The 113574-nt window shown below is 61.9% G+C and carries 108 protein-coding genes and 3 pseudogenes (1 of these 111 only partly in view); 39 read left to right on the top strand and 72 right to left on the bottom strand.

Annotated elements, in window-relative coordinates; genetic code table 11:
• From AB4874_RS14480 to AB4874_RS14450, 7 genes are all read right to left on the bottom strand, one after another.
• A protein-coding gene (locus tag AB4874_RS14480) for an H-type lectin domain-containing protein (protein WP_368392517.1) crosses the window boundary here: on the bottom strand, positions 1–78 show its beginning. The gene continues 273 nt to the left of window position 1, outside the view; the window shows 78 of its 351 coding nt (coding positions 1–78); its start codon is at positions 76–78; its stop codon lies beyond the left edge, outside the window.
• Positions 79–178: 100 nt separating this feature from the next.
• The gene (locus tag AB4874_RS14475; RefSeq protein WP_295533844.1) at positions 179–580 is read right to left on the bottom strand and encodes a F0F1 ATP synthase subunit epsilon; all 402 of its coding nucleotides are present in this window, start codon (positions 578–580) and stop codon (positions 179–181) included.
• Between the two features lie 9 nt (positions 581–589).
• Positions 590–2008 (bottom strand): F0F1 ATP synthase subunit beta, encoded by a 1419-nt coding sequence (gene atpD, locus AB4874_RS14470; protein WP_438273483.1) that lies wholly within the window; start codon positions 2006–2008, stop codon positions 590–592.
• Between the two features lie 17 nt (positions 2009–2025).
• Entirely contained in the window at positions 2026–2904 is an 879-nt protein-coding gene (locus AB4874_RS14465; protein ID WP_368392516.1) for a F0F1 ATP synthase subunit gamma, read from the bottom strand.
• Between the two features lie 21 nt (positions 2905–2925).
• Entirely contained in the window at positions 2926–4455 is a 1530-nt protein-coding gene (atpA, locus tag AB4874_RS14460) for a F0F1 ATP synthase subunit alpha (RefSeq protein ID WP_295533848.1), read from the bottom strand.
• Positions 4456–5016, bottom strand: coding sequence for a F0F1 ATP synthase subunit delta (locus AB4874_RS14455; protein ID WP_368392515.1), 561 nt, complete (start codon positions 5014–5016; stop codon positions 4456–4458).
• A gap of 410 nt (positions 5017–5426) precedes the next feature.
• Positions 5427–6185 (bottom strand): methyltransferase domain-containing protein, encoded by a 759-nt coding sequence (locus AB4874_RS14450; protein WP_368392514.1) that lies wholly within the window; start codon positions 6183–6185, stop codon positions 5427–5429.
• 62 nt (positions 6186–6247) lie between these two features.
• Here AB4874_RS14450 and gloB point away from each other — a divergent pair, with 62 nt between their 5' ends.
• A complete protein-coding gene (gene gloB, locus AB4874_RS14445) occupies positions 6248–7018 on the top strand; it encodes a hydroxyacylglutathione hydrolase (RefSeq protein ID WP_368392512.1) in 771 nt (256 codons plus the stop codon).
• A 45-nt stretch (positions 7019–7063) separates the two neighbouring features.
• On the opposite strand, the gene AB4874_RS14440 is transcribed toward gloB, so the two are convergent.
• Positions 7064–8161 (bottom strand): transglutaminase-like domain-containing protein, encoded by a 1098-nt coding sequence (locus AB4874_RS14440; RefSeq protein ID WP_368392511.1) that lies wholly within the window; start codon positions 8159–8161, stop codon positions 7064–7066.
• Positions 8162–8320: 159 nt separating this feature from the next.
• On the opposite strand from AB4874_RS14440, the gene AB4874_RS14435 reads away from it, so the two are divergent.
• From AB4874_RS14435 to AB4874_RS14425, 3 genes are all read left to right on the top strand, one after another.
• On the top strand, positions 8321–9571 hold the full coding sequence (locus AB4874_RS14435) for an HPP family protein (RefSeq protein WP_368392510.1): 1251 nt from the start codon (positions 8321–8323) through the stop codon (positions 9569–9571).
• A gap of 289 nt (positions 9572–9860) precedes the next feature.
• Positions 9861–12182, top strand: a complete 2322-nt coding sequence (gene clpA, locus AB4874_RS14430) for an ATP-dependent Clp protease ATP-binding subunit ClpA (protein ID WP_368392509.1) — start codon at positions 9861–9863, stop codon at positions 12180–12182.
• A 54-nt stretch (positions 12183–12236) separates the two neighbouring features.
• Entirely contained in the window at positions 12237–13154 is a 918-nt protein-coding gene (locus AB4874_RS14425; RefSeq protein WP_368392508.1) for a M23 family metallopeptidase, read from the top strand.
• 10 nt (positions 13155–13164) lie between these two features.
• Here the strand turns inward: AB4874_RS14425 and AB4874_RS14420 are convergent, their stop codons facing one another.
• Positions 13165–15045, bottom strand: a complete 1881-nt coding sequence (locus tag AB4874_RS14420) for a cation:proton antiporter (protein WP_368392507.1) — start codon at positions 15043–15045, stop codon at positions 13165–13167.
• A gap of 261 nt (positions 15046–15306) precedes the next feature.
• Here AB4874_RS14420 and AB4874_RS14415 point away from each other — a divergent pair, with 261 nt between their 5' ends.
• Positions 15307–16929: a DEAD/DEAH box helicase gene (locus AB4874_RS14415; protein ID WP_368392506.1), complete on the top strand. Its 1623-nt coding sequence runs from the start codon at positions 15307–15309 to the stop codon at positions 16927–16929.
• A 109-nt stretch (positions 16930–17038) separates the two neighbouring features.
• Here AB4874_RS14415 and AB4874_RS14410 read toward each other — a convergent pair whose 3' ends face one another.
• The 29 genes from AB4874_RS14410 to AB4874_RS14270 form a co-directional block, all read right to left on the bottom strand.
• Positions 17039–18664 carry a ribonuclease J gene (locus AB4874_RS14410; protein WP_295533920.1) on the bottom strand — a complete coding sequence of 542 codons (1626 nt, stop codon included), beginning with the start codon at positions 18662–18664 and terminating at the stop codon, positions 17039–17041.
• 47 nt (positions 18665–18711) lie between these two features.
• Positions 18712–19488, bottom strand: a complete 777-nt coding sequence (locus AB4874_RS14405; RefSeq protein ID WP_368392505.1) for a type III pantothenate kinase — start codon at positions 19486–19488, stop codon at positions 18712–18714.
• Positions 19489–19506: 18 nt separating this feature from the next.
• The gene (locus tag AB4874_RS14400) at positions 19507–20265 is read right to left on the bottom strand and encodes a biotin--[acetyl-CoA-carboxylase] ligase (RefSeq protein ID WP_368392504.1); all 759 of its coding nucleotides are present in this window, start codon (positions 20263–20265) and stop codon (positions 19507–19509) included.
• Positions 20255–21694, bottom strand: a complete 1440-nt coding sequence (gene nuoN / locus AB4874_RS14395) for an NADH-quinone oxidoreductase subunit NuoN (RefSeq protein ID WP_295533872.1) — start codon at positions 21692–21694, stop codon at positions 20255–20257. Before nuoN ends, AB4874_RS14400 begins: the two co-directional genes overlap by 11 nt.
• 12 nt (positions 21695–21706) lie before the next feature.
• Positions 21707–23245, bottom strand: coding sequence for an NADH-quinone oxidoreductase subunit M (locus AB4874_RS14390; protein ID WP_295533874.1), 1539 nt, complete (start codon positions 23243–23245; stop codon positions 21707–21709).
• Complete coding sequence (nuoL, locus tag AB4874_RS14385) at positions 23245–25386, bottom strand: NADH-quinone oxidoreductase subunit L (RefSeq protein WP_295533876.1); 2142 nt, start codon at positions 25384–25386, stop codon at positions 23245–23247. Before nuoL ends, AB4874_RS14390 begins: the two co-directional genes overlap by 1 nt.
• A gap of 7 nt (positions 25387–25393) precedes the next feature.
• Entirely contained in the window at positions 25394–25699 is a 306-nt protein-coding gene (gene nuoK / locus AB4874_RS14380; RefSeq protein WP_295533878.1) for an NADH-quinone oxidoreductase subunit NuoK, read from the bottom strand.
• A 49-nt stretch (positions 25700–25748) separates the two neighbouring features.
• Entirely contained in the window at positions 25749–26357 is a 609-nt protein-coding gene (locus AB4874_RS14375; RefSeq protein ID WP_368392503.1) for an NADH-quinone oxidoreductase subunit J, read from the bottom strand.
• Complete coding sequence (locus AB4874_RS14370; RefSeq protein WP_295533881.1) at positions 26354–26776, bottom strand: carboxymuconolactone decarboxylase family protein; 423 nt, start codon at positions 26774–26776, stop codon at positions 26354–26356. The genes AB4874_RS14375 and AB4874_RS14370 overlap by 4 nt, the downstream gene beginning before the upstream one ends.
• Positions 26777–26782: 6 nt before the next feature.
• Positions 26783–27274 carry an NADH-quinone oxidoreductase subunit NuoI gene (nuoI, locus tag AB4874_RS14365; protein ID WP_368392502.1) on the bottom strand — a complete coding sequence of 164 codons (492 nt, stop codon included), beginning with the start codon at positions 27272–27274 and terminating at the stop codon, positions 26783–26785.
• 3 nt (positions 27275–27277) lie between these two features.
• Complete coding sequence (gene nuoH / locus AB4874_RS14360) at positions 27278–28315, bottom strand: NADH-quinone oxidoreductase subunit NuoH (RefSeq protein WP_295533885.1); 1038 nt, start codon at positions 28313–28315, stop codon at positions 27278–27280.
• A gap of 15 nt (positions 28316–28330) precedes the next feature.
• Positions 28331–28744, bottom strand: coding sequence for a YNQ4 family lipoprotein (locus tag AB4874_RS14355; RefSeq protein ID WP_295533887.1), 414 nt, complete (start codon positions 28742–28744; stop codon positions 28331–28333).
• Between the two features lie 6 nt (positions 28745–28750).
• On the bottom strand, positions 28751–30784 hold the full coding sequence (nuoG, locus tag AB4874_RS14350; RefSeq protein ID WP_368392501.1) for an NADH-quinone oxidoreductase subunit NuoG: 2034 nt from the start codon (positions 30782–30784) through the stop codon (positions 28751–28753).
• 67 nt (positions 30785–30851) lie between these two features.
• Positions 30852–31169 (bottom strand): hypothetical protein, encoded by a 318-nt coding sequence (locus tag AB4874_RS14345; protein ID WP_368392500.1) that lies wholly within the window; start codon positions 31167–31169, stop codon positions 30852–30854.
• Positions 31170–31177: 8 nt separating this feature from the next.
• The gene (locus AB4874_RS14340) at positions 31178–31564 is read right to left on the bottom strand and encodes a hypothetical protein (protein ID WP_368392499.1); all 387 of its coding nucleotides are present in this window, start codon (positions 31562–31564) and stop codon (positions 31178–31180) included.
• Complete coding sequence (gene nuoF / locus AB4874_RS14335) at positions 31561–32856, bottom strand: NADH-quinone oxidoreductase subunit NuoF (protein ID WP_295533894.1); 1296 nt, start codon at positions 32854–32856, stop codon at positions 31561–31563. The genes AB4874_RS14340 and nuoF overlap by 4 nt, the downstream gene beginning before the upstream one ends.
• A gap of 10 nt (positions 32857–32866) precedes the next feature.
• Positions 32867–33082: a DUF5337 family protein gene (locus tag AB4874_RS14330; RefSeq protein WP_295533896.1), complete on the bottom strand. Its 216-nt coding sequence runs from the start codon at positions 33080–33082 to the stop codon at positions 32867–32869.
• Positions 33083–33092: 10 nt separating this feature from the next.
• On the bottom strand, positions 33093–34040 hold the full coding sequence (locus tag AB4874_RS14325) for a helix-hairpin-helix domain-containing protein (RefSeq protein ID WP_368392498.1): 948 nt from the start codon (positions 34038–34040) through the stop codon (positions 33093–33095).
• A 43-nt stretch (positions 34041–34083) separates the two neighbouring features.
• Positions 34084–35319, bottom strand: a complete 1236-nt coding sequence (locus tag AB4874_RS14320) for an NADH-quinone oxidoreductase subunit E (protein WP_368392497.1) — start codon at positions 35317–35319, stop codon at positions 34084–34086.
• Positions 35319–36563 (bottom strand): NADH-quinone oxidoreductase subunit D, encoded by a 1245-nt coding sequence (locus tag AB4874_RS14315; protein ID WP_295533902.1) that lies wholly within the window; start codon positions 36561–36563, stop codon positions 35319–35321. Before AB4874_RS14315 ends, AB4874_RS14320 begins: the two co-directional genes overlap by 1 nt.
• Positions 36560–37171: an NADH-quinone oxidoreductase subunit C gene (locus tag AB4874_RS14310; protein ID WP_438273482.1), complete on the bottom strand. Its 612-nt coding sequence runs from the start codon at positions 37169–37171 to the stop codon at positions 36560–36562. The genes AB4874_RS14315 and AB4874_RS14310 overlap by 4 nt, the downstream gene beginning before the upstream one ends.
• 12 nt (positions 37172–37183) lie before the next feature.
• Positions 37184–37717: a NuoB/complex I 20 kDa subunit family protein gene (locus AB4874_RS14305; RefSeq protein WP_295533905.1), complete on the bottom strand. Its 534-nt coding sequence runs from the start codon at positions 37715–37717 to the stop codon at positions 37184–37186.
• Complete coding sequence (locus tag AB4874_RS14300; RefSeq protein WP_295533907.1) at positions 37708–38073, bottom strand: NADH-quinone oxidoreductase subunit A; 366 nt, start codon at positions 38071–38073, stop codon at positions 37708–37710. The genes AB4874_RS14305 and AB4874_RS14300 overlap by 10 nt, the downstream gene beginning before the upstream one ends.
• A 279-nt stretch (positions 38074–38352) precedes the next feature.
• On the bottom strand, positions 38353–39135 hold the full coding sequence (locus tag AB4874_RS14295; protein WP_368392496.1) for a crotonase/enoyl-CoA hydratase family protein: 783 nt from the start codon (positions 39133–39135) through the stop codon (positions 38353–38355).
• Complete coding sequence (locus AB4874_RS14290) at positions 39128–39991, bottom strand: hydroxymethylglutaryl-CoA lyase (RefSeq protein WP_368392495.1); 864 nt, start codon at positions 39989–39991, stop codon at positions 39128–39130. The genes AB4874_RS14295 and AB4874_RS14290 overlap by 8 nt, the downstream gene beginning before the upstream one ends.
• On the bottom strand, positions 39984–40640 hold the full coding sequence (locus tag AB4874_RS14285) for a glutathione S-transferase family protein (protein WP_368392494.1): 657 nt from the start codon (positions 40638–40640) through the stop codon (positions 39984–39986). The genes AB4874_RS14290 and AB4874_RS14285 overlap by 8 nt, the downstream gene beginning before the upstream one ends.
• On the bottom strand, positions 40637–42553 hold the full coding sequence (locus tag AB4874_RS14280; RefSeq protein WP_368392493.1) for an ATP-binding protein: 1917 nt from the start codon (positions 42551–42553) through the stop codon (positions 40637–40639). The genes AB4874_RS14285 and AB4874_RS14280 overlap by 4 nt, the downstream gene beginning before the upstream one ends.
• Positions 42554–42671: 118 nt before the next feature.
• On the bottom strand, positions 42672–44276 hold the full coding sequence (locus AB4874_RS14275; RefSeq protein WP_368392492.1) for a carboxyl transferase domain-containing protein: 1605 nt from the start codon (positions 44274–44276) through the stop codon (positions 42672–42674).
• A complete protein-coding gene (locus tag AB4874_RS14270) occupies positions 44273–44737 on the bottom strand; it encodes a lysozyme inhibitor LprI family protein (protein ID WP_368392491.1) in 465 nt (154 codons plus the stop codon). Before AB4874_RS14270 ends, AB4874_RS14275 begins: the two co-directional genes overlap by 4 nt.
• Positions 44738–44934: 197 nt before the next feature.
• Here AB4874_RS14270 and AB4874_RS14265 point away from each other — a divergent pair, with 197 nt between their 5' ends.
• Positions 44935–45555, top strand: coding sequence for an OmpW/AlkL family protein (locus AB4874_RS14265; protein ID WP_295536383.1), 621 nt, complete (start codon positions 44935–44937; stop codon positions 45553–45555).
• Positions 45556–45698: 143 nt separating this feature from the next.
• On the opposite strand, the gene AB4874_RS14260 is transcribed toward AB4874_RS14265, so the two are convergent.
• The gene (locus AB4874_RS14260; protein ID WP_368392490.1) at positions 45699–46859 is read right to left on the bottom strand and encodes an acyl-CoA dehydrogenase family protein; all 1161 of its coding nucleotides are present in this window, start codon (positions 46857–46859) and stop codon (positions 45699–45701) included.
• Positions 46860–47019: 160 nt separating this feature from the next.
• Between AB4874_RS14260 and AB4874_RS14255 the strand changes: the two genes are divergently transcribed.
• Positions 47020–48288, top strand: coding sequence for an FAD-dependent oxidoreductase (locus AB4874_RS14255; RefSeq protein ID WP_368392489.1), 1269 nt, complete (start codon positions 47020–47022; stop codon positions 48286–48288).
• 8 nt (positions 48289–48296) lie between these two features.
• Complete coding sequence (locus tag AB4874_RS14250; RefSeq protein WP_368392488.1) at positions 48297–49220, top strand: ornithine cyclodeaminase family protein; 924 nt, start codon at positions 48297–48299, stop codon at positions 49218–49220.
• Here AB4874_RS14250 and AB4874_RS14245 read toward each other — a convergent pair.
• The 3 genes from AB4874_RS14245 to AB4874_RS14235 form a co-directional block, all read right to left on the bottom strand.
• Positions 49217–50401: a DegT/DnrJ/EryC1/StrS family aminotransferase gene (locus AB4874_RS14245; RefSeq protein ID WP_368392487.1), complete on the bottom strand. Its 1185-nt coding sequence runs from the start codon at positions 50399–50401 to the stop codon at positions 49217–49219. The two genes, AB4874_RS14250 and AB4874_RS14245, sit on opposite strands and share 4 nt — an antisense overlap.
• Before the next feature lie 3 nt (positions 50402–50404).
• Positions 50405–51640 (bottom strand): MFS transporter, encoded by a 1236-nt coding sequence (locus tag AB4874_RS14240; protein ID WP_368392486.1) that lies wholly within the window; start codon positions 51638–51640, stop codon positions 50405–50407.
• A gap of 88 nt (positions 51641–51728) precedes the next feature.
• On the bottom strand, positions 51729–52403 hold the full coding sequence (locus AB4874_RS14235; protein ID WP_368392485.1) for an HAD-IA family hydrolase: 675 nt from the start codon (positions 52401–52403) through the stop codon (positions 51729–51731).
• 108 nt (positions 52404–52511) lie between these two features.
• Between AB4874_RS14235 and glmU the strand changes: the two genes are divergently transcribed.
• From glmU to AB4874_RS14220, 3 genes are read left to right on the top strand one after another with little or no spacing between them, the layout of a single operon-like run.
• Positions 52512–53858, top strand: a complete 1347-nt coding sequence (gene glmU, locus AB4874_RS14230; RefSeq protein ID WP_368392484.1) for a bifunctional UDP-N-acetylglucosamine diphosphorylase/glucosamine-1-phosphate N-acetyltransferase GlmU — start codon at positions 52512–52514, stop codon at positions 53856–53858.
• Positions 53859–55673, top strand: coding sequence for a glutamine--fructose-6-phosphate transaminase (isomerizing) (glmS, locus tag AB4874_RS14225; RefSeq protein ID WP_368392483.1), 1815 nt, complete (start codon positions 53859–53861; stop codon positions 55671–55673).
• The gene (locus AB4874_RS14220; protein ID WP_368392482.1) at positions 55670–56521 is read left to right on the top strand and encodes a DNA alkylation repair protein; all 852 of its coding nucleotides are present in this window, start codon (positions 55670–55672) and stop codon (positions 56519–56521) included. The genes glmS and AB4874_RS14220 overlap by 4 nt, the downstream gene beginning before the upstream one ends.
• Here AB4874_RS14220 and AB4874_RS14215 read toward each other — a convergent pair whose 3' ends face one another.
• The 4 genes from AB4874_RS14215 to AB4874_RS14200 form a co-directional block, all read right to left on the bottom strand.
• Positions 56522–56800 carry a D-lyxose/D-mannose family sugar isomerase gene (locus AB4874_RS14215; protein WP_368392481.1) on the bottom strand — a complete coding sequence of 93 codons (279 nt, stop codon included), beginning with the start codon at positions 56798–56800 and terminating at the stop codon, positions 56522–56524. It lies immediately after the preceding gene.
• 134 nt (positions 56801–56934) lie between these two features.
• A complete protein-coding gene (locus tag AB4874_RS14210) occupies positions 56935–57021 on the bottom strand; it encodes a D-lyxose/D-mannose family sugar isomerase (RefSeq protein ID WP_368392534.1) in 87 nt (28 codons plus the stop codon).
• Between the two features lie 11 nt (positions 57022–57032).
• Positions 57033–57806, bottom strand: coding sequence for a gamma-glutamyl-gamma-aminobutyrate hydrolase family protein (locus tag AB4874_RS14205; RefSeq protein ID WP_368392480.1), 774 nt, complete (start codon positions 57804–57806; stop codon positions 57033–57035).
• Between the two features lie 104 nt (positions 57807–57910).
• Positions 57911–59020 (bottom strand): Hint domain-containing protein, encoded by a 1110-nt coding sequence (locus AB4874_RS14200; protein WP_368392479.1) that lies wholly within the window; start codon positions 59018–59020, stop codon positions 57911–57913.
• Positions 59021–59360: 340 nt separating this feature from the next.
• Here AB4874_RS14200 and AB4874_RS14195 point away from each other — a divergent pair, with 340 nt between their 5' ends.
• Both AB4874_RS14195 and AB4874_RS14190 read left to right on the top strand, forming a co-directional pair.
• Positions 59361–59690: a hypothetical protein gene (locus AB4874_RS14195; protein WP_368392478.1), complete on the top strand. Its 330-nt coding sequence runs from the start codon at positions 59361–59363 to the stop codon at positions 59688–59690.
• A 121-nt stretch (positions 59691–59811) separates the two neighbouring features.
• Positions 59812–60036, top strand: coding sequence for a hypothetical protein (locus tag AB4874_RS14190; protein WP_368392477.1), 225 nt, complete (start codon positions 59812–59814; stop codon positions 60034–60036).
• A 147-nt stretch (positions 60037–60183) separates the two neighbouring features.
• Here AB4874_RS14190 and AB4874_RS14185 read toward each other — a convergent pair whose 3' ends face one another.
• The gene (locus AB4874_RS14185; RefSeq protein WP_368392476.1) at positions 60184–60831 is read right to left on the bottom strand and encodes a peroxiredoxin; all 648 of its coding nucleotides are present in this window, start codon (positions 60829–60831) and stop codon (positions 60184–60186) included.
• Positions 60832–60933: 102 nt separating this feature from the next.
• On the opposite strand from AB4874_RS14185, the gene AB4874_RS14180 reads away from it, so the two are divergent.
• Complete coding sequence (locus AB4874_RS14180) at positions 60934–61839, top strand: hydrogen peroxide-inducible genes activator (RefSeq protein ID WP_368392475.1); 906 nt, start codon at positions 60934–60936, stop codon at positions 61837–61839.
• Between the two features lie 73 nt (positions 61840–61912).
• On the opposite strand, the pseudogene AB4874_RS14175 reads toward AB4874_RS14180, so the two are convergent.
• From AB4874_RS14175 to cobA, 7 genes and pseudogenes are all read right to left on the bottom strand, one after another.
• Positions 61913–62708 (bottom strand): annotated as a pseudogene (locus AB4874_RS14175) (IS5 family transposase).
• 73 nt (positions 62709–62781) lie between these two features.
• Positions 62782–63594 carry a ferredoxin--NADP reductase gene (locus AB4874_RS14170; RefSeq protein ID WP_368392474.1) on the bottom strand — a complete coding sequence of 271 codons (813 nt, stop codon included), beginning with the start codon at positions 63592–63594 and terminating at the stop codon, positions 62782–62784.
• A 7-nt stretch (positions 63595–63601) separates the two neighbouring features.
• Positions 63602–64006: a DUF934 domain-containing protein gene (locus AB4874_RS14165; RefSeq protein ID WP_295536340.1), complete on the bottom strand. Its 405-nt coding sequence runs from the start codon at positions 64004–64006 to the stop codon at positions 63602–63604.
• Positions 64003–64737: a phosphoadenylyl-sulfate reductase gene (locus AB4874_RS14160; protein ID WP_368392473.1), complete on the bottom strand. Its 735-nt coding sequence runs from the start codon at positions 64735–64737 to the stop codon at positions 64003–64005. The genes AB4874_RS14165 and AB4874_RS14160 overlap by 4 nt, the downstream gene beginning before the upstream one ends.
• Complete coding sequence (locus AB4874_RS14155; RefSeq protein ID WP_368392472.1) at positions 64721–66373, bottom strand: nitrite/sulfite reductase; 1653 nt, start codon at positions 66371–66373, stop codon at positions 64721–64723. The genes AB4874_RS14160 and AB4874_RS14155 overlap by 17 nt, the downstream gene beginning before the upstream one ends.
• Positions 66373–66672 (bottom strand): DUF2849 domain-containing protein, encoded by a 300-nt coding sequence (locus tag AB4874_RS14150; RefSeq protein WP_368392471.1) that lies wholly within the window; start codon positions 66670–66672, stop codon positions 66373–66375. Before AB4874_RS14150 ends, AB4874_RS14155 begins: the two co-directional genes overlap by 1 nt.
• Entirely contained in the window at positions 66672–67460 is a 789-nt protein-coding gene (cobA, locus tag AB4874_RS14145; protein ID WP_368392470.1) for a uroporphyrinogen-III C-methyltransferase, read from the bottom strand. The genes AB4874_RS14150 and cobA overlap by 1 nt, the downstream gene beginning before the upstream one ends.
• A 137-nt stretch (positions 67461–67597) precedes the next feature.
• On the opposite strand from cobA, the gene AB4874_RS14140 reads away from it, so the two are divergent.
• From AB4874_RS14140 to AB4874_RS14130, 3 genes are all read left to right on the top strand, one after another.
• The gene (locus tag AB4874_RS14140; RefSeq protein ID WP_368392469.1) at positions 67598–68056 is read left to right on the top strand and encodes an Lrp/AsnC family transcriptional regulator; all 459 of its coding nucleotides are present in this window, start codon (positions 67598–67600) and stop codon (positions 68054–68056) included.
• A gap of 72 nt (positions 68057–68128) precedes the next feature.
• Positions 68129–69289: an iron-containing alcohol dehydrogenase gene (locus tag AB4874_RS14135; RefSeq protein WP_368392468.1), complete on the top strand. Its 1161-nt coding sequence runs from the start codon at positions 68129–68131 to the stop codon at positions 69287–69289.
• Between the two features lie 64 nt (positions 69290–69353).
• Positions 69354–70595 (top strand): aminopeptidase, encoded by a 1242-nt coding sequence (locus AB4874_RS14130; RefSeq protein WP_368392467.1) that lies wholly within the window; start codon positions 69354–69356, stop codon positions 70593–70595.
• 7 nt (positions 70596–70602) lie between these two features.
• Here the strand turns inward: AB4874_RS14130 and AB4874_RS14125 are convergent, their stop codons facing one another.
• Together AB4874_RS14125 and AB4874_RS14120 are read right to left on the bottom strand one after the other, a co-directional pair.
• Complete coding sequence (locus AB4874_RS14125) at positions 70603–71691, bottom strand: ABC transporter ATP-binding protein (protein ID WP_368392466.1); 1089 nt, start codon at positions 71689–71691, stop codon at positions 70603–70605.
• Positions 71692–71758: 67 nt separating this feature from the next.
• Complete coding sequence (locus tag AB4874_RS14120; protein WP_368392465.1) at positions 71759–72538, bottom strand: SDR family oxidoreductase; 780 nt, start codon at positions 72536–72538, stop codon at positions 71759–71761.
• 175 nt (positions 72539–72713) lie between these two features.
• Here AB4874_RS14120 and AB4874_RS14115 point away from each other — a divergent pair, with 175 nt between their 5' ends.
• Positions 72714–73700 carry a Hint domain-containing protein gene (locus tag AB4874_RS14115; protein WP_295536318.1) on the top strand — a complete coding sequence of 329 codons (987 nt, stop codon included), beginning with the start codon at positions 72714–72716 and terminating at the stop codon, positions 73698–73700.
• Positions 73701–73828: 128 nt separating this feature from the next.
• Here AB4874_RS14115 and AB4874_RS14110 read toward each other — a convergent pair whose 3' ends face one another.
• A complete protein-coding gene (locus tag AB4874_RS14110) occupies positions 73829–74509 on the bottom strand; it encodes a hypothetical protein (protein WP_368392464.1) in 681 nt (226 codons plus the stop codon).
• Between the two features lie 268 nt (positions 74510–74777).
• On the opposite strand from AB4874_RS14110, the gene AB4874_RS14105 reads away from it, so the two are divergent.
• Positions 74778–76373: a peptide chain release factor 3 gene (locus tag AB4874_RS14105; protein WP_295536312.1), complete on the top strand. Its 1596-nt coding sequence runs from the start codon at positions 74778–74780 to the stop codon at positions 76371–76373.
• Positions 76370–76834 carry a DUF6869 domain-containing protein gene (locus AB4874_RS14100; protein ID WP_368392463.1) on the top strand — a complete coding sequence of 155 codons (465 nt, stop codon included), beginning with the start codon at positions 76370–76372 and terminating at the stop codon, positions 76832–76834. The genes AB4874_RS14105 and AB4874_RS14100 overlap by 4 nt, the downstream gene beginning before the upstream one ends.
• Positions 76835–76837: 3 nt before the next feature.
• Here AB4874_RS14100 and AB4874_RS14095 read toward each other — a convergent pair whose 3' ends face one another.
• The 7 genes from AB4874_RS14095 to AB4874_RS14065 form a co-directional block, all read right to left on the bottom strand.
• On the bottom strand, positions 76838–77836 hold the full coding sequence (locus tag AB4874_RS14095) for a hypothetical protein (protein ID WP_368392462.1): 999 nt from the start codon (positions 77834–77836) through the stop codon (positions 76838–76840).
• Positions 77833–78543, bottom strand: coding sequence for an ABC transporter ATP-binding protein (locus AB4874_RS14090; protein ID WP_368392461.1), 711 nt, complete (start codon positions 78541–78543; stop codon positions 77833–77835). The genes AB4874_RS14095 and AB4874_RS14090 overlap by 4 nt, the downstream gene beginning before the upstream one ends.
• Positions 78544–78553: 10 nt before the next feature.
• Positions 78554–79696 (bottom strand): ABC transporter permease, encoded by a 1143-nt coding sequence (locus tag AB4874_RS14085; protein WP_368392460.1) that lies wholly within the window; start codon positions 79694–79696, stop codon positions 78554–78556.
• Positions 79693–80031, bottom strand: coding sequence for a hypothetical protein (locus AB4874_RS14080; protein WP_295535617.1), 339 nt, complete (start codon positions 80029–80031; stop codon positions 79693–79695). The genes AB4874_RS14085 and AB4874_RS14080 overlap by 4 nt, the downstream gene beginning before the upstream one ends.
• Positions 80028–80567 carry a nitrous oxide reductase accessory protein NosL gene (locus AB4874_RS14075; protein ID WP_368392459.1) on the bottom strand — a complete coding sequence of 180 codons (540 nt, stop codon included), beginning with the start codon at positions 80565–80567 and terminating at the stop codon, positions 80028–80030. Before AB4874_RS14075 ends, AB4874_RS14080 begins: the two co-directional genes overlap by 4 nt.
• Positions 80568–80631: 64 nt before the next feature.
• Complete coding sequence (locus AB4874_RS14070) at positions 80632–81234, bottom strand: nitrous oxide reductase accessory protein NosL (protein WP_368392458.1); 603 nt, start codon at positions 81232–81234, stop codon at positions 80632–80634.
• Between the two features lie 133 nt (positions 81235–81367).
• Entirely contained in the window at positions 81368–81808 is a 441-nt protein-coding gene (locus AB4874_RS14065; protein WP_368392457.1) for a DUF2946 family protein, read from the bottom strand.
• Positions 81809–82140: 332 nt separating this feature from the next.
• Between AB4874_RS14065 and AB4874_RS14060 the strand changes: the two genes are divergently transcribed.
• The 6 genes and pseudogenes from AB4874_RS14060 (at position 82141) to AB4874_RS14040 (ending at position 87976) form a co-directional block, all read left to right on the top strand.
• Entirely contained in the window at positions 82141–83169 is a 1029-nt protein-coding gene (locus tag AB4874_RS14060; protein ID WP_295535607.1) for a BMP family protein, read from the top strand.
• Between the two features lie 71 nt (positions 83170–83240).
• Positions 83241–83687, top strand: a pseudogene (locus tag AB4874_RS20090) (ATP-binding cassette domain-containing protein); the annotation flags it as partial.
• A gap of 114 nt (positions 83688–83801) precedes the next feature.
• Positions 83802–84716: an ATP-binding cassette domain-containing protein gene (locus tag AB4874_RS20085; RefSeq protein WP_438273484.1), complete on the top strand. Its 915-nt coding sequence runs from the start codon at positions 83802–83804 to the stop codon at positions 84714–84716.
• On the top strand, positions 84706–85755 hold the full coding sequence (locus AB4874_RS14050) for an ABC transporter permease (protein WP_295535602.1): 1050 nt from the start codon (positions 84706–84708) through the stop codon (positions 85753–85755). The genes AB4874_RS20085 and AB4874_RS14050 overlap by 11 nt, the downstream gene beginning before the upstream one ends.
• Positions 85755–86699, top strand: coding sequence for an ABC transporter permease (locus tag AB4874_RS14045; protein WP_368392455.1), 945 nt, complete (start codon positions 85755–85757; stop codon positions 86697–86699). The genes AB4874_RS14050 and AB4874_RS14045 overlap by 1 nt, the downstream gene beginning before the upstream one ends.
• Entirely contained in the window at positions 86699–87976 is a 1278-nt protein-coding gene (locus AB4874_RS14040) for an amidohydrolase family protein (protein WP_368392454.1), read from the top strand. The genes AB4874_RS14045 and AB4874_RS14040 overlap by 1 nt, the downstream gene beginning before the upstream one ends.
• A 17-nt stretch (positions 87977–87993) precedes the next feature.
• Here the strand turns inward: AB4874_RS14040 and AB4874_RS14035 are convergent, their stop codons facing one another.
• Genes AB4874_RS14035 through AB4874_RS14025 form a run of 3 tightly spaced genes read right to left on the bottom strand, consistent with a single transcriptional unit; the run spans position 87994 to position 91086 of the window.
• Positions 87994–89034, bottom strand: coding sequence for an ABC transporter substrate-binding protein (locus AB4874_RS14035; RefSeq protein ID WP_368392453.1), 1041 nt, complete (start codon positions 89032–89034; stop codon positions 87994–87996).
• On the bottom strand, positions 89031–90422 hold the full coding sequence (locus AB4874_RS14030; protein ID WP_368392452.1) for a sensor histidine kinase: 1392 nt from the start codon (positions 90420–90422) through the stop codon (positions 89031–89033). Before AB4874_RS14030 ends, AB4874_RS14035 begins: the two co-directional genes overlap by 4 nt.
• The gene (locus tag AB4874_RS14025; protein ID WP_368392451.1) at positions 90415–91086 is read right to left on the bottom strand and encodes a response regulator; all 672 of its coding nucleotides are present in this window, start codon (positions 91084–91086) and stop codon (positions 90415–90417) included. The genes AB4874_RS14030 and AB4874_RS14025 overlap by 8 nt, the downstream gene beginning before the upstream one ends.
• Before the next feature lie 170 nt (positions 91087–91256).
• Between AB4874_RS14025 and AB4874_RS14020 the strand changes: the two genes are divergently transcribed.
• The 6 genes and pseudogenes from AB4874_RS14020 to AB4874_RS13995 form a co-directional block, all read left to right on the top strand.
• Positions 91257–92252 (top strand): Bug family tripartite tricarboxylate transporter substrate binding protein, encoded by a 996-nt coding sequence (locus AB4874_RS14020; protein WP_368392450.1) that lies wholly within the window; start codon positions 91257–91259, stop codon positions 92250–92252.
• Between the two features lie 103 nt (positions 92253–92355).
• Positions 92356–92787, top strand: coding sequence for a tripartite tricarboxylate transporter TctB family protein (locus AB4874_RS14015; protein ID WP_368392449.1), 432 nt, complete (start codon positions 92356–92358; stop codon positions 92785–92787).
• Positions 92788–92799: 12 nt separating this feature from the next.
• Positions 92800–94338 carry a tripartite tricarboxylate transporter permease gene (locus AB4874_RS14010; protein ID WP_295535584.1) on the top strand — a complete coding sequence of 513 codons (1539 nt, stop codon included), beginning with the start codon at positions 92800–92802 and terminating at the stop codon, positions 94336–94338.
• Between the two features lie 166 nt (positions 94339–94504).
• Complete coding sequence (locus AB4874_RS14005; RefSeq protein WP_368392448.1) at positions 94505–96826, top strand: Tex family protein; 2322 nt, start codon at positions 94505–94507, stop codon at positions 96824–96826.
• 31 nt (positions 96827–96857) lie between these two features.
• Positions 96858–97103: a hypothetical protein gene (locus AB4874_RS14000; RefSeq protein WP_368392447.1), complete on the top strand. Its 246-nt coding sequence runs from the start codon at positions 96858–96860 to the stop codon at positions 97101–97103.
• 318 nt (positions 97104–97421) lie between these two features.
• Positions 97422–97613 (top strand): annotated as a pseudogene (locus AB4874_RS13995) (hypothetical protein); the annotation flags it as partial.
• A 114-nt stretch (positions 97614–97727) separates the two neighbouring features.
• Here the strand turns inward: AB4874_RS13995 and AB4874_RS13990 are convergent.
• Complete coding sequence (locus AB4874_RS13990; protein ID WP_368392446.1) at positions 97728–98204, bottom strand: putative inorganic carbon transporter subunit DabA; 477 nt, start codon at positions 98202–98204, stop codon at positions 97728–97730.
• Here AB4874_RS13990 and AB4874_RS13985 point away from each other — a divergent pair.
• On the top strand, positions 98189–98452 hold the full coding sequence (locus AB4874_RS13985) for a hypothetical protein (protein WP_368392445.1): 264 nt from the start codon (positions 98189–98191) through the stop codon (positions 98450–98452). The genes AB4874_RS13990 and AB4874_RS13985 overlap by 16 nt on opposite strands.
• 63 nt (positions 98453–98515) lie before the next feature.
• Here the strand turns inward: AB4874_RS13985 and AB4874_RS13980 are convergent, their stop codons facing one another.
• From AB4874_RS13980 to mprF, 3 genes are read right to left on the bottom strand one after another with little or no spacing between them, the layout of a single operon-like run.
• Positions 98516–99361, bottom strand: coding sequence for a fumarylacetoacetate hydrolase family protein (locus AB4874_RS13980; protein ID WP_368392444.1), 846 nt, complete (start codon positions 99359–99361; stop codon positions 98516–98518).
• Positions 99362–99419: 58 nt separating this feature from the next.
• Entirely contained in the window at positions 99420–99743 is a 324-nt protein-coding gene (locus tag AB4874_RS13975) for a YidH family protein (protein WP_295535565.1), read from the bottom strand.
• The gene (gene mprF / locus AB4874_RS13970; protein WP_368392443.1) at positions 99743–102424 is read right to left on the bottom strand and encodes a bifunctional lysylphosphatidylglycerol flippase/synthetase MprF; all 2682 of its coding nucleotides are present in this window, start codon (positions 102422–102424) and stop codon (positions 99743–99745) included. The genes AB4874_RS13975 and mprF overlap by 1 nt, the downstream gene beginning before the upstream one ends.
• Before the next feature lie 702 nt (positions 102425–103126).
• Between mprF and AB4874_RS13965 the strand changes: the two genes are divergently transcribed.
• The 4 genes from AB4874_RS13965 to AB4874_RS13950 are packed head-to-tail and all read left to right on the top strand — an operon-like array spanning position 103127 to position 107697.
• Positions 103127–104701 carry a cbb3-type cytochrome c oxidase subunit I gene (locus AB4874_RS13965; protein ID WP_368392442.1) on the top strand — a complete coding sequence of 525 codons (1575 nt, stop codon included), beginning with the start codon at positions 103127–103129 and terminating at the stop codon, positions 104699–104701.
• Positions 104698–105351 (top strand): cbb3-type cytochrome c oxidase subunit II, encoded by a 654-nt coding sequence (locus AB4874_RS13960; RefSeq protein ID WP_368392441.1) that lies wholly within the window; start codon positions 104698–104700, stop codon positions 105349–105351. Before AB4874_RS13965 ends, AB4874_RS13960 begins: the two co-directional genes overlap by 4 nt.
• A 17-nt stretch (positions 105352–105368) precedes the next feature.
• Positions 105369–106658, top strand: a complete 1290-nt coding sequence (locus AB4874_RS13955) for a c-type cytochrome (protein WP_368392440.1) — start codon at positions 105369–105371, stop codon at positions 106656–106658.
• On the top strand, positions 106648–107697 hold the full coding sequence (locus tag AB4874_RS13950; RefSeq protein ID WP_368392439.1) for a c-type cytochrome: 1050 nt from the start codon (positions 106648–106650) through the stop codon (positions 107695–107697). Before AB4874_RS13955 ends, AB4874_RS13950 begins: the two co-directional genes overlap by 11 nt.
• Before the next feature lie 63 nt (positions 107698–107760).
• Here the strand turns inward: AB4874_RS13950 and pepN are convergent, their stop codons facing one another.
• Entirely contained in the window at positions 107761–110331 is a 2571-nt protein-coding gene (gene pepN, locus AB4874_RS13945; protein WP_368392438.1) for an aminopeptidase N, read from the bottom strand.
• 295 nt (positions 110332–110626) lie between these two features.
• Here pepN and AB4874_RS13940 point away from each other — a divergent pair, with 295 nt between their 5' ends.
• Together AB4874_RS13940 and AB4874_RS13935 are read left to right on the top strand one after the other, a co-directional pair.
• The gene (locus AB4874_RS13940; protein ID WP_368392437.1) at positions 110627–112792 is read left to right on the top strand and encodes a malate synthase G; all 2166 of its coding nucleotides are present in this window, start codon (positions 110627–110629) and stop codon (positions 112790–112792) included.
• A complete protein-coding gene (locus tag AB4874_RS13935; protein WP_368392436.1) occupies positions 112789–113211 on the top strand; it encodes a GlcG/HbpS family heme-binding protein in 423 nt (140 codons plus the stop codon). Before AB4874_RS13940 ends, AB4874_RS13935 begins: the two co-directional genes overlap by 4 nt.
• Positions 113212–113574 lie beyond the last annotated feature (363 nt).

Raw genomic sequence — 113574 nt, 5'->3', positions numbered from 1 at the left:
GCCACCATCCTGATAATCGGAAAACAACACGATGGAGCCTTGCTGCATCCCCATGCGATGGCTTTCGACCGTGATCATGGTGACTGACCTCTCTGCCCGATTGTGCGATCTTACGCGGCTCACTGCCCAGAAAAAAGCCCCGGAAAAACCGGGGCTTGTTTCGTGTCTTTTAACCGGCTCACAGCGTCATATGAGTGCCCATGGCTTCCATATCCGCCAGCAATTTGGCGGTGAGATCTGCTACCGACGGGTGGGCCTCTTCGTGCACACGGCGGGCCTCTGCGATCAGCTTGTCGTGGACTTCACGGGTGAATTCCTCGGCAGGCAGCGAGCGTTCGGCCAGCACCGTCACACCCTCGGGGGTGATCTCGGCAAAGCCACCCGTCACGGCGTAGCTGTGCGTTTCCGAGCGGGTCACCAAGGTGAGCCGACCGGGGCGCAGCGTGGTGAGCATCGGCGCGTGGCCGGGCATCACCGTCAGGTCGCCATCCGCGCCCGGCACCATGACCTCGATCGCTTCCTCTTCCGAGGCGAGCTTGCGCTCGGGTGCGACCAGATCGAATTGCATCGTGTCGGCCATAACGCCTCCTTACGCCGCAGCGGCGAGTTTCGCAGCTTTCGCTTTCACATCCTCGATGCCGCCAACCATGTAGAAGGCACCCTCGGGGAGGTGATCGTATTCGCCCGCCACAACCGCTTTGAACGAGCTGATCGTGTCTTCGAGCGGCACCTGAACGCCGTCAGAGCCGGTGAAGACTTTGGCCACGTCGAACGGCTGGCTGAGGAAACGCTGGATTTTCCGGGCACGGGCCACGGTCAGCTTATCCTCTTCGGACAATTCGTCCATCCCGAGGATGGCGATGATGTCTTGCAAAGCCTTGTAGCGCTGCAGGATTTCCTGCACGTCGCGCGCCACGCGGTAATGCTCTTCACCAAGGATCAGCGGGTCCATCAGACGCGAGGTCGAGTCCAGCGGGTCCACAGCCGGGTAGATACCCAGTTCCGAGATCGCACGGTTGAGAACCGTGGTTGCATCAAGGTGCGCGAAGGTGGTGGCAGGTGCCGGGTCGGTCAAGTCATCGGCAGGCACGTACACGGCCTGGATCGAGGTGATCGAACCGTTCTTCGTCGAGGTGATACGTTCCTGCATCGCGCCCATGTCGGTCGCCAGCGTCGGCTGATAGCCCACAGCCGAAGGAATACGACCCAGAAGAGCGGACATCTCAGAACCCGCCTGAGTGAAGCGGAAGATGTTGTCGACAAAGAACAAAACGTCGGTGCCGGTTGCGTCGCGGAACTGCTCGGCCAAGGTCAGGCCGGTCAGCGCAATACGCGCACGCGCGCCCGGAGGCTCGTTCATCTGACCAAAGACCAGTGCGATTTTCGAGTCCGGCAGATTGTCGGGGGTCAAAACGCCCGATTCAATCATCTCGTGATACAAATCGTTGCCTTCACGAGTCCGCTCGCCCACGCCGGCGAACACGGACAGACCCGAGTGCACCTTTGCGATGTTGTTGATCAGCTCTTGGATCAGAACCGTCTTGCCCACGCCGGCACCGCCGAAGAGGCCAATTTTACCGCCCTTGGAGTAAGGCGCGAGCAGGTCGATCACCTTGATGCCGGTGACGAGGATTTGCGCCTCGGTCGCCTGATCCGCAAAGTCGGGTGCGGGGGCGTGGATCGGGCGGAACTCGTCAGCCTCGACCGGGCCCTTTTCGTCCACCGGCTCGCCGATGACGTTCAGGATGCGACCCAGCGTCGCCGTGCCAACCGGCACCGAGATCGGGCTGCCGGTGTCTTTCACCGGTGCCCCACGCACGAGGCCTTCGGTGGCGTCCATCGCGATGGTGCGCACCGAGCCTTCGCCCAAGTGCTGCGCGACTTCAAGCACCAGACGCTTGCCGTTGTTGGTTGTTTCCAGCGCGTTGAGGATCGCGGGCAGCTCGCCGTCGAACTGCACGTCCACGACGGCGCCGATGACCTGGGTTACCTTGCCATTGCTTGCCATGATTTTCTCCGGTTCCGTCAGAGCGCCTCAGCGCCCGAAATGATTTCGATGAGTTCCTTGGTGATCGCGGCCTGACGCGTGCGGTTGTATTCGATCGTCAGTTTGTCGATCATTTCGCCCGCATTGCGCGTCGCACTATCCATAGCCGACATCCGCGCACCTTGTTCCGAGGCCGCATTTTCCAGCAGCGCCGTAAAAAGCTGCGTGGCGATCCCGCGCGGCAACAGATCGGCAAGGATCTGCGTTTCGCTGGGCTCGTAATCGTAGTTCACCGAGGGCGTTTCTTCGCCTTCCTCCGGTTCATAGGAGGCAGGGATGATCTGCTTGGCGGTCGGCGTTTGCGAAATCACGCTTTGGAAGACCGAGAAGAAGATCGTCGCAACGTCGAACTCATCCTTGTCAAAGCGTGTCAGCAAATTTCGCGCCACGCCTTGCGCGTCGTCATAGCTCAGGCGTTTGACGTCGCTGAAATCGACGTGACCCACGAAATACTGGCCGTATTCCCGGCGCAGCGAATCGCGACCCTTCTTGCCGACGGTGAGGATTTTCACCTCTTTGCCCTCGGCCAGAAGCTTGGTGGCGTGTTGACGCGCAAGCTTGGCGATGTTGGCGTTGAAGCCACCGCAAAGCCCACGTTCCGCCGTCATCACAACCAGCAGATGCACCTTGTCTGCACCCGTGCCCCCGAGAAGGCGCGGCGCATTGTCCGAACCTTTCACCGAGCCCGCGAGCCCCGCCATCACGGCATGCATCCGTTCGGCATAGGGGCGTGCGGCTTCGGCGGCCTCTTGGGCACGGCGCAACTTGGCTGCGGCGACCATTTGCATCGCCTTGGTGATCTTCCGCGTGTTCTTGACGCTTCCGATCCTGTTTTTCAGGTCCTTAAGGCTAGGCATATCCCTGTCCTTTCAGGCCAATCACGCGAAGGTCTTGGCGAATTCGTCAATGGCGGCTTTCAGCTTGTCAGCTGCGTCACCCTTGATCTTGGGATCTTCCTGGGTGAGCCAGTCGAGGATGTCTTTGCGCGAATTGCGCAGATAATCCAGCAAGCCCTGCTCAAAACGGCCAACCTGTGCGACCGGGATCGAATCGAGGAACCCGTTCGTGCTTGCAAAGATCACAGACACGATCTCGGCATTGGTCAGCGGCGAATATTGCGGCTGCTTCATCATCTCGGTCAGGCGTGCGCCCCGGTTCAGAAGCTTTTGCGTTGCCGCATCCAGATCCGAGCCAAACTGTGCAAACGCCGCCATCTCGCGATACTGAGCCAGTTCCAGTTTCACCGGACCCGCCACTGTTTTCATCGAGTTGGTCTGCGCCGAAGAGCCAACGCGCGACACCGACAGACCGGTGTTCACGGCGGGACGGATCCCTTGGTAGAACAGCTCGGTTTCGAGGAAGATCTGACCGTCGGTGATCGAGATCACGTTGGTCGGAATAAACGCCGACACGTCGCCGCCCTGAGTTTCGATGATCGGAAGCGCGGTCAGCGAGCCCGAGCCGAAATCTTCGTTCAGCTTGGCCGAACGCTCCAGCAGGCGAGAGTGCAGATAGAACACATCGCCCGGATAAGCTTCGCGGCCCGGCGGGCGACGCAGCAAGAGCGACATTTGGCGATAGGCCACGGCCTGCTTGGACAGATCGTCATAGATGATCAACGCGTGCATGCCGTTATCGCGGAAATATTCCGCCATCGCAGTCGCGGTATAGGGCGCGAGATATTGCATCGGCGCGGGGTCGGATGCGGTTGCGGCGATGATCGTGGTATATTCGATCGCACCGGTTTCTTCGAGCTTTTTAACAAGCTGCGCCACGGTCGAGCGTTTCTGACCGATCGCGACATAGAAGCAATGCATCTTATTGTCGGGCGAGGCGTCGTTATACGATTTCTGGTTCAGGATCGTATCGAGCGCGATCGCGGTTTTACCGGTCTGACGGTCACCGATGATCAATTCGCGCTGGCCACGCCCGATCGGGATCATGGCGTCGACCGATTTCAGGCCGGTTGCCATCGGTTCGTGAACCGATTTCCGCGGGATGATGCCCGGTGCTTTGACGTCGGCCACACGGCGCTCGGTGCTCTCAATGGCGCCTTTGCCGTCGATTGCATTGCCCAGACCGTCCACGACGCGACCCAGCAGACCTTTGCCAACCGGCACGTCCACGATCGAGTTCGTGCGTTTAACCACATCGCCTTCTTTGATGTCTTGGTCAGAGCCGAAGATCACGACGCCGACATTGTCGGATTCGAGGTTCAGCGCCATCCCACGGATACCACCGGGGAATTCGACCATTTCACCGGCCTGTACGTTATCGAGACCGTAGACGCGCGCAATACCGTCACCAACCGACAGCACACGACCGACTTCGGCCACTTGGGCGTCTTGCCCGAAATTCTTGATCTGGTCCTTGAGGATCGCAGAAATCTCAGCTGCTTGGATGCCCATTTATCCGACCTCTTTCATGGCGTTCTTGAGAGTAGCGAGCTTTGCGCGGATCGACGTGTCGATCATGCGCGAACCCAATTTTACAATCATACCACCGATGAGGCTTTCATCGACAGCGGTGTCCAGTTTAACGGTTTTACCCGTTTGCTTTTTCAGCGTTTCAGCCAGTTTCTTGGCTTGTGCAGCAGAAAGTTCCGAAGCCGAGGTGACCTCGGCCGTTACTTCGCCTTTTTCTTCAGCGATCAGATTGCTCAACGCGCTCAGCAAATGGGGCAATGTGAACAGGCGACGCTTGGCCGCCATCAGTTGCAGCCCGTTGCTCATGGCACTGGACAAGCCCATCTTGCTTGCCAGCGCTGCGACGGCATTCATCTGCTCATCGCGCGTATAGACCGGTGAAACGGCCACATCGCGCAGATCAGCAGAGCTTGCGAGCGCCTCACGCAAAGCCGCGACATCACCCTCAAGGGCTTTGATGCCTTTCGCCTCACGCGAGAGTTCAAAAATTGCAATCGCGTAGCGCCCCGCGATGCTTGCGGAAATCGAAGCTGGTTCGGACACGTCCACCCTTCCGATGCTTGTTGCCCCCGTTCCGCGCCCAACGGGCCCGGCGGGAGGTCTCCCCCGGCACAAGAAACTCGTCTTTTGTGCCACATATCGGAGAGGTGAGTAGCAGAGCAATTCCCCCCTCGCAACCATCTTGAACACCAGAATGTGAGCGAAAGACCGCATTTTGCCCTTCGTCGCGATAAGGTGACAGTGCGTGGGTTCAAATGACGGCGCTAACACAAAGAATTACACGGTTTGACCGAATCCGCAGCAGATCTTCTCGCCAGGGTGATTCACCCCCGCTATCGCCGGGAAAATCGCCGGGATCGGACCCGATTGCAGGCGTGAGGTCTTGTGCACGTCGCGGGGCGTTTTCATATGCCCCACCATTTCACCATGACAAGCCCCCCGGCGAAGCGCGCTTAAATCGGCTTGGAGACCGGCTTTACCGCGCCCTCCAAAATCGACAGCGGGCGGCGCACGCGCGCGCCCAAGCCGCTATCATGGCGCGCATGGACCTGCTTGGAGACCTCAAGCACGATCACCCCCGCCGCCAGCACGCCTGACACTTTGGTGCCCACCCGCTCCCACATCGCCGCCGAGCGCAGCCAGAACCGGCGATGGCTGGGCGGAATATAAAGCGCTGCCGTTTGGCGCTCTGGCACGAAACCCGAGCGGCGCGCCAATTGATCAAGCTGACCTGCGGTGAACGGTTTGCCAAAGCCGAAGGGCGTCGATTCGCTTGGGGCCCAAAGCCCGGCACGATTGGGCGCGATAAACAGCGCGCGCCCCCCCGGCCCCAGCACGCGCCAGCATTCCGCCATCAACGCCTCGGTATTATCCGAGGTTTCCAGCCCATGCATCACGATCAGCCGATCCACCCGCCCGGTTTCGATCGGCCAGCGGGTTTCTTCGCACAGCACCGACACATTGGGCTGCCCCGCAGGCCAAGGCATCACGCCCTGCGCCGCAGGCATCAGCGCAATCACCCGGCGCGCGGGTTCCAGATAGGGACGCAGCAGCGGTGCGGCAAACCCGTATCCCGCCACCGTCTGCCCGCCCATGGCAGGGCCGGTGGCAGGCCACATCGTCAGCACCTTGTCGCGGATCGCGCGTTGGGCAGCGCGTCCAAGCTGCGTCCGGTAATAGAAATTCCGCAGGTCGAGCACGTCGAGATGCATTGCGTGTCGGTCCTCCTTTGGCTTAGCTATGTTACAAGATACTCAAAGCGGTAGAAAACGCCATGTCCGTCGAATTGCTCATCGTGCCCTGTCTCGCCGATAACTACGCCTATATCGTGCATGAGGCCGCGACCGATACCACAACCGTGATCGACGTCCCCGAGGCCCCGCCGGTCCTCAAGGCGCTGACGGAGCGTGGCTGGAAGGCAAATCTGATTTTGCTCACGCATCATCACGCCGATCACATTGATGGTGTGCAGGCCCTCGCAGGGGCCACCGGGGCGAAGGTTCTTGGGGCTGCCGCCGATGCCCATCGCCTGCCGCGACTGGCCCAAGCGCTGCAACCCGGCGAAATGATCCCGATCGGAATGGAAAAGGTCGAGGTGATGGATGCGCCCGGTCACACCGTTGGCCATCTCGCCTATTACTTCCCCGAGGCGGGGCTGCTGTTTTCGGGTGATAGCCTAATGAGCTGGGGCTGTGGGCGGCTGTTTGAAGGCTCGGCGGCACAGATGTTTGAGACCTTGCAGCGCTTTTGCGCGCTGCCCGATGAGACGCTGGTCTGCTCGGGGCATGAATATACCGAGGCGAACGGCCGCTTTGCCCTTAGTCTTGAGCCCAACAATCCCAACCTGCTGGCGCGCATGGCCGAGGTGCGCGAGACCCGCGCCCAGATGCGCCCTACCCTGCCCGTCGAATTGGGTCTTGAGAAAGTCACCAACCCGTTCCTGCGCGGCGATGACCCGAAACTGCGCGCGGCTCTTGGCTTGCCCGCCAACGGCACCGCGCTTGAGGCCTTTACCGAGGCGCGCGCGCGCAAGGACCGGTTCTAAGGCTCGGGCGACACGCCCAAGCCGTCAGATCATCCTGCGATCAGATCAGGCGCTTAGTTCGTGCGCGGTGATCTGGTAGACGAACGTCTCGGGATCCAGCGAATCTTGGCGTTTTCCGTCAATTTCAGCCTGCGGATACATCATATAGGGCAGCATCGGATTGCGTGAGCCCGGCAGCGTCACGTCATGGGCGTAGTTATAAGCGACCCAGTTGCCCTCCCACGACCCGAACAGCGCGCGCCGCACATCGACCACCTTGGGGTTATCAAGCGCCAGATGCCCCGCGCCCTCCTGCAACATGACCTTGCGCACATCGGCGGGGTCCACCGCGACCCAACCAAAGCCCGTGAGGAACACTTCGGCCCGGCAATGCTGCGCCTTGCTGATATCGGGGGAATTCGCGCCAAGGCTTTTATAGCCGAATTTCGAGGGTGCTACGCGGATGCCATAGACATCGCGCGCCGGCAGCCCCGCCGCGCGCGCCAGCCCGACATACAGCGCGTTGAGATCGGCGCATTTCCCGCTCAGATCGCCCATCGCCAGCATCGAGGCCACATCGCCCAAGCCACAACCCGGCGTCTTGGGGTTGCGCACGGTATTCTCAACGATCCACTCGTAGATGCGGCGCGCGCGGTCCAGATCAGACGTAGCGCCCTTGGTGATCTGATCGGAGGTCTGTTTCACCAACCCATCGGTCGGGATCAGATGCGTCGGCGCGGTGTAGCACGCGTGGTCCTGCGTGCTGAGCGCCGGAACGTTGCCGGGGGCGGACAGGTCCACCGCGCGATTCTGCGTCGCGGCGATCGTGCTGAGTTCCAGCACGTGCGCCTCGTTGCCACCCTTCCAGATCGCATGCACAAAGCTTTCGCCCTTGATGGGGTCGGTCTGCACGCTGGCGCTATCGGCATTTCCCGTCCAGCTGATCGCGCCCGGCTTCATCCAATCCGCCGCGCTGACCGAAGGCACGGGCAGCCATAGCTGCGCGCCCGTCTCGCTGGCAGGCAGCGTGACGCGGGTGCGCAATTCAAAATGACGCCAGCCATCGGGTTTGGGCGTAAACCCCGCGCGCGCGATGGTTGGCAGCATCGCGCCAAGCGCAGAGGCCGAGCCGATCTTCATAAGGGTGCGTCTGGTGATCTGCATGGCTGCGCTCCGTTTTTTCTGGCCCGTCTGTAGGCTTGAGCCCGCGCAAGAGCAAGGCCGCCAGCGCCTTGCCCTCCCCAGCGCCCAATTGCGCGCCCTGCTTGCATCCAACGCCAGTAGCGGCGATATGTATCACGCCCGTTCACAAGTCCAGTTCGCATGCCCCTCCCTGTTTTATCCCAAGAAATTCGCCGCCAAATCCGCCGTTTCGGCCCCTCGATGGGGCGCCGACCGGGGATTGATATTCTGCGTGGCGCAATCGGCGCGGGTCTTGCGATTTTCCTTGTGACCTTCGTCGTCGATACCCTGCCCCATTCGCGTCAGGCGGGCATTTATCTGGTGTCGTCCTTCGCCTCGACGGCGGTGCTATTATTCGTGCTGCCCAATTCGCCGCTTGCGCAGCCTTGGGCCTCGATGATGGGAATGCTGATTTCTGCCGTGGTGCCGATCTTGGTGTTGCAAATGATCCCGCCCCCCTATGCCGACGGGCTGGCCGTGGCGGCTGCGATTGCGACAATGATGGCGGCGCGCGCGTTGCATCCGCCTGCTGCGGGGATCGCGCTGTTGGTGGTGCTCGAACATGAGGCGGGGCGTCATCTGGGACTAGAGTTTGCGATCTTTCCCATCGCCACGCTGACAGGGGTGCTGATCGTCTTCGCGATGATCTACAATCGCCTCTTCGGCATTTCCTACCCGACCCGACCGCTTTCGTCGACTTCAGATCAGAACATGCGCACGCGTGGCCCTGCCCGCACGCTGAGCCAGCGCGACCTGGCCGATCTGCTTGTCGAGTTCAATCATTCCGCCAACCTCGCCCCGGCCGATCTGGCGCGGTTGATGGCGGCTGCTGAACACCGCGCGGCCGAGGCGTTGCTGGCAGGCACGCGGGTGCGCGATATCATGACGCACAACCCCGTCACCGTGACCCCCGAGGCGCCTCTAAGCGAGATCGTGCGCAAGATGACCACCCTCAATGTGCACACGTTGCCGGTGGTCGATAGCCTTGGCTATTATCTGGGCCTCGTCGATCAGCATGACGCGCTTGATGAGCTGTTCAAGGAATTCGACCTGCTGCGCCGCCCGTTCCGCTTTCGCGCCGCCCCGCCCGAGGCCGAGGCGCGCGCGATCTTTCACACCGAAGTGCAAACCGTCGAGGGCGATACTCCCGTGGGCACCCTGCTTGAGCGGCTGGCACGGCGCGAGGCCCGCGTGGTGCCTGTCACCGAAGCGGGCCATCTGAAAGGCATCCTGACGCGCACCGACATCATGACCCTGCTGCTCAAACACTCTCCCGCCGCGCCCCATGACGACGCTATCAGGGACGCGCCCGCAATCGACACCGCCCCGAGCGAGCCAAACGAGGCACCACCCCAAGCGCCCGAACCCGAGCCGCGCCAAACAGAAATCTAACAAGCGCACGCCGAGTCGCCCAAGGTTTGTGCATGGCTCTTGAAACATAGCCGCCTCTCCCCCATTTCGTCTGGGTAACCCACAAACCCCCAAGATATTGCGCACGCTCCGTGCGCCAGCGCACCATCGCCGCGCGAAAGCGGCTGTTTTTATAGCGCATTTCGTATCGATGGCGTTTTTTGGGCACAAAAGACTTGAAGCGCGGCCAAATCCACCGAACTTTAACTATATGAGGCCAGGATAAGTGGAGGGTTCGCCCGCGCCGCATCCGCAGGATAAGGAGCAGAACATGCCATCGTTTTCCAACACGCTCGAACAGGCGATTCACGGCGCACTTGCGCTGGCGAATACCCGGCGCCACGAATTGGCCACGCTGGAGCATCTCTTGCTCGCGCTGATCGACGAACCTGACGCCGCGCGCGTGATGACCGCCTGTGCCGTCGATATTGATGAATTGCGCCAGACCTTGGTGGAGTTCATCGACGAAGAACTGTCCACCTTGGAAACCGAGGTTGAGGGCTCTGAAGCGGTGCCCACCGCCGCCTTCCAACGCGTAATTCAGCGCGCTGCGATCCATGTGCAATCCTCGGGGCGCTCGGAAGTGACGGGGGCCAATGTGCTGGTCGCGATCTTTGCCGAACGCGAAAGCAATGCCGCCTATTTCCTGCAAGAACAGGACATGACGCGCTATGATGCGGTGAATTTCATCGCCCATGGCGTTGCCAAGGACCCCGAATTTGGCGAGGCCCGCCCGGTGACGGGGGCCGAGGAAGAACAAAAAGCCGAGGGGGCCGCGCAGCCCGGCGAGGCCAAGGAATCGGCGCTCGATAAGTATTGCGTCAACCTCAACGTCAAATCCGAAAAGGGCGATGTCGACCCGCTGATCGGGCGCGAACAAGAGGTTGAGCGTTGCATTCAGGTGCTGTGCCGTCGCCGCAAGAACAACCCGCTTCTGGTGGGCGATCCCGGCGTGGGTAAAACCGCAATTGCCGAGGGGCTTGCGCTCAAGATCACGCGCGGCGAAACGCCGGAAATCTTGTCGAAATCCACGATCTATTCGCTGGATATGGGCGCGCTTCTGGCAGGCACGCGCTATCGCGGGGATTTCGAGGAACGTCTGAAGGCTGTCGTCAAAGAGCTGGAAGAGCACAAAGATGCAATCTTGTTCATCGACGAGATCCACACCGTGATCGGTGCCGGTGCCACGAGTGGCGGGGCGATGGATGCCTCCAACTTGCTCAAACCCGCTTTGGCGGGCGGCAAGCTGCGCACGATGGGCTCCACCACCTATAAAGAGTTCCGCCAACATTTCGAAAAAGACCGCGCGCTGTCGCGTCGCTTCCAGAAGATCGACGTGAACGAGCCCTCGGTGCCCGATTCCATCAAGATCCTGATGGGGTTGAAGCCCTATTTCGAAAAGCACCACGATATCCGCTACACCAATGATGCGATCAAGACGGCCGTAGAATTGGCGGCGCGTTATGTCCATGACCGAAAGTTGCCCGACAAGGCGATCGACGTGATCGACGAGGCGGGCGCGGCCCAGCACCTGCTGGCCGAAAGCAAAAAACGCAAAACCATCGGCCCGAAAGAGATCGAGGCCGTGGTCGCAAAAATTGCGCGAATCCCGGCGAAATCGGTCACCAAAAGCGATGCAGAAGTGCTGCGCGATCTTGAGAAAACGCTCAAACGGGTGGTGTTTGGCCAAGACAAGGCGATTGAGACGTTGGCCTCGGCGATCAAACTGGCGCGGGCTGGCCTGCGCGAGCCTGAAAAGCCGATTGGCAACTACCTGTTTGCAGGCCCCACGGGCGTCGGCAAAACCGAGGTTGCCAACCAGTTGGCCGACAGTCTGGGCGTGGAACTCTTGCGGTTCGACATGTCGGAATACATGGAGAAACACGCCGTCTCACGCCTGATCGGCGCACCTCCGGGCTATGTCGGGTTTGATCAGGGCGGGATGCTGACGGATGGGGTCGATCAACATCCCCATTGCGTGCTGTTGCTCGACGAAATGGAAAAGGCGCATCCGGATGTCTATAACATCCTGCTGCAAGTGATGGATCACGGCAAACTCACCGACCATAACGGTCGCACGGTGGATTTCCGCAATGTGATCTTGATCATGACCTCGAATGCGGGGGCCTCGGACATGGCGAAGGCTGCGATCGGCTTTGGCCGCGACCGCCGCGAGGGTGAGGATACCGCCGCAATCGAGCGCACCTTTACGCCCGAATTCCGCAACCGACTGGATGCGGTGGTCAGCTTTGCACCGCTGTCGCGCGATGTGATCTTGAAGGTGGTGGACAAGTTCGTCCTGCAGCTTGAAGCCCAGTTGATTGATCGCAATGTGCATATTGAACTGACGCCGCAAGCCGCCAGTTGGCTGGCCGAAAAGGGCTATGATGACAAGATGGGCGCGCGCCCATTGGGCCGCGTCATTCAAGAGCATATCAAAAAGCCGCTCGCAGAAGAATTGCTGTTCGGCAAGCTGACCAAGGGCGGCCTGGCCAAGGTCTCCGTCAAAGACGACGATCTTGTGATCACTGTCGAAGAACCTGGCAAAAAGCGGATCTCGGGTGCGAAACCACCCTTGTTGACAGCCGAATAAGCACGCGTGCTACGCGCCGCTTTGATAAGCCTCCTCGTCCCGGCCCTGCCCTGCATGGCCGGGACGATTTCTTTACAGCAACCGATCGACTGCACGCTCGGACAAAGCTGCTATATTCAGAATTATGTTGATCGTGATCCCGGCCCCGGCGCCGGGGATGTCGGCTGCGGACATCTGACCTATGACGGACATAAGGGCACCGATTTTGCCCTGCCCAATGAGGCCGCAATGCTAGCGGGAGTGAAGGTGCTGGCAGCGGCCTCCGGCAGCGTCAAGGCGATCCGCGATGGTGAACCCGACCGCGCCTTCGTCAACGGGGCTTCGGTTGCGGGCAAGGAATGCGGCAACGGGATTTTGGTTGAGATCGGCGATGGCTGGGAGACCCAGTATTGCCACATGCGCGATGGCTCTGTCGCGGTCAAACCGGGCGCTCAGATCACGGCGGGCGAGGTTTTGGGCCTTGTGGGACAATCGGGCAAGGCCGAGTTCCCCCATCTCCACCTCTCGCTGCGCCATAATGGCAAGATCATCGACCCGTTTGACCCGGATATGGCGCAAACCTGCGCCCACAACATTGCGCAACAAGAGCTATGGGCCAAGCCCATTCCCTACACCTCCTCGGGGCTGTTGCAGCTTGGACTGGCCGATACGCCACCGCGATATGAGGCGATCAAATCGGGGATCGCCCCCGTTGCAACACTGCCAAGCGACGGAGCAGCATTGGTTGTCTGGGCCTATGGGTTTGGCGCGCAGGCGGGCGATACAATCACGCTTCGCCTACAAGGGCCCGACGGCTTTCACTTTGCCCATGATAGCACGATGACAAAGCCCAAAGCGTTGTTTTTCCAGTTTGCGGGCAAGAAAACACCACCCGGCGGATGGCCTCCCGGACCCTATCAAGGCACGGTCGCGCTGCGACGCGACGGCGCCGTGATCGCGCAGCGCAGCCAAACCATCACGCTGGGGCGCTAACGCCCCCCGCTTAGGGAATGGGCGCTGCAGGCCCCGGCTGACCAGACGGTTTTTCCGCGTCCTTGGCGCGCGCAACGCTTTCCTCTTCCAGCGTCTTTGCCGGCAATAGTGAAAAAATCCGCGCCCCCGTCTCGGCCTTCATGGTCTCGGGGTCGGTGACAAAGCGCAACTCTCCCTTGGCCGACACCACCAGAACTGGAGCCGCGTCAGGGCGTTTTTCGCGCCAATCCGACAGGGCGTATTCCTCAGTGATGCGGGTGGTACGAAAGACCCAGCCTTCCGCGAGCAGCGTCTCCCAGCCCTCCAGCGTGCGCCCGGCCCCAAAGCGCCGCCCGCCAAGCTGTGTGGGCAGCGCATGACGCTCGCGATCATCCTTCAGGCGCGGCACTTGCCACACCTTGTCGCGCCCCAGTTCCGGGGCCAGATCGGTCGCCACCAGCGTGTTATAGGCGTCATTATCGGTCGCGGCGAGTAGCGTGGAATAGGACATCAACTCAACCGAATCTTCAGCCGCCTCGCCCAGAATATCGCCGTAAAACGTCTTGACCCCCGAAGCGCGCGCGCGGATCAGATGGGCGTGGTTGGGATCGGTGATCAGCACCGGAATCTCGGCCTTCATCAGGACCTGCGCGAACGCAGTGGTAAAGCGCGATCCCCCGACGATCAGCAGCCCCGGCTTGTCGGTATTGGCCAGACCAAGCTTGCGCGCCAAGGGCGCCAGCGTGAAGCCATGCACAATCACCGTGACCAGCACCAACACAAAGGCCAGCGGCCCGATGCGCGCGCCATCCGCCACCCCCAGATCGGCGAGCCGTTGCCCGAACAGCCCCGCCACCGCGACCAGCACCACACCGCGCGGCCCGGTCAGCGCAATCAGCAGCCGTTCATTGCGCGCCAACCCCGTACCGATCAAGGAAATCAGGACTGTCAAGGGCCGCGCCACCAGCACCACAAGCGCCACAAACAGCGCCGCATGCCAATCCAGCGCGGCTAGTTGGTCGACCTGAATATTGGCCGCCAGCAAGATGAACACGCCCGAGACCAGCAGCACGGTCGCATGTTCCTTAAAGCGGCGCAGTTCCTCGTAAGAGGGCAAATCGGCATTGCCAATCACCAGCCCCATCACCGTCACCGCCAACAACCCGCTTTCATGCAGCATCGAATTGGTCACCGCATAGGTCGCCAAAAGGGTTGCGAACAGCACTGGCACTTTCATGAATTCGGGCACTTTTCCGCGCCGGAAGGTCCAGGCAATCGCATAGCCGACAAGCCCGCCAACCGCCCCGGCAAAAACGATGCCCAAAATGAGATGCCAGATCGCCTCGCCCATCGACAGATTCGAGCGCAGCGTCACCACCACCTCAAAGGCAAGCACGGCGGCCAGCGCCCCGATTGGGTCGTTGACGATGGCCTCCCATTGCAACAGCCGCGCGGGGCGACGCGCCAATTTCGCGGTTCGCAGCAAGGGCGCGATCACGGTCGGGCCAGTCACCACCATGATGCCGCCAAAGACCGAGGCCGCCTCCCAGCTGAGCCCCGCGCCGTAAACCAGCGCCAGCGTTGACAAAAGCCAGCCCAGCGGTGCGCCGATAAAGACCAGCCGCGCGACGCCGGATCTAGCATCACCCAGCCGGTGCAGATCGAGCGTGAAACCGCCCTCGAACAGGATCACCGCCACCGCAAGCGCGATCAACGGCCCCAGAAGATCGCCAAATTCGAGGCTCGGATTCAACAGCCCCGTCGCCGGCCCCACGATCAGACCAGCCGCGAGCATGAGAACGATAGCGGGCAGCCGCAGCCGCCACGCAAGCCATTGCGCCCCAACGCCAAACACCCCGACAAGCCCGAAGGCCATGACCGGACCAAGCCCCACCGTTTCTGCAACTGCCATACTTGTCCCTCAAACAATGCGGCCCAATTCAGATACGGGCCAAACCCACTCCAAAAGGTCAGGTTCCCGCATGTTATGCAAGAGGCGATAAACGGCCATGCCGCGCGCAAAGATTGACCTTTGCACCGCAATCAGTTAGGGGATTTTCAGCCTCGCAATCCGGCGAGGTCAGGTCAGGGCGCCCAATTTCCGTTGCGCCCTCATGTGTGCGCCGCCCGATGCGGCAGCCACCGGACGTAATCAGGAAACTTAAGGACGACGATGACGAAATTCTCTGATCTTAAACTGGACCCCAAGGTTCTGTCTGCTGTTGCCGATGCGGGCTATGAAACGCCCACGCCGATTCAGGCCGATGCAATCCCGCCCGCGCTTGAGGGCAAGGATGTGCTGGGCATCGCGCAGACCGGCACTGGCAAGACAGCAAGCTTCACGCTGCCGATGCTGACGCTGCTGCGCCGGGGTCGCGCACGTGCGCGCATGCCGCGCAGCCTCGTGCTGTGCCCGACGCGCGAACTGGCCGCGCAGGTCGCTGAAAACTTCGATCTTTACGCCAAGAACACCAAACTCACCCGCGCACTGCTGATCGGCGGCGTCAGCTTTGGTGAGCAAGACAAGCTGATCGACAAGGGCGTCGATGTGCTGATTGCAACGCCCGGCCGCCTGCTCGATCATTTCGAACGTGGCAAGCTGATCCTGACCGATGTGAAAATCATGGTCGTGGACGAGGCCGACCGGATGCTGGATATGGGCTTTATCCCCGATATCGAACGCATTTTCCAACTGACGCCCTTCACCCGCCAGACGCTGTTCTTCTCCGCCACGATGGCCCCCGAGATTGAGCGCATCACCAACACCTTCCTGCACGCCCCGGTGCGCATCGAGGTAGCCCGTCAGGCGACGACGGGGGTGAACATCACACAGAAACTGGTGCAAATCACGCCCGAGCGGCGCGACCAGACGGCAAAGACCAAGCGCGAGTTGCTGCGCGCGCTGATTGAGGCCGAGGGCGAGGCCTGCACCAACGCGATCATCTTCTGCAACCGCAAGGTCGATGTCGATATCGTCGCGAAAAGCCTGCAGAAATACGGGTTTGATGCGGCCCCGATTCATGGCGATCTGGAACAGAGCCAACGCACGCGCACGCTGGAATCGTTCCGCGATGGCGGGTTGAAACTGCTGATTGCCTCGGATGTGGCCGCGCGCGGTCTGGATATTCCCGCCGTCAGCCATGTATTCAACTACGATCTGCCGATGCATGCCGAGGATTACGTTCACCGCATCGGGCGCACCGGGCGCGCCGGGCGCAAGGGCGCGGCGATCTCGATCGCGACGCCCTCGGATGACAAGTATCTTCATGGCATCGAAAGCCTGATCGAGACGGAAATTCCGCGCGCCGTGCCGCCCGAGGGGTTCGAGCTGTCCGAAGGGGCCAAAACCGCGCCGCAAAAGCGCGATGATGCCAAAGGCGGTCGCGGCCGTGGCGGTCGCACGCGCGAAACGGGCACCCGCGAGGGCAGCGCTCGGTCAAACCGTGGCCCGCGCCCGGCGCGCGATCATAACAAGTCCGATCAACAGGGCGATTCGGCCGCGACAACCCCGATTGTGCAAACTCCGGTGGCCGCAACGGCCCCTGCCCCCGAGCCTGTCGCAGTTCCTGCGCCCGCTCCGGTGCAAGCTGTCGCTGCCAAGTCCGAGCCCAACACCAACCACGAGCGTGATGACACGCGCCGCGCGCGCGGTGGCCGCAATCGGCGCGAGTCGGAGCGTGGTGGTTCGGTCGTCGGGATGGGCGATCACATGCCCGACTTCCTGACCCGCTCGTTCCGCACCAGCAAACCTGACACGGAAAGCGAAGTGGAAACCGAGGATAGCGCGGACAGCTAAGCTACGTTTCTTGAATAGCAAAACCCGCCAGAGTTTCCTCTGGCGGGTTTTTTCATGCCCGCAGCGAGGGGCGGCGCAATCGCCGCCCTGCCCGGCTTTTCGCCCTGGCCTATTCGTCGACCAAGCGCGAGGTCACCACGATCACCTCGGGCTTTTTGCCAATCTCTTCCATTGAGACCTGACGCGCGATACGGCGCAGCGCCTCATCCATCTTCTCGTCATTCGACAGCACTTTTGCCGGAGCACGGTTGAGGAAATCCGACATCTCATCTTCGATCTGATCAATCAAAATGGCACCGCCACGACCCTGCTTGGGCAGTCCCATCGTCTGCACCCAAGGATCGCCAAGCGGTTGATCCTGTTCGTCCAGAATCACCGTGACCAGAACCAGACCGTTCAGCGCCATGCGAATCCGCCCGCGCACCACACCGTCCATCGCGCCGATTTTGACCGAACCATCAATATAAGTCCGCCCGGCCTCGATATATTCGACCACTTTGGGCACCGTGCCCGTCAGATCGATCATCGAGCCATTGGTGGCCACTTCCGAGGCAATCCCCTTGGCTTGCGCGATCTTGGCATGTTCGCGCAGGTGGCGGTGCTCACCATGCATCGGGATCAGGATTTTCGGGCGCAGCAGGTCATGCACCGCTTCAAGATCGGGGCGGTTGGCGTGGCCCGAGACGTGATACAGCCCGTCATGATCGTCGATCACATCCACGCCCATCTCGGAATAGGCGTTCATGATGCGGATCACGCCGCGCTCATTGCCCGGAATAGTTTTGGACGAAAACAGAAAGCTGTCGCCCTCTTTCATCTCAAGACCCAGATATTTCCCGCGCGAAAGCTGTGCCGAGGCGGCGCGCCGCTCGCCCTGCGACCCGGTGACGATCAGCATCAGATTGCCACGCGGCACATCCATCGCCTCTTCGGGCGGGATCGTGCCGGGCATGCCCTTGAGCACGCCAGTTTCCTGCGCCGCGCCCACCATGCGTTTCATCGCGCGCCCCAGCAGACAGACCGAACGCCCCGCCGCAACGCCCGCCTCAGCGAGCGTTTTCAGACGCGCCACGTTTGATGCGAATGTCGTGGCCACAATCATCCCGGTTTGCTCGGCAATCAACTTGGTCAGCGGTTCAGCCAAGGTCGCCTCAGAGCGACCGGGCGCGGGCGAGAACACATTGGTGGAATCGCTCACCAGGACTTTCACGCCCTCACCTTCCTGCGCGATCTCGTGCCACAGGATCGGATCAAAGGGTTCGCCCACGATCGGATTGCCATCCAGCTTGAAATCGCCGGTATGCACGATGCGCCCGGCAGGCGTGTCGATGACCAGCGCCGAACTTTCGGGGATAGAGTGCGACACCGGCACGAATTGCACGGTGAACGGCCCGGCGTCGATGGCATGCGGGCGCGGCTCGACGATCTGGATCGTTTCGGCGGGAATCCCGGCCTCTTCGAGTTTCAGCTGCCCGATACGGCCCGTGAAGGCGCGCGCAAAGACCGGTTTGCGCAGTTTGTTCCAAACATGGGCCAACGCGCCGATATGGTCTTCATGGGCATGGGTGATGAAAATCGCCTCGATGCGATCGGCATTGTCCTCAAGCCAAGCCAGATCGGCCATGATCAGATCGACGCCGGGAGAGCTGTCCATATCAGGGAAGGTCACGCCCAGATCGACCACGATCAGCCGTTCTTTCCCCGCCGGCCCATAGCCATAGACGTAGGCATTCATGCCAATTTCGCCGGCACCACCAAGAGGAAGATAGATCAATCGTTCTGTCACGCGGTCAGTCCTTTATTGTAGTCATTCAGCAGGCGAAGGCCATGCATGGTGAGGTCTTCCTCGACCTTGTCGAAAAGATCGAACCCCTGATCAAACAGCGGCGCAAGCCCTCCGGTGGCGATCACCTTCATCGGGCGGTCACGTTCGACCCTTATCTGGCGCACGATACCCTCGACAAGACCAATATAGCCCCAAAACACGCCAGACTGGATACAGGCGACGGTATTTGTCCCGATAACGGCTAGCGGCTTGGAGATATCGACATGGGGCAGTGCTGCAGCGGATTGGTGCAGCGCCTCAAGGCTGAGGTTCACACCGGGCGCAATCACGCCCCCGATATAGGCCCCGTCGCGCGCCACCACGTCAAAGGTCGTTGCCGTGCCGAAATCCACCACGACAATATCGCCGCCGTGGCGATCAAACCCCGCCACCGCATTAACCAGACGGTCGGGGCCAACGGTTGTGCCCTCATCGACGCGCGGGGCCACGGGCAGCACACATTCGGGTTTGCCCACCACCATCGGGCGACAATCGAAATAACGATTGCACAGCACACGCAGGTTGAACACCACGCGCGGCACCGTCGAAGAGATGATCGTCTCGGTGATCTTGCCGGTGATCTCATGCAGGCGCATCAGCCCCGAGAGCCAGACGAAATACTCATCCGCCGTGCGTTTGTGATTGGTTTCCATCCGCCAGGTCGAGAGAAAAGCGTTCCCATCCCAGATCGAGAACACCGTGTTGGTATTGCCGCAATCGATACACAGAAGCATACCCGCCCCTTTTCGCACTCAAAAGAAAATATCGGCCGCCGCGATTGCGCGCGTCCCCTGTTGCTCACGCAGGATCAACGCCCCGCTATGATCAATCGTCTCGAAGATACCATGATGGGTTTGGCTGCCCACACGCGCCGTGATCTGCTCGCCCAAGCGCGCGGCGCGCGCCAGCCACGCATTGCGGATCGCATCGAACCCGTAGTCGCGAAACTGCTGATCGTAGTGATCAAACGCTTGCGCAAGGATCGGCAGGAAGTCTTCGGGCGTCACCTGCATCCCGGTTTGCTGCGCCAGATTGACTGGCTGCATCGCCTCGGGTTCCAGCGTTTCGGGCGCGGGTGTCTGCGCAAGGTTCACGCCAATCCCGATCGCCAATTTGAGCTGCGCGCCCTGCCCCAGCGTCTCCAGCAAAATCCCCGCAATCTTGCCGCCGTCAAGCAGCACATCATTGGGCCATTTGATCGCGAACCGCGCATGGGGGCCTGCGACATGGCTCAACGCTGCCTCCAGTGCGAGAGCCGCCACAAAGGAATAGAGCGCCGCTTGGGGGAGCCCGCCCTCGGGGCGCATCACGAGCGTGGCCGAGAAATTTCCCTCGGGCGCGCGCCAAGCCCGGCCCCGGCGCCCGCGCGCTGCCGTTTGCACCCGCGCGAAGATCCAGGCCGGACCCGAAAGGCCCGGCGCAAGCCGGGCCGCTTCGTTCATCGTGGAATCGACCGAAGCCAAGGCGTGACGCGCCACGCCCTCGGGCCAGCCCTTGTCCTTAGTTAACAAGGGCCGCCGCAGCAGCCTGCGCCGCACCTTCGATACCAAAGAGGTTGAAGACGCCAAACACCGTCACCAGCGCCGACGCCACCAGCAGACCCCATTGCACAGCCGGCATCCGGTGATCGAGCGGCTCGACCTCTTTGCCGAAATACATGAAGTAGATGATGCGGATATAGTAGAACGCCGCCACAACCGAGGTCAGCACCCCCAGCAGCGCAAGCCAGATATAACCGCCCTGAATGGCCGCCGTCAGCACGGCATATTTTGCAAAGAAGCCCAGCATCGGGGGCACGCCCGCAAGGCTGAACAGCAAGATCATCATCGCAAGCGCTTTCGTCGGCTCGCGGCTGGCATACAGGTTGAGCGACTTGATATCGGTCACCGGCTGGCCATCGCGCTCCATCGACAAGATGAAGGCAAACACGCCCACATTCATCGTCACATAGATCGCCATATAGGTCAGCATCGCCTGCACCCCGAACACGGTGCCAGCGGTCAGGCCAAGCAGGGCAAACCCCATATGGGTGATCGAAGAATAAGCCATCAGACGCTTGATGTTGCGCTGGCTAATGGCAGCAAACGACCCCCAGATCATCGACAGACCTGCGAGAAGACCGATCACTTGGCCCCACTCGCCGGGAACCTGACCGAAGGCGTCAAACATCAGCCGTGCGATCAGCGCCATCGCCGCGACTTTCGGCGCGGTCGAGAAGAACGCGGTCACCGGCGTCGGCGAGCCCTCATAAACATCAGGCGTCCACATGTGGAACGGTACGGCCGAGACCTTGAACGCGAGACCCGCGATCAGGAACACCATGCCAAACAGCAGCCCCATCGGCAGCTGCCCGGCCTTCACCACTTCGATGATGCCCGCGAACTGTGTCGTGCCAGCAAAGCCATAGGTCAGCGAGGCCCCATACAGCAGGATGCCCGAGGACAACGCGCCAAGAACGAAGTATTTCAAACCAGCTTCCGAGCTTTTCTCACTATCGCGGCGCAGTGCGGCGACGATGTAAAGCGCCAGCGATTGCAACTCGAGGCCCATATAAAGCGACATCAGGTTGCCCGCCGAGACCATCATCATCATGCCAACAACCGACAGCGTGATCAGGATCGGGAACTCAAAGCGCAGCAACCCGCGACGCTCCATGTAATCCGCGCTCATCGCGAGGATCAGTGCGGCCGCGATCAGCACCAAGACCTTGGCAAAGCGTGCAAAGGCATCGTCGATGAACAAACCGCCAAACGCTTGATGCGTGCCACTGCCGCCCAGCCCGATCCAAGCCGCAAGTACCAGCATCACAGCGCAGGTGGCCCAAAGCAGCGTGGAGGCCAGCTTATCCTTGCCAAACCAGACCCCGACCAGCAGAGCCGCCATCGCAAAGATGGACAGCAAAAATTCCGGCAGGACGGTAGAGAAATCCGAAGCAGTCATCTCTGGGGCTCCTCAGTGTTCGACCAGGTCGGACAACAGATTGTCCGGCAGGGCTTCGTGATAGTTCTCGACCAGATTGGTCACGGAGGGTCCGATGATATTGGTCACCAGATCGGGATAGATCCCCAAGATCAGGGTCATCGCGACCATCGGCGCAAAGATCCACTTCTCACGCGTGCTCAGATCGGTGATCGAGCGCAGGCTTTCCTTGATCAGATCGCCAAACACCACCCGACGATAGAGCCATAGCGCATAGGCCGCTGACAAGATCACACCCGTCGTGGCCAGCATCGCCGCCCAAGTATTCACTTGGAACGTCCCCACCAAGATCAGGAATTCCCCGACGAAATTGGCCGTACCCGGCAAGCCGACATTGGCCATGGTGAAGAACATGAAGATCAGCGCATAGGCCGGCATCCGTTTGGCCAAGCCGCCAAAGGCTGCGATCTCGCGGGTGTGCATCCGGTCATAGATCACGCCGACGCACAGGAACAGCGCGCCCGACACAAAGCCGTGGGCCACAACCATCATGATGCCGCCTTCGATACCCTGCTGCGTGCCCGAGAAGATCCCGAGCAGCACAAAGGCCATATGCGCCACCGAGCTATAGGCGATCACCTTTTTCATGTCGTCTTGCACCAGCGCCACGAGCGAGGTGTAGATGATCGCGATCACCGCCAGCCACATCGCCCAAGGGCCCACCACCATGTTGCCCACCGGGAACATCGGCAGCGAAAACCGCAAGAAGCCGTAATCCGCCAGTTTCAGCAGCACAGCGGCCAGCACGATCGAACCGGCCGTCGGGGCCTGAACGTGGGCAGCGGGCAACCAGGTGTGCACCGGCCAAAGCGGCATCTTCACTGCGAACGAGATGAAGAACCCCAGCCAAAGCAGCGTTTGCACCCCGCCCGGGATCGTCACACCCAACACATGAAGCGGCGTGTAGGGGAACTTGTCGCTCAGCAGGTTGGGCATATCCGTCGTGCCGGTGTGGTAATAGATATAGATGATCGCCACGAGCATGAAGACCGAGCCGAAAAACGTATAAAGGAAGAACTTGAACGCGGCATAGACGCGCTGCTTGCCCCCCCAGATGCCGATGATCAGGAACATCGGGATCAGACAGGCCTCGTAGAACAGATAGAACAGCACCAGATCGAGCGTGACAAACGTGCCGATCATCAGCGTTTCAAGCAACAGGAACGCGATCATGTATTCCTTGACGCGTTTCTTCACATCCCAGCTTGCCAGAATGACCAGCGGCATCATGAACGTGGTCAGCAGCACGAACAGGATCGACAACCCGTCGATGCCCACACGATATTGCAGCCCCATGATCCACTGGTAATGCTCGACAAACTGATAGTCGGTATTGGCGGGCTCAAACCCGGCCAGCAGGAACAGCGAGACAAGGAAAGTCACCGCCGTCGCCGTCAGCGCCAACCATTTGGCGTTGCGGTCCGCTGCCTCATTGCCGCCCCGTTGCACCAGCGCAAGGATCAGCGCAGCAACGGCGGGGATAAAGATGACAATAGAAAGCAGATGTTGCATCAGTTGCTCCCCCCGTTAAGCAAGACCCAGAACATCAGACCAACGATCCCGATCACCATCGCGAAAGCGTAGTGGAACAGATAACCCGATTGCATCCTATTGAGGAACCTCGTGAATGTCGGAACGATCCCCACAGCCACGCCATCAATGACGCGGTCGATAGAGCCTTCGTCCCCTTTCTTCCAGAACGTGTATCCCATCCAAAGCGCGGGGCGCACAAAGATCGCCTCGTAGAGCTCGTCGAAATACCACTTATTGAGCAGGAACCGGTGCAGCGCAGGTTGCGCCTCGGCCAGTCGTTTCGGCAGCGTGGTATCCTTGATATAGAACAGCCATGCCACGAACAGACCCAACACCATCGCCACAAAGGGCGAGACCTTGACCCAGCTCGGCGCTTCATGCGCTTTCTCGATCACAGCGTTTTCGCCGTGCATAAAGATCGCGCCTTGCGGTGCGACGCCCGGCTGAGAGAGCACCGCCGCCGACGGTCCCATCTCGGGGGAATGCGCGGCATCAGCGGTCACCTCGGCCTCGGCCTGTGCCTCGGTCATCGTGTGGCCCGCACCCTCTGCGGTGGCCGTGCCGTGACCCTCGGCCATTTGCTCGGTATGAGAGGGCAGACCGAAGAATTTCACCAGCTTGGCATGATCGCCAAAGAACACGTTATACCAGATCATCCCGGCAAAGATCGCCCCCAGCGACAGCACCATCAGCGGCACCGTCATCACCAAGGAACTTTCCTTGGCATGCTCATGCGCGTGATGATCGCCGCGCGGCTTGCCAAAGAAGGTCAGGAAGATCAGGCGCCACGAGTAGAACGAGGTAAACGCAGCCGCGATCACCAGCATCCAGAACCCGTAGCCCGAACTATCGCCCGCCCACACGCTTTCGATGATCGCGTCTTTGGACAGGAACCCGGCAAAGCCGAAATGGGTGAAGGGAAGGCCGACCCCGGTAATCGCCAGCGTGCCCGCAATCATCGCCCAGAAGGTGATCGGCACCTTCTTACGCAGACCGCCGTAGTTGCGCATGTCTTGCTCGTGATGCATCGCGGTGATGACCGAGCCTGCGGCAAGGAACAACAGCGCCTTGAAGAACGCGTGCGTCAGCAGGTGGAACATCGCAGCCGAATAGACCCCGACCCCGGCAGCGGCAAACATATAGCCCAGCTGGGACATCGTCGAATAGGCGATCACGCGCTTGATGTCGTTTTGCACCAGACCAATCGTGGCCGCGACAAAGGCCGTGGTCGCGCCGATGATCAGGATGAACTCTTTGGCATGGGGAGCGTATTCATAAAGCGGCGACATCCGGCAAACCAGAAACACCCCTGCCGTCACCATGGTCGCGGCGTGGATCAGCGCGGACACAGGCGTCGGGCCTTCCATCGCGTCAGGCAACCATGTGTGCAAGAACAGCTGCGCCGATTTGCCCATCGCCCCGACGAACAGCAAGAAACCGATCAGTTCGACAGCGTTCCATTCGGTCCACAGGAAATGCAACTGGGTCTCGGCCAGCGCGGGGGCTGCGGCGAACACCTCATCCATCTTCAGCGCGCCGGTCATGTAAAACAGCCCGAACATGCCCAGCAGGAAGCCGAAATCGCCCACGCGATTGACGATGAACGCCTTCATCGCTGCCGCATTTGCCGAGGGTTTCTTGTAATAGAACCCGATCAGCAAATAAGACGCAACGCCCACGCCTTCCCAGCCAAAGAACATCTGCAACAGGTTATCTGCCGTCACCAGCATCAACATGGTGAAGGTGAAGAACGACAGATAGGCAAAGAAGCGCGCCTTGTAATGCTCGGTGTCGGTCCAGTTCTCGTCATGGGCCATGTAGCCCCAGGAATAGAGGTGCACGAGCGAGGACACGGTGGTCACCACGATCAGCATGATCGCCGTCAGCCGGTCCATCCGGATCGACCAGCTGGTGTCAAGCTCACCGGACTGAATCCAATTCATAATGTGGATGTGATGGGTTTGCCCATCGAGTGTCAGGAACACCATCCACGACAAGGCGCAGGCCAGAAACAGCAGCCCCGTGGTGAGAACCATCGCGCCCTTCTCGCCAATCACCCGCCAGCCAAAGCCACCAAGGATCGCACCGACAAGCGGGGAAAAGAGAATAATCGTTTCCATCTGTCCCTTACCCCTTCATCACGTTGACGTCTTCAACCTCGATCGAGCCGCGGTTGCGGAAGAACACAACCAAGATCGCCAGGCCGATCGCCGCCTCTGCCGCCGCAACGGTGAGAACGAACATGGTAAAGATCTGGCCCACGAGATCGCCCAGATAGGCCGAGAAGGCCACAAGGTTGATATTGACCGCGAGCAGCATCAGCTCGATCGACATCAGGATGACGATGACATTCTTGCGGTTCACGAAGATGCCGAAAATGCCGATCACGAACAGCGCGGCCGCCACGCCCAGATAATGTTCCAAACCGATCATGCCTGTGCCCTCCGCTCGGGATTGTCTGCCTTGTTTTGCGTGCGCATCATCACAACCCCTGCCCCGGTTTCACATCCACCATTTCCATCGTCTTGGCCGGGTCGCGATGCATCTGGGCAATCACGTTCTGGCGTTTGACATTCGTGCGATGGCGCAGCGTCAGCAGGATCGCCCCGATCATTGCCACCAGCAAGATCAGCCCCGCCGTCTGGAACAGGTAGAGATATTTGTCATAAATCAGCATGCCGAGCGCTTCGGTGTTCGTCATCCCGTCGGGCATCGGCGACATCCGCAGGCTTTGCGCCATATCGGCCGTTTTCCACGCCCCGAGTGCCACGCCCAGCTGCACCAGCATGATCACCGCGACCAGCAGGCCCAGCGGCATATAGCGTGCCAGCTCTCCCTTGAGGGCCGAGAAATCAACGTCCAGCATCATCACGACGAACAGGAACAACACCGCCACCGCGCCGACATAGACGATGATCAGCAACATCGCGACGAACTCTGCCCCCAGCAGAACAAACAGCCCCGCTGCGGACAGGAAGGTCAGGATCAGCCAAAGCACCGAGTGCACGGGGTTTTTCGAGATCACCACCATAAAACCCGCAACCACTGCCACGATGGCAAAAAGGTAGAAGGCAAATGCAAACACCGTCATGCGTTCTCTCCCGCGCTGTCGCCGCCCATCTCGTTAAAGACCACCTGCGCGATCTCTAGGCCACGGCTCATGGCGGGCACCCCGCCAAACATGCTCATCTGAAAGATCACTTCTGCGATCTCCCGCTGTGTTGCCCCGGCTTCAAGCGCGTTGCGGATCGCGAGGCGCAATTGCGGCTCGCCTTGTGATCCGGTCACAACCAGCCCCGCGATGGTGACCAAAAAGCGCGTGCGCGCATCCAGCCCCTCACGGTTGAAGGTCTTGCCGAAAAACATCTCGAGCATGTCTTTGGGCATGGACGGGATGAATTTCTCAAAGGCGGAGGGCGAGAAACTTTCCAAAGCCGGATTCATCGCGCGCGCCATTTCGTGGCTTTGCTCAACCATCGCTTGAAAGAGTTTCGTGAAATCCTGGTTCATGATGCCTTACCGATAGGGCGCGTCGAGTTCGAGGTTGCGGGCGATTTCCGCCTCCCAGCGCGCGCCATTATCCAAAAGTTTCTGTTTGTCGTAGAACAGCTCTTCGCGGGTCTCGGTGGAAAATTCGAAATTCGGGCCCTCAACGATCGCATCCACCGGGCAGGCCTCTTGGCAGAAGCCGCAATAGATGCATTTCGTCATGTCGATATCGTAGCGCGTGGTGCGCCGTGATCCGTCCGCACGCGGCTCGGCATCGATCGTGATCGCTTGCGCGGGGCAGATCGCCTCGCACAGCTTGCACGCGATGCAGCGTTCCTCGCCACTGGGATAGCGGCGCAGCGCATGTTCGCCGCGGAAACGCGGGCTGAGCGGGCCTTTTTCATGCGGATAGTTCAGCGTCGGTTTGGGCGCAAAGAAATAGCGCATCCCCAGCCCGAACCCTTTGATGAAGTCCACCAGCAGGAAATATTTGGCGGCGCGGGTATAGTCGAAAGCCATCAATCAGCCCCCCATCGTCCAGCGGGCCCAGAAGTGCCCGAGGATTTCAAATTTCGCCAAGAACGCGACCAGCACGACCCATGCGCCCGAGAGCGGCAGGAACACTTTCCAGCCAATCCGCATCAGTTGGTCATAGCGGTAGCGCGGCACGATCGCCTTCACCATCGCGAACATGAAGAAGAACACGACCATCTTGCCAAACATCCACAGCGCCCCGTCGGGCAAGCCGGGAATGGGCGACAGCCAGCCGCCAAAGAACAGCAGCGTCATCAGCGCGCACATCAGCCAGATCGCGATATATTCGCCCGCCATGAACAGCAGATACGGCGTCGAGGAATATTCCACCATAAAGCCCGCAACCAGTTCGGATTCCGCTTCGGGCAGATCGAACGGCGGGCGGTTGGTTTCCGCCAGCGCCGAGATGAAGAACAGAGCCACCATCGGCAGATGGGGCAGCCAATACCAGTTGAACAGCCCGTAGCTGCCCTTCTGTGCATCAACAATTGCAGTGAAATTCATCGACCCGGTCGAGATAATCACGCCGATGATGATCAGCCCCAGCGAGACCTCATAGGAAATCATCTGCGCCGCCGAGCGCAAGCTGCCCAAGAACGGATATTTCGAGTTCGACGCCCAGCCGCCCATGATCACGCCGTAAACCTCTAGCGAGGAGACGGCGAACACAAACAGCACCGCGACGTTGATATTGGCCAGCACCCAGCCCGGCGCGAACGGGATCACCGCCCAAGCCAAAATCGCCAGAACGAAGCTAAGAAGTGGCGCAAGGAAGAACACGACCTTATCGGCCCCCGCCGGAATGACGATTTCCTTAACCACATATTTCAGCGCATCTGCGACCGATTGCAAAATGCCCCACGGCCCCACGACGTTGGGCCCGCGCCGCATCTGCACCGCCGCCCAGATCTTGCGGTCGCCATAGACCAGAAACAGCAGCGAAATCATCACAAACGCGATGATCCCAAGCCCCTGCACAAGGATAAGCACGAACGTGCCAAACGGTGTCGCCAAAAATTCAGCCATGGTTCCCCACTCTCCTCATACGCTCGGTATTCCTCGGTCCGCACAGTCGCCAACCGTCACTTCCGCGTCGATCGTCTTAAGCCCTTGCGGCAAGGCGGGCGAGATGGTGTAGACCGCATCCGCCCGCCAGATGCCACCCTCTTCGTTCACATTCGTGCGCACATGGCGCGCAAATCCATAACCGCGGATCTGGGCGTATTGTGCCGCAGCACAGCGTGCATACGCATCCGCCGCCGTGCCATCCACACCTTCGCCCGACAGCGCCACGCGAAACTCGACCAGATTGTCATCCAGAAGCCGTGTTTCGACGCCGCGATAGTCGATCTTGGGGGCATCCGCCGAGGCCTTGCCCCCCGTGGGCGTGCAGGCAGCCAGCCCGGCCAGAAGGCCGGGGGCAAGCGCTGCAATCCGGGGGAGGTTTGGCACCATCTGGGTTTACTCCGCCGCCATTGGCGATTGCGCGCGCGCCTTGGCAAGGCTCGCACATTCGCCCATCACCACCGAAGCCCGCGCAATCGGATTGCTCAGGTAAAACTCGCGAATTGCCGGGCGGAAGGTCGCCTTGCCCATATCGCGCGGCGCGATCGGGGTGACCTCGTTTTCGGGCACCTCGTCGACCTTGGCGAGATGGGGCACGGCGGCGATCAGCGCACGGCGCAGACCCGCCAGCGTATCCCAAGGTTGCTTGGCACCCAGCTGCGCCGACAGCGCGCGCAGGATCGCCCAGTTTTCCTTGGCCTCACCGGGCGGGAAGCCCGCGCGGAAAGCCAATTGCGGGCGTCCTTCGGTATTTACGAACAGCCCGTGCTCTTCGGTATAGGCGGCACCGGGCAGGATGATATCGGCGCGATTGGCCCCGCGATCCCCGTGGCTGCCCTGATAGATCACGAAGGGACCGCCTTCAGCAGCCGAAGCGATCTCGACCTCGTCGGCCCCCATGTTGTAGATCACCTGCGCGCCCTCAATCGCGGCCATCAGACCACCTTCGGTCACAGCGCCAACATCCATCGCCCCCACGCGCGACGCGGCAGTGTGCAACACCATCAGCTTGGAATTGGAGTTCTCGGCCAGCTTCATCGCATGGGCCAGAACGGCCTCGCCATCGGCTTCGCTCAGTGCGCCCTGCCCGACGATCACGACCGTGTTCTTGGCCTTGGTCTCGTCGGTGATATTGGCCCCCGACAGCCCTTCAAGAGCTGCGCGGTCGGTGCCGACATGGGTATACTCATAGGTGAGATCGCAAGCCTCGCCGATCAGCGCGACCTGCGCACCTTTCACCCAAGCCTTGCGGATGCGCGCGTTCAACACCGGGGCCTCGATGGCGGGGTTGGCACCGATGATCTGGATCATCTCGGCATTATCTAGATCGGCGATGGTCGCGTTGCCGACATAGCCATAGCGATTGCCAATCGGCAGCCGCGCGCCATCGGTGCGACATTCAACCGTGCCGCCCAGCCCCTCGATCAGGGATTTCAGCGCGAACGCCGCCTCGGTCGAGACCAGATCACCGACCAGACCGGCAACCTTTTTGCCCTTCATCGCAGCAGCCGCCGCCGTCAGGGCCTCGTCCCAGCCCGCTTTGCGCAGACGGCCGTTTTCGCGGATATAGGGCGTGTCCAAACGCTGGCGACGCAGCCCGTCCCAGACGAAACGCGTCTTGTCGGAGATCCATTCCTCGTTCACGCCGTCATGGTTGCGCGGCAGGATGCGCATCACTTCGCGCCCCTTGGTATCAACGCGAATGTTGCTGCCCACCGCATCCATCACGTCGATGGTTTCGGTTTTGGTCAGCTCCCACGGGCGGGCGGTGAAGGCGTAGGGTTTGGACACCAGCGCACCGACCGGGCAGAGATCAATGATATTGCCCTGCAAATTGCTATCGAGCGTTTCGTTCAGATACGAAGCAATTTCGCTATCTTCGCCGCGCCCCGTCTGGCCCATCTGGGTGATGCCCGCGACCTCGGTGGTGAAGCGCACGCAGCGGGTGCAGGAAATGCAGCGCGTCATGTGGGTTTCGACCAGCGGGCCGAGGTTAAGCTCGGTCGCGGCACGTTTGGGCTCGCGGTAGCGGCTAAAGTCCACCCCGTAAGCCATTGCCTGATCTTGCAAATCGCATTCGCCGCCCTGATCGCAGATCGGGCAATCCAGCGGGTGGTTGATGAGCAGAAACTCCATCACCCCCTCGCGGGCCTTCTTGACCATCGGCGAGTTCGTCTTGATCACCGGCGGCGCGCCCTCGGGACCGGGGCGCATATCCTTGACCTGCATCGCGCAGCTCGCGGCGGGCTTGGGCGGGCCGCCTACGACCTCAACCAGACACATCCGGCAGTTGCCCGCAATCGAGAGACGCTCGTGATAGCAAAAGCGCGGAATCTCGATCCCCGCCTGTTCGCAGGCCTGAATCAACGTCAGGTTCGGGTCGACCTCAACCTCTGCGCCGTCGATGATGATCTTTCTCAGGTCAGCCATGGCTATCCGTCACTTCTTGCTGGGCATGAAGGCCAATTGCCCCCACGCGGTTATTCTTTGCGCGCCCTCAGGCACAGCCTTTCGGGAAGACCCACGCGCCGTCCCGGTAATGATCGTTGATCGACGAAGCCACCGCCCCGCCACAGATTGCACTCGCTGCCCGCTTGGCCTCGGCGCCGTCGTAATTCGCAAACGGCATGGCCTGCCGCATCACGACGAGCGCGCCGCTCGCGTCATAAGCTGCGCTGTAGCCCTCGACCGCGCGCAGCGGTCCGATGCTGTCGGGGCCGACAGGCGGGGTGCAAGCTGAAAGCAGCCCGGCCGAGACCAGCGCCGCTATGCGAGCCCCCTGAGCGGACCCGATATCCATCACGCCCCGTGCCATGGTCGCGCTCATTTCCATTTGAGCACCCCCGCTACCGTGCTGCGCCGCAACCCGCCCTGATCCCACAGGATATGCGCGTGGTCGTCCTGGTTGATCTGGATCGCCACTAGCGAGGGATTGCCCTGCGGAAGCAGCGCACCGATCGCAACCTCGAATGAGCGCCCGTCGGGCTGGGTGCAGCGGAATACCACGTTCCCGGTATCACCCTTTATCGTGTATTCGATCTCGCGCCCGGTCCGCAGCGAGACCTTCCCGGTGGTGTTGAACACCTGGCACGCCGTTCCCTTCGGAAAGAACCCGAAATCGACCGTCAGCTTCGCCGGCTCGGCGGCAGCACGCCCGACGAGCGCGAGAAGGATCAGACTGGCAAGGGACAGGCGTTTCACGATCTTCATTCCGCAGCCATTGCCCCCATGCGGCCCGTCTTGCGCGCCTTGATGCGGTCTTCGATTTCTTCGCGGTAATGACGGATGAGGCCTTGGATCGGCCAAGCGGCGGCATCGCCAAGGGCGCAGATGGTGTGACCTTCGACCTGTTTGGTGACCTCGAACAGCATGTCGATCTCTTCGATCTCGGCCTCGCCGCGCACCAGACGGTCCATCACGCGCATCATCCAGCCCGTGCCTTCACGACACGGCGTGCACTGGCCGCAGCTTTCATGCTTGAAGAATTTCGACAGCCGCCAGATCGCCTTGATGATGTCGGTGTCTTTATCCATCACAATCATGCAGGCAGTGCCAAAAGACGATTTCAGCTCGCGCATGCCGTCGTAATCCATGATCGCATCTTCGCACAGATGCGCGGGCAGCACTGGGCAGGACGCCCCGCCGGGGATCACCGCCTTGAGGTTCTTCCAGCCGCCACGCACGCCGCCGCCATGTTTCTCGATCAACTCTTTCATCGAGATCGACATGCTTTCTTCGATGACGCAGGGCGTATTCACATGGCCCGACATCGCGAACAGCTTGACGCCGGTGTTGTTGGGACGGCCAAAGCCCGCATACCAATCCGCGCCCCGGCGCAGGATGGTCGGCACGACGGCGATGGATTCGACGTTGTTCACCGTGGTCGGGCAACCATACAGGCCCGCCCCCGCCGGGAATGGCGGCTTCATGCGCGGCATCCCCTTTTTGCCCTCAAGGCTTTCAAGCAGCGCGGTTTCCTCGCCACAGATATACGCGCCCGCGCCATGGCTGAGATAGACGTCGTAATCAAAGCCCGATTTGCAGGCGTTCTTACCGATCAGCCCATCTTCATAGGCCTCGTCGATGGCGCGTTGCAGCGCCTCTTTCTCGCGCACATATTCGCCGCGAATGTAGATATAGGCCGCCGCCGCGCCCATCGCGAAACCGGCGATCAGCGCGCCCTCCACCAGCGTGTGGGGATCATGGCGCATAATCTCGCGGTCTTTGCAGGTGCCGGGCTCGGATTCATCGGCATTGATCGTGAGAAACGCCGGGCGACCATCGGACTCCTTGGGCATGAAGGACCATTTCAGACCGGTCGGGAAACCCGCCCCGCCGCGCCCGCGCAGCCCCGAAGCCTTGACCTGCTCGACGATCCAATCGCGCCCCTTGGACAGGATTTCGCCCGTGCCATCCCAATGGCCACGCGCCTTTGCCCCTGCAAGTGAGCGGTCATGCATCCCGTAGATATTGGTAAAGATCCGGTCTTGATCCTTCAGCATGGTGCGTTCCTCATTTGCCGGAGCCCCGGCGCCAGATGCGCCAGACCAAAGCCAGCGCGAAGATATATGCGGCCACCGCCGCGAGATCGCCAATCAGCGCGACGCGCGCCGACCAGCCCAGTTGTTTGCCAAGGGCTTGCAAAGCGAGCCAGAGGATCGTGGCACCGGCAATGACGAAGGCCGCAAGCCGCCCTTCACGCCGATCCTTTTGTTGATCCTGACCCATTCACCCTTGCTCAGTAATCGTTCGTCTTGGCACGTTCGAGAAAGGCTTCCATGCCCTCACCGACGATAATCTTGGCCTGCGAGACCCATTTGTCGCGCGTGCACCGCCCCTTGAAACGCGGCACGTTGGTGTCGGCATAAGCGACCTCATCGGCACCCCATTTCGCGATTTGGTCGAAATGGTAAACCCCCCAGCCGTTCAGCGTTTCAGCCAGCTTCGGCCCGATGCCTTCGATCTTGGTCAGATCATCAGCGCCCGATGCGCGCGGCGCTTTCAGCCCGGTGGGTTTCTTGCCACCAACCTGCGCGCCCGTATCCGTGGCGGCAGCGCTGGCTTTGGGCGCGGCGGCTTTTGCGGCGGGCTTTGTTGCGGGTTTTGCAGCAGCCGGTTTCTTCGAAGCAGGTTTTGCGCCCACCTTCTTTGCCGCTGGTTTTGCTGCCGCTTTGGGCGCTGCAGCCGTCTTTACCGCAGGCTGACTGTCAGCCTTTGCGGGGGCGGTTGTGTCCTTGGGCGCGGGAGCCGGAGCGCTCATGACAGCGGCCGGGGTGGCGGCAGCGCTGGTCGCTGCGGGCTTGGCAGTCTCAGACGTAGCGGTCTCGGACTTGGCAGCTTCCGGCAAGGTCGCTTCCGCTTGCTTGTGGGCCGCCTCTCCCTCGGGTGATTGCGCTTTGAACGCACTCACCGGGGCCTCGATATCGGATACGGTTTCCGGGCGCGGCGGCGTTGGGGTGGCCGGGTGCGCCCCCGAGGTGGACTCAGCCTCACCGGGCGCGCCGGTGCCCGAACAAAACGCCCAGATCAGGAAAGCGCCAAACAGCAGGACGGTCAAAAGTCCCATGAAAATAGCGACATACAAAGGTTCATGCGCCACAACCACTAGGAATACCGCAACCACGAGGCCGGTAATCCCGGCCCAGATACCCGCCTTGCCGCGGCAGCCTTGCGTCTGATCTCCCATCTGTCTCTCCATCTCTCCCGTTTGCCGGGAACGCTACTATTAATTACTCGTAGATACCGTCTTTTTTGGCGCGTTTCGAAAATTCCGTTTCGCCACCACTGGCCAAGGCCTTGGCTTGTTCAACCCAGGAATCACGGCTGGCACGCCCCTTGAAGCCTTCGAGATTGGCATCAACCCATGCCAGTTCCGCCTCATTCCAGCCAGCGACCTGATCGAAATGATACACGCCCATCGAATGGAGCAGCGTTTCCAGCTTGGGGCCAACGCCCTTAATCATCTTGAGATCATCCGCCCCGCCCTCGCGCGGCGCCGTCATCATCTGGGGCTTTTCGCCCGCCGCATCAGAGGCCCCGGCGGTCGCATCGGCGCTGACACCTGCGGGTTCCGCTTTCGATTGCGGCTTGGCCCTAGAGGTGGCCTGCGCCTCATGTGTTGTCACGCCGGTCTTGTCGGCGGGCACGCCTTTGGATGGCTTGGACGCGCTGTCCTTGGCGGCTTTGCGCGCCTCATCGGCTTGCGCGGCGGTGCGCGGGCGCGGCACGCTGAGCGTCCCAATCGGGCCGCGCTGACCGCTGGATTGCCACGGCGCGCTGAGCGCCACTTCGGTGCCGTCGATGCGCTTGATCGTGTCGCCAATGCTCAGCGCCAGCGACACCGAGGCGTTGTGATTTTCGGCAGCCCCCGCAGACTCGGAGCACGAGGTCAGACCGGTGACCGGTTCAGAACTGAAACGCCCCTTCTGAGAGCCCGGCTGGGGCACCTGCCCGTTGGCCATCTCGTCGAGAATTTCCGCCAGACGCTCTTCGGTCAGGTCTTCGTAGTAATCCTTGCCGACCTGCATCATCGGGGCGTTGGAACACGCGCCCAGACATTCGACCTCTTCCCAGGAAAACTTGCCATCGGGCGAAACCTGATGCGGTTCGGGCGCGATCTTTTGCTTGCAGACCTTCATCAGATCTTCGGCGCCGCAAATCATGCAAGACGTGGTGCCGCAAATCTGGAAATGCGCCACTGACCCCACCGGAGCCATCTGGAACATGAAGTAGAAACTCGCCACTTCAAGCGCGCGCATATAGGGCATGTCCAGCATATCCGCGACGGTTTCAATCGCGGGACGGCTCAGCCAGCCCTCTTGCTCTTGGGCGCGAAACAGCAGCGGGATGATCGCACTGGCCTGACGCCCCTCGGGGAACTTGGTGATCTGAGCCTGCGCCCAAGCCAGATTGGCGGGCGTGAAAGCGAAACTCTCGGGTTGCTCAGAATACAAACGGCGCAGCATTAGCGGTCAACCTCCCCGAACACGATATCCATCGAGCCGATGATTGCAGAAACGTCAGCCAGCATATGGCCCGACGCGACATGATCCATGGATTGCAGGTGCAAATAGCCCGGCGCGCGGATTTTGGCGCGGTAGGGTTTGTTCGTGCCATCGGCCACCAGATAGACGCCAAACTCGCCCTTGGGGGCCTCGACAGCGGCGTAAACCTCGCCTGCGGGAACGTGGAACCCTTCGGTGTATAGCTTGAAATGGTGGATCAGGCTTTCCATCGAAGTTTTCATATCCGAGCGTTTCGGCGGCGTCAGCTTGCCGCGCGCCACCACATCGCCCTGCCCGTCAGGCGCGCGCAGCTTGGCGATGGCCTGCAGCATGATATTGGTCGATTCGCGCATCTCAGACATCCGGCACAGGTAGCGATCATAGCAATCGCCAGCCTTGCCCACCGGGATCTGGAAGTCGAATTCATCATAACATTCATAGGGTTGCGCACGACGCAAATCCCAAGCGAGGCCCGAACCACGCGCCATCACCCCGGAATAGCCCCATTGCAGGACCTCTTCTTCGGAGATGATCGCAATATCGACATTGCGCTGCTTGAAGATGCGGTTTTCGGTCAGCAGACCTTCGATATCATCCAGCAGTTTCGGGAAGCGGCCGCAGAATTCCTCGATATCATCCAGCAATTTCGGCGTCAGATCCTGATGCACACCGCCGGGGCGGAAATAGGCCGAGTGCAGACGCGCACCACAGGCGCGTTCGTAAAACACCATCAGCTCTTCGCGCGCCTCAAAGCCCCAAAGCGGCGGCGTCAGCGCACCGACATCCATCGCCTGTGTGGTGACGTTCAGCAGGTGGCTGAGCAGACGCCCGATCTCGCAATAAAGCACCCGGATCAGGGACCCACGGCGCGGCACAACCGTGCCCGTCAGCCGCTCAATCGCCAGACACCAAGCGTGTTCCTGATTCATCGGCGCGACATAATCGAGCCGGTCGAAATAGGGCAAGTTTTGCAGATAGGTGCGGCTTTCCATCAGCTTCTCAGTGCCGCGATGGAGCAACCCGATATGGGGGTCGGCGCGTTCAACGATCTCGCCGTCCAGCTCTAGCACCATACGCAAAACACCGTGCGCAGCAGGGTGTTGCGGGCCGAAGTTGATGTTGAAGTTACGGATACGCTGCTCGTCGGTCAGCCGATCTTTCGACCCGTCATCATAGACATTGTTGCGGATATCGCCGTCCATCATTTCGCCCCCTCACCCTTCTCGTCACCGGGAAGGATGTATTTCGCACCCTCCCAAGGCGAGAGGAAATCGAACTGCCGGTATTCCTGAGTCAGGTTTACCGGCTCATAGACAACGCGCTTGAGCACCTCGTCATAGCGCACTTCGACATAGCCCGTGGTCGGGAAGTCCTTGCGCAGCGGATGGCCGCGAAAGCCGTAATCGGTCAGGATGCGGCGCAGGTCGGGATGGCCCGAGAACAAGATGCCAAACATGTCGAACACTTCGCGCTCAAACCAGTTGGCGCAGGGGTGCAACGAGGTCAGCGAGGGCACCATCTGCTCTTCGCGCATCGCGGCTTTTACGCGGATGCGCTGGTTGCGATACATCGACAAGAAGTGCCAGACCATATCGAACCGCTCGGGGCGTTCGGGCCAATCCACTGCCGTGATGTCGATCAACGTCGAGAACAGGCAGTTTTTGTCATCGCGTAGAAACTCGGCGAAGCTGGCCGCCGATTGCACACTGATGGTGACCGTCAATTCGCCAAAGGAAACATCTGTCGAGATCACGTCATCGGGACGCTTCAACTCAATATGCGCGGCCAGTTCGTGCAGGGCTGTATTGTCCATCATCGCCTCTCCTCAGCGCACCAAAGTGCCGGTGCGGCGGATTTTGCGTTGCAGCTGAAGGATGCCGTAAAGCAGCGCCTCGGCCGTGGGCGGGCAGCCCGGCACATAAATATCGACCGGCACGATGCGATCACAGCCGCGCACCACCGAATAGGAATAGTGGTAATAGCCGCCGCCATTGGCGCAGCTGCCCATCGAGATCACATAGCGCGGCTCGGGCATCTGGTCATAGACCTTGCGCATCGCGGGCGCCATTTTATTGGTCAGCGTGCCGGCCACGATCATCACATCCGACTGACGCGGACTGGCGCGGGGGGCTGTGCCAAAGCGTTCCAGATCGTAGCGCGGCATCGAGCATTGCATCATCTCAACAGCGCAACAGGCCAGACCAAAGGTCATCCAGTGCAACGAGCCATTGCGCGCCCAGTTGATGAGATCCTCGGTCGTGGTCAGCAGGAAGCCTTTGTCCTGCAACTCGCGGTTGAGCGCATTGGTTGCAACTTCACGATCGCCGCCTGCGGTATTGGCCCCGGTCATCACGCCCATTCCAACGCCCCCTTCTTCCACTCATACGCAAACCCGACGGTCAGAACGGCCAAGAAGACCATCATTGACCAGAAACCCACCATCGAAATCTGCCCGAAAGCGACCGCCCAGGGAAACAGAAACGCGACTTCAAGGTCGAAAATGATGAATAGGATCGAGACGAGGTAAAAGCGCACATCAAACTTCATCCGCGCATCGTCAAAGGCGTTGAACCCACATTCATAAGCCGAGACTTTCTCGGGATCGGGGTTGCGCACTGCAATCACGGCGGCGGCTGCAAGCAGCACAAGCCCGAGCGCGGTCGCCATGGCGAGGAAGATAAGGATGGGAAGATATTCGCGCAGCATGTCGTGCATGGGCATGGCTCCCTTTCGACGCGACCTGATGTCGCGCAGGTTCCGGCTAGGCTGAGCAATAGCCTTGTGCCTGTGCAGGGTCAACCGATCGGGGGGCGGATTCTGCCCCGCAAACCGCTGAAATTGCGATTTAGTATACCTTTGCACACCATCGGGCGCGCCTGCCTATACGCGAACATTGGCATGTTCAAAGGCCGTATTACCTGCCCAAATAGGCGGCAAAACCTTCGACTGCACTTTATTTTATTGGCAATCCTGCGCGTGCGCCCGCCCGTGCAATCACGCTTTCCAGGCCGGATCGCGCTTTTCGAAGAACGCGCTGATTCCCTCAGCCGACTCAGCACTTTCCCAGCGGGTGACAAGCGCGGCGATCGTGGCCTCGATAACCTGTTCATCAATGCGCGGACCAAGGCTGCGCAGCAAGGCCTTGGCCTCGGCCACAGCGCCGGGCGCACAGGCAAGATAGGGCGCAACCTCAGCTTGCACGGCGGCCTCAAGGTCCTCGGGCGCCACGACCCGCGCCAAAAGCCCCAATTCGCGCGCCTCATCCGCCTCAAACAAGCGCGCAGACATGAACACGCGGCGCGCCTTCGCCTCGCCCATCCGCGCCGCCACATAAGGAGAGATCGTCGCCGGTGTCAGCCCAAGCCGCGTCTCGGTCAGCCCAAAGCGCGCGCCCTCCACCCCGATGGCGACATCGCAGACCGACATCATGCCGATCCCGCCGCCAAACGCGTTACCTTGTACCGCGCCGATCACCGGTTTCGGGCAGATGTTGAGCGCATTCAGCATCCCCGCAAGCACCCGCGCACCTGCCGCGCGCTGCTCGGCACTGGCACTGATCTGTGCCTGCATCCATTTCAGATCGCCCCCTGCGCAAAAACTGCGCCCCTTGGCAGCGAGAATCACGACGCGCACGGCTTGATCCGCGCCAAGCGACTGAATGGCTTGGGTAATCTCGCGCATCATCTGTTCAGACAGCGCGTTGTGTTTTTCTTCGCGCGCAAGCGTCAGGCGGGCGACGCCGCGTGTATCCGTCTCAACCGTAATCGTCTCAAACATCGCCCTGCCCTTTCATCGCACGCGCCAGATTGGCCGCCTCTGCCAACACATCCATGTCGAGGCCCGTGTCATAGCCCAGTTGCGCCAACCGCGCCGCCACAGCCTCGGTCGCAACATTGCCTGCCGCCCCCGGCGCATAGGGACAGCCGCCCAACCCGCCAACAGCCGCATCAAACACCCGCAAGCCCAGCGCCAGTGACGCCTCGATATTGTCCAGCGCGCGCCCGGCAGTGTCGTGGAAATGCCCGGCCAGTTTCTCTGCGGGCATTTCGTTCAAGACCGCCTTCAGCATCGCCGTAACGCTTTCAGGGCGGCCCTGCCCGATCGTGTCGCCAAGGCTAACTTCATAACAGCCCATATCGCGCAAAGATGCGACGACCCGCGCGACGTTCTCGGGCGGGGTTGGCCCGTCAAACGGGCAATCCGTCACCACAGACACATAGCCGCGTACTTTCACATTATCGACTTTCGCGGCCTCCATGACCGGGGCGAACCGCTCAAGACTTTCACTAATCGAACAATTCAGGTTTGCGCGCGAAAACCCTTCCGAGGCCGAAGCGAACACCGCCACCTCATCGGCCCCCGCCGCTTTCGCACCCTCATAGCCGCGCAGATTGGGCGTCAGCGCTGCATAAGAGACACCGGGCGCGCGGGTGATCCCGGCAAAAACTTGCGCGCTATCAGCCATTTGCGGCACCCATTTGGGCGAGACGAAGCTGCCCACCTCGATGCGGGCAAACCCGGCGCGGCTCAGGCAATCGACCAGTGCGATCTTATCCGCTAACGCAATCGCGCGCTTCTCGTTTTGCAAGCCATCGCGCGGCGCCATTTCAAAGATTTCGACCCGCTCACGCATCGGGCAGCTCGTAGAAATCTTGGGCGTAGATCGAATCGCCGCCACCCTGTTCCAGCGCTGCCTTATAGGCAGTGCGAGAGCGGATGCGTTCGCGATAGGCCGCGATATTTGGAAAGCCCTCGGCCCGCACGAAACGGAACATCGCGTCGATATTGAAGCCCAGCATGCAATCGGCCGCGCTGAAGTGCCCGATCAGCCATTCGCGCCCATCCAACTGCGCCTCCAGCGCCTGCATCGTGACGGCCAACCGCTTGGTGTCGAGCTTAATCAACGGCAGCGAGCGCGCGCTTTCGGGGCGCAGGAAGATGTGCTGAATATTGAGGTTTTGCACGATATTGGCTTGGGTCTCAGCAAAATGCACCCATTCCAGAAACTCCGACCGTTCCGGCGCGCCCACGGCGGGCGCTAGCCCCGCCTCGGGATGGGTTTCACACAGGTATTCCACAATCGCGCCGCTTTCAAAAATCGCACGGTTGTCGATCTCAAGCGCGGGCACCCGCCCCGCTGGCGAAAGCGAGCGAAATTCAGGGCTGCGCAAGCCGCCATCGGTCAGCGACCAGTTGCGCAAGCGGTATTCCAGCCCCAGTTCTTCAAGCAGCCACAGCACCCGCATCGAGCGCGAGCCGGGGACGTGATGCAGCGTGATCATTCTTCTTCCTCCAAGCGGATAAGGGCAGCCCCGGCCTCGACCTGCGCGCCCTCGACAACGAGCACCTCGGCGACCACGCCATCGCGCGCGGCCAGCATCGTGTGCTCCATCTTCATCGCCTCCATGATCGCCAGACGATCCCCCGCCGACACGTTTTGACCAGTCGTGACAAAGACCGATTTCACCAGCCCCGGCATCGGCGCCAGCGTCAGGTCCGAAGTCTCGGCGCTCGAGCCGCGCTCCAACGGGTCGGGGATGTCAAAGCGATGCGCGCCCGCCATGAAAATCGTCACCGAGGCGCGATCCATTTGCATCGACGCCCCCGTTTTTGCGCCATCGACGCGCCAGCCATCTTCGGCCAAGACGCAATCCTGCGTCACCCCGTCGATTTCAACGCTGATATGTCCCGCACCGTGCACATAAATCGCGGCGGCGGGGTCAAACATCACAGGTCGGCGTAGCGCGCCCCAAAGTGTAAACCCGCTGGCCTCGCCCTGCCACAGGCCCGCAGCGGCAATCACCGCCAAGGCCTGCGCGGCGGGCGGCACGGGCGGAGCGGCGGCCAAGCTGTCAATCTCGCGCCCGATCAAGCCGGTATCAACCTCACCACGCGCGAAACCGTCGTGACGCGCCAGACGCGCAAGGAAGGCTAGGTTCGTCACCGTGCCCGCGACCTGCGTCTGCTCCAGCGCGCGGGCCAGTTGGCCCAACGCAATCGCGCGGGTCGGGCCGTGGGTGATGATCTTGGCAATCATCGGATCATACCACGGGCTGATCACATCGCCCGCGCGCACGCCAGTATCGGCGCGGCAATCGGGGGCGAATTGCAGATGGCTGAGCGTGCCGGTCGCGGGCAGGAAACCTGCGGGCACGTCCTCGGCATAGAGGCGCGCCTCAAACGCGTGGCCGGTGATCGTAAGCTGATCTTGTGTCGCGGGAAGGGATTCTCCGCTTGCGACGCGCAACTGCCATTCGACCAGATCGACGCCGGTGATCGCCTCAGTCACAGGATGCTCGACCTGCAGGCGGGTGTTCATCTCCATGAACCAGAACCGATCCGCGCGCAGCCCATCCGAGCCATCGACGATGAACTCGACCGTGCCCGCGCCCGCATAGCCAATCGCCTCGGCAGCTCGGGTGGCCGCCTGCCCCATCGCTTCGCGCATCTCGGGTGTCATCCCGGGCGCGGGGGCCTCTTCGATGACCTTCTGGTGGCGGCGCTGCAAGGAGCAGTCGCGTTCAAACAGATGCACGGCGCGCTGGCCATCGCCAAAGACCTGCACCTCGATATGGCGCGGGCTGGTGATGTATTTCTCAATCAGGACGGCGGGATTGCCAAAAGCGGTCTGTGCCTCGCCCTGGGCCGAGGCAAGCGCGTCAGCGAAATCGCCCGCCCGTTCAACCAGCCGCATCCCCTTGCCACCGCCGCCCGCGACGGCCTTGATGAGCACGGGATAACCGATCGCCTCGGCCTGCGCTGCCAAGTGATCAGGGTCCTGATTGGCCCCCATATAGCCCGGCACAATCGGCACGCCCGCCTCTTCCATCAAGGCCTTGGCCGCGTCCTTGAGGCCCATTGCGCGGATCGCATCGGCTGAGGGGCCGATAAAGACCAGCCCCGCCGCGACAACCGCATCCACGAAATCGGGGTTTTCGGACAAGAACCCATAGCCCGGATGGATCGCCTGCGCGCCGGTTTTCAGCGCGGCGTCGATGATTACAGCACCAAGCAGGTAGCTGTCCTTGGGCGCAGGGCCGCCAATCGCCACGGCCTCATCGGCCAGCGCGACATGGGCCGCATTTGAGTCCGCCTCAGAATAGACCGCGACCGTGGCCACGCCCATCCGGCGCGCGGTGTCGATCACCCGGCAGGCGATTTCGCCGCGATTGGCGATCAGGATCTTGGAAAACATATCGGTCTCCCCGTGATAACGGCGGGGGCTCTGCCCCCGGGCCCCCGGGATATTTTCGTCAAGAGGAAGTAAGGGTCTCTTCCTTTTGAGTTAGATATCTGCGTCGAAGGCATGAAAGTTACATCCGAAACACGCCAAAGCGGGTCGGTTCGATGGGTGCGTTGAGGGCTGCCGAGAGCGACAAGGCCAGCACATCACGCGAGTTGCGCGGGTCGATGATGCCGTCATCCCAGAGCCGCGCCGAGGCATAGAGCGGGTGGGATTGGCGTTCGAACATATCGATGGTGGGGCGTTTGAACTCGGCCTCTTCCTCGGGCGACCAGGTGCCGCCGCGCCGTTCGATCCCGTCGCGTTTGACGGTGGCCAGAACGCCCGCCGCTTGGGCGCCCCCCATCACCGAGATCCGCGCATTGGGCCAAGTCCACAGGAAGCGGGGCGAATAGGCGCGCCCGGCCATGCCGTAATTGCCCGCGCCAAACGAACCACCCACCAGCATGGTGATTTTGGGCACGTTGGTTGAGGCGACAGCGGTGACCATTTTGGCGCCGTGGCGCGCGATCCCCTCGTTTTCATATTTACGACCGACCATGAAGCCGGTGATGTTTTGCAAGAACACCAGCGGGATATTGCGGCTGGAGCAAAGTTCAATGAAATGCGCAGCCTTTTGCGCGGCTTCGGAAAACAGCACGCCGTTATTGGCGATGATCCCGACGGGGCAGCCTTTGACATGGGCGAAACCGGTGACGATGGTTTCGCCAAACCGCGGCTTGAATTCGTCAAAGCGCGAGCCATCGACGAGCCGCGCGATCACCTCGCGGATATCGTAGGGCGTGCGCAGATCGGCGGGCACGACGCCAAGGATTTCCTCGGGGTCATAGGCGGGCTCTTCGGGGCTTTGCCATTGCACGGTGCTGGGCTTGGCGCGGTTGAGATGACTGACGGCGCGCCGGGCCAGTGCCAGCGCATGGGCGTCATCTTCGGCGAGGTAATCGGCCACGCCAGAGAGGCGCGTATGCACATCGCCGCCGCCCAAGTCTTCGGCGGTCACGACCTCGCCGGTCGCGGCCTTGACCAGCGGCGGGCCTGCCAGAAAGATCGTGCCTTGATCTTTGACGATGATCGTCACGTCTGACATCGCAGGCACATAGGCCCCGCCCGCCGTGCACGACCCCATCACCACCGCGATCTGCGCGATCCCCTTGGCTGACATGCGGGCCTGATTGTAGAAGATGCGCCCGAAATGGTCGCGATCGGGGAAAACCTCGTCCTGATTGGGCAGGTTCGCGCCGCCGCTATCGACGAGATAGATGCAGGGCAGATGGTTTTCCTCGGCGATCTCTTGGGCGCGCAGGTGTTTCTTGACGGTCATCGGGTAATAGGTGCCGCCTTTGACGGTCGCATCATTGGCCACGACCATCACTTCTTGGCCATGGACCTGCCCGATCCCGGCAATCACCCCGGCGCAGGGCGCGGCATCATTATAAAGCCCATGCGCCGCCGTCGCGCCGATTTCCAGAAACGGCGCGCCCGGATCAAGCAGCCCAGCGACCCGTTCGCGCGGCGCCATCTTGCCACGCGACAGGTGGCGTTCAAGCGCAGCTGCCCCGCCCCCCGCGGCGGCCCAATCGGCGGCCTCGCGGATTGTGGCGAGCGCATCCAGATGCGCGGCGCGATTGGTTTTGAACCCTTCAGAGGCGGGCAGTGCCTGCGATGCAAGCTTCATTCCATATTCCCCAGATTATGCAGTTCCAGCGCACGCTGCGCCGTTTTGTTCAGATAGCACGAGCTGGCTATCACAGTGCGGATCGAGCCATCGGCCCAGATGCTATAGACCAGCCCGCAATCGGCATCACGAAAAGCGATCCAGGTGCGTTGCGCATCCAGCAGTTGATCGGCAAGCGGCGTGCCGCCCTGTTCAAGCAACTGCGCGCGCGCGCCCTTGTATTGCGCGTTCAAGATATCGTCCCAGACCTGCGCCTCGCCTTGCAGGCAGGCCGAGATGCCCAGCGTGGTTGCGCCACCCGGCTGGGCTTGGCAGGCGTTGGCGGCATCCCCGATACAGGCGGGATGGGTGTCTTTCGCGCCATCAAAACAAGCGTGCACCGTATTGGGATCAACACTCGGATCGGCCAGCGCGGGACTGCCAAATGCAGCCATAAGCGCTGCGATCATCATCTGTTTCATTGTGGCTCTCCCTGAATATTGGCCGCGCATAGCATTGGGCGCAACGCATATTCACGCCTTGGATGCAGGCGCGCCGCAATCGTTCTGGCCCTGCGGCGCCTTGCCGCAGACGCGATCACATATAGTTGATCCAAGTCAAAGTCTTGGGCGCTGCAGCGGTGCAGGCTCTGGCGCGTAAGAGAGTAGAGAACCCTCCCATGAAACACAGTATTCTGAGTTTGCCGCTGCTGGTGGCCACGGCAATGATCGCCGCCCCCGCGTTGGCGCAACAGGCTGGCGACATCACCTTGGGCTTTGGCCTGCATGAGGTCATGCCGAAATCCGACAATGGCACGCTGACCGGCGGGTTGAACGTGGATGTTGGCAATTCTGCCCGCCCGACCTTTACCGCCGAATACTTCGTGCGCGACAATATCGGGATTGAACTGCTGGCCGCGCTGCCCTTCAAGCATTCCGTGAATATCGACGGTCTGGGCAAAGTCGGCACCGTCAAGCATCTGCCGCCCGTGCTCTCGCTGCAGTATCACTTTGCGACCGGCACCGCCCTTACGCCCTTTGTGGGCGCAGGCGTGAACTACACCGGATTTTTCAGCGAGAAGACGACCGGCGCGCTGGCTGGCGACAATCTGAAGCTGGGGGATAGCTGGGGTTTGGCGCTGCATGCGGGCTTTGACTACAAGATCTCGGAGCATGGCGCGTTGCGTACCGATATCCGCTGGATCGACATCAACAGCGACGTCAAGCTGAACGGCACCAAGATCGGCACAGTTGAGATCGACCCGGTGGTTGTGGGCGTCGCCTATATCTACAAATTCTGATTTCGGCGCAGGGGTCACACCCTGCGCTACACCACCCTTCGGCACTGCGGGGCGGAGCTTTGGCACCGCCCCTTTTTCGCCGTCCGACATGCCGCCGCCGCAATCTGCGGGGCACATCGACAGCGCGGCCAAAGGTGCGCGCATCACAGCTTCTCCATGATCTCACGGCCAATCAGCATCCGGCGGATTTCCGAGGTGCCCGCGCCGATTTCCATCAGCTTGGCATCGCGGAACAGCCGCGAGACGTTGGAGTCGCTTAAGAACCCGGCCCCGCCCAGCGCCTGCACGGCCTGATGGGCCTGCACCATCGCCTGTTCGCTGGCATAAAGCACGGTCGCGGCCGCATCGTGACGCGTGACCTGACCACGATCGCAGGCCTTGGCGACCTCGTAAGTGTAGGCGCGCGCGGTGTTCATCGCGACATACATATCGGCGATCTTGGCCTGCATGAGCTGGAAATTCCCAATCGGCTGGCCGAATTGGTGGCGCTCTTTGGCATAGGGCACGACCTCATCGAGGCAGGCCATCATGATGCCCGTGCCGATGCCCGACAGCACGACGCGTTCGTAATCAAGTCCCGACATCAGCACCTTGGTGCCTCGCCCCTCGGCGCCCAGAACATTCTCGAAGGGCACTTCGCAATCGTCAAAGAATAGCTGCGCGGTGTTTGAGCCACGCATTCCGAGCTTGTCGAAATGGGGCGAGGTGGAAAACCCTTTGAAGGTTTTCTCAACGATAAAGGCGGTGATACCCTTGGAACCCGCCTCGGGGTCGGTCTTGGCATAGACCACCAGCGTATCGGCGTCGGGACCATTGGTGATCCAGTATTTATGGCCGTTCAAAACGTAGTAGCCGTTGCGCTTTTCCGCGCGCAGCTTCATGCCCACCACGTCCGAGCCAGCGCCAGACTCGCTCATCGCGAGCGCGCCGATCTTGGCCCCCGAGATCAGATCGGGCAGGTATTTCTGCTTTTGCTCGTCCGATCCGTTGATCTTGAGCTGGTTGACGCAAAGGTTGGAATGCGCTCCGTAGCTGAGCGCGATACTGGCCGAGGCGCGCGCGATTTCCTCAGTCGCGACGACATGGGCCAGATAGCCCATTCCCGCGCCGCCATATTCCTCAGACACCGTAATGCCCAAAAGGCCCAGCGCGCCCATCTCGGACCACAGCTCATTGGGAAACGCGTTATCGAGATCGGTCTTGGCCGCGATCGGGGCCACCCGCTCTGTCGCCCAGCGCCGCACCATCTCGCGCAACGCGCCGATATCCTCGCCCAGATCAAATTCCATGGAACCTGCGAACATCGGCTTTCCTCCCATTTATTGAACGCTCGTTCATTTAAGCTCGCAAGGCGAGTCGCGTCAAGAGGGAGCGTGCGGTGAAATAATCCAAATGCAACGGTGGAAAGCGCGCGCGCCTTGGTCCACAAAGGGGCGGTGAGATCCCTGCAAGAAGGCGCGCGACATGACGCAACAGCCTATTGTTATCATCGGTGCGGGTGTGATTGGCGTGATGAGCGCGCAGGCGCTGGCCGCGCTTGGTCACCGTGTGATCGTGCTTGATCGCGAACCGGGGCCGGCGCAGCTTTGCTCGCGCGCCAATGCCGGGATCATCGCGGTGGGCGATGCGCAATCCTGGGCCGCACCCGAAGCGATCTTGACGCTGATGCGCGCAATGGCGGGGCGCGAACCCGGGGTGCGGGTCACGCGGCTCGGCGATCCTGCGTTGTGGCGTTGGGGGCTGGCGTTTTTGCGCAATTGCACCCGCGCGCGCCATGACGCCAACACCGACCGTCTGGCGCGGCTAAGCGCCTTCAGCCGCGAGACCCTGCGCGCGGTTGCGCAGGATCTGGGGCTGGAGGACCTGCTACGCCATGATGGCGGGCTTTATCTGTATAGCGATGCCGAAGATCTGGCCCATGCGGCAGGCGCACATGGCGCCAATAGCGCGCAACCGATGGACGCGCTGGATCGCGCCGCCCTGTTTGATCGCGAAGGCGCGCTGGCGCTGGCGCAAGACCGCTTTGCAGGCGCGCTGTTTTCCAAACGCGACAGTGTGGGCGACTGCCATGTCTTCACCAAAGGCGCCGCGCAAGATCTGGCCACGCGCGGATCGGTCACGTTTCGCTATGACAGCGAGGTCAGCGGGTTTGACACCGCTGACGGGCATATCCGCGCCGTGCGCCTTGGTGATGAGGTGATCACTGCGCAGCATGTCTTGCTGGCCACCGGCGTCGAGACCCCCGATCTGACCCGCCCGTTGGGGTTTGCGCCGCTGATCTACCCGGTCAAAGGCTATTCGGGCACATGGGCGCTGCGCGATCCCGCGCGGCTGCCCGCCCTGCCCTATATTGACGAGGCTGCGCATCTCGCAGTGGCGGTCTATGGCGGGCAGTTGCGCGTTACGGCATTTGCGGAATTTGCCGGGCGGGATCGCTCTTTGCCCAGCCACCGTATCGCCGTTCTGAAGGATTACGTCACGCGCAATTTCGGTTCGGCCGTCGATCTGGATCGCGTAACCTTCTGGACCGGGCTGCGCCCCACCACCCCCGCAGGCCCGCCCTATCTGGGCCGGGTGCGCCGCTATGATAATCTGTGGATCAATGCAGGTCATGGCACGCTGGGCTGGACGACCTCGGCGGGCTGTGGCGCGCTGATCGCACAGGCGATGACAGGGGACACGCCCGAGTTGCGCAATGTCTCGGCACGTGCACGCTGGCTGGACCCAATTTAGGAGACGATATGACCAAGATGATCCCCTATGAGGCCGCTGCACATCTGGACTGGCCCGGCGCGGTCGAGGCGCTGCGCTTTGGCCATACCCTGCCGCGCGCGCAGGTCGGTGATATGTTTCTGGGGCCAGCACAGGCGACACTGCTTAGCCGGGGCGCCTATATCGAGGGGCTCGGCTATGGTGTGAAATCCTTTACCGTATGCGATGGCAACGCCGCCCAAGGCCTGCCAACGGTGCAAGGCGCGATGCTGGTCTTTCGCCCCCAAACCGGCGAGCTGTCGGCGATCATCGAAAGCCGCCTCGTGACCGAGTTCAAGACGGCGGCTGATTCCGTGCTCGGCGCGAAACTGCTGGCGCGCCCGGACAGCGCGCGCTTGCTGATCATCGGCGGGGGCACGGTCGCGCGCAGCCTGATCGCCGCCTATGCCGCACTGTTTCCGGGGCTCAACGAGATCGCGATCTGGACCCGCCGGCCCGAGCAGGCGCAAGCGCTCGCCACCGAGCCAGCCCCCAAGGGCGTCACCCTGCACGCTGCCCCCGATCTGGAACGCGCCGTAGCGCGCGCCGATATCATCACCTCAGCAACAATGGCGCGCGAGCCGATCCTGCAGGGCGCGTGGGTCAAACCGGGCACCCATGTCGATCTGATCGGCGCCTATAAGGCCGATATGCGCGAGGGTGATGACGCGCTGATGGCGCGTGCGCGCCTGTTCGTGGACAGCCGCGAAACCACGCTGGGCCATATTGGCGAGCTGATGATCCCGATCGCGGCCGGGGTGATCACGCCCGAGTCGGTGCGCGGCGATCTGTATGATCTGGTGAGCGGCGCGCCCGGGCGGCAAAGCGCCGACGAGATCACGCTTTTCAAGAATGGCGGGGGCGCGCATCTCGATCTGATGATGGCGCGCTATATCGTGGCGCGCGCGGGTTAACCGCTCAGTTCATCGCGAATGATGCGCGCGATTTGGGCTGCGTCGCTTTCGCTGAAGGTCAGCGGCAGGCGCAGATCCAGCAGCGTGGCAAGCACCGCATCGGTCTTGGGCATCTCCTGCGCCTCTGCGTAGCGCCAAGAGTCATGGCGCGAGGTGAACCCCGCAGGCTCATCCGCACCGAACCATTTCAGCTCGACCCCGCGCGCAGCGCACCGCGCGACGAAATCTGCCATTCGCGCCCCATCGCGACCGGGCAAACGGAACTGGAACGACGAGCCGACATAATGCTCCGCCTGCGGGCGTTCACTCAGCGCGACACCGGGCGCGCCCGTCAGCCCCGCCTCCATCGCGCCATACAGCCGGTTCCAGCGCGCCACCCGTTCGGGCAGCTCGGCCAATTGCGGACGCAGGATCGCGGCGCGCAGGCTGTCCATACGCCCCGACACATTGGGCGTGTCATATTTCAGCGCCTCGAACACCTCTGGCGCGGGGGCGGCCAGATGGCGGGGGTACATCATATAGCTGCCCGAGAGCAGGATCATCCGCGCCGCCAGTTCGGGATCATCGGTGACGATCAGCCCGCCCTCGCCCGAGTTGATATGCTTATAGGTCTGGGTCGAATAGCATCCGATCACGCCATGGCGCCCCGAGGGCACGCCCGCCCACGAAGCCCCCATCGTATGCGCGCAATCCTCGATTACGCGCAGATCATGGGCGCGCGCGATCTCCATTAAGGCGTCCATGTCGCAAAGATGGCCGCGCATATGGCTGAGCATCAGCACACGCGCCCCGGATGCTTTGGCCTTCGCAGTCAGATCGTCAAGATCGATGGTCAGGTTCTCGGTGCTCTCGACGAAGACCGGGCGCGCGCCAAGCGCGGCAATCGCGCCGGGCACCGGGGCCAGCGTGAAAGCGTTGGTCAACACCGGCTCATTCGGGGCCACATCCAATGCACGCAAGGCACAGCCCAAGGCATAGCCGCCCGAGGCCACCGCAAGGCAATATTTCGCGCCCGTGAAGGCGGCGAATTCCTGCTCCAGCAGCGCGACCTCGCCCGGCTCATTGGGCGCGGTATTGTAGCGATGCAACCGCCCCGAACGCAGCACCGCGACAGCCGCTGCAATCGCATCCTCGGAGATCGGTTCTTGCTGGGTGAAATTGCCCTCGAAACGCTCGCTCATTGCTTACCTCTTGCGCAGCCGCGCGAACCAGATCAACGCGATCAACAAAATAGCCGAGGCCATGTAAAAGGCCATATCGGGCGTGCGGATGATCGCGCCCTCGGCCTGAAATATCCCGAAAATCTGCGTGAAGAACAGCGTGCCAAACAACATCGCGAGATTCATCACCGCCGAAATCCCACCCTGCAACGCACCCTGTTCATCCTCGGGCACGGCGCGCGACATCAGCGAGGTGAGCATCGGCTGCACCAGCCCCTCGATGCCCGTCACGCAAAGCACGAACAACACCATCGCAAGGCTGGAAGACAGCGCCAGCGCAATCAGCAGCACCACCCCCAGAAACAGCCCCACAAAGACCACCTTTGCCTCGCCAAAACGGCGCGCCAGCGGGCCCGACAAGCCGCCCTGAAAGGCCGCCGCGACCCCCCCGTAAGCGGCGAGCGTCAAGCCGACGATCCCTTCGGTCCAACCAAATTTTGCCATCCCCCAGAACGGCCAGATCGCGGGATAAATCGCCGAGGCGAACAGATACACCCCCATCACCCCCGCCATAGGCAAGACGCCGGGATAGCGCGCGAACACCTTGAGCGTGCCAAACGGATTGCAAGCGCGCCAGTTCAGCGGGCGACGGCGTTCCGGCGGCAGGCTTTCGGGCAGCACGAACAGCCCATAGATCAGGTTCAGCCCCGAAATTGCGGCGGCGACAAAGAACGGCACGCGCGGGCCCAGCTCTCCCAACAAGCCCCCCAGCGCCGGGCCCAGGATGAACCCCAACCCAAAGGCCGCGCCCATCAAACCAAAGGCGCGTGCGCGATCTTCGGGCGCGCTGACATCGGCGAGATAGGCATTGGCGATCACGTAGGACGCCCCGCACACCCCTGCAATCGCGCGCCCGACAAACAGCCAGAACAGCGTCGGCGCAAAGGCATGAAACAGGTAATCCACCCCCAGCCCCGCAATCGCGAGCAACAGCAGCGGGCGACGCCCGAACCGGTCCGACAGGTTGCCCATCAGGGGCGCAAAGGCGAATTGCGCAAGGCTGAAGATGGCAAACATCGCGCCGCCCACCTTGCTCGCCTGCGCCAGATCGACATGCCCCACCTGCACGATCAGCGAGGGCAAGACCGGAATGATCAGCCCAAAGCCGACCATATCCAAAAACACCACGATCAGAACGAACAGCGTGGCATGGCCCTGCCCAGCCGAAACAGTGCCGCCTGAAAGGGGTTCGCGGGCCATGATATCTCCAAGTTTTCGACAGGGCGCCAAGCTGAGCCGCACGCGCGTCCCTGTCAAGACGCGCTGATTATCAGGGACGTGGGTTAATTCAGGCGCCCAGCATCCGGGCGACCAGTGCGGGCAGGGTGTCGAAATGATCAAGCAGCGCCTCGGGGGAAAGACGCTCAATCGCGCGCCCCTCGGGGCCGAAGGTCACAAGGATGCACGGCACGCCCACGGCGCGCGCGGTTTCACGATCGGTGTTGGTATCACCCACCAAAAGCGAGCGCTTAACTGCCCCGCCCGCCTGACTGACCGCCGCCAGATAAGGATCAGGTGCGGGCTTGCGCACAGGTAACGTATCAGCGCCAATCAGCGCATCGAACAGGTGCGCGATGTCGAGCCGCGCCACCAATTCGCGCGCCAACCCCTCGGGTTTATTGGTGCAGATCGCCGTTGCAAAGCCCTGCCCTCGCAAGGTTTTCACCGCTTCCACCGCGCCCGGGTAAAGCTGCGTGTGACGGTCGATATTGGCCCCGTAATGCTCCAGTAGCGGCTGGTAATCGGCTTCAATGCGCGCTTCAACCTCGGCCCGCTCCAGACCCAGCCGCTCATAGCCGGCCTTCAGCATCGCGCGCCCGCCATGAAAGGCGATCAGCGCATCCTGACCCGCATCCAGCACGCCGCGATGCCCGCGCGCAACAAAACACGCATTCGCCGCCGCTATCAAATCGCCCGACGTATCGGCCAGCGTGCCATCCAGATCAAACACCACCGTGCGCATTTTGCCCCCAATCTTCGTAACACCGCGAAAGGAAGCGTGAAGTCACAGCCCTTGCGGCAAGGTGCGCAATGGGTAAAACGGGGGCGAGCAGAAGAAAAGGCACGTTTCATGGCAATTGCGCTGATCACCCTCGCGGCGGGGCAAGGCACCCGTATGATGTCTGACCTCCCCAAGGTGCTCCACCAGATCGGGCGTGCGCCGCTGCTGGCCCATGCGCTGGCCTCGGCGCGCAGCTTGGAACCGGCGCGCGTGATCGTGGTGGCCGGGCATGGTGCGGATCAGGTGGGCCGGGCTGCGGTGAAAATCGCGCCCGAGGCCGAGATCGTGCTGCAAGAGGAACAGCTTGGCACCGGTCATGCGGTGGCCCAAGCCCTGCCCGCGCTGGACGGGTTTGAGGGGCGCGTGATTGTCCTTTATGGCGACACGCCCTTCATCTCCCCCGAGACGCTGGAGCAGATGGCCGCCAGCGACGCGGCCGTGACCGTGCTGGGCTTTGAAGCGGCTGATCCGGGGCGTTACGGTCGGCTTGTAACGCAAGGCGCGATGCTAGAGCGGATCGTCGAATTCAAGGATGCGACGGATGAAGAGCGCGCGATAACGCTTTGTAACTCCGGCGTTATTGCCTGTGACGCAGCGCTGTTGGGCACGCTTGTAAGCGGCCTCAGCAACGACAATGCCTCGGGCGAATATTACCTCACCGATATCGTGGCCGCCGCGCGCGCCCAAGGGCTGTCGGCCCAAGTCGTGACCTGTGGCGAGGCCGAGACGCTGGGCATCAACACCCGCGCCGAACTCGCTCGCGCCGAGGCACAGTTTCAAGCCCGCGCCCGCGCCGAGGCGCTGGAAAATGGTGTCACCATGGTCGATCCGCAGACCGTGTATTTCGCGCTCGACACTTATCTGGGCAGCGATGTGGTGATCGGCCCGAATGTCGTCTTTGGCCCCGATGTGACTGTGGAGAGCGGCGCGCAGATCGAGGCTTTTTGTCATCTCGAAGGCTGCCATATCTCGCGCGGGGCCAGCGTGGGGCCGTTTGCGCGGCTGCGCCCCGGCGCCGAATTGGCCGAGGATGTGCATATCGGCAATTTCGTTGAGGTGAAGAACTCGGTTCTCGCCGAAGGGGTCAAGGTCGGCCACCTCACCTATCTGGGCGATGCCGATATCGGCGCGCAGACCAATATTGGCGCGGGCACAATCACCTGCAATTATGATGGCGTGATGAAGCATCGCACCACGATCGGAGCCAATGCTTTCATCGGGTCTGACACGATGTTGGTGGCCCCGGTCTCGGTGGGCGATGGCGCGCTGACGGGGTCTGGTTCGATCATCACCGAGGATGTGCCCGCCGATGCCATCGCCTTGGGCCGCGCCAAACAGGTCAACCGGCCCGGACTTGCCGCGAAACTTTTCGCCAAGCTGCGCGCGGAAAAAGCGCGCATGAAGAAAGGCTCGTAAATGTGTGGAATCGTGGGAGTTCTCGGCAGTCACGAGGTCGCGCCGCTGCTGGTAGAAAGCCTCAAGCGGCTGGAATATCGCGGCTATGACAGCGCCGGGATCGCGACCGTTAACAATGGTCATCTGGATCGCCGCCGCGCGGTCGGCAAGCTGGTGAACCTGTCCGACCTGCTGGTGCATGAGCCACTTGCAGGCAAATCGGGCATCGGCCACACCCGTTGGGCCACCCATGGCGCGCCGACCGCCACCAACGCGCATCCGCACCGTTCTGGCCCTGTCGCGGTTGTCCATAACGGCATCATCGAGAATTATCGCGCGCTGCGTGCAGAACTGGCCGAGGCCGGAATTACCCCCGAAACGCAAACCGATACGGAAACCGTGGCGCTGCTGACGCGGATGTTCATGGATCGCGGGATGGGGGCGAAAGAGGCCGCGATTGCCACGCTGGGCAAGCTGGAAGGGGCGTTTGCCCTGCTTTGGTTGTTCGACGGCGAGGACGATTTGATGATCGCCGCGCGCAAAGGCAGCCCGCTGGCGATCGGACATGGCGATGGCGAGATGTTTGTCGGCTCCGACGCGATTGCGCTGGCGCCGATGACCGACCGGATCACCTATCTCGAAGAGGGCGACTACGCGATCATCACCCGCGCCGGTGCCGAGATTTTCGACGCCGCCGGGCGGCGCGCCAATCGCGGGGAACAGCGCATTGATCTGGGCCAGACGCAGGTCGAAAAGGCCGGGTTCAAGCATTTCATGGGCAAGGAGATCGCCGAACAACCCGTCGTGCTAGCTGACGCTTTGCGACATTATCTGCCGCAAACCGGGTTGTATCTGCCCGCAGAGTTGGACTTTTCCGACATCGACCGGATCACGCTGGTCGCCTGTGGCACCGCGTTTTACGCCTGCTCGGTTGCGAAATATTGGTTCGAGGAGTTCGCGCGCATCCCCGTTGAAATCGATGTCGCGTCGGAATTTCGCTATCGCGAGCCGCCACTGTCGCAGCGCAGCCTTGCGATCTTCGTCAGCCAGTCGGGCGAGACCGCCGACACGCTGGCCGCCCTGCGCTATTGCCAAGGAAAGGTCGCCAAGACCGTCGCCGTGGTGAACGTGCCGACCTCCTCGATCGCGCGCGAATGCGATATTGCGCTGCCGATCATGGCAGGGGTTGAGGTCGGCGTGGCCTCGACCAAAGCGTTTACCGCGCAACTTCTGGTGCTCGCGGTGATGGCGCTCAAGGCCGGGCGTGACCGCGACGAACTGGACGCGCCGACGCTGGACGGCCATGCCGATGCTCTGCGCGCCCTGCCCGGGTTGATGAACACCGCGCTGGCGCTGTCCGAGCCAATCGCCATGCTCGCCGAAAGCTTGGCCGAAGCGCAGGATATCTTGTTCCTGGGGCGTGGGCCGATGTATCCGCTGGCGCTGGAAGGCGCGTTGAAACTCAAGGAAATCAGCTATATACATGCCGAAGGTTATGCGAGTGGAGAGCTGAAACACGGCCCCATTGCACTGATTGACCGAATGGTTCCGGTGATTGTCATGGCCCCCTTTGATCGGCTGTTCGACAAGACCGTCTCGAACATGCAAGAGGTCATGGCGCGTCACGGGATGGTGTTGCTGGCCTCGGATTCCAAGGGGTTGGCAGCGGCCGGTGACGGCACATGGGCGCAGCTACAACTGCCTGAAATCGCAGAACCTTTCGCGCCAATCCTGTATGCAATACCAGCGCAACTGCTGGCCTATCACACAGCAGTCGCGAAAGGAACGGATGTGGATCAACCCCGCAATCTGGCAAAATCGGTGACGGTCGAATGAGCCGCAAACGTGGCAAGCGGGGCATCGCCCGCCCCAGCGCGCAGGATTTCGCCCCTCTCCCCCCCGAAGAAGAGGCCCGCCTGCATGCCGAGGCACAGGCCTATGCCGCCTCGGACGCCGACTATGAAAGCTTTGCCGAGGCTGAGGAGGAGAGCGATCCGCTTGGCCCTCCGCCCAGCCTGGAGGACGCACTTTTTGCGCTCGAAAGCTGGCAAAACGCGGAAAAGGCAGCGGAAATGGCGGCCTATCACAAGGCCGAGCGGCGCTATCTTGGCGTTTCGACCCCTGCGATCGACGATATGGTCACGCTGTGGCGCGGGCAACTGGATGTGCCGGGTCGGGTCGAACTGGCGCGCGGATTGTGGGATAGCGACATCCACGAGGCGCGGATTGCAGCGGCGAAGTTGTTGGTGCAAGCGCGGCTGCGCCCCGATGAGGCGGCGTGGGATCTGATCGCCTCTTGGGTGGCGCAATTGGACGCTTGGGCGATTGCCGATACCGTGTGCAAAGCGGGTGAAAAACGGGTGGTGGCCGATCCGACGCGGCTGGATCAGGTCGAAAGCTGGACCCAAAGCGAGCAGATGTGGACGCGGCGCGCCGCCTTTGTGATCACGCTCCCTTGGACAAAGCTTCGCAACCCCAAACCCGACGATCTGGCCGTGCGCGAGCGCGTCTTGAGCTGGGCCGAAGCGCTGGCAGAAGATCGCGACTGGTTCATTCAAAAAGCCATTGCGTGGTGGCTGCGCGAGCTGTCCAAGAAAGACCCCGAGCGGGTGCAAGCATGGCTGCTCGCGCATGGCGAGCGGCTCAAGAGCTTTGCCCGAAAAGAGGCCGCCAAATACCTGTAATTACGACAAAAACCTGTCGCAATCGTTGACCAATAGATGGCGCGGCGCTTCGTCTTCCTCGATGTCGGAGACCCGGCCAATCGGGTCGCGAAAGATAGTGTCGGTGCGGTCGTCATTCACCGTCGAGACCTCGCCGATCAGCACATCGCCGCCCTCGCCCCAAAAGGCGTGCCAATCACCTGGGCGCAGCGTCACGCTTGCGCCCGGACGCAAGATCAAGACTTCGCCCGGCCCATAGCGGCGCGGCTGCCCGTCACACATCGCGATCCCGCCCGCCATGGCATCATAGGCCCCCTGCGCGTCTGAACCGCACAGCTCGATCGCCCTGCCCGAGATCGGTGATATCCTACCCCATCTGGGCCTCTACCACGCGTTGCGTGGGGTGGCCGGGCGCGAAACTCGGCCGGGCTCCACTAGGCAAAGGGCGGCAGGCGGAAACCAAATTCGAGGATCATCTCTTCTGCCTTAGCGGTGATCTCATTGACGCGCGAGCGTTTCATATCCCAAGGGGTCAGGCGACGCAGGCCGCGCTATGTTTTCCAGCGGCCCAATCGCGCACCGCGTGACCGAACGCCTCAAACAGCGGGCGCGAGACGGGATCATCCGCCGCCTGCCATTCGGGATGCCATTGCACCGACATCGTGAAACCGGGGGCGCCGCGCACCCAGATCGCCTCGGGCGTGCCATCTTCGGCGCGTCCCTCGACAACGATACGCGCGCCGGGCTGGCAAATCCCCTGCCCGTGCAGCGTGTTGGTTACGACCTCATCAGCGCCGAAAAGCTGGGAAAATTTGCCGCCCGGTTCCAGTATCACCTTATGACGATTGGAAAAGCCATGCGCCAAGTCGCCCTCAGGTGGCATGCGGTGGTTCATCCGGCCCGGCAATTCGCGGATCTCGGGATAAAGCGTGCCGCCCATCGCCACGTTCACCTCTTGGAAACCACGGCAAATGCCGAAAAACGGCTGACCCGTCTGCACGCAGTGGCGCACCAGTGGCAGCGTAATCGCATCGCGGGCCTGATCGAAAGTACCGTGCTTTTCGGTCGCTTCCTCGCCATATTCAGAAGGATGCACATTGGGCCGCCCGCCCGTTAGCAAGAAGCCATCACAGACCTCGCACAGTTCCTCAATCGAGAAATATTCAGGGTCAGCAGGGATCAATAGCGGAATGCAATCAGAGACTTGGCTGATCGCTTGCGAGTTCAGCTGCCCGCCCTCATGGACGGGATAGCGATCGCCCACAAGGCCGCGATTTCCGATGATGCCGACGACTGGTCTGGTCATAACGCCCCCTTTTGAGCCAAAACTAGGGGCAGGCGCGCGTCGAGAAAAGACGAAAAATGCGCAAGGGGCTGTGCGCAGGCTCGCAACCCGCGCCAGATCGCGGCTCAGGCGGCCAGATCGTGACGCAAAATCGCGGCTTCCGAGGATTTCAGCGCGCGCCTTGCATAGGCACCATAACTGAGCGGGTTATCCGCGACCTCGGGGACAATTTCGCTCAGGCCCGCACGCTGATCGGGCGCGATCATTTCCAGCGCGGTCGAGGCAGGATGGAAACTTTCGGTCTCCAAGCCATTGGCCCAAAGCACTTCGTGGCGATCCAGCAGAAGGTGAATATAGTGCAACTCAGGCATGCCGCCTTCAAATCGGATCGAGCGGCCATTGACCAAATCGCAGGCCCGCACCAGAACCTCATCCTCGGCAAAAAGCGCGCGCGCTGAGGGGCCGCGCAGCAACATCCGGTGCTGTGGCGACACCAGCAGGTCGGCATCGGGACGATCCAGCCCCAGCGCCCCGCCCGCGATCCGCACCGGACGCAGATGCGGCATCGCATGAAGGCGCGCGCCCGAAATCCGGCGCTGCCCAATCCAGCGGATCGCTTGGGCGCCGTCATCGCGCGTGGCCACCGCATCGCCGGGGCGCAATGCCTCGACGGGGCGACGGCCATCAGGCGTGTTGATCAGCGTGCCGGGCGTGAAACAGATCACCCCGGCAGGACCGTTGCGCGCCGCTTTGGGCCGCAAATCCAGCGCGCGATCCACGACCCAAAGATCGCTGTCAGCGGGCGGAATGCGCCCCGAGAACATCAACAAACGCGCACCAGTATCGGACAATTCGATCAGCGTCACGACATAGGCGTGATAGCCATCAGTGACAGTAAAGCTTTGATTTGGGCTGTCTTGGTCTTCGGACAGATCGATCGGCAAGCGGCGTGCGCCCAGCGCATCGCCCAGCAAACGACGCACCACTTTGGCGGCCCGCGCCCGGCGCAGATCATCGCCCAACGCATCGCGCAAAATCAGCAAATCATTGGGGCCATCGACGCGCAGCGCCTCGCCACTCCAGCGCCAATTGGCCCCCACCGTCACGATATCGGGTGCCGGCGACGGCGTGCCGTCGATTTCCGTCTGCGCCCATGAAATGACGAACGTGCCTTGATAGCGCGCCTTGTTCATCTGCCTCGTCTCGTCCACCGGGGCCTGTTTTTCGGCCCTCATTTACTGCTCAATAAACGCTAACACATAGGAATCGCGAACGAAATACTTTTCCTTACGCCTTGGTATGGTTCAATCAAGAATTGCACTCTGACCCGCAACGCCCCTGTTCACGCGGGCCGATGCCGCACTCGCTGCGCGCTGCGTGATCCAGCGGTGATCAGCCCGAGCTTCACCGAAACTTGCGCAAGCGTGACCTTGTCATAGCGCCCCAACGTCCAGATTTGATGATAGAATGTCGCAACCAGCGAATATCTGGGATGCGCGGGCGAGGCGTCGATCAGAGCAGCAGGACAACGCATAGTTTGCGGGCTGTACGCAACCAAACCGGAAAGGAAGACCCATGACAAAATTAACGCAGGTTTTTGCAGCCAGCGCCTTGGCACTCGTCGCAGCCTCTCCGGTTTTAGCCAAAAATGGCCAGCCTGGCGAAATGATGGCCAGCCCAAGCAGTGGCGGGCAAAACGGGGCGGATCCATCCTATTTCATGCCCGCTGATCCGCATCTGAGTCTGTTTGATCAGACGCGCGTACAGCAGATCACCGGGAAGACAGCCGATCTGAGCGATCTTGGCTATGTCAAAGTGGCAGCACTTGAGAACGCGCTCGTCCATCCCTTTAATGCACCCACGCGCGCCCGTTTGATTTCGCAATCTCTGAGCAGCGCGATCTGAGCGCCAAGGCAAAAGCGGCCAGCGCAAACGGGCCACTTTATAACGCTATTTGCGCGATTGTATATTTGACAAACTCACACAGCGGATGAAACCTTAAAATCTATTTCAAGGAGACGCGAGCATGTCAGAAGATTTAGTTTCAGCAACATGTGGAAAGTGTGGAGAGCCGCTAACTATTGACCTGAACGATGCTCCGGACGATGATGACATCATTATGTGCAATAACTGTGGGGCCGAAATCGGAACTCTTGGAGCAATCAGAAAGGCCATGATAGCCAAGGGGAAAGCTGAGATCGAGAAGATCACAATGAAAGCATTCGGCAAGAAACCGACTTGGCGACAGTGATATCCACGGGGTTCGGACCTAGGGTCCGAACGACTGGCCCAGAATATTGCGAAGACTGTCGATATTTTAGATCCTGGGCATCATAGTTTTCCTTTGAATTTCACTCACGTTGTGAAGGCCCCGGCGACCGCGCGCCGGGGCTGCCTTTCACAGCTGACGGGTCGAGAAATACCAATCCACCGTGTGGTAACCTTCACCGGCCCGCGCCAGTGCCGCTTCGGGCGTGGCAGGCGTCGGCACGATCACCGCATCACCGGGCTTCCAGTTTTCCGGCATCGCGCATTTGTTCTCATCGGCGGTTTGCAGCGCCACCAGCAGGCGGTGAATCTCATCAATCGAGCGCCCCGCGACCATCGGGTAATAGATCATCGCACGCAGCACGCCTTGCGGGTCGATGATAAAGGTCGCACGCACCGCCGAGGTGTCAGACGCGCCGGGCTGGATCATCCCGTAATCGCGCGCCACGGTCATCGAGAGGTCAGCAATGATCGGGAACTTGATCTCGGTGCCGAATTTCTCCTTGATGTTGAGCATCCAGGCGATGTGCGAGTAGTGGCTGTCAATCGAGAGCCCCAGAAGCGCGGTGTTGCGGGCCGTGAAATCATCTTGTTTCTTGGCGAAGGCGATGAATTCGGTGGTGCAAACGGGCGTGAAATCAGCCGGGTGCGAGAACAGGATCAGCCATTGGCCCTTATAGGCGTCGAGCGTTTGCTGGCCATGGGTGCTGGGCGCGTCAAAGCTGGGGGCCGGGGCGTTGAGCTGGGGCATCTGCGGGGCTTGGATCGTGTCGGTCATCTGTTTCTCCATCAAGGTCTTGGTTGCGATGAGAGAGATTTATCGACTGGTTATTGATAAATGAAATTGATTATAAATATCGCAGTTATAGAGTGAGTGAATATGAATCCTGTCATCACCCTGCGCCAGATGCGCTTTCTGACCGCGATGGCCGATACGCTGAATTTCTCGCGTGCGGCAGAGATGTGTTTCGTCACGCAGCCCACACTCAGCACGGGCTTGCGTGAGCTGGAAGAACGCCTTGGCGTGCAACTGGCCGAGCGCACGAAACGCTCGGTCATCCTGACGCCGGTCGGGGTTGAGATTGCAGAACGTGCCCGCGCCGTTCTGCTGGCGACGCAAGAGATAGAGGAACTCGCCGCCGCGCAATCCGCGCCCGAGGGGGGAGAGTTGCGCCTGGGCACGATCCCCACAATCGGACCGTTCCTGATCCCGCGCGCCCTACCCGATATTCGCGCGCGTTTCCCCGATCTTCGCCTTCTCTTGCGCGAGGAGATGACCGAAAGCCTGATCGCGGGGCTCAGCGCGGGGCGACTGGATCTGATTTTGTTCGCCCTGCCCTTTGACACTCAAGGAATCGCGGTGATGGAGCTATTCGAGGATGGCTATCACCTTGCCGCTCCGCCGGGCAGTCTTGGCCCCGCACCCGTGGGCGGAGATCAGTTGCAGGGGGCCAAGCTGATGCTGCTGGAAAAGGGCCATTGCCTGCAACGCCACGCGCTTTCGGCCTTTCCAGATCGCGATATCGCGCAGGATGACAGCTTTTCCGCGACCTCGCTGACCACCCTGATTTCGATGGTCAGCGAGGGGCTCGGGATCACGCTGCTGCCCGATCTGGCGCTGGATGCAGGCGTGGCGCGTGGCCAAGATCTGGCGATTGCGCCGCTGCCCGATGCCTGCCCGCGCCGGGTGGTTCTCGGCTGGCGCACAAGCACGGCGCGCGCAGATCTGTTCCGAGGCTTGGGGCAGATCCTGATCGACACTCATCAGCGCATGAAAGCGGGCTGACCCCTAACGTCCCTGGATCGGATGCGAATAGCTCAGACCGGGATGAGCCGCTAGGCTCCAGACTCATTGATTTTCAAAGCCAGAAGATGACTGTTGCGGCGAGTGCGACAACGGACAGGAAGACCTTCGGGCATCTGTCGTAACGGGTTGCCACGCGGCGCCAATCCTTGAGCCTGCCGAACATGATCTCGATGCGGTTGCGCCGCTTGTAGCGGCGCTTGTCGTATTTGACGGGCGTGCCACGGGATTTCCGGCCGGGGATGCAGGGGTTGATGCCCTTGTCCTGCAAGGCTTCACGATACCTGTCGGCGTCGTAGCCTCGATCGGCCAGCAGCCAGTCGGCCTTGGGCAAGCTGCTCAGCAATGCCGCCGCTCCGGTGTAGTCACTGACCTGACCGGCGGTCATGAAGAACTTGATCGGGCGGCCTCTGGCGTCGGTGACGGTGTGCAGTTTCGTATTCATGCCACCCTTCGTTCGCCCGATCAGCCTGCCACGCCCCCCTTTTTCAACCGCAGGCTGGAGGCCGTGCGGTGCCCCTTGAGGTAGGTCGCGTCAATCATGATCGTCGTCGGCTCCGCCCCCTCCGCCGCCAGTCCTTCAAAGATCCTGGCGAACACCCCCATGTCGCTCCAGCGCTTCCATCGGTTGTAGAGGGTCTTCGGCGGACCATACTCCGGAGGCGCATCTGACTATCGCAACCCGTTGCGATTGATGAAGATTATCCCACTCAAGACGCGCCCCCTCTCGGCGATACAACGCATCGCCTGCCGGGCAACGGATCATCGACCCTCGGCTTGCCATGGCTCTTGGGAAAGAAAGACTGAAGCCGCGCCAACTGCTCGTCGGTCAGCCAGAAAATATTGCTCATCATGCCCCCCATCAGTTCGGGAGCGTGAATCACACAGGCAAGGAGACGACAAGCTGATTAATGGGTCCAGACCCTAGCCCACAAAAGCCTTTTCGACGACATAGTCGCCGGGGGCGGAATTTGCGCCCTCGACAAAGCCGCGCGCCTGTAAAATCTCGGCCATGCCCTTATTCAACCCGACCGAGCCGCAAATCATCACGCGGTCCGTTTCGGGCGCAAGCTCGGGTAGATCCAGTGCTTTCGCCAACCGCCCCTCCCTGATCCAGTCGGTGATGCGGCCCTGATGGCGGCTGGCCTCGCGCGTGGTGGTCTGATGCACGCGCAAGCCGCGCGCCGCCTGCTCTGCCACCAGCGGGTCGTGCAACAGATCGCGCGTTAACTGCTGGCCATAGGCCAAATCAGCGACATCGCGACAGCTATGGGTCAACACCACCGTTTCATACTGCGCCCAGGTCTCGGGATCGCGCAGCAAGCTGGCAAAGGGCGCAATGCCAGTGCCCGTGGCCACCAGATACAGCCGCTTGGCCGGGCGCAACGCATCCAGCACCAGCGTGCCCACCGGCTTGGGCCGCACGATCACGCTATCGCCGGGCTGGACATATTGCAGGCGGCTCGTCAGCGGCCCATCGGGAACCTTGATCGAATAGAACTCCAGCGTGTCATCCCAATTGGGCGAGGCAATCGAATAGGCCCGCAAGAGCGGTTTTCCGGTCTCCCCCATCAGCCCGATCATCACGAACTCGCCCGAGCGAAACCGCAGACTGCGCGGGCGCTTCACCCGAAAGGAAAACAGCCGATCCGTCCAATGGGTGACCGCCAGCACGGGATGGGCGTCGGGATGGGCGACGCTGGCGGCGGGCGCACAAGCGGTGGATTGATAGGTCATTCAGGCCTCACAGGTCAAAAACCTGGTCGCGATAGCCGCGCCCCATGGGAACGGCGCGCCACTGCGCCTCGGGTTGGCGCTTTGCCATCGCATCGGGCAGTTCGATATCGTCAAAGCCTGCACGCAAAGCGGCGCGGAGCTGGTCCACCAAAAGCGGCCCGCTGGCGCGCAAATGGCCGCCAAACCCCGACCGCCGGATCAACGCCGCCAACGAAAACCCGCGCCCATCGGCGAAACTGTCAAACCCGATTTCAATCATCGAGGCCGTCTCGATCTGGGCAGCCAGCGCGGTCACATCCGCCTCTGGCCCCAGACGCAGCGCCGCTCCGGGGCGGTGATCTTGCGGCGTGCGCCGCGCAACACCGGCAAACAGATCTGGCACGAAGCCGTCTTTTGAAACGATCTGGCTCATCCCGCTTTCCTTCTGATGATGCGCCCGTCTGGCGCAAAATGAATACCGCATTCCTCGCGCGACTCATCCGCCCAGCGCCCCGCGCGCGCATCTTCGCCAAAGGCGGGCTGAGTGCAGGGCGCGCACCCGATTGAGGGGTAGCCCTGCGCCACCAGCGGGTGGCGGGGCAGATCATGGGCGCGCAGGTGATCTGACAGGTCCTGCGCGCTCCAGCTTGCCAAGGGATTGACCCGCAAGCGGCCCGCATGATCGGCCTCAAACAGCGGCATCTGCGTGCGCTGCCCGGTCTGAAACCGTTTGCGCCCGGTGATCGAGCCGTCGAACTCTGCCAGCGCGCATTCCAGCGGCGCCACCTTGCGCAACTGACAGCAGGCTTTCGTGTCGCGCCTGTGCAGATCGTCGGGCACATCTGGATCAGGCACCAACAAGCGCACATCGCGCAGCCCCAGATGGGCCGAAAGATCGCGCTGATATTGCAAAGTCTCGGCAAACAGCATCTGCGTTTCCAGCATCAAGACCGGCACGTCGCGGTCGATCTGCGCCAGCAGGTGCAACAGCACCGCCGAGTCCGCCCCAAAGGACGACACCAGCGCAATGCGCCCCGGCAGCGCGCTCAATGCAGCGCGCAAAATCTCGTCGGCCGGGGCCTGCGCAAAGCGCTCGTTCAGACGTGCCGCCTCTGGCACGACCGCTTGCGCGCGCGAGACGTTCAATTCACGCAGCGGCTGCATCACGTTCTCCATATAAAGCGGCCTTGAACGGCGCGAGGCCGACCCGGCGATAGGTCTGCAAGAAACTCTCGTCCGTGGTCTCACGCGCCGCGAGATAGGCGTGGATCAGGCGCTCGACGGCGGGCACGACCTCATCATAGGCAAAGCCCGGACCGGTGCGATCGCCCAAAGCAGCGTCTTCGGTGCCATCGCCGCCAAGGGTCAGCTGGTAGTTCTCCACCCCCGCCCGATCGAGCCCGAGAATGCCGATATGGCCAACATGGTGATGCCCGCAGGCGTTGATGCAGCCCGAGATTTTGATCTTGAGCGGCCCAATGTCATGCTGCGCGTCGATATCGCCAAACAGCGTCGAAATCTGCTGCGCAATCGGGATCGAGCGCGCGGTGGCAAGCGCGCAATAATCCAGCCCCGGGCAGGCGATGATATCAGAGACCTGCCCGACATTGGCCGTCGCCAGTCCTGCCTGCGCCAGTGCCTCATAGACCGCGCCCAGATCGTTGTAATGAATATGGGGCAGGATGACGTTTTGCTCATGGCTGATGCGCAGCTCGTCATAGCCAAACTGCTCGGCCAGATTAGCCAGCACGCGCATCTGTGCCGCCGTGACATCGCCCGGCGTGCCGCCAATCGGCTTGGTCGAGACGGTGACACTGACATGATCGGCGCGTTTATGGGGGTGCAGGTTCGTATCAAGGAACGACCGGAACGCCGGGCCGGGCGAAAACGGCACTACCGGATCGTCACGAAACGCGGGCGGGGCAAAGCCCTTGGCGATCTGCGCGATCACTTCAGGAGACACATCCCCGAGCAGGCGACGCCCCGTGGCGAACTCCGCCTCGATCATCGCGCGCAGCTCCTCAAGCCCGGTTTCGTGCACCAAAATCTTGATGCGCGCCTTATACTTATTGTCGCGCCGCCCGCCGAGGTTATAGACGCGCAAGATCGCCTCAAGATAGGCCAGCAGGTCGCGCTTGGGCAGCCAATCACGCACTTCCTTGCCGATAAACGGCGTGCGCCCCAGCCCCCCGCCAATCACCACCTGATAGCCGATCTCGCCATCACGCTCACGCAGCCGCAGCCCGATATCGTGAAAGGCGATCACGGCGCGGTCCTGCTCAGATGCCGTGACCGCCACCTTGAACTTGCGTGGCAGATAGGCGAATTCGGGATGATCGGTGGACCATTGCCGGATCAGTTCGGCAGTGATGCGCGGGTCTTCGACCTCGCCTGCCGCAGCGCCTGCAAAATGATCGGCCGTGACGTTGCGAATGCAATTCCCCGAGGTCTGGATCGCATGCATCCCCACCTCGGCCAGCGCCTCGAGCATATCGGGCACATCGCTGAGACGCGGCCAGTTGAACTGGATGTTCTGGCGGGTTGTGAAATGGCCATAGCCGCGATCCCAGCGCTCGGAAATGTCGGCCAGCGCGCGCATCTGCGCCCCGCTCAGCGTGCCATAAGGGATCGCCACGCGCAGCATATAGGCGTGCAATTGCAGATATAGACCGTTCATCAGGCGCAGCGGCTTGAACTCATCCTCGCTTAGCGAGCCGTCCAGCCGACGCGCCACTTGACCCCGGAATTCCGCCACACGGGCGCGCAGGAAATCGCGGTCGAATTCGGAATAGGCATACATTACGAAACCTCGTGCAGCTGGGGGTGGGTCTTGTGACCGCGCACCCGGTAAATTTCGCGAAAATGGGTGGGGTACGGGCCAGCGGACGTGATCGCGACTTCCGCCAGATAGAGGCTGACCGCGCGGGCGTCTTCGGCCCCCGCTTGCGCCAGCGCCAGAAGCGCCTGCGCGGCCTCGGGCGTCTCGGCCACCTGCGCTTTGGTGATGGAACGACACCAACCGGTGCCGGTGAACCAAATCGCATCGCCCTCAATCAGATGGTTTGCGCACACGACCTGCGCCGGGATCGCGCGCGCCATTACAACGCCTCCCGAAGGGCTGCGGAGATGCCGGTGCGCGGCGCAATCCCCAGCAGCAACACCGCCGGGCCATTCACATCCGCCAACGCATCGGCCAACCCGATCAGATCGCTGGAAATGATGCGCTCATCCGCACGCGAGACGTTTTCCACTACGCTCACCGGCGTGTCAGCCGCCGCGCCATGCATCATCAGACGCCCGGTCAAAAACCGCGCCGCGCGCTTGCCCATATAGATCGCGGCCACAGCGCCGGGGCGCGCCAGATCGCGCCAGTCCTGCTCGGCAAAGCCCTTGGCGTCATGGCCCGTCACGATGCGCAGCCCCGCATTGCGCCCGCGCTGCGTCAGGCTCAGACCCAAGCCCGCCACCGCCGCCGACGCCGCCGTAATACCCGGCGTCACGTCATAGGCGACACCTGCGCCGTCCAATGCCGCGACCTCTTCATCCAAACGCCCAAACACCGCCGGATCGCCCGTTTTCAGCCGCACCACGCGCGCTTCAGCGCCATGTCGGACCAGCAAATCGTTGATATCACCCTGATCCCACGAGGGTCCGAACCCGGTCTTGCCCACGTCGATCAACAGTGCATCGGGGCGCGTCAGATCGAGAATTTCCTGCGTCACCAGCCGGTCATGGATCACCACATCTGCCGCGCCAATCAGCCCGAGCGCGCGCAGAGTCAGCAGCTCGGGATCACCCGGCCCCGCGCCCACGAAATGCACATGCGGGCAACCGGAGTCGCGCTTGTCCCCAGTCGTCGAGGGGGCGGAAATTGGGAAATGGCGCATCGGCTGGCTCCTGTTTACTTAAGGAACAAACAGGACATTGTTCCAAATTTGACAATATGAACCCTTGCCTAAATGGAATTTGTTTTGTTTACACAGATCAAATCAGAGTTTCGTTCACCTATTGAGGGAAGAACAGAATGTCAGACATCGACAATGATGACCGCGCCATCCTGATCGAGCTGCAACGCGATGCGACCCTGTCGCTTGAACGAATCGCGCAGCGCGTGAACCTTGCGAAAACCACCGTCTGGAACCGCATTCAGAAGCTGGTGCAAAACGGCACGATCCTGCGTCAGGCCGCGATCCTTGATCCGCGTAAAGTGGGGCTGCGCGAGACGTTTTTCGTCTCGATCCGCACCGGTCAGCATGAGAGCGATTGGCTGGAGCGGTTCAAGGCCGTGATCGAGGATATGCCCGAGATCACCGAGGCGCATCGCCTCGCGGGAACGCTTGACTATCTGCTCAAGGTGCAGGTGGCTTCAACCGAGGAATTTGATCGGTTCTACAAAGACTTGGTCGCGCGCATCCCGATTCACGACGTGTCCTCCAGCCTGTCGATGGAGCGCATGAAACACAGCCTTGAATTGCCGCTATAGGGCGCGCCGCCTGCGGCTCTGGCGCTCGCGCTGAAATCTGACATGCTGGCGCCAAATTCTTGGGAGGACCACATGACCATCACCCCGTTCAGCTTTACCACCGTGTCCGAAATTCACGTGCAATGGGAGGGCAGCGCGCGGTTGGGCGAATTGCTGGCCGAGCGCTTTGACGCGCGCAATCTGCTGCTGGTCACCGATCGCGGCTTGATCGAGGCCGGGTTGATCGCGCCGGTTCAGGCCGCGTTGACGCAAGCGGGCTTTGGCGTGACGCTGTTTGACGACGTCGTGGCCGATCCGCCCGAGGCCGTGGTGCGCGCCTGCGCAGAGATGGCGCGATCTGAGAAAATTGATATTGTTCTTGGGCTTGGCGGCGGATCTTCACTTGATATTGCCAAGCTGGTGGCGGTGATGATCGGCTCGGATCAAGACCTGTCCACGATGTATGGCATTGGCAATGTGGCGGGCGCGCGCGTGCCGCTGGCGCTGGTGCCAACCACTGCTGGCACCGGCTCCGAAGTCACCAACATCTCGATCATCACCACCGGGGAGACCACGAAAATGGGGGTCGTCTCGCGCCAGCTTTACGCCGATTTCGTGCTGCTTGATGCCAGTCTGACGGTCGGGCTGCCGCAGGTCCACACTGCCGCCACGGGCATCGACGCGATGGTCCACGCGATTGAGGCCTATACCTCGAAACACAAGAAAAACCCGCTGTCGGATGCGCTGGCGCGCGAGGCTTTGCGGCTGCTCGGCGCCAACCTCATCACGGCCTGTCAGGACGGCACCAACCGCGCCGCGCGCGAGGCGATGTTGCTGGGGGCCACGCTGGCCGGACAGGCGTTTTCCAACGCCCCCGTGGCCGCCGTGCATGCGCTAGCCTATCCGCTGGGCGGGCATTACCACCTCCCCCACGGGCTGACCAATGCGCTGATGCTGGGCCCGGTCCTGCGCTATAACGCCACCGCTGCCGCGCCGCTTTATGGCGAATTGGCCGATGTGATGGGGGTGGCGGGCAGCGGCGATGCACAGGCACGCTCTGAAGCCTTCGTGCGCCATATCGAGGCGCTGATGGATGCCAGCGGCGCACCGCGTCGCCTGCGCGATGTGGGCGTGACCGATAACAGCCTGTCGATGCTGGCGCGCGATGCGATGAAGCAAACCCGGCTGCTGGTGAACAACCCCGTCGAGGTCACCGAGGACGACGCGCTATCGCTTTACCGTGAGGCGTTCTGAGGCGCTTGACCTTGGCCCGTCACGGTGCAGGTTATGCGCCAAGACTCAGTATCAGGAGACCAAAATGAGCCACAGCGACCTTGACCCGAAATCCCTTGAAAAGCTGGCGCAGGTCGCCGTGCATGTCGGGCTGAACCTGCAACCGGGTCAGGAGCTGGTGCTGACCGCGCCCGCCGCCGCCCTGCCCTTGGTGCGCATGATCGCCGCCGAAGCCTATCGCGCGGGTGCAAGCCTTGTGACCCCGATCCTGAGCGATGAGGAAATCACGCTGGCGCGCTATCGTCACGCCAATGATGCGAGCTTCGACACCGCCCCCGGCTGGCTGTATGAGGGCATGGCCAAAGCTTACGCGGGCAACGCCGCGCGCATGGCGATTGTGGGCGATGACCCGATGATGCTGGCCGATCAAGACCCCGAGAAAGCCGCCCGCGCAGGCAAGGCCAATTCGATTGCCTATAAACCCGCGCTGGAGAAAATCTCGAATTTTGAGATCAACTGGTCGATTGTCAGCTTTCCGACCGCCGCTTGGGCCGCGCGGGTGTTCCCCGATCTGCCCCAAGACGAGGCCGTGGGCAAGCTGGCCGAGGCGATCTTTGCCGCCTCGCGCGTCGATCAAGCCGATCCGGTCGCCGCATGGGAGGCTCATAACGGCGAGTTGCGCAAACGCTCAAGCTGGCTCAATTCCGAACGCTTCTCGGCGCTGCATTTCACCGGGCCGGGCACCGATCTGACGGTCGGGCTGGCGGATAATCACGAATGGCATGGCGGCGCGTCTGAGGCCAAGAACGGCGTGACCTGCAACCCCAACATCCCGACGGAAGAGGTCTTCACCACCCCCCATGCCGCGCGCGTCGACGGCGTGGTGCGCGCCTCCAAACCGCTGTCCCATCAAGGTAGCCTGATCGAGAATATCGAGATGCGGTTCGAGGGCGGTCGCGCAGTTGAAGCCCGCGCCAGCCGGGGCCAGGAAGTGCTGCAAAAGCTGATCGCCACCGATGAGGGCGCCTGTCGTCTGGGTGAGGTCGCGCTGGTGCCGCATGGCTCGCCGATCTCGCAATCGGGGCTGCTGTTTTACAACACGCTTTATGATGAAAACGCCGCCTGCCATATCGCGATGGGGCAATGCTATTCGAAATGTTTCCTCAATGGCGGCGAACTAAGCACCGGCGAGATCGCGGCCAAGGGCGGCAATTCCAGCCTGATCCATGTCGATTGGATGATCGGCGGGCCGGAAACCGATGTCGATGGCATCCGCGCCGATGGCAGCCGCGTGGCGATCTTCCGCAAGGGCGAATGGGCGCAGTAACGCGCCCCTAGCCTTTGGCGGGAAAGACGAAACAGCGGTCGCGGCGCAGCATCAGCCACATCACCGTGCCGGGCTTGGGCAGAAACACATTGGGGACCGAGGCTTTCAGGATCTGCCCGGTCTCCATGCGAAACTCGACCAAGCTTTCGCGCCCCAGATAGCGCGCGCGCTCGACCGTGGCGCGCGCCGGGGTGCCGTCTTGCGCCGTCGGGTTGGGGCCACGCCCGGCGCGGTCGAAATCGATCTTGAGATGCTGCGGGCGGATCACGATGTCGATCCCCGTGCCGTCGGGATGCCCCGGCGCAAGGAAATCGCCAAACGGCGTGGAAGCCAACGCGCCCTGCACCCGACTTTCGATGACGTTGATATCGGAAAAGAACGCTGCCGCCTGACGATCCACCGGCGCGTTATACAGGTTATAGGGCGCGCCGCGCTGCACGATCTTGCCGCCCCGCATCAGCAGGATTTCATCGGCCATGCGCATCGCCTCATGGGGCTCATGGGTGACCAGCAACACCGCTGTGCCCTCGTCTTTCAGCAGCGCCAAGGTCTCGTCGCGGATATCGTCACGCAAACGCTCATCCAGTCCCGAAAACGGCTCATCCATCAGCAGGATACGCGGGCGCGGAGCCAGCGCGCGGGCCAAGGCAACGCGCTGTTGCTCGCCCCCGGACAGCGCATGGGGGTAGCTGTCGCGATGGCGTCCCATATGCACCCGCGCAAGCAATTCATCGACCCGCGCCCGTGTTTCGGCCTTTGGCCCAGACAGCCCAAAGGCGACATTCTGCGCCACCGTCAGATGCGGAAACAGCGCGAAATCCTGAAACATCAAGCCGATCTCGCGCCGTTCGGGAGGGACGTGACGGACCGCGTCGCTGATCAGCGCACCATTAACGAAGATCTCGCCGCTGTCCTGCATATCCACCCCGGCGATCAGGCGCAAAGTCGTGGATTTGCCGCAGCCCGAGGGGCCCAGCAGGCAGGTCACTTGCCCCTCAGGGATCGCGAAAGAAATGTCATCCACCACCACCTGCTCGTCAAAGCGGCGCTTCAGCGAACGCACTTCAAGGCGGGGTGGGGTCGTGGGGGGCGGCATCGCTAATCCTACAAAATCACTAAGGATTTATCGAAATAGCAGCGCCGCCCCGCTTGCGCAAGCGCACCTAGATCGAGATGTTGTTCTGACCGCCATCCAGCATGATGTTTTGGCCCACGATGAAGCCCGCTTTTTGCGAACACAGGAAGGCGCACATCGCCCCAAAATCCCCGGCATCGCCGTAGCGCCCCGCCGGGATCGTCGTGATCCGCTTGGCGCGCGCGGCCTCGGGCGAAATCCCTTGGGCCTTGGACACACCACCATCCAAAGACGTCGCGCGGTCGGTATCGTGGATACCGGGCAGCATGTTGTTGATGATCACACCTTTTGGTGCGACCTGACGCGCAGTGCCCGCCACAAACCCCGTCAGCCCCGAGCGCGCGGCATTGGACAGACCCAGCGCGGGAATGGGCGCGCGCACGGATTGTGAAGTGATATTGACCACCCGGCCCCAGCCGCGCGCCATCATCCCTGGCATCAACGCCTGCATCATCGCAATGGGGGCCAGCATATTGGCATCGAGCGCGGCGATGAAATCGTCACGATCCCAGTCGCTCCACAGCCCCGGAGGCGGCCCGCCCGCATTGCTCACGAGGATATCGACCTCGCCCGCTGCCGCCAGAACCTTGGCGCGCCCCGCGGGCGTGGTGATATCAGCGGCCACGGGGGTCACGCTCACGCCATATTTCGCGGCGATCTCGGCGGCGGCGGTCTCTAACGCCTCGGCCCCCCGCGCATTGAGCACCAAATCGACCCCTGCCTCGGCCAGCGCCTCGGCGCAGCCCCGTCCCAAACCTTTTGATCCCGCACAGACCACTGCGCGCTTGCCCCGAATGCCCAAATCCATCGCGTTCTCCCAAGATGATCGCAGTCTCGCTGCTTTTGCGCAGAGTTAACGCGCAATGCGCGCCTTGCAAGGGGCTGATCTTATTGCCACTGGCGCGTCAATTGCTTGACCCGGCGGGGCGCAGGCGAGTAATCGGTCATGAGGCCGCACCCCGAGCGGCCCAACGGAGGCCCCCTTGTCGCACATCAGCCAAAGCGTTCATGTCTTTGACGCCCATAATCTTTGGGTGACGTCGGGCGCTAATCAGGGCGATGCGCTCGACATTGCCGGGCTATGCGAGCCGGGCGACATCTATCAGCTGGATCGCGACGCGACCCCGCGGCTTTTGGTCGTGGGCTGGGACGCTGCGGGCGAGCAGATCGTGGCCCCCGGATCCGAGATCGGTGCGCCGGGCGATGCGATCAGCCTGCTGGCCCGCCATGTGATGATGGCCCCCGATGGCGACAGCGTCGATATTTTGCTGATCCGTCACGATGCCAGCGACACGCATTTCGCGCTGCCGCTTTCGCCAATTGCGCCGCGTCAGGAATATACCCTGCTTGAGGCCTCGGCCGATCCGGGCGAAGCGCGGCTGGCGGATCTGGTCTGCGTGGCCTTCACCACGGGCACGATGATCACGTTGGCCGGGGGGGCGCAAAAACCCATCGAGCAGCTCAAGGCGGGGGATCGGGTGCTCACGCGCGACAGCGGCCCGCAGCCCGTAGCCCTCGTCGCCAAGGCGCGGATGCGCGCGCTGGGGTCGTTCGCGCCGGTCGTGATTTCAGCCGGAATTCTGGGCAATGAGGGCGATCTGGTCGTCTCGCCCCATCACAGGCTGTTTCTGTATCGGCGCGGCGCGCAAAAGCTGGGCGAGACCTCGGAACTGCTGGTGCAGGCCAAGTATCTGGTGGATGACGAAAACGTCTGGCGGCGCGAGGGCGGCTATGTCGATTATTACGCGCTGGTCTTTGAACGCCACGAAATCATCTATGCCGAGGGCATCCCCGCCGAAAGCCTGATGGTCAGCGAGGCGACCCTGTCGGTTCTGCCCGATGAATTGCGCGCCGAAATCTCGGCCCGCCTGCCCGATCTCAAACACCGCCCGCATTTTGGCACCGAGGCCACGCGCGATCTGCTGGATCAGCTTGGTCGCGACAAGATTTTCCGCAAGCGCGGGGAGTGAGGGGGGGATTGGTTTTGGTGCTGGGGACGGGTGGGTTTGAATCCGTAGTGCAAGATTTTCGTTTCGCCGCGAATGGCAAGAGTGGTTATCGCCTGGGTCGACGCCCCTTCAAAGAGGCGTTGTCGAGCCTACGAGTTGACGTCAGGCCGGCATCCAGTCAACGTCGGGCGGTCTTTCTGCACATTGATCAGGTCATCAGTCACATCTAGGCAGTAGACCAGATCGCGCATCCGTTCGGCGACTTCACGGAAATAGCCGGGCCGGGTGGCGGGGTCTTCCGGGAAATAGAGCCGCGCCTTGAGACGGATACCATCGTCGGGCGGATAAGTCGCGTAAACCACGCAGAGGCTCATCTTTTCGCGCAGGTTATCTGGGTAGCAACTTGCGAAGAAACCAGCGGCGGAAAACTCAGGCATATATTGCAGACCGTTGGGGGGGCGTGTCGGATCGTCGAGTGGGGCGGGGGAACCAAAGATTCGGTAGCCGGGCAAGTAATAATGCGGGTTGAGCCGATCTCCTCTAAGGAGGACATAGTCGCGAGGTTCCTCGCGCACAAATTCCGACGCCGGACGCAAAGCAAGCTCGACATGGATGACCGTGTCCTTGAGCACTGGGTCTGCTTCTATGATCTTTTCGATCCACTTGATCCGCCGCGGCGCGAAGAAGGGCGGGTCTACGCTCATAGTCTTGGGCACTTTGCCGAGCCAAAAGGTTCGCGTCGAAAGCTTTACCGTCTGCGGGGGTTGCGCGATCACCGGGAAGCCGGCCATAAATCCGCAAAATACGAGCGTTGAGAAACGGCCAAACATCCAAATTTCCTAAAATTTGCTCAGAACCTTTAGTAGCAATCTTTAGCATCACTTCGCTTGCGCGTCACTTCATTGCGGCTCCTCCTGCAAAATGAACTGCCCGGATTTGCCATTTATTGCGGTCATTCATGCATCCTTCCCTAGGGGAGCGTCGTCCCACATTGCCACCGCTCATGACTTCCCCCCCCGGCTTAACCGCCTCTCTCGCAAAACCATCCCCCCCATTGCCCGATTGCAAGGCGCGCGCGGGCAGGATAAACGCGGGGCCATGACAAATCGCCCCGCCCTGCCCCCCGAAATCGCCCGCCGCCGGACCTTTGCGATCATCTCGCACCCCGATGCCGGCAAGACGACGCTAACTGAAAAGTTCCTGCTGTTTGGCGGGGCTATTCAGATGGCCGGCCAAGTGCGCGCCAAGGGTGAGGCGCGGCGCACGCGCTCTGACTTCATGAAGATGGAACAGGATCGCGGGATCTCGGTCTCGGCCTCGGCGATGAGCTTTGAGTATCGCGAGTTCCGCTACAATCTGGTGGACACGCCCGGTCACAGCGATTTTTCCGAAGATACCTATCGCACGCTCACGGCCGTGGACGCCGCGATCATGGTAATCGACGGGGCCAAAGGCGTGGAATCCCAGACCCGCAAACTGTTCGAGGTCTGCCGGTTGCGCGACCTGCCGATCTTGACCTTTTGCAACAAAATGGACCGCGAAAGCCGCGATACCTTCGAAATTATTGACGAAATTCAAGAAAACCTCGCGATTGACGTGGCCCCGGCAAGTTGGCCCATCGGAGTCGGTCGCGAATTTATCGGCGCCTATGATCTGATCCATGACCGGCTGGAAATCATGGACCGGGCCGATCGTAACAAGGTGGCAGAAAGTGTCGCGATCTCGGGACTGGATGATCCGAAACTGGAAACCCATGTGCCCGCCGATCTGCTCGCCAAGCTGCGCGAAGAGGTCGAGATGGCGCGCGAATTGCTGCCCGCGTTTGATCGTCAGTCCTTCCTTGAAGGGCATATGACGCCGATCTGGTTTGGCTCGGCGATCAACAGTTTCGGCGTCAAGGAATTGATGGACGGGATTGGCGAATACGGCCCCGAACCGCTGGTGCAAAAAGCGACCGAGCGCGACGTTGCCCCCGAAGAACCCAAAGTCACCGGTTTTGTCTTCAAGGTTCAGGCCAATATGGACCCGAAGCACCGCGACCGCGTGGCCTTCGTGCGCCTCGTTTCGGGTCATTTCACGCGGGGCATGAAGCTGACCCATGTGCGCACCAAGAAACCGATGAGCGTATCAAACCCGGTTCTGTTTCTGGCCGCCGACCGCGAGCTGGCCGAAGAGGCTTGGGGCGGCGACATCATGGGCATTCCCAACCACGGCCAGCTACGCATTGGCGACGCGCTGACCGAGGGCGAGGTGCTGCATTTCACCGGCATTCCCAGCTTCGCGCCCGAATTGCTGCAATCGGTGCGCGCAACCGACCCGATGAAGGGCAAGCATCTGGAAAAGGCGCTGATGCAATTCGCCGAGGAAGGCGCGGCCAAGGTGTTCAAACCCGCGATTGGTTCTGGCTTTATCGTGGGCGTCGTCGGCGCGCTGCAATTCGAAGTGCTGGCCAGCCGGATCGAGTTGGAATACGGCATCCCCGTGCGTTTTGAAGCCAGCCAATTCACCTCTGCGCGCTGGGTGCAGGGCGACAAGGCGGCGGTTGAGAAACTGGTGAATGCCAACAAGCAGCATATCAGTTATGATCACGATGGAGACGTGGTATTCCTCACTCGTCTGCAATGGGACATCGACCGGGTGGCGCGGGATTACGAGGGCGTCACATTGTCAGCCACCAAGGAGATGATGCAGTGAACCCTCTGCCCCTCGAACTGGTTTCCGTGCTGTGCAAGGCCGCCGATGCGCCCGAAGATGTGCATTCGGTCGAGGCGCTTGTGGCGCTGTGGCTGGCCGATAACCGCGATGAACCCGAGGGCGAATATTTCCCGTGGTCGGTGCTGTGCGTGTTTGAGCTGCGCGAGCATCCGGATGTGCTTTGGGCGTTCATCCGTCAGGCGCTCGCGGGGTGCAAGACGATCTGGCAGGTGGTGATGCTTTCTGCGGGTCCGCTAGAGGATTTGATCACAGATCACGGCGCGGATTTCATTGACAAGATCGAACGCGAGGCCCGCCATTCGGCGCGTTTTGCCTATGCGCTGACGGGCGTTTGGCCCGCAGATGAGGCCGACCCCGCCCTTTGGGCACGCATCGAGACGGCGCGCGCGGGCGCAATGCCAACGGGGCTGGATATGGGCGGGCCGCTGCCGGCGCGCTGATCCTTAGCCAAACAGGATCAGATGCGAGCGTGCAATCGCCCAGATCACCGCCAGCCCGAACAGCGCAAAGCCGATCATCGACCAGACCACTTGGCGCGCGATCAGGCCGGGCAATTTGCCCTTGAGGCTTGGGATGTTTGCGAAGGGCTGCAATAGCCCCGCCCCCAGCCCCATCGCTGTTGCGAAAAACAGCGGCACATAAAGGACATAGCCGAAATACCCATATTCCGGCTTGAGGATGCAGAACGGGCAATGGTGGTTCGGATCTTCATAGATATAGAGCGAAATCGTCGCGACAATCGCAGTCAACCCCGCCACAAACAGCGCCCCCGAAGCCAGCGCATAGATCCAATAGCCTCGCTTGCGCAGCACCGCTTGGGCCCCGCTGCCCGCCACCGCCAGCGCGATGACGCTCAGCCAGACCAGTGCCGTGCCCTCACCGATCGAAGCCATGTGATTGGCCAGCCCCGGATTATTGGGCGTGAACAGTTTGGTGCAGCAGGACGTGATCACATCGGTATGCAGGTTGAGGAAATAGGCCAGCTCGGTCGCGCCATCGGCAAGGATCAGCGGCGCAATCGCCAGAAGGGCTGCGTATTTCACTTTTGTCAGCGGAAAATCCCGCCCCAACCGATCGGCGTGATCCAAAATCAGCCAGAGCGTTGCGGCGAAAAACACCCCGATCTTCAGATAAAGCGCGGGAAAGCCGTAAGCGTTCACATTCAGCGTGCCCACCGCACACATCGCGCCCACAAACAGCGAGGCCATCCGGTCGGCGTTGAACACAAACAGCAACAGCGCCGCGAGTTCCGCCAGCATCACCGCGCCAAACAGGGTCGAGACCAGCTCGGTCATGCGTTCCATGCGCAGCTGCGCGCGGCTCATATTGGCCATGTCCCAGCGCGCGAGCACGCGGATCGCGAAGGCCCCACTCCAGAGCGCAACCAGCGCCGCGAGACCCGCCACCATCAGCAGCGCAAGGATCGGAGGCTGAAAGATCATGCGCCATCCTCACCCAAAACGCCCTCAGCCAGTTCACCCTCAACGATGCTCCCGTCACGCAGGGTGACGATGCGGTCTACGCCCTCGGCCTCCCAGATGCGCGGGTCGTGACTGGTGAGAATAACGGTGCGCCCGGCTGCGCGTTCTTCGGCGAGGATGGCGAGAAATTTCTCGGCCAAGGCCGTGTCGAGATTGGCGGTCGGCTCATCAGCAATCAGGATCGGCGGGTCGTTGATCAACGCGCGCGCAATCGCGGTGCGCTGCGCCTCACCGCCCGACAGGTGTTCAATCGGCATGGCGGCCTTATCGGCCAGCCCCAGCGCCTCAAGCCGCGCCATCGCCTTGTAGCGCGTCTGAGCGTAATCCGCACCAAGCGGCACCGTGGGCAGCATCACGTTTTCCAGCGCCGTCAATCCGCGCACAAGGTTAAAGCGTTGAAACACAAAGCCGAATGTGGTGCGCCGCAGCTCGGTCAAAAAGCGTTCGGGCAGCCCCGACACCAGCTCGCCATCGATGCTGACCCGCCCCGAGGTCGGGCGCGCCATACAGGCGAGGATCGACAAAAGCGTGGTCTTGCCCGACCCCGAAGGCCCGCGCAGCACGCTCATCGCGCCGCGCGCCAGCGTCAGATTGATCTCTTGCAGGGCCGCGAATTCATTGGGGCGGCCCTCATTATACAGTTTGGTAACCGCGTTCAGGGTAATCATCTTGCCGCTCCTATCGCATGACCGCATCGGGATCACCCGAGGCAGTGCGCCAGACCGGCACCACGGTCGCGGCCATGTAGGGCACGACCGTCAGCAAGGCCAGCGTCATCAGTTGCACCCCGTCGATATGCGGAGCCAGCGCGAAATCAGGATAAATCACCGCCCAACCGCGCAGCACGGGCGCGAACAGCACGCCATCGAACAGGAACACATGCGCAAACCCCGCGACCGTGCCGATCAGGAACGCGCCCAGCGAGACCAGCCCGCCCTCCCACATCTTCATCGCGATCACGTCGCGCGTGTCCCAGCCCACGGCTTTCAAAATGCCGATCTCGCGCGCCTCTTCCGCCGACAGGCCCGAGGCCTTTTCAGCCGCGAAAATCGCGAAGGCCAGCAGCCCTGCGCCCGCCAGCACCACCAGCAGCCCCTCGCGCCAGTCGAACAGCTTTTGATAGGTGCGTTCGATATCGGCGCGGGTGACAAAGCGCATTTGCGGCAAGGCGTTAGAGGCTTTGGTCACGATAGTCGCGACCTCATTCTGGTTGCGCACGGTGGCGACCACATCGGTGTACAGCCCTTCGGGAATGTCAAAAAACGCACGGAAATCTTGCGGGTTCATCAACACCAGATCCGCCGTCATCAGCGCCGAGTCGCGACTGAAGGTGCGATCCACGTCAAAGCGTTTCAGATCGCCCTCATAGCGCGAGAGGAACAGCGGCGCGCCCTCCCATGCCAGACCGCGCGCACGCGGCACGCCCTCGCCCACCGCGACATAGCCCACGGGCGGGATCAGCGCGGGATCGTCGGGCACCATAACGGTGTAATTCGCGCCATTAATGCGGTCGTAATAATAGCCCCACAGCCGCCCCTTGGCCGAGGTCACGCCGCGAAACCCCGCGATCGTATCCACCACATCGCCGGGGATCAGATCCTGGCGCCCCATGATCAGCTTTTGCACAACGATTTCAGGCGCATCGCGCAGCACAACCGTCGTTTCATGGCGCAAGGCGGCGGCGAAAAACATCGCCGAGGACAGCGCGAATACCACCAGCGAAAAGATCGCAACCAGCGCGATATTCTTACCCTTGCGGCGCGACAGGGCGGCCAGCGTATAATCGGCCAGCGCGCGCTGGCGTCGGGCCCAGGTCATCATTGGCCGCGCTCCTTGGGTTGAAAGATTAGCCAGCCCTCGCCGGGCAGCCGAGGCACGGGCATGATGGAGCCCGATGGGAAGTGGTCAAAGGCCATCGGATGGTCCTGAAACGGGGTGTTGAGATCGGCCAGCGACGGGTGGCGGGTGTAGCGCGCCTCGGTAAACAGCGCGATGTCCGTCAAGCCAAGATCGGCCACCAACCCGGCTTCGCGATCAAGGCGCGCGCGGGTCGCGGGGCCCGCGAAAGCGACGAAATACAGCTCGAACAGCAGCGCCGCGCCGAGCACGCCAAAGCCAACAAAGACCGGGCCAGAGCGGCGGCGCGGCATGTTCATATCGCCCCGCCCGCGTCGAGCACCACAAGCATATCGGGCGTCACATCGCCGAACGCGACCTCTTTCTTGCCCTTGTGATCCTTGGTGAAATCATCGGCATCGGCCCGGTTCATCAGCGGGATCAGCTCATGCCCCATCGGGCCAAGCACATCCGAGCCAAGCACGTAGATCGCGTCATGCGCGTCGATCAGCTTAAGCCCGTAATATTCGGTCACGCCCATGCCAACGATCTGATCGGCGGTACGTCCACGGGCGTATTTCTCCATATCCTGCAAGTATTTGAAGAAATCCTTGGGGCCATCAAAATGATCGGCATGGCCATCGGCAAACAGCACCGTGGTGATCCATTCGGGGTATTTCGCCACGAACATGCCGCAGACCGGGCAGGTATCTTGCGGCCCGGGCGGGGGCAGGTCGACCAGCGGCGCATCCGCGCGCGCAGGCACAACTCCCAGACCCAGCGCCGCCGTAATCGCGGCAAACTGGCCCAAAACGGCGCGGCGCGAGGGCCGGGTTTCATCGCAGGACTGACACATGAGATGTCCTTTCAGCAAAGGAAGCTTGCGCGCGCCCGGCGCGATACCGGGCGCGCATCAGGGCTTAGTGACCCGCGCGCGCGCGCCGCTCGGCACGGCGTTTGCGAATGCGGATCGTGTCCTGCGCCATGCCGTTATAGGCATCCACCAGCGCGGTATCGAAATCGGCCAGCTTGGCATCGGGGCCAGCGGCGGCCTCGGCCTGCGCCTTATCGGCATAGGCGTATTTCGACACGGCCGTCATCGTGCCGGGTCGGGCGGGGTCGATCACATAGGTCATCGCGGCGCTATCGACGAGCGGCTTGACCTCGCCTGGGGCCCCGGCGTCGCCTGCATAGATCACCTTCGGCACGCGATCGAGGTTCAGCGCCAAGCTGATCGCCGCGCAATGCAGCGAGCACGTGCCATCCACCGCGTCGTCTTCGTAGACGATCAGGTGGCGGGTCTGGCTGAACATCTTGCGCATCATCCCGCAATAGGGGCAGCGGGGATATTTCTCGAACTCATTGGTCAGCGGGTCAGTGTCGGTTTTCAGAAACCGCGCCAGCCCGTTTTCATCGGTCCAAGCCATCGGCGATTGCGGCATCGTCATTTCCGCATTTGCGCTTTGGGTGGCGGCCAGCAGCATCCCGGTAGAAGTAGTGATCAGAAAGTCACGACGTTTCATGGTGTTATCCTGTGAACTTAAGGCGCGCGCGGCGACAGGCCGGCGACACGAAAATAGTGAAAATGGGCAAGAGTCGCGCGGGCCTGATTGCGGCGTTTTCACGCGCGCAGAGGGCCATCGCGAAGGGATCGCGTCACAGGATTGGGGGCGCGCGGATCGGTCGAAGGGTGCGTGCAAGCAGGATTCGCGCCGGGGGTGCGGGCAAAACTACCCGCGCGGGTACGATCAACTGCGCTTGAAAAATCGGCATCGCCATCGCGGGAGGGGCATCAAAACCACACACACTGGCGCTGGTGCAAACCGAACATTGCCCCCCGTCATGGCCGGGATGGGCGGGCGCATTGGGCACGGTGCGCCCATCGGGCGTCATCAGAATGATGCCCTCGCCGGTGCAGATCTGCAAAAGGCCCAGGCGCGCTCCTGCGGGGGCACGCCCCATCTCGGCGGCTGCGGCGGCACCGATGTGATCGGCGTAAAACAGCACCTGAACGCACATCGCAAACAGCGCGAAAACATGCACCCAAAGCGTGCGCCGCAAACGCGCAAACCGACCCCGCAAATGCGGGACGATCACATCACCATCCGGCTTTGTGCTTAGCGTGCAGGCGGCTGTCGCATTACGTCCCATGCCCGATTGATAGAGCCGGCTTCCAGCGCAATCAAGCGTTTGTGACACCATGTGAGCGCGACATAATGCTCAGCAAGCGCGAAGAGATCGCTTTTCGCCTTCGTGTCCGCGTGCATAAAATTTACGCAAGACGATCCATATGGGGGCACGCCGCCAGAATTTCGGGTCCGGCCACCACGCTTGCGCCGCGCGCGATTGACGTCGCAGACCAAAAAGTTTCACCACTTGATCAAATCTCTGCAATACTGCGTGAATACCCGAAACAGGAGACCTGAGTCATGGCTGCCAAGACCCGCTTCAATGCCCCCTCGCGCCGCACATTTCTTCAAACAAGCCTTGCCGGAGCCGCGCTTTACGGGGCGATGCCGGGGCGGGGTTTTGCGCAAGATGCCAAGCCGCTAAAAGTGGCGGGCATCTACACCGTCCCGGTCGAGCAACAATGGGTCAGCCGCATCCACCTTGCCGCATTGGCCGCGCAAGATCGCGGCGATGTCAGCTACACCTATTCCGAAAACACCGCCAATACCGATTACCCACGCGTCATGCGCGAATACGCCGAGGGCGGCTATGACCTGATCGTGGGCGAGATTTTCGGCGTCGAGCAAGAGGCCCGCGAGGTCGCAGCCGACTATCCCGATGTGGCCTTCCTGCTGGGCTCATCGTTCAAACCAGACCCGGCAATCGGCAATCTGTCGGTGTTTGACAACTACATTCAAGACGCCTCGTATCTGTCTGGAATCATTGCCGGAGCAATGTCGAAAGCGGGCAATATCGGGATGGTCGGCGGCTTTCCGATCCCCGAGGTGAACCGCCTGATGCATGCCTTCATGGCGGGCGCGCGCGAGATGAACCCGAATATCACCTTTCAGGTCGCCTTCATCGGGTCGTGGTTCGATCCGCCCAAGGCCAAGGAAACCGCCTATGCAATGATCGAGAACGGTGCTGATATGATGTATGCGGAACGCTTTGGCGTATCCGACGCGGCCAAGGAAAAGGGGGTTTTGGCCATCGGAAATGTCATCGACACCCAGACCGATTATCCCGATACGGTCGTCGCCTCGGCGCTGTGGCATTTCGAGCCAACCTTGGATCACGCGATTGAGCAAATCCGCGCGGGCAGTTTCAGCGCCGCCGATTACGGCATGTATTCCTTTATGAAAGAGGGCGGTTGTTCGCTGGCCCCGTTCGGCACGTTTGAAGGCAAGATCCCGCAAGCGGCACTCGATAAGGTCACTGCGCAAACCGCGGCGATCAAGGACGGTACGTTCACCGTTGAAATCAACGACGCCGAACCCAAGTCCGCCTGAACATGACCGCGAGCGATCAGGCGCAGCAACCCGTGCTGCGCCTTAGCAATATCACCAAACGCTTTGGGGCTTTGTGCGCCAATGACGATGTCAGCTTTTCGCTGGGCCGTGGCGAGGTGATCGCGCTGCTGGGCGAAAACGGCGCGGGCAAAACCACGCTGATGAACATCCTCTTTGGCCAATATAGCGCGGATGCGGGCGAGGTTGAGGTGTTTGGCAAGCGCCTCGCGCCGGGCAATCCGCGCGCGGCTCTCGATGCGGGCGTGGGGATGGTGCATCAGCATTTCACGCTCGCGGGCAATCTGACGGTGTGGGAAAATATCGTGCTGGGAACGCAGGCGCTGACAGCCCCGCGCCTACGCGCCCGCGCGGCCAAGGCCCGGATTGCCGATCTGTCAAAACGCTTTCATCTCGCCGTCGATCCCGATGCCAAGGTCGGCCAGCTTTCGGTGGGCGAACGCCAGCGCGTCGAGATTCTCAAGGCGCTCTATCGCGACGCGCGCATCCTGATTCTGGATGAGCCGACCGCCGTTCTGACCCCGCAGGAAAGTGACGCGCTGTTTGCCACCCTGCGCGAGGCAATCGAGCTGGGGCTGTCGGTCGTGTTCATCTCGCATAAGCTGCATGAGGTGATGGCGATTTCGCATCGCGTTCTGGTGCTGCGTCATGGTCGCCTTGTGGCCGAGCGCGCGACCGCTGACACCTCGCGCGAGGAACTGGCCGCGCTGATGGTGGGCGGCGCGGTTTCGGCGCCCAAGATCGCCCCAATGCCCCCCGGCCCCGCGCTGATGCGTCTAAGTGGCGTTTCCAGCAAGGGCGAGGGCCACGCGCCGGGGTTGCAATCGGTGACGCTGACGCTGCATGGCGGGCAGATCACCGGGCTTGCAGGCGTGTCGGGCAATGGTCAGGGCGCGCTGTCAGACCTGATTTCGGGGCTGGCGATGCCCAGCGCGGGTCAGTTGGAAATTGCGGGCGACGCGATCACCGACTGGTCGCCGCGCCGCGCCCTTGCCCGCGGCATCGGGCGCATTCCCGAAGATCGCCACCACACTGGCACAATCGCCGATTTCGACCTGACCGAGAATGCCGTCCTGGAAACCTATGCCAGCGATTTTGCCCGCCATGGCTGGCTGGATTGGGCCGCCGCGCGCGCACATGCCAAGGCGCTGATCCAGACCTATGACGTGCGATGCCCCGGCCCTGACACCGCCATTCGCCTGCTCTCGGGGGGCAATATGCAAAAGCTGATCTTGGGCCGCGTGCTGGAAACCAGACCACGCATCATTTTGGCCAATCAACCCGTGCGCGGCCTTGATATCGGCGCGCTGAACTATGTGCATACCCGCTTGGCTGAGGCGCGCGAACAGGGCGCTGCGGTGCTGCTGATCTCCGAGGATCTCGATGAGATCATGACGCTGTCGGATGTGATCCATGTAATCTCGCAAGGCCGCCTCAGCCCCGCTTTCGCGCGCGGCACGATGGCCCCCGAGGCGCTGGGGCGTTGGATGGCGGGCGATGGCTTTCCCGAGGTGGCCCATGCGTCTTGAACCGATCGCCAATCCCGGCCTTATGCGCCGTCTTGCCCCGCCCGCGCTGGCGATTGCGGGCAGTTTTCTGGTGGCCAGCCTGCTGGCGCTGATCGCGGGGGGCAATCCGTTTGCAGTGTTTGGCGCGATCCTCAAAGGCGCGGCGGGCAGCAAATTCGCGCTGCTCGAAACGCTCAACCGCGCGACACCGCTGATCTTTACCGGGCTGGCCGTGGCCGTCGCCTTTCGCGCGCGGCTGTGGAATATCGGGGCGGAGGCGCAGCTTTACGCGGGCGCGGTGGTGACGGTGATGCTGGGCACCGGGGCGCTGCACTGGCCCAGCCTGCCGCTGCTGGTGGTGATCGGTGTGGCGTCGATGCTCGCGGGCGCGCTGCTGTTGCTGATCCCGGCGCTGCTGAAAACCCGCTTTGGCGTTGATGAGGTCGTCACCACGCTGTTGTTCAACTTCATCTTTTTGCTGTTCGTGTCCTACCTGCTCGAAGGGCCGCTGAAAGACCCGATGGGGATGGGCTGGCCGAAATCGGCGCGTCTGATCTCCGAGGCCCGCCTGCCCCGCATCATCGAGGGTTTGCGACTGCATTGGGGGTTTGTGCTGGCGCTGGTTTCGGCGCTGGTGCTGTGGGTAATCAACACCCGCACCACGCTGGGATTTGAGATGCGCGCCGTGGGCCAAAACGCCGAAGCCGCGCGCTTTGCGGGCATTCCGGTGACGCGCGTGATCCTCAAAACCGCGCTGCTGTCGGGCGGGTTGGCCGCGCTGGCGGGGTTTTCCGAGGTGGCGGGGCTGAAGGGCTCGCTCACGCTCGATCTCAGTCCGGGCTATGGCTATACCGGGATCGTGGTGGCGATGCTGGCGCTGTTGCACCCGCTTGGGGTGGTGGTCGCGGCGCTATTCGTGGCCGCGATCTTTGTTGGCGCGGATGCGATGAGCCGCGCGCTTGGCGTGCCCAGCTATCTGGCCGATATCATGCTGGCCTCGGCCCTTTTGATGATGGTTCTGGCGATCTTGCTAAGCAAATTCCGCGTGGTGAGGGACTGATGGATCTGATCGACATCCTGACCTCAGCCGCGTTTTGGGCTGCCGCGATCCGCATCGCCTCGCCGTTGATTTTCGCCACGATGGGAGAGCTGATCTGCGAACGCGCCGGTGTTCTCAACCTTGGCATTGAGGGGATCATGGTGGCGGGGGCCTTCGCGGGCTGGATCGCGGTCTGGGCCGGGCTGCCTTTGTGGGGCGGGGTTGCGGTGGCATTCGCGGCAGGCATGGCGTTTGGGCTGTTGCACGCCACGCTTTCGGTGCCGTTCGGGCTGTCGCAGCATGTTGTGGGGATCGGGGTGACGCTGCTGGCGACCTCGCTGACCTTTTACACTTATCGCGTGGTGCTCCCCGAGGTCTCCTCGCCCCCCAAGATCACGGCCTTCCAACCTTTTGAGGTGCCGATCCTGTCGCAAATCCCGCTGCTTGGCCCGGCGTTTTTTGCCCAGACCCCGCTGACCTATGCCGCATTCTTGCTGGTGATCGTGGTGGCGCTTGTGCTTTACCGCACGCCGCTGGGGCTGGCGGTACGCGCGGCTGGCGAGAACCCGCAGGCGGTCGCGGCCCAAGGCTTGTCGGTCACCGCCATCCGCATGGGCGCGGTGATCGTGGGATCGGGGTTCATGGCGGTGGGCGGGGCCTTCCTGACCCTTTCGGCCTTTGACAGCTTCTTTTTCGATATGGTCAACGGGCGGGGCTGGATCTGCATCGCGCTGGTGGTGTTTGGCGCATGGAAGCCGGGCAAGGCGCTGCTGGGGGCGGTGCTGTTTGCCGCGTTTGATGCGCTGCAAATCCGGCTACAACAAACTCCGATCGGCGCGGTGGTGCCTTATCAGCTATTCCTGATGATGCCCTATATTCTGTCGATCCTCGCGCTGGTGGTGATGTCGCGGCGTGCCGAGGTGCCTGCTGCGCTGATGGTGACATTCAACAAAGGGGAACGCTGATGTTCGATCTACTGGTCAAGGGCGGCACGTTGCCCGACGGGCGCGTGGCCGATATCGCGATCAAGGGCGATCGCATCGTCGAGATCGCGCCCAGAATTGCCGCCGAGGCGCATGAGGTGATCGAGGCTGCGGGCGATCTGGTCGCCCCGCCCTTTGTCGATCCCCACTTCCACCTTGATGCCACGCTCAGCTACGGGCTGCCCCGGGTGAACGCTTCGGGCACGTTGCTGGAGGGGATTTCGCTTTGGGGCGAGCTGCGCGATCTGACCACCGTGGATGAGATGGTGCAGCGCGCGCTGCACTATTGCGATTGGGCGGCCTCGATGGGGCTGCTCGCGATCCGCAGCCATGTCGATACCACGCCCGATCACCTCAACACCGTAACCGCGATGCTGGAGGTGCGTGAAAAGGTGCGCGGCTATATCGACTTGCAACTGGTCGCCTTCCCGCAAGACGGGCTGTATCGCGCCCCGAATGGGCGTGAAAACCTGATCCGCGCGCTGGATATGGGGGTCGAGGTGGTGGGCGGCATTCCCCATTTCGAGCGCACCATGCAGGCGGGCGCGGACAGCCTGCGCGATCTGTGCGAGATCGCGGCGGATCGCGGTTTGCGCGTCGATATTCACTGCGATGAAACCGACGATCCGATGAGCCGCCATATCGAGACGCTCGCCTATGAGACCCAGCGTCTGGGGCTGCAAGGCCGGGTGGTGGGCAGCCATCTGACCTCGATGCATTCGATGGACAATTACTATGTCTCGAAACTGCTGCCCCTGATCGCCGAGGCCGGGATTGCCGCCATCCCCAACCCGCTGATCAACATCATGCTGCAAGGGCGCCATGACAGCTTTCCCAAACGCCGCGGACTGACGCGCGTCAAGGAAATGCAGGCAATGGGCATTCCCGTGGGCTGGGGGCAGGATTGCGTGCTCGACCCGTGGTATAGCCTTGGCACGGCGGACATGCTGGATGTGGCGTTCATGGGTCTGCATGTCGCGCAGATGAGCCACCCCGATGAGATGGCGCGCTGCTTCACGATGGTGACCCAGAGCAATGCGCAGATCATCGGCCTGCAAGATTACGGGCTGTACAAAGGTGCGCTGGCCTCGCTGGTGGTGCTGGATGCAGCCAACCCGGTCGAGGCCGTGCGGCTGCGCCCGGCCCGACTTGCGGTGATCTCTAAGGGCAAGGTGATTGCTCGCAGCGCGCGCGGGGATGCGGCACTGAACCTGCCGGGTCGCCCGAACACCACGCATCGCCGCGCGCCCAAACGCTAGCGGCCTCGCGCGTGGGATCAGCGCCCGAACGCGGCGCGCCAACGCGCGATGAACTGCGCGCGTTTCTGGCGATCCAGTGCCACCAGCAGAACCGGAGAAATCGCGATTGTGTGCAGGGCGCTGGCGGGGGTGGCGCTGTCTTCAGGCTCGCCGCTGACCAAAAGACCCGCTGCGCGCAGGTCCTCTTGGCCGCGCGCGGACAGCAGAAAATCCAACAATTTCTGAGCGGAGTCGACCTGCTCGGCACTCTTGGGAACCATGTAGCCGCGCGACAGGATCAAGGTGTAGTCCTGCGGCCAGACCACCCCGACATTCGGGTCGCGACGTGCATTCACATAGGACCCCAACACATTGTAAGCGATCGCATATTCGCCTTTTGAGACGCCCTTGATGATCTCGGCCGAGCAGCAGGTCGCCACCGCGCCCGCCCGGCTGAACCCTTCCATCAAGGCACCAAAAGTGCTGGCCTCAAGGCTGTCCTCAAAGGCGAACAGATAGCCAAGGCCCGAGGCCTCTATCTCATAGGTCGCGATCTTGCCCTGATAACGCGCCTCGGCGCGCCGCATCAGATCAAGCAGCGCAAACCGGGTGTGGGGCACGTCTTGGGGGGGCACGAGATGGGTGTTGTAGATGATCACGGCGGGTTCTTGCGTGACGCCCCAAAGCTGATCGCGCCAACGCCGCGCGGTGGGCAAGGCGGTACTGGCCGGCGAGCGATACGACCCCGCACAGCCGCGATTGACCAGATCGACCATCTGATGCACCGCCGAGGACAGCACCGCATCGGCGCGGCTGTGACCCGCCTCACAATCGCGCTGGCTGATTTTATAAAGCGCGTTCGATCCCCATTGCTCATAGTTCACCGCAATGCCGGGATTGCGGGCGGTGAAATCCTTGAGCGTCGGCCCCAGCACGGCAATATCGGTGGTCGAGCGCAACACCATCGCAGGCCCATCCGCTGGGCCAAACCGGGCGCGCGCCTCGGGGCCGTCTTGCTGGGCAAGCACGGGCGCCGCCGCCGAGATCAACGCAATCACCAGCATCATGAGACGGGTCATATTTGCTCCTCCTGCGCGGGCAAGGAAATCGTTGCGCGAAAGCCCTGCGCGGTGGCGCCCAACAACAATTCACCGCCAAACGCCTGCGCGACCGCGCGCGCAATCGACAGGCCCAGGCCCGCGCTTTGGCCCACCGATGCGGCGGTTTTCTCAAACCGCTCTCCGATGCGTTCAAGCACAGCTGCGCTGGGGCCGGGGCCGGAATCCTCGACCCACAGGCAGGCCCGCGCGCCCTCTCGGCTCGCCCCGACACGCACCCGCCCTGCCCCGTGTTTCAGGGCATTTCCCAGCAGATTGCGCAGCGCTTCACTTAGCGAAAGCGTGTCCGCCATCACCATCACCGCCGCTTCGCCGATCTCCAACACCACATCGCGATTGGGGGCGACCAGCTCATGATCGCGGCTCTCAATGACATCCAGCGCCACATCGCGCAGATCCAGTGACACCCGGCGCGCCGCATCGGTGCGGTGAATGACCAGCGCACGCGATAGCATCTGATCCAGCAACTCCCCCAAAGACCGGGTGCGCCGTTGCAGACGGGTCAGGATCAGATCGCGCCTTGCGTCATCTTCCTCGGCACTCGCCAGTTCGGCCTGCACCCGCAGCGCTGCCACCGGAGTGCGCAGTTGATGGGCGGTGTCCGAAATCAGGTTGCGCATCGCGGCCACTTGGCGATCAAGGCGCGCCATAAAGCGGTTCATCGCGCCCACCATCACCGCCACCTCGGCAGGCACCGCCGCGTCCATCGGCGTCAGATCATGCGGGTCGCGCCCGGCAAGTTGATCGGCAATGTGGCGCAGCGGGCGCATCGCGCGCTCAATCACCCATACCGCCGCCGCCAGCAGCGCAATCCCCCCAATCGCGGCGGCAATCAACGCATCGCGGGTCAGCCCAAGCGCCATTTCGGTGCGCGCGCGCAGGGTCTGGCCCACCGTAACCGACACAGTGCCGGAAAAACTGCGCTCGGCAAAGCGGCGCGACAGCGTGACAAAACGCGCGCGCTCATCGGCCATGCTGGCATCGAAAAAACTGGGGCTGTCGGTCGGGGTCGGGTTTGGCAGCGCGCCGGTCGCCCCGGTCAGCACCTCTCCGCCCGGCCCGCGCACCGAGTAATAAATCCGATCATCGGGCGCGAGGGCCAGCAGTTGGAACGCCGCCACCGGCAGATCCACCACCGGCGCGCCATTTTGAATCGAGATCGCCTCGGCAATGTCATTGGCCGCGCCCAAAAGCAGCCGGTCATAGCTTTCGCGCGCCGCCGCCCGGCCATACCCGAATGCCGCCAGCGCCGCGACCGCGCCCCCCACCAGCAACAGCGCCAAGACACCGATGATAACGCGGCGTTTGAGCGAGGCGGTCGCGCCCTCGATCGCGGCAGACCTAGCCATCAATCTGCATCCGATAGCCCAAGCCCCGATGGGTTTCGATCACCACATGCGAGCCCGCCAGCTTTTTGCGCAGCCGCGCCACATAAAGTTCAATCGCATTCAAACCGACATCGACATCGGCAAAGGAAAACAGCCCCTCATACAGATTTTCCTTGCTCATGATCCGGTCGCTATTGCGCATCAACAGACCCAGCAAAACCGTCTCGCGCCGGGTCAGTGCAAGGGGCGTGTCATCAAGGCGCGCGCTCAGCGTTGCGGGGTTCCATGCCAGTTGCCCCAGCGTGATCTCTTCGCTCTTGGTCTCCGCACCGCGCCGGATCAGGGCACGCAAACGCGCCTCCAACTCGCGGTGATCGAAAGGTTTCACCAAGTAGTCATCCGCGCCCAGATCCAGCGCAGACACCCGATCATCGACCGAAAACAACGCCGTCAGCATCAAGACCGGCATGCGTTCACCGCGCGCGCGCAAATCGCGCAACAGCGCGGTTCCGGGGCGGTCGGGCAGATGGATATCCAGCACAATCGCATCATAGCGCGTCACCGCCAGACAATCCTCGGCGCGCGCGCAATCATTGGCCACATCGCAAGTCATGCCGGCACGATGCAGATGCGTGCGCACCGCCTCGGCCATGTCTTGCGCATCTTCGACGATCAACACGCGCATCGCTTGATCTCTCCTCGTTCGGGGCGCGGCGCCGGGTGACAGGTTGTTGACAGCTTGGCCGCGTAACGTCCGTTCTAACTGATCGCGAGGAGACCGCAAAGTGCGGTGCGATCGGGGAATGCGGATCGGGCCCGCGACAACTGCCCGCAATGATGACTGGAGGACTTCACATGATCTTCAAGGCAACCCGCCTTGCGTTTGCAACGGCTGCTTTGGCTGTCGCTGGCTTTGCAGCCCCGACAATGGCCGCTGATTTCACGGCCGAAAACCCCGAATGTATCGCACCGGCCAATCCCGGCGGCGGCTGGGATTTCACCTGCCGTCAGGTCGGCAAAACGATGCAGGACCTCGGCCTGATCAAACAAACGATGCAAGTGTCCAACCTTGCCGGTGGCGGCGGTGGCGTGGCATTCGCCGAGGTCGTGAACAAGCGCGACAGCGACAATGATCTGATCGTGGCGGCCAGCTCGGCCACCGCAACCCGTTTGGCGCAGGGCGCTTATCCGGGCAACAACATGTCTCAGGTGCGCTGGCTGGCCTCGATTGGCGCCGATTACGGTGTGATCGCGGTGGACAAGGACAGCCCCTACAAGACCCTTCCCGATCTGCTGAACGCGGTGAAGGCGGACCCGACCTCGGTCGCGTTTGCCGGTGGGTCGGCTGTTGGTGGCTGGGATCACCTCAAGGTTCTGATCGCGGCCAAGGCTGATGGAATCACCGATGTGCGCAAGGTCAAATATGTCGCCTTTGACGGCGGCGGCGAGGCGATCACGCAATTGCTGGCAGGTTCGGTGCAGGCCTTTACCGGCGATCTGTCGGAAACCAAGGGCTTCATTCAGTCGGGCGACGTGCGCGTTCTGGCCGTGCTGGCCCCCGAGCGTCTGGGCGGTGAGTTTGCCGATATCCCGACGGCCAAAGAGCAGGGTATCGACGCTGTCGGCGCGAACTGGCGTGGCTTTTACGCTCCGGGCAAAATGTCGGATGCGGCCTATGATTACTGGACCAAAGAGATCGCGGCTGTCTATGCTTCGCCCGAGTGGAAGAAAGTGATGGAGGCCAACGGCCTTGCACCGCTGGATCTGCAAGGTGCCGATTTTCAGAAATTCGTCGCCAATTCCGTGCAGCAAATTCAGGACATCTCGAAAGAGATCGGCATCCTGAAGTAATCACAGATCTTCTGGGGCGGCGAAAATTTTGCCGCCCCAGAGCATCGTTTTGCGCGCTGGATTACCAGCGCGCCGCCTCACTTTGACACCATTGGAGGGTTTTATGAGCGACCGGTTTTTCGGCGCCTTTGGCTTGGCCTTGGCCATCTTTTACGCCTACGCCGCCAGTCAAATTCAGGAAAGCTTCCTGAGCGATACCGTTGGCCCCAAGGCATTTCCCTATATCGTTGCCGCGATCTTTGGCGGGGCCTCGGCCTATATTGCGCTGCGCCCTGATCCCGAACCGGTCTGGCCGCCACTGGGCCGTCTGGTTGAAATCGGCGCGGCTGTGATCGTGCTGATGCTCTATGCCCAAGTCCTGCCCGAGATCGGTTTCGTGTTCGCCACCGCCTTTGCCGCCGCCTATCTGAGCTGGCGTCTGGGGTCGGGGCTGCTGTCTTCGGTCATCGCGGGCGTCTCGATTTCGGTCGGGATCTATATCGTCTTTCACCTGATCCTCGGGCTGTCGCTGGCCCGTGGCCCGTTCGGCTTCTGAAGGGAACGCGCGATGGATACCCTTGCTCAACTTGCCCACGGATTTGATGTTGCTATGACGTGGCAAAATATCGGTCTGGCGCTGATTGGCTGCCTGCTGGGCACGATCATGGGCGCGCTGCCCGGTCTTGGCCCCTCTAATGGTGTGGCGATTCTGATCCCGCTGGCCTTCACGCTGGGTCTTGGCCCGACGCCCTCGATGATCTTGCTGACCTCGGTCTATTACGGCGCGATGTATGGCGGTCGGATCAGTTCGATCCTACTCAATATTCCCGGCGACGAGCCTGCGATGATGACCTGTCTTGATGGCTATCCGATGGCGCAAAAAGGCATGGCCGGCGAGGCGCTGTCGATTTCGGGGATCGCTTCATTCGTGGGTGCGTTTCTGGCGACTTGGGGGCTGATCCTGCTCGCCCCGCAGCTGGTCAAGATCGCGCTGCTGTTCGGTCCGGCTGAATATTTCGCACTGTTCGCGCTGGCCTTCATGACGCTGGGAGGGGTGAGTTCGTCCAATCAGGCCAAAGCCGCGTTCGCCGCCGCTTTGGGGCTAGGTCTGGCGATGATCGGGGTGGATACGCAGACCGGCGTACCGCGCATGACCTTTGGCGAGGTGCATCTGTACGACGGGATTGATTTCCTTGTCGCCATCGTCGGACTGTTTGCGCTGTCCGAGGTTTTCGTCTTTCTCGAACACCGCCACGGCGAATCCGATGCGGCGGGGCGCAAGGTCGAGATCGGGCGCATCACCCCGCCTTGGGCGATGGTGAAAAGCTGCTTCCCGACGATGCTGCGCGCCTCGGGACTTGGCTTTCTGGCGGGTGTTTTGCCGGGCGCTGGCGCCTCGCTGGGATCGTTTATTTCCTACTCGATGGAAAAGCGGCTGGTGGATCGCGAGGGCACATTCGGCACGGGCGATCCACGCGGTGTGGCCGCGCCTGAGGCGGGCAATAACGCGGCTGCTGGCGGCGCGCTGGTGCCGATGCTGGCCCTTGGCGTGCCGGGATCGGGCACCACAGCGGTACTGCTGGCAGTACTGCTGAGCCTCAACATCACGCCGGGGCCGCTGCTGTTCACGCAAAACCCCGATGTGGTCTGGGGGCTGATCGCGGCGCTGTTCATCGCCAACTTCATGCTGCTGTTGCTCAACATTCCGATGGTCGGGGTGTTCACCCGCCTGCTGCTGATCCCGCCGCGGATCTTGATGCCGATCGTTGCGATGGTCAGTTTCGTCGGGATTTACGGCATCTCGGGGTCGAGCTTTGATCTGATGGTGATGATCGGCTTTGGCGTGGTCGGCTGGGTGCTGCGCAAGTTCGACGTGCCGCTGGTGCCGGTGATCCTCGGGATTCTTCTGGGCAACCCGATGGAAAGTAACCTGCGCCGCGCGGTGCAGATATCCAACGGCGATTGGTGGGTGCTGGTGGGCAGCCCGCTGGCGATCGGACTGTGGATCATCGCAATCCTTGGCTTCCTCGCGCCGATCTTCTTTGGCCGCATCCTGCGTGATCGCATGAAAGCGCGCAGCGACGAAGAAGGCAGCCTGCGCGACTAAGACAATGCGGGCCGCGCGCACATGCGCGGCCCGTGTTTCGGATTGAGCACCGCGCTCTCCCCCTTCCCCACGAATGAGCAGCTTTTTGACCGGACGCGACTGCGGGGCTTGGCGGCCCCGGTTTGCGGCGCTATCACGGCCCTTCGATAATCGCAGGGAGCCCCAAATGACCGCCGTCACAGACCGCATCGCCCGCACCATCGCCAGTGACATTGGCGCCCGCCCCGAGCAGGTCACCGCGACGGTCGCGTTGCTGGATGGCGGCGACACCGTGCCCTTCGTGGCGCGCTATCGCAAAGAGGCGACCGGCGGCTTGGACGACACGCAACTGCGCCAATTGGCCGAGCGGCTGGACTATCTGCGCGAGTTGGAAAAGCGCCGCGCCAGCATCCTTGGCGAGATCACCTCGCAGGGCAAGCTGACCGACGATCTGGCGCGCGCGATTGCGCAGGCGGACACCAAGGCGGTGCTTGAGGATCTGTATCTGCCCTTCAAACCCAAGCGGCGCACCAAGGCGATGATCGCGCGCGAAAACGGGCTGGAGCCGCTGCTGCGCGCCATTCTGGCGGATCGGCACGCCGAGCCGAAGCTGTTGGCAAGCGGCTACCTGAGCGAGGCAGTCGCCACTGAAAAAGACGCGCTGAATGGCGCGCGCGATATTCTCGTCGAAGAGCTTGGCGAAAACGCCAAACTGCTTGGCCGTTTGCGCCAGGTCTTGCAGCAAGACGCGCTGATCACCGCCCGCGTCATCAAGGGCAAGGAAGAGGCGGGCGCGAAATTCTCGGATTATTTCGATCATAGCGAGAAATGGGCCACGATCCCTTCGCATCGCGCGCTCGCCATCCTGCGCGCCTCGAAAGAGGAAATCGTGAGCGTCGATATCGGCCCCGAACCCGAAACCGGCCTGCCCCGAATCCTCGATATCATCGCCGCCGAGATCGGCATTCCCGGTCAGGCCCCCGGCGATCTCTGGCTGCGCGACGCCGCAACTTGGGCGTGGAAGGTCAAGCTCAGCCTGTCGATGTTCATCGAGCTGATGGCCGATCTGCGCAAGCGCGCCCATGACGCGGCGATTGACGTTTTCGCGCGCAACCTGCGTGATCTGCTGCTGGCTGCACCTGCGGGCGCGCGCGCGACGCTGGGCCTTGATCCGGGCATCCGCACGGGCTGCAAGATTGCGGTGGTCGACGAGACAGGCAAGCTGCTCGAAACCGCCACGATTTACCCGTTCCAACCGCGCAACGATCTGCGCGGATCGGAAGAGACGCTGAAACACCTGATCGCCAAGCATGGCGTGGCGCTGATCGCGATTGGCAATGGCACGGCAAGCCGCGAATCCGAGCGTTTGGTGGGGGAAGTGCTTAAACACCTGCCCGCCGGGGTGACGCGCCCGACGCCGGTGATCGTGTCCGAGGCCGGAGCGTCGGTCTATTCGGCCTCCGAACTCGCTTCGCAGGAATTTCCTGATATCGACGTGTCGCTGCGCGGGGCGGTGTCGATTGCGCGCCGCCTGCAAGACCCGCTGGCAGAGCTGGTCAAGATCGAACCCCAAGCCATCGGGGTCGGGCAGTATCAGCACGATGTCGATCAGCGCCGCTTGGAACAATCGCTCGCCGCTGTGGTCGAGGATGCGGTGAACGCGGTGGGCGTCGATCTCAACATGGCCTCCGCGCCGCTGCTGTCCCATATCGCAGGTCTCGGGCCATCGCTGGCGCAAGCTATCGTGGCCCATCGCGACGCCAACGGGGCGTTTGCCAGCCGCAAGGCGCTACTCAAGGTGGCGGGTCTCGGGCCCAAAGCGTTCCAGCAATGCGCCGGTTTCCTGCGCATCAATGACGGGAGCGAGCCGCTCGATGCGTCCTCTGTCCACCCCGAGGCTTACGGTGTGGCACGCAAGATCGTGCAGGCCTGCGGGCGCGACATTCGCGCGATTATGGGCGATGAGGCCGCGCTGTCGGGCTTGCGCGCCGAGCAGTTCGTCGATGACACCTTCGGCCTGCCCACCGTGCGCGACATCCTGAGCGAGCTGGAAAAACCGGGCCGTGACCCGCGCCCCAGCTTTAAGACCGCCACCTTCGCCGAAGGCATCGACGCGATCACCGATCTCAAGGCCGGCATGTCGCTGGAAGGCACCGTGACCAATGTCGCGGCCTTTGGGGCTTTCGTCGATATCGGCGTGCATCAGGATGGCCTGGTGCATGTCAGCCAGCTTGCGGATCGTTTCGTCAAAGACCCCCATGAGGTGGTCAAGGCGGGCGATGTGGTGCGCGTGCGCGTCACCGAAGTCGATGTAGCGCGCAAGCGGATCGGTCTGAGCATGCGCAAGGACGGGGGCGCTGCGCCGGCCTCAGATACGCCGAAAGCGGCCAAACCCAAACACACGCCGCGATCCGCGCCCGCCCCGAAAGCGCCCCCCGCCAGTCAGGGCGCATTCGGCTCCGCGCTTGCCGAGGCGTTAAAGCAGTCGCCCAAAACCTCGCGCGGTTGAACACCCCGCGCACGCCCCTAAATCCAATCGCATGATTGGGATCGGCTATCACAAACGGCTGCGCAATTGGCGCGATGCAGCGATCCGGCGCGCCAAATACCGCCCGGTCTATGCCCATGCGCTTGTGACGGCGCATATGGGCGGCCATCTGATTGCCGATGATCACCCCGGATGGGCGCGCATTGAAGGCGCACTTGCACGTGCCCGCGCGGGCGAGCCTGACGCCATCGACTCGATCGAACGCGAGATGCTGCGCATGCGCGACAAGCACGTCTAACGCAGAGACGCGCGCCGCGAAGTCATCGCGACTGAGCCTTGAGGCGCGATCCTGCGCATCCGTTCCAACAGGTGCAAGACGCCGCTCCTCACGCCGTTGGAGAGCTTCAAACATGCCGGTTTTGCCCACCTCAATGCGCCCTCGCCCTGCCCTCACCGCAAGGGCGCCTGTCGCGGTTGTTCGTGTTCGGACAGATTGCCGGGGGTGTGGCGGCACAGGCCTTGGGTGAAGGCGCGCGCAGGCTGGCATGGGGCGGCGCATTTCATGCCGCCCCAGCAACTCAGCCGAATCCTGATCGCGTAACGGGGAGCCAACTGGCGCAAGCGCCTCACGACATTCGAGCCCCGCCCGATCGCGGCGACATTGATTGCGCAGGTGCATCGCGCGACGCTGCCCTCGGGGCTGCACGAGATCGGCTTTGTCTCGGGCACGCAAACTGGCATCGCCCCCCCGCAACTGCGCCAGCCGCGCCAGTGGAACACCGCTGAGCCCATCGTCAAACAGGCGTAGCATATCGCTCACCGTGTCATGCAGCCCGCCAAAAGCCGCGCATTCACATCGCCCGCATGCCCGCCGCAGGCGCTGCATTGCTACGCGCTGGCATCAAGGCAGAATGCGGCCTGACTAGCGGGCGTTTTCGCAGGGGGGGCGGGGAGAACCTGCGCCAAGCGCGCGCTCTTCGGCGCGATCTGCGGCCTCTTGCTGCGCCAGATCAATCCGAAGATCGAGTCCCGGTTCAAGCGGCGCGGCATGGCGTTGCAGCAACGCGGCCTCCCATACCAGCGCGATCACCAGCATCTCAAAGGCGACGGGGTCGCGCGCATCCTTGGGAAGCCGCACGACAAAGCCGCAAAACCCCGCCAGCCCATGCCGCCCCGGCGACAAATCGCGCAGCGCAAACGCGCGCCACGAGTCATAGGGCGAACCGCCCGCCGAGGGCCAAAGCGCCTGCCCCGTATCAAGATGCACCCTCGCCCAAAGGCCGATCCGCTCTGCCATCAGTTCGGGCCAATCGATACCGGTCTGGGCAAAAGCCAGATCGGCGTGTGTGGGATCAGGGGTCAGGCGCGGCGCGGGGGCATCGAGTGCTGCGCGCAGCATGGCAGGCGCAGGCTGCTCAAAGGGCCGGGCTTGCGCCTGCCATGCTGCGCGCAGCGGGGCTTGCGATCACGCCCGAGGTCGTGCTGGCCGATGAGTTACGCGAGGGGCTGCTGGCCTCGGCCCCGTTTGATCTCGAGATCGTCGAGGCGTTTTATGCCGTCACCTTGTCGCGGCGGTTTCCCAATGCAATCGTCAACGAATTGCTCGAGCACGCGCGTTCACTGCACGCTCCTGCGCCGCTGGTTTGAGCCATGAAAACGGGGCGCAGGATCCTCCCGCGCCCCATATCGGACTGATCTGCGACACCCAGATCAGGTATCGGCGACAACCTCGGCGCGCTGCTGGCCAAGGCCTTCGATTTCCAGCTCGACAATATCGCCAGGGCGCAGGTAGCGCGGGGTGGGCATGCCCATCGCGACGCCGGGCGGAGTGCCGGTTGAAATCACATCGCCCGGATGCAGCGTCATGAATTGCGACAGATAGCTCACCAGCTTGGCCACGCCAAACACCATTGTCGCGGTGGAGCCGTCCTGCATCACCGCGCCATTGACGCTCAGTTTCATCGACAGGTTTTGCGGATCGGCCACCTGATCGCGCGTCACAAGCCACGGCCCGAGCGGGCCAAAGCTGTCGCAGCTTTTGCCTTTGGTCCATTGCCCGGAGCGGTCTTTTTGATAGCTGCGCTCAGAGACATCATTGGCCAACACGAAACCTGCGACATAATCGAGCGCGTCCGCCTCGCTGACATATTTCGCCGCCGTACCAATGACGATGCCCAGCTCGATTTCCCAATCCAGCGTTTCAGCGCCGCGCGGAATCACGATCGGGTCGTTGGGGCCTTGGATCGCAGAGGTCGCTTTCATGAAAATCAGCGGCTCGTCAGGCACTTTTGACCCCGACTCCGCGGCGTGATCGGCATAGTTCAACCCGATGCAGATCATCTTGCCTGTGCCCGCAATCGGCGTGCCCAGACGCGTGCCTTTGGCCACCTCCGGCAGCGAGCTCGGATCAAGGGCGGCAATCGCGGCAAGCCCGTCATCTGACAGCACCGTGCCACCGATATCGGCCACCTGCCCCGACAGGTCGCGCATCACGCCCTGATCATCCAGCAGTCCCGGTTTTTCCGCCCCTTTCGGGCCAAAACGTAGCAGTTTCATCGCCTATCCTCCCTGATTTCGCGCCATAAATGCAGCGTCGCCGGGCAAGTTCAAGACCTTAAGCGACATGGGCAATGAATATCCCTGTGAGCACCACAATCGCGATCAACAACGCCACGAGCACCACATCGGGCCAATTCCGGCTCAGCCCGTCCAGCTCGGCCTCGGCATCAATGCGTCGGCGCAAAAGATGCATCCGCAAAAAGGCGAGCACCACCACCAAGCCCCCCGAACCGATCATCGCGACATCCGACCAGCCGGGCATCTGCGCCCCGGTCAGCTTTGACGCTGTCAGCCCGACCCCCACGATGGCGATAGCGGTACGCAACCACGCCAGAAAGGTGCGCTCATTGGCGGCGTGGTCCTTGAAATTGGGGATCATCAGCCCTTCTCCTTGCCCTCGCGGCGCACCAATCCGCGCACGCCCCCTGAAATCAGCACATTGACCTCATATAGCACGCGCGGAACGGCCAGCCCGCCGGGGCTCGCCAAATAATGCGGGGACCAGACCGGGTCCCATTTTTCCTTGAAACTGCGCAACCCCTCAAATCTGTAGAGCCGCTCGCCATGTTCATACAAAAACCCGCCCAGCCGGTTCCAGACCGAGGCAAGGCGGTGACGCTCGATCCCCGAAAACGGCGCATTGCCAAGGCGGAACCATTTGAACCCGTTGGCCTGCGCCCACAGGATCAACTCGGTGAACAACTGGTTCATGCCATCGCCCGGACAGCCCGCATCATAGCGCATCAAGTCGATGCACAGCTCGCGCCCATGGCCCATCAAAAGGTTGGCAAAAGCCACGATCTTCCCGTTTGGGTCTCGCAAGACGGCGCAGTCGAAATTGACGATGTAGTCATCGGTGAACGCGCCCAGCGCAAAGCTTTTCTCTTCGCCCTGTTTTTGCGCCAGCCACGCATCGGAGATGGCGCGCAGCGCGTCGAGATGCGCGGGCACCTGCGCAGCGGGGATGATCTCAAACGTGAATCCGTCGCGCTGGCCTTTGCTCAGCGCGTAGCGGAAGTTTTTCTTCTTCGGGCCGTCCAGCGTGAAGGTCTCAAGGTCGATGCGCGCGGTCTCACCGATTTTCACAATTGACAGGCCCATATCGAGGAAGGTGGGCAAAAAGCGCGGCGAGACACCATAAAACGCGCAAAGTCGCCCGCTGCGATCGGCCTTTTCGCGCAAGGCCCAGATTAGCGAGATCGCGGCCTCCTCCTCGCCCACGGGATCAGAACGCGCAATCAGCGCCCGCCCGGTATCGGCATAGGCGATAAAGGCGCGGTTCTCGGGATCGAGCAGCACCTCTTTGTCGCCCATGAGGGTCAGTTGCGCCTCGGCATCATTTGATTGCGCCAGAATATCGCGCACCGCTTGGGGGATTTGCTGGCGCATGCGCAGGCGTTTGCGCGCACTCAGGATCGAGCCCAGCGCGATGATCGCCAGCGCCACCGAGGCCCCCACCGTCGCGCGCAAGAATCGCGAGGCATCGCTTTTCCATGCGAATTGCCACCACAGCGCGTCGCGATATTCGACATGTTTATAGGCGAAAAACCCGATCCATGTGATCGCTGCGACCAACGCTGTGACGGACACGAACCACCGCAGATCGAGGCGAAAGATCGACGCGTCCTGCACCCGGTAAAAGGCTTGGCGAAACAGGATCAGCAGCCCGCCCGAAATCGCCATCGTCAGCGCCTGCCCCCATTCCAGCCCCTTCACCAGCGAGGTCACCATGCCAACGCCCAGCAAGATCAGCGCCATCACCCAAGCGCGCGTCAGCCGTTGAAACAGCCCGCGCGCCAGCACGATCAGCATCACCCCCGTAACGCTTGCGGTGAGATGCGAAAATTCGACCACCGGCAGCGGCAGCACATCACGCAACAATTCAAGGCGCGAATGCTCGGCCGGAACCGAGCCCGACAGCATCAACAAAACGCCCGACACCAGTGCCACGCCCGCCGCCAATGGCGGGATCAACGGCCCCATGATCGCAAGCGCCAGATCGGCGGCGTGATCAAGGCGGTGGCGCTGCGCCCAAAGCCAGCCCGCCGCCAGCCCCAGCGTAGCGATTGCAAACGGATAAAGCGTGTACACCACGCGATAAAGCACCAGTGCCGCCAGCAAATCAGGGCGCGCGCCAGCCCCGAGGCCCGCGATCACCGTCGCCTCGAACACGCCCAAACCGCCGGGCGAATGGCTGGCAATGCCAAGGCCAATCGCGGCCATGAAGATCACGAAGAAATAGGCGAAATTGCCCCCAAGATCGGGCGGCAGCAGCACCCAGAGCGTGAGCGAGGCAAACAGCAGATCGGCCATACCCGCCAGCATCAACAGGCTGGCCGTCGAGGCGCGCGGCAGATCCGCCTCGATACCGCGCCAACGCACATGGCGCGCGCGCCGCCCCAAGAACACCATCACCGCGCCAAGCCCCGCAATCAGCGCAACGCCGGTGGCAGCCTCAAGCCCCGGCACAATTGGCAGTACCGCCGAGAGGCCCTTGGGATGAAACATCATCAACAGCCCCAGCAGCGCGACAAGCCCGGTCCAAAACCCGCTCCATGAAGTGCCAAGCGCGAGGGCTGCGCGATGAAACGGCACGCCGGCGGCGACATAGGTGCGCAACCGTACCGCCCCGCCCGTCAGATAGGACACGCCCAGCAGGTTCGAGATTGCATAGCCCGCCCCGCCCACCAGATAGGCCACGCGCGGCGCCACGATGCCCGGCGCAACCGCGCCCAGCGAAATCACATCGTAAAAGGCAATCGCAAGATAGCTGAGCGTCGTCGCGCCCAGAGCAAGCAGCAGCGCCTTGGGACTCGCCGCGGAAATATCGGCCACGACGCGTTTCGGGCTGACATCGCCCGCCAGTTTGTGCAGCACAAAAATCGCCACGCCCAGCACCAGCAACGGCAAACCCAGCTTGATAAGCGGATGTTCGGCCCAGCGCTGAAGTCGGGCAAAGGGGGCTGTTTGGGCCACATCCGGGTGCGCATCGGCGCGCAGATCGGCGGCGGGATCGGCGTTGCGGGCCTTGGTCGGGTTTGCCTCGGGTTTTTGCGTCATCGCCCTATCCTTACTCACACGGGCCTCACTCACACGGGCCTCACTCACACGCTCAGGCCGTCCCTGTCACAAGCTAAAAATACCCCTTTGCGATGGCGTTTTACGCCTCCTTTAGCAAGAGCCTTCGCGCAATCTCGAACAGTGTTGATCACCACAGAATCAGCCCTGTCGGGATGGTACAAAATGACGGGGACCAAAGCGGCGCCGCGTCCCCGAGCGCGCGACAGGAGGGTGTCATTTGACACGCCCTCAAGCCAGATCACGCGGTATGTGAGCCCGATATCACGCAGATGTGGCGTATTTGTAATCTTTCCAGCAGCCTACAGAGAGTCAAAACCGTCTACCGTGAGCCAACAAAACAAGGCGTGTCGAAAGCTGCAGGCATCTCCCGTTTTTCGCCCCGCTCGCGCCGCGATCAACACCTATCATGATTGCGTGAGGTGGAGTGGTCGCGGCGCTGTGAGCACACCACCATAGCGCAGATCGAGACGCGGCCCGCCGCCGCGCCTTTGTGATCGGATCTCATCGCGCGGGGCAGTCTGCCCAATATGTGCAAAAATATGAATATAATGAATCCGATCACGCGGGCGTGATGTCTCAAAAACAATAACCGCTAACCGGGCAAGGGAGGCACGAGCAATGACGCATCATTTCGTTTTCGACCTTCCATACCCGGGCCCTGTCTGACACCGGAGCCAGCCTATGCAAATCACCCCCACGCTCGGCCTGTTGCTTACCCTGAGCTTTGTCGTCTCGCTTCTGGCGCTGTCGGCATTGATCTGGGCGATCGCAAACAAACAGGTTCACGCGCCTGACCAAGACGATGCCCGCTCGATCTTTCAGCCCGGTGAAGGGGCCGAGATCGCCCCCCTCACCCGGCCCCACCATTTCGACACCGAGCGCAGCGGCATCGACAAATCATCCTCGGGGCCAGTGATGTGGCTGATCGGGATGGGGGTATTTTGGCTGATCTACGGCTCGATTCATGGGCTTGCGGCGTCGCTGGAACTGAACCTGCCCGATTTGATGAGCGGCTCGGCGCAGATGACCTTTGGGCGGATGCGCACCGTGCATCTCAACTCGGTGATCTTTGGCTGGTCGAGCCAAGCCGGGCTGGCCGCGATCTTCTGGATCATCCCGCGGATCTTTCACACGCCGCTGCGGCTGGGCTGGATGGTCAAGCTGGGCACGCTGATCTGGAACCTCGCGCTGGTTGCCGGGGTGGCAGCGATTGCCAATGGTTGGACGGACGGGCTGGAATGGCTGGAAATCCCATGGCAGATCGACATTGCGTTGGCCATTGGGGCGGCCTGTTTCGTAGCCCCCCTGATCGCGACGACGCGCGCGCGCACGGTGCATCACATCTACGTCTCGGGCTGGTATTTCCTGGCCGCCGTGCTGTGGTTTCCCGTGCTGTTCGTCATCGCCAATATCCCCGGCCTGCATTGGGGCGTGGAGCAAGCCACGATGAACTGGTGGTTTGCCCATAACGTGTTGGGCCTGTGGCTGACGCCGCTGGGCGTGGGCACGGCCTATTACTTCATCCCGAAAATCATCGGCAAACCGATCTATTCCTACGCGGTGTCGCTGGTGGGGTTCTGGGCTTTGGCGCTGTTTTACAGCCAGGTCGGCATTCACCACCTGATCGGCGGGCCGGTGCCGACATGGCTGGTAACGCTGTCGATCGTGCATTCGATCATGATGTTCGTGCCCGTCATCGCGGTGGCGATCAACCAGCACGTGACGGTGGCGCGCAATATGTGGGCGCTCAAGGCGTCGATGCCGCTACGCTTCATCTGGTTTGGCGCGCTGAGCTACACCATCGCCTCGTTCCAGGGCTCGATTGAGGCGCTGCGCTCGGTCAACACGATCACCCATTTCACGCAATACACGATCGGGCACGCGCATTTGGGGGCCTATGCCTTTGTCAGCCTCGTGCTGTTCGGGGCGATCTATCAGATCGTGCCACGTGCGACGGGCAAATACTTTCCCTTCCCGCGCCTGATCGGATGGCATTTCTGGCTCGTGGTAGTGGGGTTCGCGATCTACTTCTTCTCGTTGACCATTGGCGGCGTGCTGCAAGGTCTGGCGATGATGGATGCGACGCGCCCCTTTGCTGATAGCGTGACGCTGCTCAAACCCTATCTCGAAGGGCGCTCGTTGGGCGGAGGGCTGATGACGCTTGGCCATATCCTGCTGGCAGTGAACCTGATCGCCCTCGCCTTCACCAAGCGCACGCGTGACCTTGAAACCGAAACCATGGTGGCTGCCCAATGAACCGCTATCTTCCTCTGGCGATTGTATCGCTGGCCATTCTGGCCTTTGCCACTCTGTTGCTGGTGATCGTGCCGGGCATGCAGATTGCCGCCGACGGGGTGGCCCCCGGGCTCAAACCCTACACCGCGGCCGAGGCGCGCGGGCGCGCGGTCTATGTCTCTATGGGCTGCCTTTACTGTCACAGCCAGCAGCCCCGCGATGAGGCGCAGGCCCCCGACGGCGAACGCGGTTGGGGTCGGGCCTCGGTCGCGGGCGATTACGCCTATGACGCGCCCCATCAGCTGGGCACGATGCGCACCGGACCCGATTTGATGAATATCGGGGATCGCCTGCCCTCGCAGGATTGGCAGTTGACCCATCTCTATCAGCCGCGCGCAATTTCGAACTGGTCGATCATGCCCGCCTATCCGTTCCTGTTCACCCTTAAGGACAAGGCAGGCCCTACGGATGTGGTGGTCAAACTGCCCCCCGCCTACGCGCCCAAAACCGGGGTGATCGTGGCCAATCAGGATGCGCTTGATCTGGTGAGCTACCTGCAAGGCATGAAGCATGATTACGCCCCGCCCGGCGATGGGCTGCGCGACAATGGCTATGCCCAGATCGACGCCCGGCAAATGCCGCAAACCGATGCCGCCAAGGCTGCGCAGTGAGCCAAGGGAGACGAGTGATGTCCAACAAGAACAAGCAAGACCCGCGGCTCCCCGATGAGACGTTCGAACCCTATGAAGAGCCCCGCCTGATCCCGCTGCCGGTGTATTGGATCGCGATTGCGCTGGCGATCTGGGGCGTTGTAACCTTGGTGCAAACCAGCAATGCGGGCCATTTCGCCGATAAGGAACGCGCCGCCTTGGGCGAGAAAACGGCCAGCGTCGCAAGCCCCGCCGCCAGCACGGCTGCGCCGGACACGGGCGCGGGTAAGGCGCTGTTTGCCGATAACTGCTCAAGCTGTCATGGCGATGCGGGCGAAGGAGTCGCCGATGCGATCCCGCCGCTGCATGCCTCGGACGTGATCAAGGCCGGTGGCGCGAGTGCCATCAGCCAGATCGTGATGCGCGGCATCGGCGGGCCGCTGATCGTGGACAAGGCGAATTACGACGGCGAGATGCCCAGCTTCAGCTCGGTCCTTAGTGATACCGAGATCGCGGCTATCGCCGATTACGTCGCCACCGATCTCAACGGCATGAACTCCACGGTCTCTCCAGATCAGGTGGCCGAGATCCGCACGGCGAGCGAAGATATGGACCCTTGGGATGGCGGCGCAGGTCTGGCAAGCCTGATCAATGGCCTCCCCCCGCAACCCGCCAGCGAAAACGCCAGCGCCCCCAGCCCCGAGGCCACCGCTACGGCCAGTCTGGCCAGCCAAGGCACGGCCAATATCTGGTCTTGCGCCAGCTGCCACGGCGATAAGGGCGAAGGCACGCAAACCGTGCCCCGCCTTGCCGGGCTTGCCCCTGCCTATCTGGCCAAACAACTGCATGATTTCAGCAAAGGCACGCGGATCAGCGACTCAATGGCCTATGTGGCGAAATCGCTGAGCGAGACGCAAATTACCGAGTTGGCGAATTACTACGGCGCGATGAGCAGCCCGTCGGGCGCGCAACCTGCGCTCAAGGGCGATCTGGCACGCGGAGAGAAACTCGCGCTTTCGGGCGACTATTCCAAGAACGTGCCCGCCTGCTTCACCTGCCACGGCACGTCGGGCATTGGTGTGGGGGCGCAATTCCCCGGCCTGGCCGCCCAGCAACCTGCCTATATCGCGCATCAACTCGCGATGTGGGCCGGTGGTGCGCGCCACAATTCCCCGCTTGGCCTGATGGCCGGGATTGGCAAAGCCTTGAGCGATGAGGATCGCCGCGCGGTGGCGGATTATCTCGCCTCGCTGCCCCCTGCTGCGGGAAATGCCAAGACGGCACTGGCCGTTTCCCCTACCCCCAAGGAGACCACGAATGTCCAGTAAGCACCCCTCTGACACCACGCCCCCTGGCCCAGATAGTGCCAAGGGCGGGCGCACCGCGATCCGGGCGATCCTTGCGGTCGGCGGGGGGCTGACGCTGGCGGTTCTGGGTTCGCTTGTGCTTGAGTTCGGCCTTGCCCCAAGCTGGTTGACGGGGCAGAAACCCGTGCCGGCCGCATCGCCCAAGGGCGCGATGGCCGACCTGTTCACGCCGCCCCCCGAAAGCTCCATCCCGAACGACGAATTCGGGGCCTCGGTGCGCCGCGGCATGGCGATTTTCACCGCAACCGGGACCAATGCGCATGACTTCGTGGGCAACAACCTGAGCTGTTCGAACTGCCACCTCGATGCCGGGCGACAAGCCTTTTCCGCGCCGATGTGGGCGGCCTATCCGGTCTATCCGAAATACCGCTCCAAGAACAAAATGGTGAACACCATGGAGGATCGGATCAAGGGCTGCTTCACCTATTCGATGAACGCGCAAGGCTCGCCCTCGGGTGGGCCGCCGCCCTACGGCTCGGATGTGTATCGCGATTTGCAAGCATATTTCTACTGGATGTCCAAAGGCTTACCGATTGGCGAGACGCCGGATGGCGCGGGCTTTGGCAAGATTGACAAACCCGCACTGCCCCCCTCGCGTGAGCGCGGGGCACAGGTGTTTGCTGCCAACTGCGCGGTCTGTCACGGCAAGGACGGGCTGGGCCAGACCGATGTAAACGGCAAGACGGTTTTCCCGCCGCTTTGGGGTCCGCATAGCTTCAATTGGGGGGCTGGCATGCACAAGGTCAGTTCGGCTGCGGCCTTTATCCAGCACAACATGCCGCTGTCGGAACCCGGCAAACTCAGCGCGCAAGAGGCGTGGGACGTGGCGACCTTTGTCGACAGCCACCCCCGGCCCAAGGACCCGCGCCAGACGGGGGCGATCACGCTGCAAGAGGCCGATAAGAAATGGCACAAAAGCAGCGAGGATTTTTACGGTGAAACGGTGGATGGCGTGGTTCTGGGCACCGGCTATCCCAAGCCCGCGCCCGCCGCGAACTAAGCCATTGCGCCAAATATGAAGCCGCGCCCGAGGGGACCCTTGGGCGCGGCTTTCTTTGTTCGATCAGCCCAGCATCCGCGCCGTCATCTCTGACAGGTCGCGGCTCAGCCCCTCGGTCTGCGCGATCCGCATTAATTGCGCGCGCATCAGCGATTGGCGCTGCAAATCATAGCGCGCCCAAGTCTCGAACGCGGTCGACATCCGCGCCGCCACCTGCGGGTTGAGCGGATCAAGCCGCAGCAACCAGTCGGCATAAAAGCGATAACCCTCACCGTCTTGACGATGAAACCCTGCGTGATTGGCCGAGAACCCAGCCATCAAAGATCTGAAACGATTGGGATTTTTCCAATCATAAAGCGGGTCTTGCACCAAGCTTTGCGCCCGCGACAGGGCCTGGTCTGGCTTGCTGGCGATGAGTTGGGTGTTGAACCATTTGTCCATCACCAAGCGGTCGCCCTGCCAACGCGCGCGGAACTGCGCCAGCGCCGCCTCGCCCACGCCCACGCCCACGCCCGCACTGACGCAAAGGCCCAAAGCGGCAAGGCTTTCGGTCATGTTATCGGCCGCGTCAAACAGGGTCCGCGCGCGTGCGCCACCGTCGATCCGGCTTAGCAGCGAAAGGGTCGCAAGACGCAAGCTGCGCCGCCCTGCCGGTTCGGGATCGGGGCGATAAGGGCCGGTAACGGCCATCGCCTCATACAGCTCGCTCAGCGCCGCCTCATGGGCCATGGCCAAAGCCTGCGCAAGCGTTTCGCGCGCCTGATAAATCGCCTCTGGGTCGGGCGATTTACCCGCCTCATGCAGCGCCTGCGCGATCTGATCTTGCGCAGGCAGATGCAAGCACAGCGCGCTAAAGGCCGGATCGGCGGCCCCATCCTTGAGCAGCGCCCCGATCGCGGCACTGTAGGACGGATCAACCGCCCCGCCCTGCGCCATCGCGACGACCGTCTGCAACGCCAAGCGCCCGCCCGCATCCCAACGGTTGAAAGGGTCGCTGTCATGGGCCAGTAAGAATGCCAGATCGGGTGCGGCCTCCGGCGCGAAATCTAGCTCGACGGGTGCAGAAAATCCACGCAGAATTGAGGGCACGGGTCGCTCTGCCAGCCCCTCGAAGACAAAGCTCTGGCGTGCCTCGGTCATCTCCAAAATCGTAGTTTCGATCAAATCCCTGCCCTGCGGCGAGAGCAATCCGACCGCAATCGGGATATGGCGCGGCGGCTTGTCGTCCTGACCGGGTGTCGGAACAGTTTTTTGTTCAAAATCAAGCGTGTATGTGCCGTTCTTAAAGCTATCCGTGATCGTCAGACGCGGGGTTCCTGCGTCCGTATACCAGCGCTTGAACTGGCGCAGATCGCGCCCCGAACTGTCCTCGAACACTTGCAGCCAATCTTCGATCGTGCAGGCCTGCCCATCATGGCGTTCGAAATACAGATCCAGCGCCGCGCGATAGCCTTCTTCCCCGACCAGATGGCGCAACATCCCCACAATCTCAGCGCCTTTTTCATAGACGGTTGCGGTGTAGAAATTATTGATTTCCTTATAATTATCGGGGCGTGGCGGATGGGCGAGCGGGCCGCGATCCTCACGGAACTGACGCGCGCGCAACGCCATCACATCTTCGATCCGCTTGACCGGGCCCAGCCGCATATCGGCGGTGAAATTTTGGTCGCGATAGACTGTCAGCCCCTCTTTGAGGCACAGCTGGAACCAATCCCGGCAGGTGATCCGGTTGCCTGTCCAGTTGTGGAAATACTCATGCGCGATGATGCCCTCAATACGCTCATAATCGCCATCGGTCGCCGTCTCGGGCGAGGCGAGAACCCATTTAGAGTTGAAAATGTTCAACCCCTTGTTCTCCATCGCGCCCATATTGAAGTCATCGACGGCGACAATGTTGAAAATGTCCAAGTCGTATTCGCGACCGTAGACCTGCTCGTCCCATGTCATCGAGCGCTTCAACGCCTCTAGCGCAAAGCCACAGCGGGTTTCATCCCCCGCCCGCACCCAGATATTGAGCGCAACCGCGCGCCCCGACATCGTGGTGAATGACCCCGAATGCGCCACCAGATCGCCCGCGACCAGTGCGAACAAATAGGCGGGTTTGGGCCAAGGATCGAGCCATTCGGCGCGCCCAGCCTCTTGCACGACCGGGTTGCCATTGGACAACAGCACCGGCCCCGCGCCCGAAACCGTCACATGAAAGCGCGCCATCACATCGGGGCGATCGGGATAATAGGTGATCTTGCGAAACCCCTCGGCCTCGCATTGCGTGCAATACATGCCCTTCGACATATAGAGCCCCTCAAGCGCGGTATTGGACGCGGGCGCGATCTCGACCTCAGTTTCCAACATAAAGGGTTGCGCGGGCAAGGCTGCGGCATGGATCACAAGGCCCGTGTCACTTTGGCTATATTCGGTGCGCGCCAGCACGCGGCCATCGACCGAAATCTTGCGCAGCACCAAGCCCTCGCCATCAAGTTCCAAGGGCGCGGCCGCACGCAACGGGCGCATCGAGATGCGCGCGCGCACCTGCGTCGCCTTGGGATCAAGTTGAAAATCAAGCCGCACCATTTCAAGGTCAAACGGGAAAGGCTGATACTCTGACAGCAGCTTTGTGACGGTGTTTTGAGACATGATCACCTCTGGGTCAAACCCGCGACTCGTGAATGTGCCCCATCAGTTAAAAGGCGACCTTGCATTTCACAACCAACAACGCGAACAAGAAACAGTTATCCTGCGCGTGCAGGCGCTGGTGCCACCGTGTCGCACGCTTATAAACGGGGTATCTTTGGCCAAGCTAGCGCGAAATAGTTCAAAAATCTATAAATTGGTCTAACTATTTTACCAATATTCGCAGTTGAAGCGGAAATTTTCTGGACTCTTGCGCCGTCGCGCCACATCTATGGCTTAAACATATCAGGAGGAGAGCATGGCTCAACGGGTAGAACGCGCCGGGCTGAAAGTCGCGGTCGAATTGGCGTCCTTCATCGAGGATCAGGCGCTCCCGGGCACCGGGGTTGAAACTCAGGCGTTTTGGGACGGTTTCTCGCAACTGCTGCACAGCTTGGCACCAAAGAATCGCGCGCTTTTGACAAAGCGCGAAGAAATCCAATCGCTTTTGGATGATTGGCACGCCCATCATCGCGCCAGCGGGTTTTCGTTCGACGCCTATAAGGCGTTTCTGATCGAGATCGGATATCTGCTGCCCGAAGGCCCGGATTTCACCATCGAAACCCCGGCGACCGACCCGGAGTTCGCCAGCGTTTGCGGCCCCCAGCTTGTCGTGCCGATCACCAATGCGCGCTATGCTTTGAATGCGGCCAATGCGCGCTGGGGCAGCCTTTACGATGCGCTTTATGGCACGGATGCCTTGGGTGATCTGCCTCAAGGCAAAGGCTATGACCCCGAGCGCGGGGGCCGTGTTGTGACCCGTGCCAAAGCGTTTCTCGACGAGGCCGCGCCGCTGGCAGGCGGCTCTTGGGCCGATGTGACCGCGCTGCGCGTCGAGAATGGCGTGTTTTTCGTCGAGAATGCGGTGGGCGAGACCGGGCTGGCCGATCCAGACCAGTTTGCCGGGTTTAACACCGATGCCGAGGGCGCGTTGTCGCAGGTTTTGCTCGCCCATAACGGGTTGCATATCTGTATCGTGCTGGACCCTGACACCGACGTTGGCCAATCCGATCCGGCCGATATCGCCGATGTGATCCTTGAGGCGGCGATCAGCTCGATCATGGATTGCGAAGACTCGGTGGCCTGTGTCGATGCCGAGGACAAGGTGCAGGCCTATGCCAACTGGTTGGGCCTGATGAAAGGCGATCTGCGCGAAGAGGTGCGCAAGGGCGATGAGACCTTCACCCGCCGTCTGGAGGGCGATTTGCGCTTTACCGGAGCGGGTGGTGAACCGGTCACGCTCAAGGGGCGCGCGCTGATGCTGGTGCGCAATGTCGGCCATTTGATGACCACCCCCGCGATCCTGACCCGCGACGGGGTCGAGGCCCCCGAAGGGCTGATGGATGCGATGCTCACGACGCTCTGCGCAATGCATGATCTGAAGAAAACCGAAGGGCCGCGCAACTCGATCACAAATTCGGTTTATGTTGTAAAACCTAAAATGCACGGGCCAGAAGAGGTCGAGTTCGCCTGCGAAATCTTCGATAATGTTGAAAAAGTGCTAGGTCTGCCCGCCCATACCGTCAAACTTGGCATCATGGACGAAGAACGGCGCACCTCGGTCAACCTCAAGGAATGTATCCGCGCGGCGCGCCATCGGGTGGCCTTCATCAATACCGGTTTCCTTGATCGCACGGGCGATGAAATTCACACCTCAATGCAGGCAGGTGCGATGCTGCGCAAAGGCGAGATGAAGGGGCAACCCTGGATCGAGGCCTATGAAGATCGCAATGTCGATATCGGGCTGGCTTGCGGGCTGGCCGGGCGGGCGCAGATCGGCAAGGGAATGTGGGCGATGCCCGACCGGATGGCCGATATGCTGGCGCAAAAGATCGCCCATCCGCTGGCGGGCGCAAATTGCGCCTGGGTGCCCAGCCCGACAGCGGCGACGCTGCATGCCACGCATTACCACAAGGTCGATGTGCCAAAGCGTCAGGCCGAGATCGTGGCGATGAACCGCCCTGCCCGTCTTGACGATCTGCTGACGATCCCGCTGGCGGCAGGCAAGAACTATTCCGAGGCCGAAATCACCGCCGAGATCGAAAACAACGCGCAAGGCATTCTGGGCTATGTCGTGCGCTGGATCGATCAGGGCGTGGGCTGTTCGAAAGTACCCGACATTCATGATGTCGGCTTGATGGAAGACCGCGCAACCTGCCGGATTTCAAGTCAAGCGATCGCGAATTGGCTCGAACATGGCGTGGTCAATGAGATCCAAGTGATGCAAGCGCTGCGCAAGATGGCCGCGATTGTGGACCGCCAGAACGCGGGCGATCCCAGCTACACGCCGATGGCGCCGGGCTATGACGGGTTCGCCTTTCAGGCCGCGTGCGATCTGTGTTTTCTAGGCACCGTTCAGCCCTCGGGCTATACCGAGCCGGTGCTGCATCAGCGCCGCGCCCAATTCAAGGAAGAGCAACTATGATCACCCTCAAACAAGCGCAAACGATGATCGATACGGCCCTACAAACCGGGGTCGATGCGGGCTGGAAGCCGCTCTCTGCGGTGGTGCTGGACGCGGGCGGGCATGTGCAGGCCTTTGCGCGCGACGATGGCGCGGCGCCGGGGCGGTTCGAGATTGCGCGCGCCAAGGCTTACGGCGCGGTGATGCTGGGCATGGGCGGCAAGGCGCAAATGGCGCGCGCCGAGGCGCAGGGCTATTTCATGGCCGCTGTGAACGGCATTTATGGCGGGCAGACCTGTCCTGTCCCCGGCGGCGTCTTGATCCGGGGCGAGGATGGCGCGGTGATCGGCGCGATGGGTGTCACGGGCGATACCTCGGATAATGACGCTGAGGCGGCTTTGGCCGGAATCGCTGCCGTAGGGTTGACGGGCGAAGCATAAGACGGGGCGCGCAGGTCAGGCAGAAAAGGGGCTCTGCCCCCGTCTCCGAATGGCGACAATCAAAGGATAGGAAGGGGGCCTTGCTTGGCCGTTGATTGTCGTTTCGGGACGCCTTGTTTCTAAGGGCTGCTCAATTTTGAAAGTCCGCCAGAACACTGGCGGGCTTTAACGATCCGTTGTGCGCAGTCAGCCGCGCGGGGCAGAGGCGATTGCCGATCATCTGTCCTTGTTATCCACTGCACTGGCTCTGTTGCACAAATCCGGTAGGGATTCATGTCGTGAATCCAGTGTGGTAGCTGATGGGCATGAGCAAACCGACAGCACCGACCTACAAGACAACGAATTGGACTGCCTATAATGAGG

It is taken from the genome of Thioclava arctica (genome assembly GCF_040892615.1).
Classification (GTDB): domain Bacteria; phylum Pseudomonadota; class Alphaproteobacteria; order Rhodobacterales; family Rhodobacteraceae; genus Thioclava; species Thioclava arctica.
The sequence above is the reverse complement of the archived record's forward strand: the minus strand, read 5'-3'. Positions and strand labels throughout refer to the sequence as shown.

Bases quoted from the DNA above. Each gene is read 5' to 3' on its own strand.
- AB4874_RS14475 (WP_295533844.1), bottom strand. From the start codon at position 580: ATGGCCGACACGATGCAATTCGATCTGGTCGCACCCGAGCGCAAGCTC.
- AB4874_RS14050 (WP_295535602.1), top strand. From the start codon at position 84,706: ATGCGTCTTGAACCGATCGCCAATCCCGGCCTTATGCGCCGTCTTGCC.
- AB4874_RS14090 (WP_368392461.1), bottom strand. From the start codon at position 78,543: ATGATTACCCTGAACGCGGTTACCAAACTGTATAATGAGGGCCGCCCC.
- AB4874_RS14345 (WP_368392500.1), bottom strand. From the start codon at position 31,169: ATGGCACGGGGCGTGATGGATATCGGGTCCGCTCAGGGGGCTCGCATA.
- AB4874_RS14110 (WP_368392464.1), bottom strand. From the start codon at position 74,509: ATGTTTGGCCGTTTCTCAACGCTCGTATTTTGCGGATTTATGGCCGGC.
- glmS (WP_368392483.1), top strand. From the start codon at position 53,859: ATGTGTGGAATCGTGGGAGTTCTCGGCAGTCACGAGGTCGCGCCGCTG.
- AB4874_RS14220 (WP_368392482.1), top strand. From the start codon at position 55,670: ATGAGCCGCAAACGTGGCAAGCGGGGCATCGCCCGCCCCAGCGCGCAG.
- clpA (WP_368392509.1), top strand. From the start codon at position 9,861: ATGCCATCGTTTTCCAACACGCTCGAACAGGCGATTCACGGCGCACTT.
- AB4874_RS14260 (WP_368392490.1), bottom strand. From the start codon at position 46,859: ATGTTCGCAGGTTCCATGGAATTTGATCTGGGCGAGGATATCGGCGCG.
- AB4874_RS14320 (WP_368392497.1), bottom strand. From the start codon at position 35,319: ATGCTGCGCCGTTTGTATTCTGAGCAACCCGAGAGTTTCGCTTTCACG.
- cobA (WP_368392470.1), bottom strand. From the start codon at position 67,460: ATGCGCCATTTCCCAATTTCCGCCCCCTCGACGACTGGGGACAAGCGC.
- mprF (WP_368392443.1), bottom strand. From the start codon at position 102,424: ATGACGCAAAAACCCGAGGCAAACCCGACCAAGGCCCGCAACGCCGAT.
- AB4874_RS20085 (WP_438273484.1), top strand. From the start codon at position 83,802: ATGGCGATTTCGCATCGCGTTCTGGTGCTGCGTCATGGTCGCCTTGTG.
- AB4874_RS14135 (WP_368392468.1), top strand. From the start codon at position 68,129: ATGACCATCACCCCGTTCAGCTTTACCACCGTGTCCGAAATTCACGTG.
- AB4874_RS14420 (WP_368392507.1), bottom strand. From the start codon at position 15,045: ATGGCAGTTGCAGAAACGGTGGGGCTTGGTCCGGTCATGGCCTTCGGG.
- AB4874_RS14210 (WP_368392534.1), bottom strand. From the start codon at position 57,021: ATGAAACGCTCGCGCGTCAATGAGATCACCGCTAAGGCAGAAGAGATG.
- AB4874_RS14255 (WP_368392489.1), top strand. From the start codon at position 47,020: ATGACGCAACAGCCTATTGTTATCATCGGTGCGGGTGTGATTGGCGTG.
- AB4874_RS14105 (WP_295536312.1), top strand. From the start codon at position 74,778: ATGACAAATCGCCCCGCCCTGCCCCCCGAAATCGCCCGCCGCCGGACC.
- AB4874_RS14340 (WP_368392499.1), bottom strand. From the start codon at position 31,564: ATGAAGATCGTGAAACGCCTGTCCCTTGCCAGTCTGATCCTTCTCGCG.
- AB4874_RS14300 (WP_295533907.1), bottom strand. From the start codon at position 38,073: ATGCACGACATGCTGCGCGAATATCTTCCCATCCTTATCTTCCTCGCC.
- AB4874_RS14250 (WP_368392488.1), top strand. From the start codon at position 48,297: ATGACCAAGATGATCCCCTATGAGGCCGCTGCACATCTGGACTGGCCC.
- atpA (WP_295533848.1), bottom strand. From the start codon at position 4,455: ATGGGCATCCAAGCAGCTGAGATTTCTGCGATCCTCAAGGACCAGATC.
- AB4874_RS14205 (WP_368392480.1), bottom strand. From the start codon at position 57,806: ATGACCAGACCAGTCGTCGGCATCATCGGAAATCGCGGCCTTGTGGGC.
- nuoG (WP_368392501.1), bottom strand. From the start codon at position 30,784: ATGGCTGACCTGAGAAAGATCATCATCGACGGCGCAGAGGTTGAGGTC.
- AB4874_RS14015 (WP_368392449.1), top strand. From the start codon at position 92,356: ATGAGCGACCGGTTTTTCGGCGCCTTTGGCTTGGCCTTGGCCATCTTT.
- atpD (WP_438273483.1), bottom strand. From the start codon at position 2,008: ATGGCAAGCAATGGCAAGGTAACCCAGGTCATCGGCGCCGTCGTGGAC.
- AB4874_RS14270 (WP_368392491.1), bottom strand. From the start codon at position 44,737: ATGAAACAGATGATGATCGCAGCGCTTATGGCTGCATTTGGCAGTCCC.
- gloB (WP_368392512.1), top strand. From the start codon at position 6,248: ATGTCCGTCGAATTGCTCATCGTGCCCTGTCTCGCCGATAACTACGCC.
- AB4874_RS13955 (WP_368392440.1), top strand. From the start codon at position 105,369: ATGTCCAACAAGAACAAGCAAGACCCGCGGCTCCCCGATGAGACGTTC.
- AB4874_RS14190 (WP_368392477.1), top strand. From the start codon at position 59,812: ATGTCAGAAGATTTAGTTTCAGCAACATGTGGAAAGTGTGGAGAGCCG.
- pepN (WP_368392438.1), bottom strand. From the start codon at position 110,331: ATGTCTCAAAACACCGTCACAAAGCTGCTGTCAGAGTATCAGCCTTTC.
- AB4874_RS14010 (WP_295535584.1), top strand. From the start codon at position 92,800: ATGGATACCCTTGCTCAACTTGCCCACGGATTTGATGTTGCTATGACG.
- AB4874_RS14275 (WP_368392492.1), bottom strand. From the start codon at position 44,276: ATGAAGCTTGCATCGCAGGCACTGCCCGCCTCTGAAGGGTTCAAAACC.
- AB4874_RS14235 (WP_368392485.1), bottom strand. From the start codon at position 52,403: ATGCGCACGGTGGTGTTTGATCTGGATGGCACGCTGGCCGATACGTCG.
- AB4874_RS14025 (WP_368392451.1), bottom strand. From the start codon at position 91,086: ATGCGCGTGTTGATCGTCGAAGATGCGCAAGACATGGCCGAGGCGGTG.
- AB4874_RS14165 (WP_295536340.1), bottom strand. From the start codon at position 64,006: ATGAGCCAGATCGTTTCAAAAGACGGCTTCGTGCCAGATCTGTTTGCC.
- AB4874_RS14325 (WP_368392498.1), bottom strand. From the start codon at position 34,040: ATGGGAGATCAGACGCAAGGCTGCCGCGGCAAGGCGGGTATCTGGGCC.
- AB4874_RS14185 (WP_368392476.1), bottom strand. From the start codon at position 60,831: ATGACCGACACGATCCAAGCCCCGCAGATGCCCCAGCTCAACGCCCCG.
- nuoL (WP_295533876.1), bottom strand. From the start codon at position 25,386: ATGGAAACGATTATTCTCTTTTCCCCGCTTGTCGGTGCGATCCTTGGT.
- AB4874_RS14095 (WP_368392462.1), bottom strand. From the start codon at position 77,836: ATGATCTTTCAGCCTCCGATCCTTGCGCTGCTGATGGTGGCGGGTCTC.
- AB4874_RS13960 (WP_368392441.1), top strand. From the start codon at position 104,698: ATGAACCGCTATCTTCCTCTGGCGATTGTATCGCTGGCCATTCTGGCC.
- AB4874_RS14085 (WP_368392460.1), bottom strand. From the start codon at position 79,696: ATGATGACCTGGGCCCGACGCCAGCGCGCGCTGGCCGATTATACGCTG.
- AB4874_RS14245 (WP_368392487.1), bottom strand. From the start codon at position 50,401: ATGAGCGAGCGTTTCGAGGGCAATTTCACCCAGCAAGAACCGATCTCC.
- AB4874_RS14035 (WP_368392453.1), bottom strand. From the start codon at position 89,034: ATGACCCGTCTCATGATGCTGGTGATTGCGTTGATCTCGGCGGCGGCG.
- AB4874_RS14295 (WP_368392496.1), bottom strand. From the start codon at position 39,135: ATGTTTGAGACGATTACGGTTGAGACGGATACACGCGGCGTCGCCCGC.
- AB4874_RS13965 (WP_368392442.1), top strand. From the start codon at position 103,127: ATGCAAATCACCCCCACGCTCGGCCTGTTGCTTACCCTGAGCTTTGTC.
- AB4874_RS14370 (WP_295533881.1), bottom strand. From the start codon at position 26,776: ATGAACCAGGATTTCACGAAACTCTTTCAAGCGATGGTTGAGCAAAGC.
- AB4874_RS14160 (WP_368392473.1), bottom strand. From the start codon at position 64,737: ATGCAGCCGCTGCGTGAATTGAACGTCTCGCGCGCGCAAGCGGTCGTG.
- AB4874_RS14305 (WP_295533905.1), bottom strand. From the start codon at position 37,717: ATGGGCGTGATGACCGGGGCCAATACCGCAGGCGGCGATCGTGAAGTT.
- AB4874_RS14375 (WP_368392503.1), bottom strand. From the start codon at position 26,357: ATGACGGTGTTTGCATTTGCCTTCTACCTTTTTGCCATCGTGGCAGTG.
- AB4874_RS14330 (WP_295533896.1), bottom strand. From the start codon at position 33,082: ATGGGTCAGGATCAACAAAAGGATCGGCGTGAAGGGCGGCTTGCGGCC.
- AB4874_RS14195 (WP_368392478.1), top strand. From the start codon at position 59,361: ATGACAAAATTAACGCAGGTTTTTGCAGCCAGCGCCTTGGCACTCGTC.
- AB4874_RS14000 (WP_368392447.1), top strand. From the start codon at position 96,858: ATGATTGGGATCGGCTATCACAAACGGCTGCGCAATTGGCGCGATGCA.
- AB4874_RS14290 (WP_368392495.1), bottom strand. From the start codon at position 39,991: ATGCGTGAGCGGGTCGAAATCTTTGAAATGGCGCCGCGCGATGGCTTG.
- AB4874_RS13940 (WP_368392437.1), top strand. From the start codon at position 110,627: ATGGCTCAACGGGTAGAACGCGCCGGGCTGAAAGTCGCGGTCGAATTG.
- AB4874_RS14310 (WP_438273482.1), bottom strand. From the start codon at position 37,171: ATGGACAATACAGCCCTGCACGAACTGGCCGCGCATATTGAGTTGAAG.
- nuoH (WP_295533885.1), bottom strand. From the start codon at position 28,315: ATGGCTGAATTTTTGGCGACACCGTTTGGCACGTTCGTGCTTATCCTT.
- AB4874_RS14125 (WP_368392466.1), bottom strand. From the start codon at position 71,691: ATGCCGCCCCCCACGACCCCACCCCGCCTTGAAGTGCGTTCGCTGAAG.
- AB4874_RS14040 (WP_368392454.1), top strand. From the start codon at position 86,699: ATGTTCGATCTACTGGTCAAGGGCGGCACGTTGCCCGACGGGCGCGTG.
- AB4874_RS14155 (WP_368392472.1), bottom strand. From the start codon at position 66,373: ATGTATGCCTATTCCGAATTCGACCGCGATTTCCTGCGCGCCCGTGTG.
- AB4874_RS14465 (WP_368392516.1), bottom strand. From the start codon at position 2,904: ATGCCTAGCCTTAAGGACCTGAAAAACAGGATCGGAAGCGTCAAGAAC.
- glmU (WP_368392484.1), top strand. From the start codon at position 52,512: ATGGCAATTGCGCTGATCACCCTCGCGGCGGGGCAAGGCACCCGTATG.
- AB4874_RS14390 (WP_295533874.1), bottom strand. From the start codon at position 23,245: ATGCAACATCTGCTTTCTATTGTCATCTTTATCCCCGCCGTTGCTGCG.
- AB4874_RS14265 (WP_295536383.1), top strand. From the start codon at position 44,935: ATGAAACACAGTATTCTGAGTTTGCCGCTGCTGGTGGCCACGGCAATG.
- nuoI (WP_368392502.1), bottom strand. From the start codon at position 27,274: ATGGCTTTCGACTATACCCGCGCCGCCAAATATTTCCTGCTGGTGGAC.
- AB4874_RS14140 (WP_368392469.1), top strand. From the start codon at position 67,598: ATGTCAGACATCGACAATGATGACCGCGCCATCCTGATCGAGCTGCAA.
- AB4874_RS13980 (WP_368392444.1), bottom strand. From the start codon at position 99,361: ATGAAACTGCTACGTTTTGGCCCGAAAGGGGCGGAAAAACCGGGACTG.
- AB4874_RS14170 (WP_368392474.1), bottom strand. From the start codon at position 63,594: ATGACCTATCAATCCACCGCTTGTGCGCCCGCCGCCAGCGTCGCCCAT.
- AB4874_RS14020 (WP_368392450.1), top strand. From the start codon at position 91,257: ATGATCTTCAAGGCAACCCGCCTTGCGTTTGCAACGGCTGCTTTGGCT.
- AB4874_RS14315 (WP_295533902.1), bottom strand. From the start codon at position 36,563: ATGATGGACGGCGATATCCGCAACAATGTCTATGATGACGGGTCGAAA.
- AB4874_RS14070 (WP_368392458.1), bottom strand. From the start codon at position 81,234: ATGAAACGTCGTGACTTTCTGATCACTACTTCTACCGGGATGCTGCTG.
- AB4874_RS14425 (WP_368392508.1), top strand. From the start codon at position 12,237: ATGGCCGGGACGATTTCTTTACAGCAACCGATCGACTGCACGCTCGGA.
- AB4874_RS14285 (WP_368392494.1), bottom strand. From the start codon at position 40,640: ATGATCACGCTGCATCACGTCCCCGGCTCGCGCTCGATGCGGGTGCTG.
- AB4874_RS14120 (WP_368392465.1), bottom strand. From the start codon at position 72,538: ATGGATTTGGGCATTCGGGGCAAGCGCGCAGTGGTCTGTGCGGGATCA.
- AB4874_RS13975 (WP_295535565.1), bottom strand. From the start codon at position 99,743: ATGATCCCCAATTTCAAGGACCACGCCGCCAATGAGCGCACCTTTCTG.
- AB4874_RS14130 (WP_368392467.1), top strand. From the start codon at position 69,354: ATGAGCCACAGCGACCTTGACCCGAAATCCCTTGAAAAGCTGGCGCAG.
- AB4874_RS14450 (WP_368392514.1), bottom strand. From the start codon at position 6,185: ATGCATCTCGACGTGCTCGACCTGCGGAATTTCTATTACCGGACGCAG.
- AB4874_RS14415 (WP_368392506.1), top strand. From the start codon at position 15,307: ATGACGAAATTCTCTGATCTTAAACTGGACCCCAAGGTTCTGTCTGCT.
- AB4874_RS13935 (WP_368392436.1), top strand. From the start codon at position 112,789: ATGATCACCCTCAAACAAGCGCAAACGATGATCGATACGGCCCTACAA.
- nuoK (WP_295533878.1), bottom strand. From the start codon at position 25,699: ATGATCGGTTTGGAACATTATCTGGGCGTGGCGGCCGCGCTGTTCGTG.
- AB4874_RS14355 (WP_295533887.1), bottom strand. From the start codon at position 28,744: ATGGTGCCAAACCTCCCCCGGATTGCAGCGCTTGCCCCCGGCCTTCTG.
- AB4874_RS14200 (WP_368392479.1), bottom strand. From the start codon at position 59,020: ATGAGGGCCGAAAAACAGGCCCCGGTGGACGAGACGAGGCAGATGAAC.
- AB4874_RS14180 (WP_368392475.1), top strand. From the start codon at position 60,934: ATGAATCCTGTCATCACCCTGCGCCAGATGCGCTTTCTGACCGCGATG.
- AB4874_RS13950 (WP_368392439.1), top strand. From the start codon at position 106,648: ATGTCCAGTAAGCACCCCTCTGACACCACGCCCCCTGGCCCAGATAGT.
- nuoN (WP_295533872.1), bottom strand. From the start codon at position 21,694: ATGACTGCTTCGGATTTCTCTACCGTCCTGCCGGAATTTTTGCTGTCC.
- AB4874_RS14240 (WP_368392486.1), bottom strand. From the start codon at position 51,640: ATGGCCCGCGAACCCCTTTCAGGCGGCACTGTTTCGGCTGGGCAGGGC.
- AB4874_RS14060 (WP_295535607.1), top strand. From the start codon at position 82,141: ATGGCTGCCAAGACCCGCTTCAATGCCCCCTCGCGCCGCACATTTCTT.
- AB4874_RS14075 (WP_368392459.1), bottom strand. From the start codon at position 80,567: ATGTGTCAGTCCTGCGATGAAACCCGGCCCTCGCGCCGCGCCGTTTTG.
- AB4874_RS14405 (WP_368392505.1), bottom strand. From the start codon at position 19,488: ATGCTTCTGTGTATCGATTGCGGCAATACCAACACGGTGTTCTCGATC.
- AB4874_RS14440 (WP_368392511.1), bottom strand. From the start codon at position 8,161: ATGCAGATCACCAGACGCACCCTTATGAAGATCGGCTCGGCCTCTGCG.
- AB4874_RS14080 (WP_295535617.1), bottom strand. From the start codon at position 80,031: ATGAACATGCCGCGCCGCCGCTCTGGCCCGGTCTTTGTTGGCTTTGGC.
- AB4874_RS14045 (WP_368392455.1), top strand. From the start codon at position 85,755: ATGGATCTGATCGACATCCTGACCTCAGCCGCGTTTTGGGCTGCCGCG.
- AB4874_RS14215 (WP_368392481.1), bottom strand. From the start codon at position 56,800: ATGGCGGGCGGGATCGCGATGTGTGACGGGCAGCCGCGCCGCTATGGG.
- AB4874_RS14150 (WP_368392471.1), bottom strand. From the start codon at position 66,672: ATGGCGCGCGCGATCCCGGCGCAGGTCGTGTGCGCAAACCATCTGATT.
- AB4874_RS13990 (WP_368392446.1), bottom strand. From the start codon at position 98,204: ATGCTGCGCGCAGCACTCGATGCCCCCGCGCCGCGCCTGACCCCTGAT.
- AB4874_RS14280 (WP_368392493.1), bottom strand. From the start codon at position 42,553: ATGTTTTCCAAGATCCTGATCGCCAATCGCGGCGAAATCGCCTGCCGG.
- AB4874_RS14005 (WP_368392448.1), top strand. From the start codon at position 94,505: ATGACCGCCGTCACAGACCGCATCGCCCGCACCATCGCCAGTGACATT.
- AB4874_RS14435 (WP_368392510.1), top strand. From the start codon at position 8,321: ATGCCCCTCCCTGTTTTATCCCAAGAAATTCGCCGCCAAATCCGCCGT.
- AB4874_RS14030 (WP_368392452.1), bottom strand. From the start codon at position 90,422: ATGGCTAGGTCTGCCGCGATCGAGGGCGCGACCGCCTCGCTCAAACGC.
- nuoF (WP_295533894.1), bottom strand. From the start codon at position 32,856: ATGCTGAAGGATCAAGACCGGATCTTTACCAATATCTACGGGATGCAT.
- AB4874_RS14410 (WP_295533920.1), bottom strand. From the start codon at position 18,664: ATGAATGCCTACGTCTATGGCTATGGGCCGGCGGGGAAAGAACGGCTG.